The organism is Streptomyces sp. Ag109_O5-1 (assembly GCF_003814875.1).
Taxonomy (GTDB): Bacteria; Actinomycetota; Actinomycetes; order Streptomycetales; family Streptomycetaceae; genus Streptomyces; species Streptomyces sasae.
Map to the genome: position 1 here is coordinate 11009237 of NZ_RKQF01000001.1, position 113193 is coordinate 11122429.

107 protein-coding genes, 1 other RNA gene and 12 pseudogenes (2 of these 120 only partly in view) are annotated in these 113193 nt (G+C 69.3%); 79 read left to right on the plus strand and 41 right to left on the minus strand.

Annotated elements, in window-relative coordinates; all coding sequences use genetic code 11:
- Together EDD90_RS50095 and EDD90_RS50105 are read right to left on the minus strand one after the other, a co-directional pair.
- A protein-coding gene (locus EDD90_RS50095) for an aldo/keto reductase (RefSeq protein ID WP_123979815.1) crosses the window boundary here: on the minus strand, window positions 1–145 show its beginning. Its footprint begins 839 nt before the window's first position; 145 of the gene's 984 nt are visible here — the first part of the coding sequence; its start codon is at window positions 143–145; its stop codon lies off the left edge, out of view.
- Window positions 146–389: 244 nt separating this feature from the next.
- Window positions 390–1496, minus strand: a complete 1107-nt coding sequence (locus EDD90_RS50105; RefSeq protein ID WP_398928090.1) for a LacI family DNA-binding transcriptional regulator — start codon at window positions 1494–1496, stop codon at window positions 390–392.
- 257 nt (window positions 1497–1753) lie between these two features.
- Between EDD90_RS50105 and EDD90_RS50110 the strand changes: the two genes are divergently transcribed.
- On the plus strand, window positions 1754–2812 hold the full coding sequence (locus EDD90_RS50110) for a glycoside hydrolase family 5 protein (protein ID WP_123979819.1): 1059 nt from the start codon (window positions 1754–1756) through the stop codon (window positions 2810–2812).
- A gap of 126 nt (window positions 2813–2938) precedes the next feature.
- Here EDD90_RS50110 and EDD90_RS50115 read toward each other — a convergent pair whose 3' ends face one another.
- From EDD90_RS50115 to paaI, 3 genes are read right to left on the minus strand one after another with little or no spacing between them, the layout of a single operon-like run.
- Window positions 2939–3451 (minus strand): GNAT family N-acetyltransferase, encoded by a 513-nt coding sequence (locus EDD90_RS50115; protein ID WP_123979821.1) that lies wholly within the window; start codon window positions 3449–3451, stop codon window positions 2939–2941.
- Between the two features lie 58 nt (window positions 3452–3509).
- A complete protein-coding gene (paaK, locus tag EDD90_RS50120) occupies window positions 3510–4856 on the minus strand; it encodes a phenylacetate--CoA ligase PaaK (RefSeq protein WP_123979823.1) in 1347 nt (448 codons plus the stop codon).
- Window positions 4853–5284, minus strand: coding sequence for a hydroxyphenylacetyl-CoA thioesterase PaaI (gene paaI, locus EDD90_RS50125; RefSeq protein ID WP_123979825.1), 432 nt, complete (start codon window positions 5282–5284; stop codon window positions 4853–4855). Before paaI ends, paaK begins: the two co-directional genes overlap by 4 nt.
- 174 nt (window positions 5285–5458) lie before the next feature.
- Between paaI and EDD90_RS50130 the strand changes: the two genes are divergently transcribed.
- The 7 genes from EDD90_RS50130 to paaE all read left to right on the plus strand — a co-directional run bounded on the left by EDD90_RS50130 (window position 5459) and on the right by paaE (window position 11184).
- A complete protein-coding gene (locus EDD90_RS50130) occupies window positions 5459–6682 on the plus strand; it encodes a thiolase family protein (RefSeq protein WP_123979827.1) in 1224 nt (407 codons plus the stop codon).
- Window positions 6683–6870: 188 nt separating this feature from the next.
- Window positions 6871–7323 (plus strand): Lrp/AsnC family transcriptional regulator, encoded by a 453-nt coding sequence (locus EDD90_RS50135; protein ID WP_123979829.1) that lies wholly within the window; start codon window positions 6871–6873, stop codon window positions 7321–7323.
- A 135-nt stretch (window positions 7324–7458) separates the two neighbouring features.
- A complete protein-coding gene (paaA, locus tag EDD90_RS50140; RefSeq protein WP_123979831.1) occupies window positions 7459–8430 on the plus strand; it encodes a 1,2-phenylacetyl-CoA epoxidase subunit PaaA in 972 nt (323 codons plus the stop codon).
- Window positions 8427–8717 carry a 1,2-phenylacetyl-CoA epoxidase subunit PaaB gene (gene paaB / locus EDD90_RS50145; RefSeq protein ID WP_123979833.1) on the plus strand — a complete coding sequence of 97 codons (291 nt, stop codon included), beginning with the start codon at window positions 8427–8429 and terminating at the stop codon, window positions 8715–8717. Before paaA ends, paaB begins: the two co-directional genes overlap by 4 nt.
- 9 nt (window positions 8718–8726) lie before the next feature.
- Complete coding sequence (gene paaC, locus EDD90_RS50150) at window positions 8727–9557, plus strand: 1,2-phenylacetyl-CoA epoxidase subunit PaaC (RefSeq protein ID WP_123979835.1); 831 nt, start codon at window positions 8727–8729, stop codon at window positions 9555–9557.
- Complete coding sequence (paaD, locus tag EDD90_RS50155) at window positions 9551–10069, plus strand: 1,2-phenylacetyl-CoA epoxidase subunit PaaD (protein WP_123979837.1); 519 nt, start codon at window positions 9551–9553, stop codon at window positions 10067–10069. The genes paaC and paaD overlap by 7 nt, the downstream gene beginning before the upstream one ends.
- Window positions 10069–11184 (plus strand): 1,2-phenylacetyl-CoA epoxidase subunit PaaE, encoded by a 1116-nt coding sequence (paaE, locus tag EDD90_RS50160; RefSeq protein ID WP_123979839.1) that lies wholly within the window; start codon window positions 10069–10071, stop codon window positions 11182–11184. The genes paaD and paaE overlap by 1 nt, the downstream gene beginning before the upstream one ends.
- A 194-nt stretch (window positions 11185–11378) precedes the next feature.
- On the opposite strand, the pseudogene EDD90_RS50165 reads toward paaE, so the two are convergent.
- Window positions 11379–11570: pseudogene (locus tag EDD90_RS50165) on the minus strand (CocE/NonD family hydrolase C-terminal non-catalytic domain-containing protein); the annotation flags it as partial.
- On the opposite strand from EDD90_RS50165, the pseudogene EDD90_RS50170 reads away from it, so the two are divergent.
- Window positions 11564–12072: pseudogene (locus tag EDD90_RS50170) on the plus strand (TetR/AcrR family transcriptional regulator C-terminal domain-containing protein); the annotation flags it as partial. The pseudogenes EDD90_RS50165 and EDD90_RS50170 sit on opposite strands and share 7 nt — an antisense overlap.
- 152 nt (window positions 12073–12224) lie before the next feature.
- Here EDD90_RS50170 and EDD90_RS50175 read toward each other — a convergent pair.
- Complete coding sequence (locus EDD90_RS50175) at window positions 12225–13178, minus strand: LLM class flavin-dependent oxidoreductase (protein WP_123979841.1); 954 nt, start codon at window positions 13176–13178, stop codon at window positions 12225–12227.
- Window positions 13179–13264: 86 nt separating this feature from the next.
- Here EDD90_RS50175 and EDD90_RS50180 point away from each other — a divergent pair, with 86 nt between their 5' ends.
- Window positions 13265–14044: a helix-turn-helix domain-containing protein gene (locus tag EDD90_RS50180; RefSeq protein WP_123979843.1), complete on the plus strand. Its 780-nt coding sequence runs from the start codon at window positions 13265–13267 to the stop codon at window positions 14042–14044.
- On the opposite strand, the gene EDD90_RS50185 is transcribed toward EDD90_RS50180, so the two are convergent.
- Both EDD90_RS50185 and EDD90_RS50190 read right to left on the minus strand, forming a co-directional pair.
- A complete protein-coding gene (locus tag EDD90_RS50185) occupies window positions 14023–14445 on the minus strand; it encodes a hypothetical protein (RefSeq protein WP_123979845.1) in 423 nt (140 codons plus the stop codon). The two genes, EDD90_RS50180 and EDD90_RS50185, sit on opposite strands and share 22 nt — an antisense overlap.
- 101 nt (window positions 14446–14546) lie before the next feature.
- Window positions 14547–15362 carry an alpha/beta fold hydrolase gene (locus tag EDD90_RS50190; protein WP_398928802.1) on the minus strand — a complete coding sequence of 272 codons (816 nt, stop codon included), beginning with the start codon at window positions 15360–15362 and terminating at the stop codon, window positions 14547–14549.
- A 508-nt stretch (window positions 15363–15870) separates the two neighbouring features.
- Here EDD90_RS50190 and EDD90_RS50195 point away from each other — a divergent pair.
- Complete coding sequence (locus EDD90_RS50195; protein WP_123979847.1) at window positions 15871–16212, plus strand: hypothetical protein; 342 nt, start codon at window positions 15871–15873, stop codon at window positions 16210–16212.
- A gap of 71 nt (window positions 16213–16283) precedes the next feature.
- On the opposite strand, the gene EDD90_RS50200 is transcribed toward EDD90_RS50195, so the two are convergent.
- The gene (locus tag EDD90_RS50200; RefSeq protein WP_123979849.1) at window positions 16284–16673 is read right to left on the minus strand and encodes a VOC family protein; all 390 of its coding nucleotides are present in this window, start codon (window positions 16671–16673) and stop codon (window positions 16284–16286) included.
- A 247-nt stretch (window positions 16674–16920) separates the two neighbouring features.
- On the opposite strand from EDD90_RS50200, the gene EDD90_RS50205 reads away from it, so the two are divergent.
- Window positions 16921–17178: a WhiB family transcriptional regulator gene (locus tag EDD90_RS50205; protein WP_123979851.1), complete on the plus strand. Its 258-nt coding sequence runs from the start codon at window positions 16921–16923 to the stop codon at window positions 17176–17178.
- Window positions 17179–17224: 46 nt separating this feature from the next.
- Here the strand turns inward: EDD90_RS50205 and EDD90_RS50210 are convergent, their stop codons facing one another.
- Both EDD90_RS50210 and EDD90_RS50215 read right to left on the minus strand, forming a co-directional pair.
- Window positions 17225–17491 (minus strand): hypothetical protein, encoded by a 267-nt coding sequence (locus tag EDD90_RS50210; RefSeq protein ID WP_185149509.1) that lies wholly within the window; start codon window positions 17489–17491, stop codon window positions 17225–17227.
- On the minus strand, window positions 17469–18611 hold the full coding sequence (locus EDD90_RS50215) for an IS4 family transposase (protein ID WP_185149510.1): 1143 nt from the start codon (window positions 18609–18611) through the stop codon (window positions 17469–17471). The genes EDD90_RS50210 and EDD90_RS50215 overlap by 23 nt, the downstream gene beginning before the upstream one ends.
- Window positions 18612–18800: 189 nt before the next feature.
- On the opposite strand from EDD90_RS50215, the gene rnpB reads away from it, so the two are divergent.
- Window positions 18801–19252: RNase P RNA component class A (gene rnpB / locus EDD90_RS50220), an RNA gene on the plus strand.
- A gap of 585 nt (window positions 19253–19837) precedes the next feature.
- Window positions 19838–20892: pseudogene (locus EDD90_RS50225) on the plus strand (SpoIIE family protein phosphatase); the annotation flags it as partial.
- A 70-nt stretch (window positions 20893–20962) separates the two neighbouring features.
- Here EDD90_RS50225 and EDD90_RS50230 read toward each other — a convergent pair.
- Window positions 20963–22984 (minus strand): NADPH-dependent 2,4-dienoyl-CoA reductase, encoded by a 2022-nt coding sequence (locus EDD90_RS50230; RefSeq protein WP_123979857.1) that lies wholly within the window; start codon window positions 22982–22984, stop codon window positions 20963–20965.
- 253 nt (window positions 22985–23237) lie between these two features.
- Here EDD90_RS50230 and EDD90_RS50235 point away from each other — a divergent pair, with 253 nt between their 5' ends.
- The gene (locus EDD90_RS50235) at window positions 23238–25832 is read left to right on the plus strand and encodes an alpha/beta hydrolase fold domain-containing protein (RefSeq protein WP_123979859.1); all 2595 of its coding nucleotides are present in this window, start codon (window positions 23238–23240) and stop codon (window positions 25830–25832) included.
- A gap of 226 nt (window positions 25833–26058) precedes the next feature.
- The gene (locus EDD90_RS50240; RefSeq protein ID WP_123979861.1) at window positions 26059–26814 is read left to right on the plus strand and encodes an SDR family NAD(P)-dependent oxidoreductase; all 756 of its coding nucleotides are present in this window, start codon (window positions 26059–26061) and stop codon (window positions 26812–26814) included.
- A 438-nt stretch (window positions 26815–27252) separates the two neighbouring features.
- Here EDD90_RS50240 and EDD90_RS56530 read toward each other — a convergent pair whose 3' ends face one another.
- A complete protein-coding gene (locus EDD90_RS56530) occupies window positions 27253–27642 on the minus strand; it encodes a helix-turn-helix domain-containing protein (RefSeq protein WP_123979863.1) in 390 nt (129 codons plus the stop codon).
- Between the two features lie 54 nt (window positions 27643–27696).
- Here EDD90_RS56530 and EDD90_RS50250 point away from each other — a divergent pair, with 54 nt between their 5' ends.
- Complete coding sequence (locus tag EDD90_RS50250; RefSeq protein ID WP_123979865.1) at window positions 27697–30042, plus strand: LuxR C-terminal-related transcriptional regulator; 2346 nt, start codon at window positions 27697–27699, stop codon at window positions 30040–30042.
- A 92-nt stretch (window positions 30043–30134) separates the two neighbouring features.
- Here EDD90_RS50250 and EDD90_RS50255 read toward each other — a convergent pair whose 3' ends face one another.
- A complete protein-coding gene (locus EDD90_RS50255; protein ID WP_123979867.1) occupies window positions 30135–31628 on the minus strand; it encodes a long-chain fatty acid--CoA ligase in 1494 nt (497 codons plus the stop codon).
- Window positions 31629–31781: 153 nt separating this feature from the next.
- Between EDD90_RS50255 and EDD90_RS50260 the strand changes: the two genes are divergently transcribed.
- The 17 genes and pseudogenes from EDD90_RS50260 to EDD90_RS58075 all read left to right on the plus strand — a co-directional run bounded on the left by EDD90_RS50260 (window position 31782) and on the right by EDD90_RS58075 (window position 44874).
- On the plus strand, window positions 31782–32945 hold the full coding sequence (locus tag EDD90_RS50260) for a CdaR family transcriptional regulator (RefSeq protein WP_123979869.1): 1164 nt from the start codon (window positions 31782–31784) through the stop codon (window positions 32943–32945).
- A 49-nt stretch (window positions 32946–32994) separates the two neighbouring features.
- Window positions 32995–33900 carry a LysR family transcriptional regulator gene (locus EDD90_RS50265; RefSeq protein WP_123979871.1) on the plus strand — a complete coding sequence of 302 codons (906 nt, stop codon included), beginning with the start codon at window positions 32995–32997 and terminating at the stop codon, window positions 33898–33900.
- A gap of 162 nt (window positions 33901–34062) precedes the next feature.
- Window positions 34063–35220: an acyl-CoA dehydrogenase family protein gene (locus EDD90_RS50270; protein WP_123979873.1), complete on the plus strand. Its 1158-nt coding sequence runs from the start codon at window positions 34063–34065 to the stop codon at window positions 35218–35220.
- 213 nt (window positions 35221–35433) lie between these two features.
- Window positions 35434–35832, plus strand: a complete 399-nt coding sequence (locus EDD90_RS50275; RefSeq protein WP_123979875.1) for a hypothetical protein — start codon at window positions 35434–35436, stop codon at window positions 35830–35832.
- Window positions 35833–35883: 51 nt separating this feature from the next.
- Entirely contained in the window at window positions 35884–36900 is a 1017-nt protein-coding gene (locus EDD90_RS50280) for a phenol 2-monooxygenase (protein ID WP_123979877.1), read from the plus strand.
- Window positions 36897–37184, plus strand: a complete 288-nt coding sequence (locus EDD90_RS50285) for an MmoB/DmpM family protein (RefSeq protein ID WP_123979879.1) — start codon at window positions 36897–36899, stop codon at window positions 37182–37184. The genes EDD90_RS50280 and EDD90_RS50285 overlap by 4 nt, the downstream gene beginning before the upstream one ends.
- Before the next feature lies 1 nt (window position 37185).
- Window positions 37186–38730 carry a YHS domain-containing protein gene (locus EDD90_RS50290; RefSeq protein WP_123979881.1) on the plus strand — a complete coding sequence of 515 codons (1545 nt, stop codon included), beginning with the start codon at window positions 37186–37188 and terminating at the stop codon, window positions 38728–38730.
- A 1-nt stretch (window position 38731) separates the two neighbouring features.
- Entirely contained in the window at window positions 38732–39052 is a 321-nt protein-coding gene (locus EDD90_RS50295) for a phenol hydroxylase subunit P4 (RefSeq protein WP_123979883.1), read from the plus strand.
- Window positions 39053–39132: 80 nt separating this feature from the next.
- Window positions 39133–40185 carry an NADH:ubiquinone reductase (Na(+)-transporting) subunit F gene (locus tag EDD90_RS50300; RefSeq protein ID WP_123979885.1) on the plus strand — a complete coding sequence of 351 codons (1053 nt, stop codon included), beginning with the start codon at window positions 39133–39135 and terminating at the stop codon, window positions 40183–40185.
- A gap of 9 nt (window positions 40186–40194) precedes the next feature.
- On the plus strand, window positions 40195–41298 hold the full coding sequence (locus EDD90_RS50305) for a mandelate racemase/muconate lactonizing enzyme family protein (RefSeq protein WP_123979887.1): 1104 nt from the start codon (window positions 40195–40197) through the stop codon (window positions 41296–41298).
- A gap of 47 nt (window positions 41299–41345) precedes the next feature.
- A complete protein-coding gene (catA, locus tag EDD90_RS50310) occupies window positions 41346–42215 on the plus strand; it encodes a catechol 1,2-dioxygenase (protein WP_123979889.1) in 870 nt (289 codons plus the stop codon).
- Between the two features lie 18 nt (window positions 42216–42233).
- Window positions 42234–42530, plus strand: a complete 297-nt coding sequence (gene catC / locus EDD90_RS50315) for a muconolactone Delta-isomerase (RefSeq protein ID WP_123979891.1) — start codon at window positions 42234–42236, stop codon at window positions 42528–42530.
- Window positions 42530–42646, plus strand: a pseudogene (locus EDD90_RS50320) (CoA-transferase); the annotation flags it as partial. The gene catC and the pseudogene EDD90_RS50320, both read left to right, overlap by 1 nt.
- Window positions 42647–42687: 41 nt before the next feature.
- Window positions 42688–42909 (plus strand): annotated as a pseudogene (locus EDD90_RS58070) (3-oxoadipyl-CoA thiolase); the annotation flags it as partial.
- Window positions 42910–42929: 20 nt separating this feature from the next.
- Window positions 42930–43742: an alpha/beta fold hydrolase gene (locus EDD90_RS50325; RefSeq protein ID WP_260328584.1), complete on the plus strand. Its 813-nt coding sequence runs from the start codon at window positions 42930–42932 to the stop codon at window positions 43740–43742.
- 9 nt (window positions 43743–43751) lie between these two features.
- A complete protein-coding gene (locus EDD90_RS50330; RefSeq protein WP_123979895.1) occupies window positions 43752–44363 on the plus strand; it encodes a helix-turn-helix domain-containing protein in 612 nt (203 codons plus the stop codon).
- Window positions 44364–44742: 379 nt separating this feature from the next.
- Window positions 44743–44874: a hypothetical protein gene (locus EDD90_RS58075; RefSeq protein WP_260328585.1), complete on the plus strand. Its 132-nt coding sequence runs from the start codon at window positions 44743–44745 to the stop codon at window positions 44872–44874.
- Window positions 44875–45471: 597 nt separating this feature from the next.
- Here EDD90_RS58075 and EDD90_RS50340 read toward each other — a convergent pair.
- Complete coding sequence (locus EDD90_RS50340) at window positions 45472–46005, minus strand: TetR/AcrR family transcriptional regulator (protein WP_260328817.1); 534 nt, start codon at window positions 46003–46005, stop codon at window positions 45472–45474.
- A gap of 265 nt (window positions 46006–46270) precedes the next feature.
- Here EDD90_RS50340 and EDD90_RS50345 point away from each other — a divergent pair, with 265 nt between their 5' ends.
- Entirely contained in the window at window positions 46271–46891 is a 621-nt protein-coding gene (locus EDD90_RS50345) for a TetR/AcrR family transcriptional regulator (RefSeq protein ID WP_123979897.1), read from the plus strand.
- 291 nt (window positions 46892–47182) lie between these two features.
- Here the strand turns inward: EDD90_RS50345 and EDD90_RS59265 are convergent.
- A pseudogene (locus EDD90_RS59265) lies at window positions 47183–47665 on the minus strand (helix-turn-helix domain-containing protein).
- 49 nt (window positions 47666–47714) lie between these two features.
- On the opposite strand from EDD90_RS59265, the gene EDD90_RS50355 reads away from it, so the two are divergent.
- Entirely contained in the window at window positions 47715–47924 is a 210-nt protein-coding gene (locus tag EDD90_RS50355; RefSeq protein WP_260328586.1) for a hypothetical protein, read from the plus strand.
- Window positions 47925–48173: 249 nt separating this feature from the next.
- Here the strand turns inward: EDD90_RS50355 and EDD90_RS50360 are convergent, their stop codons facing one another.
- Window positions 48174–48995: an IclR family transcriptional regulator gene (locus tag EDD90_RS50360; RefSeq protein WP_260328587.1), complete on the minus strand. Its 822-nt coding sequence runs from the start codon at window positions 48993–48995 to the stop codon at window positions 48174–48176.
- A gap of 211 nt (window positions 48996–49206) precedes the next feature.
- On the opposite strand from EDD90_RS50360, the gene EDD90_RS50365 reads away from it, so the two are divergent.
- The 9 genes from EDD90_RS50365 to EDD90_RS50405 all read left to right on the plus strand — a co-directional run bounded on the left by EDD90_RS50365 (window position 49207) and on the right by EDD90_RS50405 (window position 57695).
- Window positions 49207–50235 (plus strand): 2-keto-4-pentenoate hydratase, encoded by a 1029-nt coding sequence (locus EDD90_RS50365; protein ID WP_123979900.1) that lies wholly within the window; start codon window positions 49207–49209, stop codon window positions 50233–50235.
- On the plus strand, window positions 50232–51605 hold the full coding sequence (locus EDD90_RS50370; RefSeq protein WP_260328588.1) for an aromatic ring-hydroxylating dioxygenase subunit alpha: 1374 nt from the start codon (window positions 50232–50234) through the stop codon (window positions 51603–51605). Before EDD90_RS50365 ends, EDD90_RS50370 begins: the two co-directional genes overlap by 4 nt.
- Window positions 51602–51949, plus strand: a complete 348-nt coding sequence (locus EDD90_RS50375; RefSeq protein ID WP_123979902.1) for a bifunctional 3-phenylpropionate/cinnamic acid dioxygenase ferredoxin subunit — start codon at window positions 51602–51604, stop codon at window positions 51947–51949. Before EDD90_RS50370 ends, EDD90_RS50375 begins: the two co-directional genes overlap by 4 nt.
- Window positions 51946–53166, plus strand: coding sequence for an NAD(P)/FAD-dependent oxidoreductase (locus tag EDD90_RS50380; RefSeq protein ID WP_123979904.1), 1221 nt, complete (start codon window positions 51946–51948; stop codon window positions 53164–53166). The genes EDD90_RS50375 and EDD90_RS50380 overlap by 4 nt, the downstream gene beginning before the upstream one ends.
- A gap of 95 nt (window positions 53167–53261) precedes the next feature.
- Window positions 53262–53825 carry a 3-phenylpropionate/cinnamic acid dioxygenase subunit beta gene (locus tag EDD90_RS50385; protein WP_123979906.1) on the plus strand — a complete coding sequence of 188 codons (564 nt, stop codon included), beginning with the start codon at window positions 53262–53264 and terminating at the stop codon, window positions 53823–53825.
- Between the two features lie 24 nt (window positions 53826–53849).
- Complete coding sequence (locus tag EDD90_RS50390; RefSeq protein ID WP_123979908.1) at window positions 53850–54716, plus strand: alpha/beta fold hydrolase; 867 nt, start codon at window positions 53850–53852, stop codon at window positions 54714–54716.
- 3 nt (window positions 54717–54719) lie between these two features.
- The gene (hcaB, locus tag EDD90_RS50395; RefSeq protein WP_123979910.1) at window positions 54720–55559 is read left to right on the plus strand and encodes a 3-(cis-5,6-dihydroxycyclohexa-1,3-dien-1-yl)propanoate dehydrogenase; all 840 of its coding nucleotides are present in this window, start codon (window positions 54720–54722) and stop codon (window positions 55557–55559) included.
- 50 nt (window positions 55560–55609) lie between these two features.
- Window positions 55610–57187 (plus strand): long-chain fatty acid--CoA ligase, encoded by a 1578-nt coding sequence (locus EDD90_RS50400; RefSeq protein ID WP_123979912.1) that lies wholly within the window; start codon window positions 55610–55612, stop codon window positions 57185–57187.
- Window positions 57188–57194: 7 nt separating this feature from the next.
- Complete coding sequence (locus EDD90_RS50405) at window positions 57195–57695, plus strand: GNAT family N-acetyltransferase (protein WP_123979914.1); 501 nt, start codon at window positions 57195–57197, stop codon at window positions 57693–57695.
- Between the two features lie 8 nt (window positions 57696–57703).
- Here EDD90_RS50405 and EDD90_RS50410 read toward each other — a convergent pair whose 3' ends face one another.
- The 5 genes and pseudogenes from EDD90_RS50410 to EDD90_RS50435 all read right to left on the minus strand — a co-directional run bounded on the left by EDD90_RS50410 (window position 57704) and on the right by EDD90_RS50435 (window position 64541).
- Entirely contained in the window at window positions 57704–60070 is a 2367-nt protein-coding gene (locus EDD90_RS50410) for a SpoIIE family protein phosphatase (RefSeq protein WP_123979916.1), read from the minus strand.
- Between the two features lie 180 nt (window positions 60071–60250).
- A pseudogene (locus EDD90_RS50420) lies at window positions 60251–60826 on the minus strand (cupin); the annotation flags it as partial.
- Window positions 60827–60937: 111 nt separating this feature from the next.
- Window positions 60938–61942 carry a cytochrome d ubiquinol oxidase subunit II gene (gene cydB, locus EDD90_RS50425; RefSeq protein WP_123979918.1) on the minus strand — a complete coding sequence of 335 codons (1005 nt, stop codon included), beginning with the start codon at window positions 61940–61942 and terminating at the stop codon, window positions 60938–60940.
- 13 nt (window positions 61943–61955) lie between these two features.
- A complete protein-coding gene (locus EDD90_RS50430) occupies window positions 61956–63530 on the minus strand; it encodes a cytochrome ubiquinol oxidase subunit I (RefSeq protein ID WP_123979920.1) in 1575 nt (524 codons plus the stop codon).
- 378 nt (window positions 63531–63908) lie between these two features.
- Entirely contained in the window at window positions 63909–64541 is a 633-nt protein-coding gene (locus EDD90_RS50435; protein WP_123979922.1) for a TetR-like C-terminal domain-containing protein, read from the minus strand.
- A gap of 149 nt (window positions 64542–64690) precedes the next feature.
- On the opposite strand from EDD90_RS50435, the gene EDD90_RS50440 reads away from it, so the two are divergent.
- Entirely contained in the window at window positions 64691–65296 is a 606-nt protein-coding gene (locus tag EDD90_RS50440; RefSeq protein ID WP_123979924.1) for a TetR/AcrR family transcriptional regulator, read from the plus strand.
- Window positions 65297–65536: 240 nt separating this feature from the next.
- On the opposite strand, the pseudogene EDD90_RS50445 reads toward EDD90_RS50440, so the two are convergent.
- A pseudogene (locus EDD90_RS50445) lies at window positions 65537–66503 on the minus strand (IS5 family transposase).
- A 119-nt stretch (window positions 66504–66622) separates the two neighbouring features.
- Here EDD90_RS50445 and EDD90_RS50450 point away from each other — a divergent pair.
- Entirely contained in the window at window positions 66623–66982 is a 360-nt protein-coding gene (locus EDD90_RS50450) for a hypothetical protein (protein ID WP_123979926.1), read from the plus strand.
- A 168-nt stretch (window positions 66983–67150) separates the two neighbouring features.
- Here EDD90_RS50450 and EDD90_RS50455 read toward each other — a convergent pair whose 3' ends face one another.
- The 6 genes from EDD90_RS50455 to EDD90_RS50475 all read right to left on the minus strand — a co-directional run bounded on the left by EDD90_RS50455 (window position 67151) and on the right by EDD90_RS50475 (window position 72508).
- Window positions 67151–67984, minus strand: coding sequence for an SDR family oxidoreductase (locus EDD90_RS50455; RefSeq protein WP_185149511.1), 834 nt, complete (start codon window positions 67982–67984; stop codon window positions 67151–67153).
- A complete protein-coding gene (locus EDD90_RS50460) occupies window positions 67971–69215 on the minus strand; it encodes an NAD(P)/FAD-dependent oxidoreductase (RefSeq protein WP_185149512.1) in 1245 nt (414 codons plus the stop codon). The genes EDD90_RS50455 and EDD90_RS50460 overlap by 14 nt, the downstream gene beginning before the upstream one ends.
- Window positions 69216–69238: 23 nt before the next feature.
- Window positions 69239–69457: a ferredoxin gene (locus EDD90_RS56070; RefSeq protein WP_185149513.1), complete on the minus strand. Its 219-nt coding sequence runs from the start codon at window positions 69455–69457 to the stop codon at window positions 69239–69241.
- On the minus strand, window positions 69454–69993 hold the full coding sequence (locus tag EDD90_RS50465; RefSeq protein WP_123979929.1) for an aromatic-ring-hydroxylating dioxygenase subunit beta: 540 nt from the start codon (window positions 69991–69993) through the stop codon (window positions 69454–69456). The genes EDD90_RS56070 and EDD90_RS50465 overlap by 4 nt, the downstream gene beginning before the upstream one ends.
- A complete protein-coding gene (locus EDD90_RS50470; protein ID WP_123979931.1) occupies window positions 69990–71372 on the minus strand; it encodes an aromatic ring-hydroxylating dioxygenase subunit alpha in 1383 nt (460 codons plus the stop codon). Before EDD90_RS50470 ends, EDD90_RS50465 begins: the two co-directional genes overlap by 4 nt.
- A gap of 179 nt (window positions 71373–71551) precedes the next feature.
- Complete coding sequence (locus EDD90_RS50475) at window positions 71552–72508, minus strand: LysR family transcriptional regulator (protein WP_185149514.1); 957 nt, start codon at window positions 72506–72508, stop codon at window positions 71552–71554.
- 208 nt (window positions 72509–72716) lie between these two features.
- Between EDD90_RS50475 and EDD90_RS50480 the strand changes: the two genes are divergently transcribed.
- From EDD90_RS50480 to EDD90_RS59270, 15 genes and pseudogenes are all read left to right on the plus strand, one after another.
- Window positions 72717–73649 (plus strand): VOC family protein, encoded by a 933-nt coding sequence (locus EDD90_RS50480; RefSeq protein WP_123979935.1) that lies wholly within the window; start codon window positions 72717–72719, stop codon window positions 73647–73649.
- Between the two features lie 31 nt (window positions 73650–73680).
- On the plus strand, window positions 73681–74655 hold the full coding sequence (locus EDD90_RS50485; protein ID WP_123979937.1) for an ornithine cyclodeaminase family protein: 975 nt from the start codon (window positions 73681–73683) through the stop codon (window positions 74653–74655).
- Between the two features lie 16 nt (window positions 74656–74671).
- The gene (locus EDD90_RS50490; protein ID WP_221305227.1) at window positions 74672–76150 is read left to right on the plus strand and encodes an NAD-dependent succinate-semialdehyde dehydrogenase; all 1479 of its coding nucleotides are present in this window, start codon (window positions 74672–74674) and stop codon (window positions 76148–76150) included.
- Window positions 76151–76257: 107 nt separating this feature from the next.
- Window positions 76258–77277: a dihydrodipicolinate synthase family protein gene (locus tag EDD90_RS50495; RefSeq protein WP_123979941.1), complete on the plus strand. Its 1020-nt coding sequence runs from the start codon at window positions 76258–76260 to the stop codon at window positions 77275–77277.
- A gap of 11 nt (window positions 77278–77288) precedes the next feature.
- Window positions 77289–77399 (plus strand): annotated as a pseudogene (locus EDD90_RS50500) (cyclase family protein); the annotation flags it as partial.
- Between the two features lie 47 nt (window positions 77400–77446).
- Entirely contained in the window at window positions 77447–78445 is a 999-nt protein-coding gene (locus EDD90_RS50505) for a fumarylacetoacetate hydrolase family protein (RefSeq protein ID WP_123979943.1), read from the plus strand.
- Window positions 78442–79413 carry a cyclase family protein gene (locus EDD90_RS50510; RefSeq protein WP_123979945.1) on the plus strand — a complete coding sequence of 324 codons (972 nt, stop codon included), beginning with the start codon at window positions 78442–78444 and terminating at the stop codon, window positions 79411–79413. Before EDD90_RS50505 ends, EDD90_RS50510 begins: the two co-directional genes overlap by 4 nt.
- A 97-nt stretch (window positions 79414–79510) precedes the next feature.
- Complete coding sequence (locus EDD90_RS50515) at window positions 79511–80569, plus strand: amidohydrolase family protein (RefSeq protein WP_123979947.1); 1059 nt, start codon at window positions 79511–79513, stop codon at window positions 80567–80569.
- Between the two features lie 25 nt (window positions 80570–80594).
- On the plus strand, window positions 80595–81533 hold the full coding sequence (locus EDD90_RS50520; RefSeq protein WP_123979949.1) for a VOC family protein: 939 nt from the start codon (window positions 80595–80597) through the stop codon (window positions 81531–81533).
- A 104-nt stretch (window positions 81534–81637) separates the two neighbouring features.
- Complete coding sequence (locus EDD90_RS50525; protein WP_123979951.1) at window positions 81638–82609, plus strand: fumarylacetoacetate hydrolase family protein; 972 nt, start codon at window positions 81638–81640, stop codon at window positions 82607–82609.
- The gene (locus EDD90_RS50530) at window positions 82606–83358 is read left to right on the plus strand and encodes an SDR family NAD(P)-dependent oxidoreductase (RefSeq protein ID WP_123979953.1); all 753 of its coding nucleotides are present in this window, start codon (window positions 82606–82608) and stop codon (window positions 83356–83358) included. Before EDD90_RS50525 ends, EDD90_RS50530 begins: the two co-directional genes overlap by 4 nt.
- Entirely contained in the window at window positions 83355–83711 is a 357-nt protein-coding gene (locus EDD90_RS58745; protein WP_123979955.1) for an SDR family oxidoreductase, read from the plus strand. The genes EDD90_RS50530 and EDD90_RS58745 overlap by 4 nt, the downstream gene beginning before the upstream one ends.
- Before the next feature lie 11 nt (window positions 83712–83722).
- On the plus strand, window positions 83723–84478 hold the full coding sequence (locus tag EDD90_RS50540; protein ID WP_053740097.1) for a CoA transferase subunit A: 756 nt from the start codon (window positions 83723–83725) through the stop codon (window positions 84476–84478).
- Entirely contained in the window at window positions 84475–85149 is a 675-nt protein-coding gene (locus EDD90_RS50545; RefSeq protein WP_123979957.1) for a CoA transferase subunit B, read from the plus strand. Before EDD90_RS50540 ends, EDD90_RS50545 begins: the two co-directional genes overlap by 4 nt.
- 237 nt (window positions 85150–85386) lie before the next feature.
- A pseudogene (locus EDD90_RS59270) lies at window positions 85387–85635 on the plus strand (transposase); the annotation flags it as partial.
- Window positions 85636–85956: 321 nt separating this feature from the next.
- Here the strand turns inward: EDD90_RS59270 and EDD90_RS58095 are convergent.
- On the minus strand, window positions 85957–86085 hold the full coding sequence (locus EDD90_RS58095) for a hypothetical protein (protein ID WP_260328589.1): 129 nt from the start codon (window positions 86083–86085) through the stop codon (window positions 85957–85959).
- A gap of 627 nt (window positions 86086–86712) precedes the next feature.
- On the opposite strand from EDD90_RS58095, the gene EDD90_RS50560 reads away from it, so the two are divergent.
- Complete coding sequence (locus EDD90_RS50560) at window positions 86713–87246, plus strand: hypothetical protein (RefSeq protein ID WP_260328590.1); 534 nt, start codon at window positions 86713–86715, stop codon at window positions 87244–87246.
- A gap of 214 nt (window positions 87247–87460) precedes the next feature.
- Here the strand turns inward: EDD90_RS50560 and EDD90_RS56075 are convergent, their stop codons facing one another.
- Window positions 87461–87898, minus strand: a complete 438-nt coding sequence (locus EDD90_RS56075) for an ester cyclase (protein WP_185149516.1) — start codon at window positions 87896–87898, stop codon at window positions 87461–87463.
- 178 nt (window positions 87899–88076) lie between these two features.
- On the opposite strand from EDD90_RS56075, the gene EDD90_RS58100 reads away from it, so the two are divergent.
- Both EDD90_RS58100 and EDD90_RS58105 read left to right on the plus strand, forming a co-directional pair.
- Window positions 88077–88361, plus strand: a complete 285-nt coding sequence (locus tag EDD90_RS58100; RefSeq protein WP_260328818.1) for a transposase — start codon at window positions 88077–88079, stop codon at window positions 88359–88361.
- Window positions 88285–88770: a transposase gene (locus tag EDD90_RS58105; RefSeq protein WP_260328591.1), complete on the plus strand. Its 486-nt coding sequence runs from the start codon at window positions 88285–88287 to the stop codon at window positions 88768–88770. The genes EDD90_RS58100 and EDD90_RS58105 overlap by 77 nt, the downstream gene beginning before the upstream one ends.
- Window positions 88771–88985: 215 nt before the next feature.
- Here EDD90_RS58105 and EDD90_RS50575 read toward each other — a convergent pair whose 3' ends face one another.
- Window positions 88986–89276, minus strand: a complete 291-nt coding sequence (locus tag EDD90_RS50575) for a DUF4193 domain-containing protein (protein WP_123979965.1) — start codon at window positions 89274–89276, stop codon at window positions 88986–88988.
- Window positions 89277–89345: 69 nt separating this feature from the next.
- Entirely contained in the window at window positions 89346–91433 is a 2088-nt protein-coding gene (locus EDD90_RS50580; protein ID WP_123979967.1) for an AAA family ATPase, read from the minus strand.
- Window positions 91434–91656: 223 nt separating this feature from the next.
- On the opposite strand from EDD90_RS50580, the pseudogene EDD90_RS50585 reads away from it, so the two are divergent.
- The 14 genes and pseudogenes from EDD90_RS50585 to EDD90_RS50650 form a co-directional block, all read left to right on the plus strand.
- Window positions 91657–92182: pseudogene (locus EDD90_RS50585) on the plus strand (transposase); the annotation flags it as partial.
- Between the two features lie 134 nt (window positions 92183–92316).
- Window positions 92317–93300, plus strand: coding sequence for a zinc-binding dehydrogenase (locus EDD90_RS50590; protein ID WP_123979969.1), 984 nt, complete (start codon window positions 92317–92319; stop codon window positions 93298–93300).
- 12 nt (window positions 93301–93312) lie between these two features.
- Window positions 93313–94251 (plus strand): 3-carboxyethylcatechol 2,3-dioxygenase, encoded by a 939-nt coding sequence (locus EDD90_RS50595; RefSeq protein WP_123979971.1) that lies wholly within the window; start codon window positions 93313–93315, stop codon window positions 94249–94251.
- 5 nt (window positions 94252–94256) lie between these two features.
- Entirely contained in the window at window positions 94257–95054 is a 798-nt protein-coding gene (locus tag EDD90_RS50600; RefSeq protein WP_123979973.1) for a 2-keto-4-pentenoate hydratase, read from the plus strand.
- Window positions 95051–96025, plus strand: a complete 975-nt coding sequence (locus EDD90_RS50605; protein WP_123979975.1) for an acetaldehyde dehydrogenase (acetylating) — start codon at window positions 95051–95053, stop codon at window positions 96023–96025. The genes EDD90_RS50600 and EDD90_RS50605 overlap by 4 nt, the downstream gene beginning before the upstream one ends.
- Window positions 96022–97050 (plus strand): 4-hydroxy-2-oxovalerate aldolase, encoded by a 1029-nt coding sequence (dmpG, locus tag EDD90_RS50610; RefSeq protein ID WP_123979977.1) that lies wholly within the window; start codon window positions 96022–96024, stop codon window positions 97048–97050. Before EDD90_RS50605 ends, dmpG begins: the two co-directional genes overlap by 4 nt.
- A 21-nt stretch (window positions 97051–97071) precedes the next feature.
- Window positions 97072–97986 carry an alpha/beta hydrolase gene (locus tag EDD90_RS50615; RefSeq protein WP_123979979.1) on the plus strand — a complete coding sequence of 305 codons (915 nt, stop codon included), beginning with the start codon at window positions 97072–97074 and terminating at the stop codon, window positions 97984–97986.
- Between the two features lie 243 nt (window positions 97987–98229).
- Window positions 98230–98595 (plus strand): hypothetical protein, encoded by a 366-nt coding sequence (locus tag EDD90_RS50620; RefSeq protein WP_123979981.1) that lies wholly within the window; start codon window positions 98230–98232, stop codon window positions 98593–98595.
- Entirely contained in the window at window positions 98592–98843 is a 252-nt protein-coding gene (locus EDD90_RS50625) for a hypothetical protein (protein WP_123979983.1), read from the plus strand. The genes EDD90_RS50620 and EDD90_RS50625 overlap by 4 nt, the downstream gene beginning before the upstream one ends.
- 115 nt (window positions 98844–98958) lie before the next feature.
- A complete protein-coding gene (locus tag EDD90_RS50630) occupies window positions 98959–99567 on the plus strand; it encodes a hypothetical protein (RefSeq protein ID WP_123979985.1) in 609 nt (202 codons plus the stop codon).
- A gap of 13 nt (window positions 99568–99580) precedes the next feature.
- Window positions 99581–100921: a Dyp-type peroxidase gene (locus EDD90_RS50635; protein ID WP_123979987.1), complete on the plus strand. Its 1341-nt coding sequence runs from the start codon at window positions 99581–99583 to the stop codon at window positions 100919–100921.
- A gap of 25 nt (window positions 100922–100946) precedes the next feature.
- Window positions 100947–102044 (plus strand): catalase family protein, encoded by a 1098-nt coding sequence (locus EDD90_RS50640; RefSeq protein WP_123979989.1) that lies wholly within the window; start codon window positions 100947–100949, stop codon window positions 102042–102044.
- A 102-nt stretch (window positions 102045–102146) separates the two neighbouring features.
- Complete coding sequence (locus EDD90_RS50645) at window positions 102147–102785, plus strand: TetR family transcriptional regulator (protein WP_123979991.1); 639 nt, start codon at window positions 102147–102149, stop codon at window positions 102783–102785.
- Between the two features lie 235 nt (window positions 102786–103020).
- On the plus strand, window positions 103021–105210 hold the full coding sequence (locus EDD90_RS50650) for a SpoIIE family protein phosphatase (protein ID WP_260328592.1): 2190 nt from the start codon (window positions 103021–103023) through the stop codon (window positions 105208–105210).
- Between the two features lie 326 nt (window positions 105211–105536).
- On the opposite strand, the gene EDD90_RS58110 is transcribed toward EDD90_RS50650, so the two are convergent.
- The 7 genes and pseudogenes from EDD90_RS58110 to EDD90_RS50680 form a co-directional block, all read right to left on the minus strand.
- Window positions 105537–105665, minus strand: coding sequence for a hypothetical protein (locus EDD90_RS58110; protein ID WP_260328593.1), 129 nt, complete (start codon window positions 105663–105665; stop codon window positions 105537–105539).
- A 97-nt stretch (window positions 105666–105762) separates the two neighbouring features.
- Window positions 105763–106809 carry a zinc-binding dehydrogenase gene (locus EDD90_RS50655; RefSeq protein WP_123979993.1) on the minus strand — a complete coding sequence of 349 codons (1047 nt, stop codon included), beginning with the start codon at window positions 106807–106809 and terminating at the stop codon, window positions 105763–105765.
- A gap of 35 nt (window positions 106810–106844) precedes the next feature.
- Window positions 106845–108176, minus strand: coding sequence for a hypothetical protein (locus EDD90_RS58115; protein ID WP_260328819.1), 1332 nt, complete (start codon window positions 108174–108176; stop codon window positions 106845–106847).
- A pseudogene (locus tag EDD90_RS58120) lies at window positions 108177–110171 on the minus strand (cytochrome P450); the annotation flags it as partial.
- Entirely contained in the window at window positions 110062–111111 is a 1050-nt protein-coding gene (locus EDD90_RS50665) for a lipopolysaccharide assembly protein LapB (RefSeq protein WP_123979995.1), read from the minus strand. The gene EDD90_RS50665 and the pseudogene EDD90_RS58120, both read right to left, overlap by 110 nt.
- Complete coding sequence (locus EDD90_RS50670) at window positions 111108–112274, minus strand: DUF4331 family protein (RefSeq protein ID WP_123979997.1); 1167 nt, start codon at window positions 112272–112274, stop codon at window positions 111108–111110. The genes EDD90_RS50665 and EDD90_RS50670 overlap by 4 nt, the downstream gene beginning before the upstream one ends.
- Window positions 112275–112473: 199 nt before the next feature.
- A protein-coding gene (locus EDD90_RS50680; protein WP_123979999.1) for an MFS transporter crosses the window boundary here: on the minus strand, window positions 112474–113193 show its end. The gene runs 894 nt beyond the window's last position; 720 of the gene's 1614 nt are visible here — the last part of the coding sequence; its start codon lies off the right edge, out of view; its stop codon occupies window positions 112474–112476.

The following is a 113193-nucleotide window of genomic DNA, read 5'->3' on the forward strand; positions in this document are numbered from 1 at the left end:
AGCGGATGCCCGAGGACCAGGCCGCGGTGAGCGTCGCCGCGGCGGTGTCGTCGTCGGCGGCCGCGAAGAGCCCCCCGAGCGGTCCGCCGCCGAAACCCAGTTCCGACACCTCGACCGTGCTCTGCCCGAGCCGCACCATCCTCATCCGGCAGGTCCTCCCCATCCGGCGACACCGTCCGGCTCACCAGTCTCCCCACGGAGCCACCCCGCTCCAACTGGTTTTCCACCGACGGAGCCCGCACGGCGGCGCACTCCTCGTCCGCCCCGACGGCCACATCGCCGCCCGCTGGGACGAGCCCCCGACCAACGGCTCGACCCTCCACCACGCCCTCACGGCCATCACCGCCGGCACACCACGCAGGGCTGACGGACGTCGGCACCGTGACGGGCTATCCGGGGCCCGGTGAGCCGAGCGGCGGTGCGGTGCTGTCCCTGATCACCAGACGGGTCGGGACGAGGTCGGTGCCGGGGCGGGAGTCGTCGCGGGTGCGGATCTGGCGGAGCACTCCCTGGACACAGCGCCGCCCCACCTCGGCGAAGTCCTGGTGGACGGTGGTGAGGGGCGGGATGAAGAAGGCGGCGTCGGGGGTGTCGTCGAAACCGACGACACTGACGTCCGCCGGAACGGCCAGGCCCCGTTCGTGGAAGGCGCGCAGCAGACCCAGGGCCATCTGGTCGTTGGCCGCGAACACGGCGGTGCAGTCGGGCTCCTCGGCGAGCGCGAGCCCGGCCGCGTAACCTGACTCGGCCGACCAGTCTCCCCGCAGCGGCGCCGGAACCGGCCGTCCCGCCTCCTCCAGCACGGCCCGCCAGGCCTGTGTGCGCCGCTGGCCCGCGTACGACGTCTCGGGACCGGTCACATGCCATACGGTCCGGTGCCCCAGATCCAGCAGATGCCGTACGGCCTTGCGCGCGCCGTCGGCCTGGTCGGTGTCGACCACGCTGTAGCGGTCCCCGGCGTCCGAGTCGACGACCACCACATGGACGCCGGGCGGCAGTTGCACCGTGCCCGTGTCGAGCAGATGGATCTCCATGATGACGATGACCGCGTCCACCGCAAGCTCGCCCATCCGCGTGAAGGCCCCCAGCACGTTGTCCTGGGTGGCCACGTCGATGGGGATGAGGGTGATCGCGTAGCCCTCTGCCGCCGCATGCGTGGCGATCGCCTCCACGGTACGGCTGTTGCCCGTGGAGGAGAGACTGAACAGGATCACGCCGATGGTGTTGAACCGGCCGTAACGCAGGGCGCGCGCGGCGCTGTTGGGCCGGTAGCCGAGCTCCCGCATCGCGGCGAGCACCTGCTCCCGGGTGGAACCGACCACCCCCGGGTGGCCGTTGGAGACCCGCGACACCGTCTGCGACGAGACCCCGGCGAGCTTGGCGACGTCGGCCATGGAGACCCGCTGCCTACGGCGCCCGCCGGGCACGCCGGACCCGCTCCGCCGCGCACTGCCCGCGGCCGGTGGAACCCACTGCTCCGGCTCGTTCAGGTCCATCGCCCCACCCCTCAAATCTCCTTCATGCACGGGAAGTCGGGACCGGAAACCTTGACGGCCGCAGGGGCGGATGCCACGATTCCGACGCTTTCGAGTTTACGTAAACATCGCCGTGTGACCAGCCCAGGCGGAGATCCCGCCGCTCCGGCGCACAGCAGATGTTCACGTAAACGCGCCGCGTCGATGTTTACGTAAACACGTGGTCCGGGGCCCATGGGCCCCTGCGTCGAGCCGCCGTCTCCTGAAAGGGCACGTTGATGCGCAAGACCCCCGCCAGAACCCGTGTCACCCCCCGTACCCGCGCCGCCCTCGCGGCGGTCGCGATCGCCGCGGTGGGTGCCACGACCCTCACCGGCAGCCCGGCCTCCGCGGCCGTACCGGGCCACGGCACCAGCCAGTTCAAGGGCGTCAACTGGGCCGACCCGCGCGACAACTACGCCGACGACCCCGTGGTCCTCTCCGGCCTGTCCCTCTCGGACACCTACGCCCAGACCTACGCCAAGGCGACCCGGGTGATCGCGGCGTTCCGCGCCAACCTCGGGGCCAACACCGTACGGCTGCCCATCAACCCGTACACGGTCAGCGGCTCGTACTGGAAGTCGTACCGCGGAGTCATCGACGCGGCCTCCGCCCAGGGCTTCAAGGTGATCGTCTCCTACTGGGAGGGCACCGGCGCCAACAAGGACGGTTTCATCGACGACGAGGCCACCTACTGGCCGATGTGGGACACCGTCGTGAAGGCCTACCGGCACGACCCGCACGTCTACTTCGAGCCGATGAACGAGCCGCACGGCTACACCGACGCCCAATGGGCCGACATCGCCGCCAAGTGGCTGGCGACCTACCCGTCCGTCCCGCACAACCGGGTCTTCGTCAGCGGCGCCGGCTACAACGACCACGTCACCAGCGTCTGCGCCGACCCGCGACTGAAGGGCACCTATCTCTCCCTCCACCACTACGGCTTCTGGAAGAGCTACGCGACCTACGACCAGTGGGTGTCCGACCTCAAGGAGCGCCTCGGTGACTGCGCGGGCCGCACCGTCGCCGACGAGTTCGGCGCCCCGATGACCACAGGCCTCGACTACAACAAGCCCGCTCCCGACGACAACTCCGTCAACTTCATCCAGGCCGACACGGATGTGTTCCGCAAGCTCGGCATGGGCTCGGTGTACTGGCCCGGTCTGCGCACCGACGACACGTACTCGATCCAGAAGCTGATCGGCGACCCGTCCCGCCCCTGGCTGGCCACGACCAACCAGTCCGGCGCCGACCGCCTCGCCTGGGCATGGGGCCGCGGCAGGCCGGTGAGCGGCTGACCGACTCCGGGAGGGCCGCGGCGCGCCACGGGCACCGCGGCCCGGCGGCACGTCTCACCGGCCCCGACGGGCCACCGGCGAGGCGCGATGTTCTCGGCGCTGCCCCTTGGCGCCGACCGTCCGGTGTCAGCCAGGCCGGTGGCCGGGCGCGGTGAACTCCTCCAGCCGGCGCAGATACGTCAGGCCGGGGAGGCCGGAGAGCGTTGTCTCGCCGGTGACGGTGAACCCGGTACGGGCCAGCACGGCCCGGGACGCCGCGTTGTCGACCCGGGCCGCGGCCCGCAGGGTGGTCAATCCGTAGCTGTTTGCGGCGAGTTCGAAAAGCTCTTGTACGGCCGAGGTGGCCAGCCCGCGCCCCGTGGCCCGCTCGGCGATCCGGTACCCCAGATCGGCGCCGCCGTCCGCCACGTCCATCAGGTTGATCCGTCCCAGCACCTCACCCGCCGCATCCACCAGTACATGGAAGTAGTAGATCCCGGCCTCCTGTTCGGCGAGCCGTTCCCGGAGCAGTTCGTCGAACCGGGCGAAGAACTCGTCGCCGCGGTCGGGGATCGATGCCGCGAAGTAGGCGCGGTTCTCCCGCTCGAAGGCGAGGAGCGCCGGGGCGTGGTCCGGACGGAGCAGCTGCAGCTCGGGCATGGGAAGGACAGTAGGCACCCCGCCCGTTCGCCCGCCACCGTATAAAGACTTGATCGTATTAGGACTCGCGCAGGTCCTTGACCCGGCGGAGTTTGCCGACCGAGCGCTCCAGGGTCTCCGGGTCGACGACGGCGACCTCCACGGTGACCCCGACGCCGTCCTTGATGCCCTGGGCGATGGTCCGCGTGGCGGCCTCGCGGTCGGCAGGGCCGGCGTCGGGCCGCGCCTCCACGCGGACGGTCATGTGATCCATCCGTGCGCGCCGGCTGATCTGGATCTGGAAGTGCGGGGCCACCCCCGGCGTCCGCAGCACGATCTCCTCGACCTGGCTGGGGAAGACATTGACCCCACGCAGGATGATCATGTCGTCGCAGCGGCCGGTGATCTTCTCGATGCGGCGGAGTCCGGGACGCGCGGTGCCGGGCAGCAGCCGTGTCAGATCCCGGGTGCGGTAGCGGATGACGGGCAGCGCTTCCTTCGTGAGCGAGGTGAGGACCAGCTCGCCGCTCTCGCCCTCGGCCAAAACCTCGTCGGTCAGCGGGTCCACGACCTCGGGGTAGAAGTGGTCCTCCCAGACGTGCAGCCCGTCCTTGGTCTCCACGCATTCCTGTGCGACACCGGGGCCGATGACCTCGGACAGCCCGTATATGTCGACCGCGTGGATGTCGAGGCGCTCCTCGATCTCGCGGCGCATCTCCTCCGTCCAGGGCTCCGCACCGAAGATGCCGACCTGGAGGGAGGTGGAGCGGGGATCGATGCCCTGACGCTCGAACTCGTCGAGGAGGGTCAGCATGTAGGACGGCGTGATCATGATGATCTCGGGCCGGAAGTCCTGGATGATCTGCACCTGGCGGGCGGTCATCCCGCCGGAGGCCGGGATCACGGTGCAGCCGGCGCGTTCGGCGCCGTAGTGGGCGCCCAGGCCGCCGGTGAACAGGCCGTAGCCGTAGGAGATGTGCACCTTGTGCCCCGGGCGGCCGCCGGCGGCCCGGATGGAGCGGGCGATCACGTCCGCCCACATGGACAGGTCGTTGTCGGTGTAGCCGACCACGGTGGGACGGCCGGTGGTGCCGCTGGAGGCGTGCACCCGCCGCACCTCGGACATCGGTACCGCGAACATGCCGAAGGGGTAGGTGTCCCGCAGATCCGCCTTGGTCGTGAACGGGAAACGGGAGAGGTCCGCGAGGGTGCGGCAGTCGTCGGGGCCCACGCCGGCCGCGTCGAACTTCTTGCGGTACAGCTCCACGTTGTCGTACGCGTGCCGCAGTGTCGTGCGCAGCCGGGTGAGCTGGAGCGCCCGGAGCTCCTCGCGGGACATCCGCTCGGCGTCGTCCAGGAGCGCCTCGGGCAGCGGCTCTCCCCGGCGGGTGCCCCTGGGCCCGGGCGGGATCACTTCGCTGCTCATTGCGGCTCGTCGTTCTGTGTGCGCAGAGTGCGACTGCGGCCGCGGAACTCCGCGATCACCTCGTCGCCGCGCACGACACTCACGTCGTAGACACCGCTGCGGCCGAACCGGACCCGCTCCCGCGCGGTGGCCACCAGCACATCGCCCTCGTAGGCGGGTGCGACGAAGTCGATGTCGGCGCCGGCGGCGACGGTCACAGGGCCGTGGCTGTTGCAGGCACTGGCGAACGCCGAGTCGGCGAGCAGGAACACGTAACCGCCGTGGGCGATCCGGTGCCCGTTGACCTGCGAGGCGGTCACGGTCATCCGCAGAACGGCGGTCCCCTCGCCGTGCTCCAGCAACTCGATGCCGAGCCCGCGGGAAGCCTCGTCCGCGGCGAACATCGTCTCGACGGGGCCCGGCCTCGTGTCAGGTGCCTGGGTCGTCATTTCCACCACCTTGTGAACCGACCGAACATTCGGTTAGCGTGCGGCGTGGTCAAGTAATCCAGCAAGGCCCCTGCATGTCAAGAGGTGGACGACGTGCCACAGCTGGGGCGGACCAGCCCGACTTCAGCGACTTCCACGGCACCCCGTCCGTCCCGAAGCCGAGGAGGCTGCCCGATGTCCGACGACGTCTACCTGATCGACGGGGCCCGCACCCCGCAGGGCCGCTACGGCGGAGCCCTGGCCGCCGTACGCCCCGACGACCTGGCGGCCCTCGTCGTCGGTGAGGCCGTCCGGCGGGCCGGCGTCCCCGGCGCAGCCGTGGACGAGGTCATCCTGGGAGCCGCCAACCAGGCGGGCGAGGACAACCGGGACGTGGCCCGCATGGCGGTGCTGCTCGCCGGGCTGCCGCACACCGTGCCCGGCTACACCGTCAACCGCCTCTGTGCCTCGGGCCTGACGGCGGTGGCCTCGGCAGCCCAGACGATCCGCGCCGGCGAGGCGGACCTCGTGGTCGCCGGGGGAGTGGAGTCCATGACCCGGGCGCCCTGGGTGATGGAGAAGCCCGGCACCCCGTGGGCCAAGCCCGGGCAGGTGCACGACACCGCCCTGGGCTGGCGGTTCACCAACCCGCGCTTCACCGCCGCCGACCGGGCCGTGCCCGGGGACGCCGGACCGGATACGGCGAAGACCACGCTGTCCATGGGTGAGACCGGCGAGGAGGTCGCGGCCCTGGACGGCATCACCCGCGCCGAGTCCGACGCCTTCGCCCTGCGCAGCCACCAGCGGGCCGTGGCCGCCCAGGAAGCGGGCCGCTTCGACCGCGAGATCGTGCCCGTCCCGGTACGCGACGGCCAGGTGACCCGGGACGAGGGCCCGCGCCCCGCCACCACCCTGGAGAAGCTCGGCTCCCTGCGCACCGTCTTCCGCGCGAACGGCATCGTAACCGCCGGTTCCTCCTCGCCGCTGTCCGACGGCGCGGCGGCCCTGGTGGTTGCCGGTGCCGAGGCGGTGGAGCGGTACGGCCTCACTCCCCGGGCCCGGATCGTCGCGTCGGCCTCCGCCGGTGTGCAGCCCAACCTCATGGGGCTGGGCCCGGTCCCCGCCACCGAGAAGGCCCTGGCCCGAGCCGGCTGGGGGACCGGCGACCTGGACGCCGTGGAACTCAACGAGGCGTTCGCCGCCCAGGCGCTGGCCGTCATCCGCCGCCTCAAGCTCGACGAGGAAAAGGTCAACGCCGACGGCGGCGCCATCGCCCTCGGGCATCCGCTCGGCTGCTCCGGCGCCCGCATCCTGCTCACGCTGCTCGGCCGCCTCGAACGCGAGAACGGCCGCCGTGGCCTGGCCACCCTCTGCGTGGGCGTGGGTCAGGGCGTCGCCCTGCTGGTGGAGCGGGTCTGACCGCTGCTGCTTGAACAGCGGGCCGACCGGGTCGTCAGCCCGCCAGGCGTTCCAGCAGCAGGAAGCCGATCGAGTTCATGAGGCCCCATCTCTCACCCGCACATCTGGGAGAAAGGCTAGGCAAGAAGTCCCCGAAGGTGTTCCCGGATTTACCCGAGAAGGTGATGTAGTGAGGAAGAATCTTCTCCATGGATGCCATGGACCGGAAGATTCTTGCCGAGCTGCAGCAGGACGGCCGTCTCACGATCACCGAACTGGCCGCGAGGGTGCAGCTGAGCGTCTCGCCCTGCCACCGTCGCCTGCGTGACCTCGAAGCCCAGGGCGCGATCCGCGGCTACCGCGCGGTGGTGGACCCGGGCGCACTGGGCCTGCACTTCGAGGCGCTCGTCTTCGCCACGCTGCGCTGGGAAGCACCCGACACCGTCACCGCCTTCGAGGAAGTGGTCAGCGCCATCCCCCACGTCCTCCAGGCCCAGCGCCTCTTCGGTGAGCCCGACTACCTGCTGCGCGTGGCCACCGCCGACCTCGCCGCCTTCCAGCAGCTCTACGACGAGCGGCTCGCACGCCTTCCCGGTGTCCAGCGTCTGACCTCCACCCTCGTCATGAAGCACGTCGTCGAAGACCGCCCCCTGCCCGGATGACCGCCCCGCCCGAGTGATCCACATGGTCACTTTCCGGCCCGGGATCCGGCCAATGACCGGGCCCCGCTCTTGCCAGACCGGGGAGGGGGGACCTTATGATGAACCGAACGAATGGTCGGTAGGGAGTTGGTGGAGATGACCGAAGCGGTCGGACGGGACACCGAGCCGGACCTGGAGTCCCACTTCGAGGCGACGATCGCGCGCGACCAGAGGATCGAGCCGCGTGACTGGATGCCGGAGGGCTACCGCAGGACGCTGATCCGGCAGGTCGCCCAGCACGCGCACTCGGAGATCATCGGCATGCAGCCGGAGGGCGAGTGGATCACCAAGGCGCCGTCGCTGCGCCGCAAGGCGATCCTGTTCGCCAAGGTCCAGGACGAGGCCGGCCACGGCCTGTACCTGTACTCGGCCGCCGAGACCCTGGGCGCCGACCGGGCGGACCTCACCCAGCGCCTCCTCGAAGGCCGCCAGAAGTACTCGTCGATCTTCAACTACCCGGCGCTGAGCTTCGCGGACGTCGGTGTCATCGGCTGGTTCGTCGACGGCGCGGCCATCTGCAACCAGGTACCCCTGTGCCGGAGCTCGTACGGGCCCTACGCCCGCGCGATGGTGCGGGTCTGCAAGGAGGAGTCCTTCCACCAGCGGCAGGCCTACGAACTGCTGATGACCATGATGCGCGGCACCGACGCCCAGCGGGAGATGGTGCAGGACGCGGTCGACCGCTGGTGGTGGCCCTCCCTGATGATGTTCGGCCCGCCCGACGACGACTCGCCCAACTCCGCGCAGTCGATGGCCTGGAAGATCAAGCGGCACAGCAACGACGAACTGCGCCGGCGCTTCGTCGACATGACCGTGCCCCAGGCCGCCAAGCTCGGTGTGACCCTGCCCGACCCCGAGCTGCGCTGGAACGAGGAGCGCGGCCACCACGACTTCGGCACCCCCGACTTCTCCGAACTCAAGGAAGTCATCAGCGGCAACGGCCCCTGCAACGCGCAGCGGATGGAACGCCGTCGGACCGCCCACGAGGAAGGCGCCTGGGTGCGTGCGGCCGCCGGCGCGCACGCCGCCAAGCAGGCCGCCCGAGCCCGCGAGGAGGCAGTGGCATGAGCGACCCGGAGAACTGGCCCCTGTACGAGGTGTTCATCCGCGGCAAGCGCGGCCTCAACCACGTCCACGTCGGCTCGCTGCACGCGGCGGACGACCAGATGGCCCTCACCCACGCCCGCGACCTCTACACCCGGCGCAACGAAGGCGTGAGCATCTGGGCCGTCCGCTCGGACCACATCGCCGCCACCACCCGGGACGAGAAGGACCCCTTCTTCGCCCCGAGCGCCGACAAGGTCTACCGGCACCCGACGTTCTACGACATCCCCGACGACGTCCCGCACATCTAGGAGCCGGTGATGAGCGACGACCACGTCTACCTGAGCCTCGCCGAGGGCCACGACGACAGCGACGCCCGCTGGGCGTTCGGCACCGGCTTCGAAGACCCCCTGCACGGCGTCGACACCGCCGTACCCGAGACCGTCGACGCCGCCCGACTGGCCGCCACCTGCCTCGCCCTCGGCGACGACGCCCTGGTCCTCGCCCAGCGGCTCGCCGAATGGGTCACCCGGGCCCCCGAACTGGAGGAGGAGATGGCGCTCGCCAACATCGGGCTCGACCTGCTCGGCCAGGCCCGCCTGCTCTACGCCCGCTGCGGCCAGACGGACGGCACCGGCCGCACCGAGGACGCCTACGCCTACTTCCGTGACACCGGCGACTTCCGCAACGTACGCCTCGCCGAACTCCCCAACGGCGACTTCGCCCACTCCGTGCTGCGGCTGCTGATGTTCGCGAGCTGGCGGCTCGCCCACTTCACCGAACTGGCCGGCACACCCGACCCGGTGCTCGCGGCCATCGCGGCCAAGGGCGTCAAGGAGCTCACGTACCACCGGCAGTACGCCGCCGAGTGGGTCGTACGCCTGGGCGACGGCACGGAAGAGTCCCATGCGCGCATGCTGACGGCCCTGGAATCGCAGGCCCCCTACTGGGAGGAACTGTTCGCCGCCGAGGACGTACGCGACGCGGTACTGGCCGATCTCCGGCAGGTCCTCGACGCGGCCGGACTTCCCGTGCCGGACCCCGCGCCCCTGCCCGGCAGCGGTCGCGACGGCGAGCACACCGAGCATCTCGCCCCGCTGCTGGCCGAGCTGCAGAGCGTGGCCCGCGCACATCCGGAGGCGACATGGTGACCACAGTCCTGTCCGACGTCCGGCGGGCCCGGCACCTCGCCGAACAGGTCCCGGACCCCGAACTCCCCATGCTCACCCTGGCCGACCTCGGGGTGCTGCGGGGTGTGACGATCACGGCCGACGGCACGGTGGTCGCCGACCTCACCCCCACCTATTCGGGATGCCCCGCCATGGCCGAGATGCGGGCCGGGGTCGCCGCGCGCCTGCGGGACGCCGGCTTCGACCGCGTCGAGATCCGCACGGTGCTGGTCCCGCCGTGGACGAGTGACTGGATCACCCCCGAAGGACGCCGCAAACTCGCCGAACACGGCATCGCCCCGCCCATGGCGGCGCCGCAGCGCCCCGCGGGTCCCGTCCCCCTGACCCTGTCGCCGACCCGGCGCACGGTCCCGTGCCCGCGCTGCCAATCGGTCGACACCGAGGAGACCTCCCGCTTCGCGGCCACCTCCTGCAAGGCACTGTGGCGGTGCCTCACCTGCCGTGAGCCGTTCGAGTACGTCAAGGAGATCTGATGGCAGAGCTGACGGCACCGACCGCCGGTGCCCTTGTGACGACAGCACGCCGGCGCCGCCCAGCCTTCCATCCCCTGCGTGTCGCCGCGGTCCAGCGCCTGTGCGAGGACGCCGTGGCGGTCACGTTCGACATCCCCGGCGCCCTCGCGGAGGAGTTCGCCTTCGGCCCCGGCCAGTCGCTCACCCTGCGCCGCGACATCGACGGGCGCGACGAACGGCGCTCCTACTCGATCTGCTCACCGGCCGGCGCACCGCCCCGCATCGGCGTCCGCGAGGTGCCCGGCGGGCTCTTCTCCTCCTGGCTGGTCCACGAGGTACGGCCGGGCGACACCCTCCAGGTGATGGCCCCCACCGGCGCCTTCACCCCCGACCTCACGGTGCCCGGCCACCACGTACTGATCGCGGCGGGCTCGGGCATCACCCCCATGATGTCCATCGCCGAGTCGGTCCTCGCGGCCGACGACCGCTCGAAGGTCACCCTGTTCTACGGCAACCGACGCACCGACACCGTGATGTTCGCCGACGAACTGGCCGACCTGAAGGACGAGTACCGCGCCCGCTTCCACCTCGCCCACGTCCTCTCGCGCGAACCCCGCGAAGCGGAACTCCTCTCCGGGCGGCTCGACGGCGAACGCCTCGGCGCGCTCATCGAGGGACTGATCGACGTGCCGTCCGCCGATCACTGGTGGCTGTGCGGCCCGCACGGCATGGTGCTCGACGCACAGCAGGTGCTCGCCGGTCTCGGGGTCCCCGCCCAGCGGGTCCACCAGGAACTCTTCTTCGCCGACGACGAGCCGATCGAACCCGTCCGCCACGAGGAGGCGGCGGCGACGGGACCGACCAGCGAGGTCACCGTCACCCTGGACGGCCGCTCCACCTCCGCGCGACTCCCTCGCGAAAGCACGATCCTGGACTCCGCCTCACACATCCGCCCGGACCTGCCCTTCGCGTGCAAGGGAGGGGTGTGCGGTACGTGCCGTGCGCGCATCACCGACGGCAAGGCGGACATGCGCCGCAACTACGCCCTGGAACCGGCCGAAGTGGACGCCGGTTACGTGCTGACCTGCCAGTCGTACCCGGTCTCCGAGACACTGACGGTCGACTACGACAGCTGACCGGCCGCCGCCCGGCATCGCCGGGCGGGGAACCAGGCATGGGGACCGGCCGTTCGGGTCTGGCTCGACAGCATCGCCACCGGATGGCCGCTGTGAAAGCCCGACTCGTTGACCTGGACGGCCAAGCGAGGCGTGGAGGAGTGAGCCGGGCCGAACTGCCCGGCTCGTCGACCGTTCCTCGCAGGACTGACGAATTACGCGAGCCCTGAGCTGCTGGGAAGTACCAACGCCGACTCCGTGTGGAGCGTGATGCGCACCGGTGTGAAGGTGGTGGCGTTCAGCGGCGACTCACCGGTGCCGGGGCTGCGGGCGTAGCGTGGGTGAGCGCCTCCGCTGATCTGCCAGCGTATGCGATGGCCGACGGGGAAGCGGTGGGCGCTACAGCTACGCCCCTGACAAGGAGACGCTGCTGGAACTGATGGTCGACCACGTCTGCGGCGAACTCACGGTCACGGACCCGCCCAGCGGCGACTGGCGTGCCGATCTGAAGACCGTGGCCCGACAGCAGCGCGCCCACATGCTGCGCCCCCATGGCTGCCCGCGGCCTTGTCCACCCGTCGCGTTCCGGGCCCCAACACGCTGGCCTTCCTGGAACACGTGCTCGCCGCCCTGCGGCCCACCGGGCTGGACGGCGCGGCGAAACTGGAGGTCTTCGCCCAGATCACCGCGTTCGTGGCCGGGCACGTCGCCCACGAGATCGCACAGGCCGCAGTCTCACGATCACCGGACCGGGCCGCAGCCGAGGGCCGCTACCTCGCCGCTGTCGCCGCCGACGGCTGCCACCCGGAACCCGCCGAAGCCCTTTCCGCCCCCGGACGTCCCCTCACTCCCGATGCCACCTTCACCCGGTTCCTCAACCGTCTGATCGACGGCCTTGATACCGACTGATGCCACGCAACTGTGAGTTGCGTCCCGCCCGCGGCACCTCCGGGGACCAGACCGTCGGCTTGCCCCTGGCCACGGCCGCTACGAGGGCTGCCCCCGGCGCCGTTTTCGGCGGCAGACCGGCTACCCACAGGCGGGTCAGAGCGCCCGGCTCCTTATGCGAGGGCAGCTGTGCGCACGGCGGGGATCAGATCCGCCGCACGTTCGAGCTGGTCGCGCTGGGAGTGCAGGTCCTGGGCGGCGAGGCGGAGGACGATGTGCCGGGCGCCGACGGCGACGTACCGTTCCAGACGCCCGACGACCTGATCGGCGGGGCCGGTGACGACGGCCTGGATCTGCTCCAGGTCCTGCAACGGCATGCCGTACGTGGCCCGAGCGTAGGCGTCCGTCGCCCGACGGCCCCGCTCGACGTCGTCGTCGATCCGAATCGAGACGAACAGCGCCGGGGTGATGTCCCCGGCCGGGCGCCCGGCGTCGGCCGCGGCCGCGCGGATGTCATGGAGTCCCGTGGCGTAGTCGGCTGGATCGGGAGGGTAGGGCAGCCAGCCGTCGTAGAGCCTTCCGGCGCGGGCCAGCGCCGACGGGGTCGCGCCACCGAGCCACACCGGCGGGCCGCCCGCGCGGGCCGGCGTGAGCGCGGGCGGGAGGTCGGCGAAGCGGAACAGCTCGCCCTGGAAGGAGCCGGCGCCGTCCCACAGGGCACGCCACAGTGCCACGGTTTCGTCGAGACGGGCGAAGCGTCCCGCCCACGGCAGTTCGGACAGGGCGTAGAGAGGCATGCCGAAGCGGCCCGGGAAACCGGCGCCGACCGTCACGGTGAGCCGGCCGCCGGACAACACGTCGATGGACGCGAGTGACTGCGCGGCCTGGACCGGCCGGCGCAGGGACGGCAGCAGGGCCGCCGTCCCCAGTGCCACGGTCCCGGTCGCCGGGGCGAGTGCCGCCAGCATCGTGAGCGCCTCGACGCGCGGGCTGAGCAGGGAGTCGTTGACGAAGAGCGAGGAGAAACCGAGGCGTTCGGCCGCGCGGCCGAACGCCACCAGTTCGCGGGGGTCGTCGGTCGGGCCCCATTGGGCCGTTCCGGTCGGGAGCAGTACACCGATGTCCATGCCGGTGATGTTCACGAACGGTGCGGCCGGCGACAATTCCCCGTGGGGAATGGCCCGTAGCCCTCCGCCGCCGTTACAACAGGTCAGTGGATTTCCCCCGCGCGCTTCGCGAACGCCGTGTCCGCCGCCGACTCAGCCAGCTCGACCTGGCGCTGCGCGCGGGCACCACCCAGCGCCACCTCAGCTTCATCGAGTCCGGCCGGTCCGTGCCCGGCCGGAACATGGTCGTGCGCCTGGCCGAGTCCTTGGAACTGCCGCTGCGGGAGCGCAACGAGCTGCTGCTCGCCGCAGGGTATGCCCCCGCCTATCCGGAGAGTTCGCTGGAGGGCCCAGAACTGGCGCCGGTCCGTAAGGCGATCGACCACATCCTGCGCGGGCATCTGCCCTATCCCGCGCTCGTCGTGGACCGGGGCGGCGACCTGATCGCCGCGAACCCGGCCTTTGATCTGATCGCCGAGGGGGCGGCCCCCGAACTGCTCGGCCCGGGCAGGAACGTCTACCGTCTCGCGCTGCACCCCGACGGTCTGGCGCCGCGCATCCGCAACCTCGCCGAATGGGCGCGCCACATCCTGGCCGGCCTCGGCCACCGGCCCGAGCTGCGATCCGAACTCACCTCGTATATCCCGGAGTTGGAGCCATCAGCCGGGGCGCTCGGATTCGCGGTACCCCTTCGGCTGCGCTCCTCGCGCGGCGACCTGAGCCTGATGACGACCGTGACGACCTTCGCCACCGCCGTCGACGTGACACTGGCCGAGCTGAAACTGGAGGCGTTCCTGCCGGCCGACCAGGCGACCGCCGAGGCGCTGTGGGCGGCGGCCGGGCCCGCGGCTCCCGTCGCCGGAGGTCAGGCTCCCGGGAACATGTAGTCGGTCCTGATCCGGCCGTCGTCGTCGAGTACGAGGATGTTCAGGCCCCCGCCCACGACGTCGCCGGTCTCGGCCGACACCGCCTCCCAGCCGAACTTCACCAGGCCGTGCAGCCGCACCGCGCCGGGGCGTGCCCGGAAGGCGAACCCCTGCGCCTCGACGAAGCGTTCGTGGCCTCGTGCAACCCGGTTCTCGATGGCGTCGTACCCCTGAGCCTCCAATGTCGAGTGGCCGAAGCCGAGTTCGGCGGCGACCTGCCTCATCTCCGCCGGTGGTTGGAGGACGTGGACGCCGTCCGTGGCCCACAACAGCTCGATGGCCGTTCGGCGTTCGGTGGCGTCCGGTGTCGTCCACTGGGCCATGTAGCGGTCGGCCAGCTGCTGTGCGTCGATCTCGATCACGCGAATCTCCTTGCAGGGCGGGGCGGTTCGGACCAGATCCTGCGGTGCCCGACCGCGACCGACAATTCCCGACGGGGAATCGGCAGAACGGCGTGCAGACGTCAGCGGCGAGACCGGCCGACCGCTGTGGTCAGGCGTCGTCGTCCCCCAACGCGTCGCGCAGTGCGGCGCGGGAGGCCACGCCCAGCTTGGGGAAGAGCTGGTGCAGGTGGGTGGAGGCGGTGCGCGGGGAGAGGAAGGCGTTCGCCGATCTGCTTGCTGGTGAGGCCCGCCGCCGCGAGCATGGCGATCTCGCGTTGCTGCGGGGCGAGCGACGCCAGCCCGGTGGCACCGGCGGGCCCGACGGACAACCCGGCGGCCCGCTTGATCAGGGCGGCCACCTCGTCCGGCCGGGACACGTACACGGCGTGGCTGCCGGGCACCTCGACGACCTGCGAGCCCGCCCGCTCGGACATCGCACGCTGCGCGGGCGGCGGGATCATACGGTCGTGGGTGGCGACGAGGTACCAGCTCGGCTTCACCCGCCAGGCCGGCTCCGCCACGGCGCCGATGGGCGCGTCGACACCCCACGGCACCTGCGAGTCGGCCATGAACTCCGCCAGTTCGACGGGAACGTCCGGCGAAGGAGTCCGCGAACTTCTCGCGGTCCAGGAACAGGAAACCGTCCTTGGGCGGCAGGATCGGCGGCACCGGAGCGCCGGGTCGGCGATGAGCGAGCTTACCGACTCGCCCTTGTCGGGCACGAACGCGGCGATGTAGACCAGCGCCGCGACCTTCGGGTGGTTGCCCGCCTCGGAGATCACGACACCGTCGTAGGAGTGCCCCACCAGGACGACCGGGCCGTCCAGGACGTCGATGGCCATCCGCGTCGCGGCGACGTCGCCCTCCAGCGACAGTGTCGGGTTCTGGACGACGATGACGTCGTACCCGTCCCGCTGGAGGGCGGCGTAGACCCCCTGTCAGCCGGATCCGTCCACAAGCCTCCGTGGACGAGAACGACGTTCCGCGATTCCGTACTCATGGCTTCTCCTTGGGTGTGCCCGACCGTCGCGGCCACGTGAAGAAAGCCAGGCAGGCGGCTGCCGCGACCGACTCCGTCAAGTGACGTAGATCGAAGAGACCTTGTCCCTCCTGCGCCCCTTCCGCGTCCGTCCCCCGTCCGTCCGGCATTCGGGTGACGCCTCCGTCACGAACGGTGATACGAGGTGACGGAGCCCTTGCGGCTTCCCGCGGAAGTTGCCACGCTGGTGGTTCGGACCGCTTGTTCCAGCTCTCCACGGCGTTCGCGAGATCGCCGGCCCCGACCAGTCCCGGCTCGATACGTTCGTGCGCGCTGCTCTCCTCCCCGGCGCTGAAGCGCGTGCACCGCGCTCACGTACCACAGCGACTGGCCGGACAGCCGCCGCCTCACCTGTGGAGCACACCATGGACACGAGCGAGGAGGCCGCCCGCGGCCTGACCGACATCCAGGACTTCCTGTACCAGCAGGCTCATCTGCGAGCGGCCCGTCGGCGCGTCGCGGACTTCACCGCACAGGAGCCCGGGCTGACCCGGGAACAGCGGACGGACATCGAGCGCTGGTATCTGGAGGAACAGACATACGTGGCCCGCATGGTCACCGACCACATCGCTGCCAGCATCAGCGAGGTGGAACAGCGCCATCGCGTCCGCTTCGGCCACTGGCTGCGCGGCACCCTGACCGCGATGATCCTCATCACCGCGGCCATGGCACTGTGCGTCACCGTGGTTCTGGTCGGCGCCTCCTAGGGTTCGGTGGCCCAAGCCCGATCCGGACAGCGGTGTCGGGGACGCGACGCTGGGTTCTGAGCGCTTGCTTCCTACGCGGCCCAGCCGCCGTACGGCACGGTGATGAGTTCCATGGCGTGGCCTGCCGGGTCCATGAAGTACACGCCGTGACCGCCGTCGTTGTGGTTGATCGTCCCGGGGTGTTTCCGCCTGGGGTCGGCGTAGTGCTCGATGCCGCGCTGCCTGATCTGCGCGTACGCCGCGTCGAACTCCTCCTCGGAGACCAGGAAGGCGTAGTGCTGTGGGGTGATCGTGTCCACCGGAACCGTGGCGAAGTCCAACGTGACGCCGTTGCTCAACCGGACAGCGATGAACGGGCCCCACTCGGAAGTGATCTCAAGGCCCAACAGGTCTGCGAAGAACTCCGCGGACTCCCGGTTGTCCCGGGCATGGACGATCGTGTGGTTCAGCTCGACTGACAAGGAATGCCTCCGAGGGCATCTCCCGACACCTCCATGCCTCACCCAGCCAGTGACCGGCACGCGATGTCGCCGTAGATCTTAGACGCCGTTGTCCACGTGGGCCAGACCGGCCGGATCAGCGGCGGCAACCGGTCGAACCGCAGAGCGCGGCTCCATGTCACAGATGTGCCTGCTGCCTCGTCTTCTGTGTACAGATGCCGGCGCGCGCCTGCGCACCGAACGACGAGCACCGGAGGTCTCCGTCGCCATGACCACCGCACGCGAAGATCCGGCCGCGTCCTGGCGTGAACACGCCGCCTGCCTACGCGAGGACCCTGATCTCTTCTTCCCCATCGGGAACGGCGGGCTGACGCGCCACCAGATCGACGAGGCCAAGGCCGTCTGCGGCGCGTGCCCCGTCGTCCGGCAGTGCCTCGCCTGGGCCGTGCGGACGGGACAGACGGAAGGGATCTGGGGCGGCACGACCGAGACCGAACGCCGTCTCGGTGCAGGCGCGATGATCTGACCTCCTGTCGGATGGTCATGTCCCTTGTAGTGCAACACCGTTGCGTTTAGCCACTGTTGGTGGCGTCAAGACCGCCTTCCTTGATCATCTCGAAGTGAAGGGCGTATGCCTGGGCTCTTCTGGGGTGCTTGCCGGTAGTGAACGTGTACTTGCTGTTGCGCTTGCGGACTCGGGCCTTCAGCCGCCAGCGTCGGCCCTTCGGCAGGAGGCCGGCCAGGGCGACACGACCGATCGCCCCGACGAGGCCCACCGGACCGGCCGGGACGATGCCGCCGGCGGCCACGATCTGGTCAGCGGCGGCGTTGAGCAGCACGATCAGGCTGACGCGCTCCGCCGACAGGCCCGGTTGGGCCGTAACCAGGTCGTCGGCGGTTCGCACCAGCGCCTGGTAGACCGTCAGCAGGGCATAGACCCTCCTGCTCGAGCCCGGGGACTGTCCGTGAGCGCAGCACCCGTCCGTCGAGGACGGTCGACTTCAACGAGAAATAGCAGGTCTCCGCCTGCCACCTGCGGTGATACAACGTGATCAGCTCGTGGGCGGGGTAGCTCTCGGAGTCCAGGAGGCTGGTCATCAGCCGCCACAGCTCGGTGCGGCGGGTGCCGTCGGCCAGCTCGATGGTCATCCAGGCTTCGATGATCCGTACCTCGAGCCGCCCGTAACCGCGCCCGGCCTGGTATCTCCCGGCGCAGACGGTGGTCAGGTAGGAGCCGTCCGGCAGCGGGTGGCGCACCGTCGGGCGCCGCTTGCGGGTCGAGCGCAGCAGGAAGGATGCGCCGGTGCCGGTCACTGCCTCCAGGAAGTCGTATGCGTCGTAGTAGGCGTCGGCCAGCAGCACCATTGAGGCGTCCAGATGGGACAGCAGGCGGCGCGCGTAGCCGAGTTCGTCGGTGGTGTCCGGGCCGAAGGCCGCGCCGAGCAGGGCGCGGGTGCCGCACTCGACCAGTGCCACCAGGCGCAGCAGGAGGTAGCCGAATTCGAGCACCTGACCACCGTGCTTGGGGAAGCGCCAGGTCACCGCCTCCTCGTCGGGGATGCTCAAAGTGGTGCCGTCCACCGTGACCGCCCGCAGACCGCGATAGAAGGAGCCGGACCGTGCCCGGGCGGCCACCGGACCCGCCAGGATCTCGAACAGGCGGCGCAGCGGAGCGCTGCCCGGTCGGCGCCGGGCTCGCGACAATGAGGAGGCGCACGGCCGCGCCACCGCGATCCCGTGCAGTCCCGCCCCGAGTTTGCTCCATACCGTCTGGTAGGACGAGCGCTCGAAGAAGGCGAGAGCGAGCACGAAGTACACCACCACCCGCGCAGGCAGCAACCGCACGCGCCGCTCACGCGAGCCTGTCTCCTCGAGGACGGCGTCAACCAGGTGCGGGTCGATGACCTGTGTCAACTCTCCCAGGTGGCCGGGAGCGTACACATCATGAGCTGACGCCACGGGTGGTGGGGTGGCAGAATGCCGCGGCAACGGGACCTCCGGTACGACGATCTCTGGGCTCGACACCACAGGGATCTACCAGGGGTCCCGTCCTCTCGTTCATGAACTTGACAAGACGCCGGACGGCATAACGCAACGGTGTTGCACCAAGCGGGACGCCATCTGTCGGAGTGGCAATGCGTCAGGACCGTCGGCATCAGGGCGGCCTCGGTTCCGGCGAAGCCGCCCACAGATGCCCACACTTGAAATCGAGAGAGCCCACAGAGGTGCCGCTGGGCAACCTTCCGAGGCCTGTCGCCTTCAACGATCATCCTTGGGTGGAGGGCGGCTTCGCGGTCTTCGGGTCTTGCCGGTCGAGCTGGCGTATGCGCAGGTCAGCGTGCTCGTCCACAAGGGTGAAACGGTGGTGTAAGAGACCACCAGTGCCCAGGGTGACTTGGCCAGCTAGGTAAACCCCACCTGGAGCAAGGTCAAGAGGGGCGCCGTGAAAAGCGCTCTGCGCGGACATTCGAGGGCTGCCCGCCCGAGTCCGCGGGTAGACCGCACGAGGCCGGCGGCAACGTCGGCCCTAGATGGATGGCCGTCTCCCCGGTTGCCGCGAGGCGACTGGGTGACAGAATCCGGCGTACAGCCTGACTCGTCTGCGGCTACCTGTGGCTTTGCCTCGGAAAGGGCCTCTGACCTGCGTCGGACGTCCTTTCCGATCTTTCGGGGGTTTGCCGCGTTAGGCGGCGGAAAGTCCCTCGGAAGTCCCTCGGGCAGCGGGTGTGCAGGTTTGACCTGATCCGGGGGTTTGCTCCGGCGTTGGGCTGATGCCCGCATAGATGAACGGCCACCGGCTGCGAGGCCAGGACCCGTATCGGCGGCAGCCTGGACATCGGCGGAACCGCGCAGGAACTCGCCGAGGTCGTCGTGCCCCGCTTCGCCGACTCCGTCAGCGTCAACCTGCTGGAGCCCGTCTTCCGGGGAGAGACGCCTCCTGTCCGCGTGGCGGTCATCCGGTGCTGCGCCGCGCGGGAGACCGAGGCCCAAACGATCGGTCTGCCCTGCCAGGCCTCGGTGACCGAGAGGCGCACATCGACCCCGGCGCACTGCCGGTTGCGGAGTGCCTCGCCGGCCGGACGGTGACGCGAGAGGAGAACGGGACATCCTTCATCGCTGTCCCGATCCGTACCCCGGACGCGGTCCTGGGCATCGCAGTGTCCGTCAGGAGCGAGAAGTCGCGCGAGCCGTTCGGGCCGGACGATGTCGCCGCCACCGAGGATCTCGTAGCTCGGCTCGCTGTGTGTCTCGACAACGCCCACCGGTTCACAAGGGAGCGCGGGATCGCACTGGCGCTTCAGCGGGCGATGTTGCCGCGGCGGCCCGCTCTTGCGGCCGTCGAGACGGTCAGCCGGTATCTGCCTGCTGGGAACGGGTCTCGGACCGGCGGGGCTGGTTCGACGTGATCCCCCTTCCCGGCGCGCGGGTCGGCCTCGTGATCGGTGATGTTGTGGGACACGGCATTGCCGCCTCGGTCACCATGGAGCGGCTGCGTACCGCGGTGCGCACGCTCGCCGACATCGATCTGTCGCCCGACGAACTCCTCACGCATCTTGATGACATCGTGACCCACACCGACGACCTGCCTACAGGGCCGCTGCTGGGACTCGGCAGCCTGCTCTTCGAGGCCGTGGACCTCGACATTCCCGACGGGAGCGTGCTGGCTCTGTTCACCGACGGTCTCGTCACATCCCGGGAATGCGACTTCGACGAAGACCTCTCCGACCTCCAACGGGCTCTGGCCCAGCCCGCCCGGTCACTGGACGCGCTGTGCGACAGCGTCCTGGCGTCCATGTGCACGCAGCCGCGCACCGACGACGTGGCCCTGCTGCTGGCCCGCACCAAGAGGCTCAGCGAGGATCAGGTGGCCGACTGGGCGGTGCCTCCTGATCCCGCAGCTGCGGTCACGATCCGCAGAGGAGTTGTGGACCGGCTGGCCGCGTTGCATCTGGAGGCCGCCGCCTTCGTCGCCGAACTCGCGGTCAGCGAGCTGGTGACCAACGCGATTCGCTATGGCGCGGAGCCGATCCGGCTCCAGCTGATCAGGGATCGGGGTCTGATCTGCGAGGTCTCCGACGGCAACAGCACCAGCCCTCACCTGCGCCGGGCCCGCACCTTCGACGAAGGCGGCCGTGGGCTCTTCATGGTCGCCCAGCTCACTCGCCGCTGGGGCACCCGCTACTCCATGACCGGCAGGACGAACTGGGCGGAACAGCAGCTTGACGAACTGATCCCATGACGCGGTCGTCGAGGTGCGAAGTCGCCGAAGGTACATCGCGGACCTGCCGGAGTGCCGAGAAGGCTTGGCGTCAGAGCGTCGCCCCCAGTTCCGTGCCCTGGCGGATCGCCCGCTTGGCGTCGAGTTCTGCGGCGAGGTCCGCGCCACCGATGAGGTGGGCCGACAGCCCGTCCTCGCGCAGTTCCTCGTAGAGGCTTCGGTTGGGTTCCTGGCCCGTGCACAGGACGACCGTGTCGACCGGGATCACTCGCTCCTCGCCGTCGACCGTGACGTGCAGACCCTCATCGTCGATGCGCCGGTACGTCACTCCCGCGACCATGGTGACCCCGCGGTGCTTCAGCTCGGCCCGGTGGATCCACCCCGTGGTCGCGCCCAGACCGGCGCCGACCTTGCTGGTCTTGCGCTGGAGGAGGTGAACGGTTCGTCGCGCCGTGGGCCGCTCAGGGCGCCCCAGTCCGCCACGCGTGCGGTAGTCGACGTCGACGCCCCAGCGCCGGAAGTAGACGTCAGGGCGGCGGCTGGCCTCGTCGCCCGGGTCGGTCAGGTAGAGCGCGGTGTCGAACCCGATACCGCCCGCCCCGAGGACCGCCACCCGCTCGCCCACCGGCACCTGGTCGCGCAGCACGTCCAGGTAGCTGACGACATTCGGGCGATCCCTGCCCGGGATGTCGGGAGTGCGGGGGGTGACGCCCGTCGCGACGACGACCTCGTCATAGGCGCCCTCTGCCAGCGCCTCAGCGGTGACCTTCGTGCCGAGGCGGACGTCCACGCCGTGCTCGTCGAGCTGGACGCGGAAGTAGCGCAGGGTCTCGTTGAACTCGTCCTTGCCCGGGACCTGCCGGGCGATGTTGAGCTGGCCGCCGATCTTGTCGTTGGCGTCGAACAACGTGACGTCGTGGCCGCGTTGGGCGGCCGTCACCGACACCGCCAGCCCGGCCGGACCTGCCCCCACCACGGCCAGGCGCTTGCGGCGGCGCGTCGGAGACAGCACCAGCTCCGTCTCATAGCCGGCCCGCGGGTTGACCAGACAAGAGATCGTCTTCTCGCTGAAGCCGTGGTCCAGGCACGCCTGGTTGCAGCCGATGCACGTGTTGATCGTGTCAGGGCGTCCGGCGCGTGACTTGGCGACGAAGTCCGGGTCGGCGAGGAACGGACGGGCCATCGAGACCATGTCCGCTCTGCCTTCCGCCAACAGTTCCTCCGCGACCTCTGGGGTGTTGATGCGGTTGCTGGTCACCAGGGGGACGGAAACGACTCCCTTCAGGCGCTGAGTGATCCATGAGAACGCGCCGCGCGGCACTGAGGTCGCGATGGTGGGGACGCGTGCCTCGTGCCAGCCGATCCCGGTGTTGATGATCGTGGCGCCGGCCGCCTCCACCGCCTTGGCGAGCGTGACCACCTCGTCCAGGGTGCTGCCGTCCGGGACGAGGTCGAGCATGGACAGGCGGTAGATGAGGATGAAGTCGGGGCCGACCCGTTCGCGCACGCGACGGACGATCTCCAGGGGGAACCGGACCCGGTTCTCGTAGGTGCCACCCCAACGGTCGGTGCGGTGGTTGGTGGCCGGGGCGATGAACTCGTTGATCAGGTAGCCCTCGGACCCCATGATTTCGACGCCGTCGTAGCCGGCTGTCCTGGCGAGCGCGGCCGCACGGACGAACGCCTCGATCGTCTCCTCGATCTCGTCATCGGTCAGCGCATGCGGCACGTATCTGCTGATCGGCGCCTGGAGTGCGCTGGGGGCGACCAGATCGGGGTGGTAGGCGTACCGGCCGGTGTGCAGGATCTGCATCGCGATCCGGCCCCCCTCGCGGTGCACCGCCTCGGTGACGAGCGCGTGCTGCTCGGCCTCAGCCTCGGTGGTGAGCTTGGCGCTTCTGGGGAAGGCTCGACCTCGGTCATCCGGGGCGATCCCGCCCGTGACGATGAGCCCGACGCCGCCGCGGGCCCGCTCGGCGTAGAAGGCGGCCATCCGCTCGAAGCCTCGCTCGGCCTCTTCCAGGCTCAGGTGCATCGAGCCCATCAGGACACGGTTCGGCAGGGTGGTGAACCCCAGATCGAGGGGGCTCAGCAGGTGAGGGTAGGGGGACATCGGCAGTGCTCCTGCTCCTGAGTCGTGCTGGGGCATGCAAGCAGTTTTATGACCCCGGAACGTTTATGCAATCAGTTGCAAAAGATCGCCGAAGTCTCGCGAAACAGGCTGTTCACCCCATTCACCAGCGGCTTCGCATCTGAACCGGGTCGCCGCAGCCGACCGTCCCGGCAGAAGACAGGTAGGGGATCAGGTATGCCATCAGGTATCCCTACCCGTAGCCCTCGCAACGTGCTGAACCCAGAGTCGGTACATGGACGAAACACATGTCGACGCAGTCATCGTGGGTGCCGGCTTCTCCGGCCTCTACGCCACCCACCGCCTCCGCAACCAGCAGGGCCTGTCGGTTCAGTCCTTCGAGGCGGCCTCGGGGCCGGGCGGCGTCTGGCACTGGAACCGGTACCCCGGCGCGCGTTGCGACTTCGAGAGCATCTTCTACTCCTTCTCCTTCGACGAGGACCTGCAGCGGGAGTGGCGCTGGAAAGAGCGGTACGCCGCGCAGCCGGAGATCCTGGCCTACCTGGAGCATGTGGCCGACCGGTTCGACCTGCGCCGCAGCTACCGGTTCAGCACGCGCGTCACGTCTGCGGTCTGGGACGACGCCGCTCAGCGCTGGGTTGTCGGCACGGACGACGGCGGCGTCACCATCGCGCGGTTCTTCATCAACGCGGCCGGCGCCTTCTCGGTGAACAAGCCGAACGACTTCCCGGGCCAGGAGACGTTCCGAGGCACAGTCGTCCACACCAGCCGGTGGCCGGCCGACGGCGTCGATCTGGCCGGCAAGCGTGTCGCCGTGATCGGCACCGGCTCGACCGGTATCCAGGTCATCCAGACGATCGCCCCGCAGGTCGCCGAACTGACCGTGTTCCAGCGGACCGCGAACTTCGCCTGTCCCCTCGGGAACCGTCCGCTCACCGACGAGGAGTTCGAGCAGACTGTCGCCGATTACCCGAGGCTGCGGGAGGAGTCGCGCAACAGCCTGGCCGGCGCCGCGTACCCGCGCGCCACGCGCTCCGCGATGGCGGACAGCCCCGAGGAACGCCGCAAGACGTACGACACGTACTACAACGGCGGCGGCTTCCGGATGCTCGCGTCCACCTACTTCGACCTGATCTTCAATCCGGCCGCCAACGAGACGGCGGCGGACTACATCCGGGACCGGATCCGGGAGCGGGTCAAGGACCCGAAGACCGCGGAACTGCTGACTCCGAAGGGGCACCCGTACGGCGCCAAGCGCGCCACGTTCGAGACGAAGTACTTCGAGACGTTCAACCTGCCGCACGTGCGTCTCGTCGACGCCAAGACGACCCCGATCGAGCGGATCACCGAGAAGGGCATCGCCACCACGGCCCAGGAATACGAGTTCGACGTGATCGTGCTCGCCACGGGCTTCGACGTGGGCGCGGGCGCCCTGATGCGGATGGGCGTGGTGGGCCGCGACGGCCGGAAACTGACCGACCACTGGGCCGACGGGCAGCGCGCGTACATCGGAATGGCCAACCACGGCTTCCCGAACCTGTTCCACGTCAACGGTCCGCAGAGCGCGGCGGCCCTCTTCAACAACCCGATCGCCATCGAGGACAGTGTCGACTTCATCGCCGACCTCATCGCCTATACGGACGCGCACGGTCACCGGACGGCCGAGGTGACGGCCGCGGCCGAGGACCGGTACAACGAGGTGGTCCTGGAGGTCGCCGAGGCGACCCTGTTCCCCAACGCGGTCACCTGGTACATGGGCGACAACATTCCGGGCAAGCCGCGGAGGCCGATCTCACTGTTCACCGGCGCGCCGATGTACCGCGCCATCTGCGCGGAGGTTCAGGCGACCGAGTACGCCGGTTTCTCGCTCGACGGGGACGCGCGAGACCTGCCGAACTCGATCAAGATCGACGGTGCGGCGGTCTTCCTCCTCGCCGGCCTGATGAACATGGGCGCCAAGCCGCTCGAGGAGTCCTCCCTGGAGGAGATCCGAGCAGGCATCGAGACCTTCAAGCACCTGCAGCTGCCGGTTCCCTCGGATGTCGGCATCACCGACACCCAGTACCCGACCGCCGGTGGTGAGCGGACGGTGCGCCTGTACCGGCCGCCGGTCGAGGGCCCGCTGCCCGTGGTCGTCTTCTTCCACGGCGGCGGCTGGGTCGCCGGCAGCCTGGACCTGTACGACGAGCCCTGCGCGTCCCTGGCCCGGCGCCTCGGCGCTCTGGTCGTGTCCCCGGACTACCGGCTCGCCCCCGAGCACCCGTTCCCGGCGGCGGTCGACGACACGATGGCGGCTCTGCGCTGGGCGGCGGAGAACATCGCCGGGTACGGCGGCGACCCGGAGCGGATCGCGGTGGGTGGCGAGAGCGCCGGTGCGAACCTCGCCGCGGTGGCCGCGATGCGCACCCGGGACGAGGGCGGACCGCGCCTTGCCGCCCAGGTCCTCGTCACTCCGCCGACCGATTTCACCGCCGACACCGAGTCCCGCAAGACCTTCGCGCGCGGCCCGATCATCTCCACCGAGCTGGGCGGGCGCATGGCGGCCTGGTATCTCGGCGACCCTGCCCACGTGACGTCGTCCTGGGCCGCCCCGGCACACGCGCCGGACCTGTCGAACCTGCCGCCCGCACTGGTGGTCACCATGGAGATCGATCCGCTGCGCGACGAGGGCGAGGACTACGCGCGAGCGCTGACGGAAGCCGGTGTGCCGACCGTCTGCAAGCGCCTCGACGGTCTGATCCACACCACGTTCGTGCTCTCCGGCTCGATCCCTCGCGCCGCCGAGATCCAGGACGCCATCAGCGACTTCCTCGCGCCGCTGCTGTCGGCCGAGGCCGGGAAGGCGAAGGCCGCGGCCACCCTCGGCTGAGCAGGCCCGGCGACTTTACGGCACACGAGCCGTGAGCGGACGGGTGCCGATTGCTTGCCCGGCGCCTGGCCGGGCCTGTGCCCCGCGGCATCGATGGCTTGATGCCCACGGGGCACCGCTTCTGACGCTCGCTCATCGCATGCCAGGGATACCCGCCACCGTCCGGCGCGCGATGGCGGGGCACCACAGCACGATCACCATTACGCAGACCGGAGAGGAAATCAGCATGACCGGAATTCTGGAGGGCAAGCGTGCGCTGCTGACCGGCGCGCACCGGGGCATCGGCCGGGCGGTCGCCGAAGCGTTCGTCGCCGCCGGCGCCCGCGTCGTGATCGCCGACATCGAGGGGGCCGACAAGGCAGCTCTGGAGATCGGCCACGACACCGTCGGCGTCACCTGCGACGTCCGCTCCGGCGACAGCGTGGCCGCGGCGGTCGCCGAGGCCATGCGTGCCCTAGGCGGACTCGACGTGCTGGTCAACAACGCCGGTGTCGAGTGCTTCGGTCTCCTCCACGAACTGACCGAGGACGAGTTCGATCGGATGTACTCGGTCAACCTGCGGGGTACCTGGCTGGTCTACAAGCACGCGGTTCCCGCGCTGACGGACGGCGGCGGCGCGATCGTCAACCTCGCCTCGCTGGCCGGCGTCGTCGGGTTCCCCCTGCTCGGCGCCTACGCGGCGGTCAAGGCCGGTGTCGTGCGCATGACCGAGGTGATGGCGCTTGAGCTGCGCGACCTTGGCGTGCGCGCCAACGCCATCTGTCCCGGGTTCATCGACACCCCCATGATCGAGCGCGCCTTCACAGAGTTCGAGGCCGCCACCGGAACGCCGCTGAAGGATCTGATCACCCTGGGGCAGGGACGGCTCGGCACACCCGGGGAAGTGGCTTCGCTGGCCACCTACCTGGCCTCGGAGGGCGCCTCGTTCGTCAACGGCACCGCCACCGTGATCGACGGGGGAATGAACGTGCGGCGACTGTGAGAGGGTGAATCTACCGATTTCTCCCTCTCTCGGATTATTCCAGGTGCCACTCGTACAGGCCGCTGGTCGGCGTGCGCGCCACGGTGGACTTCCCGAGGGCCAGAACAAGCGAGGCAGCGCGGCCCGCTCCCGGCGCTCGTGCCGGTCTGGGAGGACGAAGGCGGACTCGTCCTCCGCGTGCAACGGCCGGCCTCCGGGCCTTGGGCCCGACTGCCGCTCACCGCCGGCGCACCCACTCGGTGGGGCAATCGTGCTCACCGGCGGCGTCAGGCGCCGAGGCTCTTGGCGCCCTTGCGGGCGGCGACCGTCACCCATCGGACCGGGGCGGCCCACGTCCCTGGTGAACCCGACGTTTACGTCACAAGAGAGACGGCGGCACAAGCCCTGCCCGACCGGTCCAGCGCGCGGGCAGCCCCTGCGGCGACGCCGACGATCGCCTCACCGAGGTTGGTGGCGTAACCGGTTGCGGCGCACCTGGGCCAGCACCTGCTCGAAGTCCGCGGCGGTGCAGATGGTGGTGTCCGTGCGGGGCGGGAATCCGGCGGCCCTGCGGGCCGCTGCCAGGGCAGGGTCGAAGGCCGCGATCGCTTTGCCGGCGCTGGAGCAGCGCGTGGGCCGGCGCGGCTTCGCCTGGCGGATGGCCGGCTTCTCTTCCGCGAGGCCGCGGCTGCGCAGCATGGTCAGCAGCCGGTGCGCCGTGCTCTTGGCCACTCCGAGCCGGCGGGCGACGTCGGCCCGCCGACTCTCGGGTTGAGGCCGGGGACTGGACAGGTGTCGCGGGTGGATGCTGCGAGCAGGCTTTTGCTTGCTGGGGCTGGTCGCGAGAATTGATCAGACCCGCGAGGGTGTGGTGTTCGGGTTGGACTCGCCTAGGATCTCTGCATGACTAGCGCCCAGGCCTCTCAACGAGGAGGGAACCGGGTCGGTCCGTCTCTGAGTCGCTTGATCGCGCGAAGGAGCGATCTCGACGTCGCACAGCGGACACTGTCGGAATCCAGGCTGCTGACCTTCGTCGGGGCAGGCGGTGTGGGTAAGACGCGACTGGCCCTGGAATTGGCCTATCGAGCTCGCAACGGCTTCCCCGACGGCGCGTGGCTGGTCCGACTGGCCGATCTGAGCATCGGTGCAGGGGGCGCGGAGGTGGAGTCCGCGGTGGTCAGCGCCTTGGACATCAATGATCAGTCCGCCACGCAGCCCCGTGAGAAGCTGCTGTCCTTCTTGAGCAACCGCAAACTGCTGCTGGTTATGGATAACTGCGAGCACGTGCTGGATTCCGTGCGGGCGGCGGTGCCAGTCATGCTGCGCGAGGCTCCGCAGCTGCGCGTGGTGGCCACGAGCCGGGAACCCCTCGGTGTCCAGGGGGAGGTGCTGCGGCCGGTGCTGCCTCTGAGCGTGCCCGAACCGGCCACCCCGGCTGCGCAGCTGATCGCGGACGGGTCGGTGAGCCTGCTGGTGGAGCGGGCGCGTGCCGTCGATCCCGAGTTCGATGTCACCGAGGACAACGCTGAGGCCGTGGTCGAGCTGTGCCGACTGCTGGAGGGCATACCGCTGGCTATCGAGCTGGCAGCAGCGAAGATGCGAGCGCTGACCGTCGAGCAGGTGGTGGAACGGTTCGGCCGACGACTGGCGTCGTTGACCGCGCCGGATGCCGAGTCCCGATCGCGGCACGGATCACTGCGGGCGATGGTGGATTGGAGCTACCAGCTTTGCCCGCGGACCGCGCAGATCCTCTGGCGCCGTTTGTCGGTGTTTCCCGCAACCTTCGATCTTGAGCTCGCTGAAGAGGTCTGTGCTTTTGGCGAACTGCACCCCGACGACGTCGTCGATTCCATCGAGCGTCTGGTCGGGCAGTCGATTCTGCTGGCAGAGCGCGACGTCGGCACCATGCGGTACCGCATGCTCGCTCCCGTCCGTGAGATCGCGGCCGAAAACGCCGAACAGGCCGGCGAAGCGGACGAGTTGCGGCGCAGACATCGCGACGTGATGCTGCGCCGGGCCCAGTGGGTCCTCGACCAGTGGTGCGGTCCCCAGCAGGAGGCCCTGCTGGAGCGGATGCGCCTGGAGCACGCGGACCATGTCGCAGCGGTGCAGTGGAGCCTCTCCACTCCGGGGGAGGAACGAGCCGCTCTGCGCCTGATGGCACGGCTGCGCTACCACTGGCTGTCCGGAGGATTCCTCGCCGACGGCCGGACGCGCATGGAGGCGGCGCTCGCTGCGGTCACCGCGCCGTCGCCGGAGCGGGCCGAGGGCGTGTGGGTGATGATCTGGATCGCGTTGATCCAGGGGGACCACCACAGTGCCGCACGGTGGCTCAGCACACTTGCGGACCTCGCCGAGGAACTGGACGACCCCGGCGTGAAGCTGCGTGTCACCCACTGGGGAGCGCTGTGGGCGCTCTTCACCGGAGACGCAGAGACCGCGGTGCAGGGCTTGCGAACCGCTGTCGACGGACACCGCGACCGCGGTGATCGTGAGTTGGAACTCGCCGCTCGCTATATGCTCGCCACCGCGCTCGCCTGCGCCGGCCGGGCAGCCGAGGCTGTGGAGATCAGCCGCAGCACGGTGGCGTTGTGCGAGAGGTACCGAGACAGGTCCGGCCGCGCCTTCTCCCTCTGGGCTGCGGGCCTGGCCGAGTGGACGTTGGGCCACCTGGAGGAGGCGGAGCGATCGGCCCGTGCGGCACTGCGGGTTCAACTCCCGTCCGAAGGGATCGGCGTCGCTCTGTGCACCGACCTGCTGGCCTGGGTGGCCTACGACCGTGGTGAGGTGGACCGCGCGGCCGCACTGTGCGAGGCGGCACGGCGAGTGTGGCGTTCCCTCGGCACGTCGATCGCCGCATTCGGGCCGCAGGTGTCGGAGTTCGCGGAACGCCACTGCGCCCACCGGCCCGATCTGCCGGGTTCCGGGGGTGGCGAGCTCTCCGTTCCTCTGTGGCGCCTGCGGGACGTGATCGATCTGGCCCTGGGGGCCGAGGGGAGTACGGCCGTGGCCCGGCGCGCCGATGCCACCGAGCCGCTCACCAAGCGGGAGCTGGAGGTCGCCGCCCTGATCGAATCCGGATTGTCCAACCGGGAGATCGCCCATCGGCTGGTGATCGCGAAGCGCACCGCCGACGGTCACGTCGAGCGGATCCTCGCCAAGCTCGGGTTCACCTCGCGGGCCCAGATCGCCGCGTGGATGGCCCGGCGACGCGCTCAGTTCGCCGGGCGTACGGGCGGGATCGGATAGCGCCGACCGCACCCGGCTCCGACCGCTGTCGCCCGTCAGACGTAAGGGCCTCTGAGCTGCTACAGCTGCTCAGAGGCCCTCATCCCGTGTCTTCAGACGCTGGATGCGGTGATCTCCCGCTTGAGGATCTTGCCGGTAGGCCCGGTCGGCAGGGAGTCGGTCAGCCACACGCGGCGCGGGTACTTGTACGCCGCCACCCGCTCCTTGACGAACTTCTGCAGTTCCTCCGGCGTGGCCTGCGCACCGGGGCGCAGGACGACCGCGGCGGCCACCTCCTCCCCGAGCTTGTCGTCCGGCACGCCCACGACGGCGGCCAGGGCGACGGCGGGGTGCTCGTGCAGGACCTCTTCGATCTCGCGCGGATAGACGTTGTAGCCGCCCCGGATGATCAGGTCCTTCTTGCGGTCGACGATGTACAGGTCACCGTCCTTGTCCCGCCGGGCCATGTCACCGGTGCGGAACCAGCCGTCGGAGATGGCCGCTGCGGTCTCCTCGGGACGGTTCCAGTAGCCCTTCATCACGTTCGGGCCGCGCACGACCAGCTCGCCCACCTGGCCAGTGGCCACTTCCTGTCCGTCGGCGTCCAGCAGCCGTACCTCGACGTCGCGGACGGGCGTCCCCACCGAACCGGGCTTGCGCAGGCGGTCGGGGCGGCAGAAGGAGACGGCGGGGCTCGTCTCGGACAGGCCGTAGGCCTCCAACACCGTGCAGCCGAAGTGGCGCTCGAAGCCGTGCAGGATCTCCACCGGCAGCGCGGCCCCGCCCGAGATGCAGGTACGCAGGGCGGACACATCAACGTTCGCGGCAGCCGGATGCTGCAGCAGCGCCGCGTACATGGTGGGGACGCCCTCGAACACGGTGGCGCCCTCGCGAGCGAGAATGTCGAGCACAGTCTCCGCGTCGAACCGGGGGACGATCACGAGCAGAGCGCCACTCTTCACCGCGGCGTTGAGGGTGGCGGTCTGGCCGAAGATGTGGAAGAGCGGCAGGCAGCCCACCACCACGTCGTCCGAGACCATCCTGGCCAGGTCGGTGACGATGATCTCGGTGTTGTGGCGCAGGTTCGCATGGGTCAGCGAGGCGCCCTTGGGGCGGCCGGTGGTGCCGGAGGTGTAGAGCAGGACCGCGATGTCGTCCCCGTCGACCGTGGCGACCTGCGGATCGGGCTCGTGCCGCCCGAGACGCTCGGCGAAGTCGGCGGGCTCGACGACCAGGTGCCGCACGCCGGCGGCGGCAGCGCCCTTGTCGCCCTCACCAGGCGCCTCGTGCCACTCGAAGAGCAGCACGGCACCGCAGTCGCCCAGGTGGTAGGCGACCTCCCGCTCCTTGAGCAGCGGGTTCAGCGGCAGGACTATGCCGCCGGCGCGCAGGATGCCGTAGTAGAGGATGACGAACTCGGGTGAGCTGGGCAGCATCAGGGCCACCCGGTCGCCGGGCCGGACCCCCTCGGCACGCAGCAGTGCGGCGGCTCGGGCGCTCGCCTCGTCCAGCTCCGCGTAGCTGATGGTCGCCGCTCCCAGCCGCAGCGCGGGGCGCTCCGGCTGTCGGGCGGCGGTCGCCACCAGGAACTCCGCGAGATTGGGCATGCCTGTCTCCTCTTGCGACTACGTGCATCGCACGTCCCAGCGATGCTTGGCGGCATGCTGCCGCCCGTAATGAGGAGCGTCTATGGCGGCACATACAGCATCGCCGTGGACTACTTGTTCCCAGGAACAAGGACACCACCCTAAGCTGCGGAGATGGACCTCTCCGGTGTCGCTTCGGTGCTGCAGGAGCGCCTTCACGAAATCAGTGAGGCGTTGGCGGTACGCATTCGTGCCGAGGTTGATTCCTACGCCGATGATTCGGTTGTTCCCAGGGAATCGCTGCGGCTTTCCGTGGAGCGCAATGCCCGGGTCGTGCTGGCGTATTTCGCCGAGGGCAGCGAGCCCGACTCCCGCCCGGCGCGCGAGACCGGGCGGATCCGCGCCGAGCAGGGCGTCCCGCTGGTGGACGCCCTGCACGCCTACCGGATCGCGTTCGACTCGCTCTGGGCGCACATCCTCGACGAGGCCCGGCGCCACCCCGAAGTGGCTGAGGCCCAGCTCGCAGCCGGATCCTCGGAGATCTGGATGCTCTTCGGCCGGTACGCGGAGGTGCTTGCCACCGCATACCGGGAGACCTCCACCGAGTTGAGCCGGCAGCGCGAGGCGAGACGTTCAGCACTGGTCGAGGCCCTGTGCAGGGGCGACATCACGGACCGTACCGGTCTCGATGACGCGGCGCGCCATCTCGGGCTGCCCAAGGACGGACCGTATGCGGTGGTGGTGGCCGCGGCCCTCGGGGGAGAGGAACCGTTGCCCGGGATCGAGGCGGCGTTGCGAGAGGCTCACGTGCCCTCGGCCTGGAGACTGCTGCTGGACCAGCAGATTGGTGTGCTGTCCCTCGCCGCGCCGGACGCCGAGACGCTGAGCCTCCGGACCCTGCGGCGGCGCCGCGCCCGGATGGGGATCAGCCCGCTGTTCGACTCCCTCGCCGACATCCCTCAGGCACTGCGCTTCGCACGGCTGGCCCTCGCCGGGCTGGCCGGGGAGTCGGCGGGCGTGGCCCGCTTCGACGACCATCCGCTGGCCATGGTCGTCGCGGCAGCGCCCGAGGAGGCGACACGCCTGGTGCACGTCATCCTGAAACCCGTGCTCGTCCTGCCCCCGCAGGACCGGACGCGCCTCCTGGAGACTCTCCGCCACTGGTTCGCCGCAGGTGGCCGGGCACAGGACACCGCCGAGCGGATGTTCCTGCATCCGAACACGGTCCGTTACCGGTTGCGCCGGATCGAGGAACTGACCGGTCGCTCCCTGTCCGACCCCCGCACCCTGGCCGATCTCGGGGCGGCGCTGGAGGCCCTGCGCGTCCTTCCTCACTGATCAGGCGGTACGGGCCGGGAGCCGCGACCGGCCACCTTATGCTCCCCGCATGGAGCTACGGCACATCCGCTACTTCGTCGCCGTCGCCGAGGAGTGCCACTTCGGGCGCGCCGCGGAACGTCTGCACATCGCCCAGCCTCCGCTGTCGCAGCAGATCAAACAGCTGGAGACGGAACTCGGCGTACAACTGCTGATCCGGTCGACCCGCCGGGTCGAACTCACACCCGCCGGTGCCCGGTTCCTGGAGCGGGCGCGCGGCATCCTCGCCGCGGTGGACGCCACCGCGGACGAGGCAGGGCTCGTCGCCTCCGGCCTGGTCGGCAAAGTCGCCATCGGTTTCACCGGTTCGGCGACGTACGAGCTGCTGCCGACGGTGGCCCGCGCGCTGCGCGAGGAGTTCCCGGGGATCGAGCTGGAGCTCAAGGGGGAGATGCTGACACCACGCCAGGTGGAAGCGCTGCACGACCGGTCCCTGGACATCGCCTTCCTGCGCCCCCCGGTACGCGACCCCGAGCTGAACGTCCTGGTGTTCCGTCGGGAACCGCTCATCGCCGTGCTGCCGGAGGGGCACGAACTCGCCGGCCGGAAGAGCGTGCCGCTGGCCGAGCTGCAGACCGAACCGTTCATCTGTTACCCCTCCCAGCATCGATCGGTGGTGTACGACGCCGTCTTCGATGCCTGCCAGCGAGCGGGCTTCCATCCTTCGGCGGTGCAGGAGGTGGCCGAGACCTCGACTCTCGTTGCCTTTGTCGCCGGCGGGCTCGGCGTCGCGCTCGTGCCCGCCTCCGTGCGGCACCTGCACATCACGGGGGCCACATACCGGCCCCTGTCGGGCACGACCGAGGAGGTCGAGCTGGCCGTCGCGACCCGAGCGGGTGAGGACTCCGCACTGCTCGCCCGGGTGATGCCCCGCCTGCGGTGGCTGCTGGGCGGCGGCCGACCTGCCGCCCGCTGACGGCTCGGACCTGCTCTGACGTGTCGTGGGTCTCTGTACTGCCACGACGGCCGATGGGTAATCTCGCAAAAGCAAGCGCTTAGTCAGATGCTTGGTCCCCTCTGTGTGCTCGCCGGTCCGCTGGTCTCCGCTGGTCGCGAGCCTTGACGAAGGAGCATGTCCGTGCGCCGTACGGTATTCAACGAAGATCACGAGGCGTTCCGGGAGACCCTCCGCGCCTTCATCGAGGCCGAGGTCGTTCCGGTCCACGACGAATGGCTCGCCGCCGGCCAGGCGCCGCGCGAGTTCTACTACAAGCTCGCTGAGCTGGGCCTGTTCGGGATCACCGTGCCGGAGGAGTACGGCGGCGCGGGCGTGGACACCCACAAGTTCGAGGCCATCCAGTACGAGGAGACGGCCCGCGCCGGTGTCTCCTTCGGCGGGTCCGGCGTCCACGTCAACCTCTGCCTGCCGTACATCAAGATGCTCGCCACCGACGAGCAGAAGAAGCGCTACCTGCCCAAGTTCGTCTCCGGTGAGGAGATGTGGGCCATCGCGATGACCGAGCCGGGCACCGGCTCCGACCTGGCCGGCATGAAGACCACCGCCAAGCTGAGCGAGGACGGCACGCACTACGTCCTCAACGGCGCCAAGACCTTCATCACCGGCGGTGTGCACGCCGACCGCGTCATCGTCTGCGCCCGCACCGCCGCCCCGACGGCCGAGGACCGCCGCCACGGCATCTCCCTCCTCGTGGTGGACACCAAGTCCGAGGGCTACTCGGTCGGCCGCAAGCTCGACAAGCTCGGTATGAAGACCTCCGACACCGCCGAGCTGGCCTTCGTCGACGTCAAGGTGCCCGTCGAGAACCTCCTCGGTGAGGAGAACAAGGGCTTCTACTACCTCGGCCACAACCTCGCCTCCGAGCGCTGGGGCATCGCCTACGGCGCGTACGCGCAGGCCAAGGCCGCCATCCGGTTCACCCAGCAGTACGTGCAGGATCGGGTCGTCTTCGGCAAGCCGGTCGCCACGTTCCAGAACACCAAGTTCGAGCTGGCCGCCTGCAAGGCCGAGGTGGACGCGGCCGAGGCCGTGATCGACCGCGCCACGGAGGCCCTCGACGCCGGTGAGCTGACCCCGGCCGAGGCCGCCAGCACAAAGCTCTTCTGCACCGAGGTCGCCCACTGCGTGATCGACCGCTGCCTCCAGCTGCACGGCGGCTACGGCTACATGAACGAGTACCCGATCGCCCGCCTGTACGCCGACAACCGCGTCAACCGGATCGTCGGTGGCACCAGCGAGATCATGAAGACGATCATCGCCAAGGACATGGGTCTGTAGGCATCAGGCACTCCCGTCCCTGCTCGATCGGCTCGACGTCGGGTAGATCGAGCAGGACGTCTTCTGAACATGACGCCCCCGATATCAATCCATTAGTGACCGATATTTCACACGTCATTGCGGCGCTGTAACACTCAGAGCAACCGCAGGCCGCGGCAGTGGCGCACCGCCCGAGCGGCCCCGCGGACGTCGGCTCGGACCAAGGAGCGCCCGATGACGCCGTTCATGATTTCCGTGATGTCCCTGCTCGACGGGGCGCCGCCGCCCGTGCCGGAGACCGAGCCGAGCCAGGCCGGCCCGGTGGCGGTCCTCACCGACACGCAGGTCGTCGTCCGGTCCCTCGCAGAGCAGTTGATCTGCGAGGCGAACACGGTCCTCCGGGACCACGGCACCGCCTTCACCCTGGTGGACGCGACCGGCCCCGGAAGCCTGTCATTCACCATCGGCTGCGGCGAAGCCGAAGCCCGGGTGGAGACCGCCGTGTCCGGCCGTACCGCCGTCGCCCGGCTCACCGCCCCCAGTCTCCCGGACGACGTACCGCGCCGGCTCACCAGCGAGGACGAGCTTCAGGCACTCCTGCTCGGCCTGATCGCCGCCTCCGTACGCCGCTGAAACAGCGCGGCAACCGTCCCTGATGCCGATGAAGCCCGTCAGGAGAAGCTCGTGCAATACGAACTGCGCTACCGGGTCCTCGAACCGAGGCGCCAGACCTACCAGAACGTGATCGACCGCCTCGGCGACCAGCCGGCGAGCCGCTATCTCGAAGCGACACTCGACGTCGAGCCGACGGAGAACTTCCACTACCGGCCCACCTGGGCGCAGGACCGAGAGCTGTACGACGAGCGGTTCTCCGCCCTGCGGCTGACGGATCCGTACAGCTACACCGATCCGCGCCAGTACTACTACACGCCGTACGTGACTCAACGGGCCGCGCTGCACGACGAGTTCGGCAAGACGCTGGGCTACCTGGAGGCGCGCGACCTGCTCGCGAAGCTGCCCGAGGCGTGGCACACAGTGCTGACCTCGGTGGTCGTCCCGCTCAGGCACTACGAATCCGGGGCCCAGCTGGTGAGCGTCTCCGGCGCCCGCTTCGCCTACGGCACCTCCCTGGAGCAGTGCTGCACCTTCGCCGCGTTCGACCGGATCGGCAACGCGCAGATGCTCTCCCGGGCCGGGATCGCCGCCGGCGGCGGCACCGCCGAGGCGCTCAAGGAGGCCAAGCGGCAATGGCTTGACGGCGAGCACCTCCAGCCACTGCGCCGCCTGACCGAGGAGATCATGGTCGTCGAGGACTGGGCGGAGGGCCTGCTGGCCGTCGACCTCGTCGACTCACTCGTCTACCCGCTGCTGTACCAGCACCTCGACGAGACCGCGCTGCTCGGCGGGGCCGGCGCGTACAGCCTGGTCGCACAGCACCTGGCCACGTGGTACGCCGACCAGCGAAAGTGGCTGGACGCGCTGCTCACCTGCTGGGCGAGCGACCCGGAACGCGGCGAGGACAACCGCACCGCCCTGACCCGGATCGCCGCCACATGGGCCGACCGGGCACGCGACGCGGTCGCGTCCCTCACCGAGGCGATCGACCAGGCACTCCCGCAGGCGGCGAGCACCACTGTGCTCGGCGACCTCGCCGACGCCCACGCCACCGCATGGACCAAGATCACTGGAGGCGCCGCATGAGCACCGGAACACTGCGCCAGGTCGCCATCGACCTCCAGGAGTCCGAGGAGAACCGGGCCCTGATCGAGGCGATCAAGGACGACAACCCAGAACTGACCCTCCGTCACCTTCCTGGCCTGGTCAAGGTGCAGGCCGCGGGCCGGATCGTCATCAACCGCGAAAGCGTCGAGAACCGCCTTGGGCGGGAGTGGGAGACCGGCGAGTTCCAACTGGCCATCGTCTCCTACACCGGCAACTTCTCCGAGTGGGACGACGACCGGATCATTGTGAGTTGGGAGCACTGACATGAGCGTGCCCACGAAGAAAGCCGCCTCGAAGCCGGCCCGCAAGCTGCCGCTCAAGGAGCGCTACGCGCTGCTCACCCGCGACCTGGACTGGGAGCCGGGATACGTCGACCGTGAGCAACTCTTTCCGCACACCCGCTACGAGGGCATCAAGATCCACGACTGGGACGGCTGGCAGGACCCCTTCCGGCTGACCGTGGACGCCTACTACAAGTACCAGGTCGAGAAGGACAAGCGGCTGTACGCCGTGCTGGACGGCTTCGCCCAGAGCCAGGGTCACCTGTCGCTGTCGGACGCCAGCTACCTGAACGCCATCAAGCTGTTCATCCAGGGCGTCACGCCCCTGGAGTACGCGGCACACCGGCACTTCGCCTACCTGGCCCGCCATCTGGAGGGCCCGGCCCCCCGGTTCGCGGCGCTGTGCCAGAGCGTGGACGAACTGCGTCATTGCCAGACGCAGATCCACACCATCAGCAACTACAACAAGTACTACGGCGGCTTCCACAGCTGGTCGAAGATGCACGACCGGGTCTGGTACCTGTCGGTGCCCAAGTCCCTCTTCGACGACGCGATGACCGCCGGGCCGTTCGAGTTCCTCATCTCCATCTCGTTCAGCTTCGAGTACCTGCTGACCAACCTGCTGTTCGTGCCGTTCATGAGCGGCGCCAGCTTCAACGGCGACATGCCCACCATGTCGTTCGGCTTCTCCGCCCAGTCCGACGAGAGCCGGCACATGACCCTGGGCCTGGAGGCCATCAAGTTCCTGCTGGAGCAGGACGAGGGCAACGTGCCGATCATCCAGGACTGGATCGACAAATGGTTCTGGCGGGCGTACCGGATGTCCGCGCTGGTCGCGGGGATGATGGACTACATGCTGCCCAAGCCAGTGATGAGCTGGCGTGAGGCATTCGAGTTGTACTTCGAGGAGCAGATGCTCGGCGGGCTCTTCCCCGACCTCGAGTACTACGGCATCCAGCCGCCCCGGCACGTGAACGACGCGATCGCCGAGAAGGACCACCTCTCGCACCAGGTCTACAAGATCCTGCACAACTTCTCGTTCGCCGCCGCCTTCACCACCAAGACGCCCGACGAGGCCCACATGGCGTGGCTGGCGGAGCAGTACCCGGACTCCTTCGACCAGGTCTACCGGCCGGTCTGGGAGAAGCACCGGAAGATCGAGGCCGACGGCGGCCGGGTGTTCTTCCAAGGACTGCCGCAGCTGTGCCAGGTCTGCCAAGTTCCGATGGCCTTCACCGAGCCCGGAAATTCGGCCCAGATCTCCTTCCGGCGCAGCACCTTCCGCGACGAGACCTTCCACACCTGCAGCGACGGCTGTCAGTGGATCTTCGAACGGGAGCCTGAGAAGTACGTCCAGGCCTGGCTCCCCGTCCACCAGATCTACCGGGGCAACTGTGGCGGCCCCACCGTGCCCGATGTGCTCGCCTGGTACGGCATCCAGGAGGGCGACAACGGCGAGTACACCGGCTCGCCCGACCAGCTCGCCTGGGCCGCGTGGCACAGCGACGGCGACGACAAGGCGGTGTGAGATGACGGTCAAGGCGCTCTACGACTACGAGTTCCCGTCGGCCGACCGCGCCGAGGTGTTCGGCGACGACCAGCTGGTCTACGTGCACTGGCGGGGCAACCCGCTGTTCTGCTCGGCCGCCTGCTTCCGGGTGCCGAAGAACATGCCGTTCGCGGAGTTCGTCACCTCGATGCTGCACGGCTGGGCCGCGTCCGACCCCGACTTCGACCCGGCATCGGTCACCGACTGGCGGCTGTTCGACGAACAGCTCTCCGGTGGACAGGACAAGTCGCTGGCCGACCTCGGCATCGGACACAAGGCTCTGCTCAGCTTCGCGGCCTGAGCGGCCACCGCAATCCACCCGCGGGTGCGGGCGCTGCCCGAGAAGCCCCGCACCCGCGGGTCCGGCAAGGGAGAACCGCAGTGACCACTCACACCGTCCGCATCGAGCCGCTCGGCGCGGAGATCGAGTGCCGCGAGGACCAGACGGTGCTGGACGCCGCTCTGCGTGAGGGCATCTGGCTGCCGCACGCGTGCACCCACGGCACCTGCGGCACCTGCAAGGCACAGATCCTCGAGGGCGACGCCGACCTCGGTGACGCCTCCCCGTACGCGCTGCTGGAGAGCGAGCGGGAGGAGGGCTGCGCACTGCTGTGCGTGGCCTGCCCCCGAAGCGACCTCGTCATCGAGGGCGAGGTCGACGTCGAGGACGGCGTGGACATCCACCCGGTGCGGGACCGGGCGGGCCAGGTGGCCGTCGTTGAGGACATCGCCCCGGACGTCCGGCGGGTCGTCATCACGCTGGACGAGCCGCTGGCGTTCAACCCGGGACAGTACGTCCTGCTGGACGTGCCCGGCGGCGAGCAGCGGCCGTACTCCATCGCCAGCAGCCCCGCCGACGGCGGCCGTATCGAACTGCACATCAAGCGTTCCGAGGGCGGGGTGTGTACCGACGGCTGGATCTTCCAGACTCTGAGTGCGGGGGAGCGGGTCACACTCTCCGGTCCGTACGGCCAGTGCTCCTTCCGGCCGCTGCGCGATGAACCCGTTCTGCTGCTGGCCGGTGGCACCGGTCTCGCTCCGATGGTGTCGATGCTCCGGCACCTGCTCGAGACCGGCACCGAGCGCGAGGTCGTGCTCTACCACGGCGTCGCCACCCAGGAAGACCTCTACGACGCGGAGTGGTTCGAGACGCTTCAAGCGGAGCACGACTGGTTCACCTACCGCCCCGCCCTCTCCCGCGACAGCTGGCAGGGCCGCAGCGGGCGAGTCCCCGCCTTGCTGGCCGAGGACTATCCCCGCGCCTCCGGCCACGTGGCCTACGTCTGCGGCAGCCCCGCCATGGTCGCCGACACGATGAAGGCCCTGATGAAAGCGCGCCTCTTCCCACGTGACATCTATCGGGAGGACTTCTTCGACGCAGCCGACCGCGCTGCCGGCACTCACGTCGTGCGCAGTCCGCTCATCCGCCGATAAGGACCAGACGTGAAGATCACCAGGATCGAGACGATCCCGTTCGCCATCCCCTACCGCAAGGCGCTGCGCTTCGCGAGCGGAGAGGTGGGCACGGCCGAGCACGTACTCGTCCGCGTCCACACCGAGGACGGGATCACCGGCACGGCGGAGGCGCCACCCCGCCCCTTCACCTACGGCGAGACCCAGGCGTCGATCATCGCCGTCATCGACACCGTCTTCGCTCCGCAAATCCTGGGCGAGTCCGCGCTGCGCCGCGAGGCGATCTGGACCCGGCTGGCCAGGACGGTCGGCAACCCCACCGCCAAGGCCGCCCTCGACATGGCCCTGTGGGACGTCATATGCCAGTCGCTGGGCGTGTCGGTGACCGAGCTCCTCGGCGGGTTCACCGACCGGATGCGGGTCGCCCACATGGTCGGCTTCGCCCCGGCGGCCGAGATGGTGGCCGAGGCCGAGAAACTGCGCGCCGAGTACGGCATCACCGCCTTCAAGGTGAAGGTCGGGCGCCGCCCCTACCGGGACGACGTCGAGGCCACCCGCGCCCTGCGGGAAGCCCTCGGCGAGGACGTGGAGCTCTACATCGACGGCAACCGGGGCTGGACCGCGGCCGAATCGGCACGCGCCCTGCGCGAGCTGGAGGACGTGGGCCTCACCTTCGCCGAAGAGCTGTGCCCGGCCGACGACGTCCTCGCCCGGCGCTGGCTCGCCGAGCACAGCAGCATCCCGCTCTACGCCGACGAGAGCGCCACCCGGCCCGCCGAGGTCACCCGCGAACTCCTCGCCGGAGCGGCGCACGGGGTGAGCGTGAAGACGGCACGCACGGGCTTCACCCAGTCCCAGCGCATCGTCCACCAGTGCGAGGGCCTGGGGGTCGACGTGGTGATGGGCAACCAGATCGACGGCCAGATCGGCTCCCTGTGCAGCGCCGCGTTCGGAGCCGCCTACCAGACCACCGCGCGGCGCCCCGCGGAACTGTCCAACTTCCTGGACATGACCGACGACCTGCTCGCCGAGCCGCTGCGGATCGAGAACGGCACGGTCCGCGTACGCCCGGCCGCCGGCCTCGGCATCGAGATCGACGACAACAAGCTGAAGCACTACCGCCAGGACATGTGAACCGCCCATACATCTGACTCGACCACCAGCTCGAAGGAGAGCCGGACATGACTGATGTCACCACACAGCAGAGCACGGAACAGAAGGCCACCGCCGCTGCCTCCGGAGCCTCGGCGACCGAGCGTTTCCAGGCCAAAGAGCGCAGCGAGGCCGCCAGCAGCAAGGAGCGGGTCAGCACGCTCGCCTCGGAGGTCCTAGCCGCGGTGCACGACGTGATCCGCCGTCACAAGGTCACCTACGCCGAGTACGACGCCCTCAAGGCCTGGCTGATCCAGGTCGGCCTCGACGGCGAGTGGCCGCTCTTCCTCGACGTGTGGGTGGAGCACGTGGTCGAGGAGGTCAACAACGAGGCCCGCCCCGGCAGCAAGGGCACCATCGAAGGGCCGTACTACGTGCCGGGCGCCCCGGCCCTGTCCGCGGACGTCACCCTGCCCATGCGTGAGGGCGAGAGCGGTACCCCCCTCGTCTTCCAGGGCCAGGTGCGCAGCGCCGACGGCACCCCGCTGCCCGGCGCCCTGGTCGACATCTGGCAGGCCGACGCCGACGGCCTGTACGCGCAGTTCGCGCCGGGCCTACCGGAATGGAACCTGCGCGGACGGGTCACCGCCGACGAGAAGGGCTCCTTCCGTATCCGCACCGTCGAGCCGGCCCCGTACCAGATCCCGACGGACGGCTCCTGCGGCAAGCTGATCGCCGCTGCCGGGTGGCACGCGTGGCGCCCCGCCCACCTCCACCTGAAGGTCAGCGCCCCCGACCACCAGACGCTCACCACCCAGCTGTACTTCCGCGGCGGCGAGCACGTCACCGATGACATCGCCTCCGCCGTCAAGCCCGAGCTGGTCCTTGACCCCGGCCCGGCGGCGGACGGCAATGGGCACGAGGTCCACTACGACCTCGAGCTCGCGCCGGAACAGTGAAGGACCGGAGGAAACGCGATGCTGTTCGCGGTGCGCATGAGCGTGGATATTCCGCGGGACCTCGACCCCGAGGTACGCGCGGACCTGGTGGCCCGGGAGAAGGCCTACTGCCAGGAACTGCAGAAGACCGGTGAGTGGCTGCACATCTGGCGGTGCGTCGGCCAGTACGCCAACATCAGCGTCTTCGACGTCGCCGACAACGAGGCGCTGCACCGGATCCTGTGGAACCTGCCGCTCTTCCCCTACATGAACGTCGAGGTCATCCCTCTGGCCCAGCACCCGTCCGACCTCGCGGCCGGCGAGCAAGTGGCCTGATGGACAAGACGGTGGCCACCGCCCACGAGGCGGTGGCCGACATACCGGAGGGTGCCTCGCCGGCGGTGGGTGGGTTCGGGCTCAGCGGTGTGCCGAACGTGCTCATCCAGGCGTTGTAAGGAGTTCGCCCGCCAGTACCTGGCCGGGGAGCTGGAGCGCCGCCCAGGTCCTCGGCTGCCTCGCCGAATGGCCCGAGTTCGACCCGGCGGTCCTCAACCCGCAGGGCGGTGCCATCGCCCTCGGCCACCCCCTCGGCGCCTCTGGCGCCCGCCTCGCCGGCACCGTCGCCCACCAGCTCGCCCGCCGGGGCAGTGGCACCGGCATCGCAACCCTCTGCATCGGCGTAGGCCAGGGCCTCGCCCTCCTCCTCGAACGCTGAGAACCTCCACAGGAGCCGCAGTGAAACGCCGCCCTCTGCTGCATCACCGGGTGCTCGGTCCCATCGACGCGCCGCTGCTCGTCCTGGGACCCTCGCTCGGCACGTCGACGACCGTATGGGACCCCCATGTGGCGGTGCTTGCCGAGAGCCACCGCGTGCTGTGCTACGACCTTCCAGGGCACGGCGGCTCGCCGAGCGATCTCGTCCGGGATCACAAGCCCGGCCGTACGACAGTCGGCGACCTTGCCCACATGGTCCTGGACCTCGTCGCCCACCACGGCCGGGACCGGTTCCACTACGCCGGCATCTCGCTCGGCGGTGGTGTGGGGGTGCACCTCGCGCTGCATCAGCGGGACCACATCGCCTCGCTGGCGCTGGTCTGTTCCTCGGCGTACTTCGGCCCGCCGCAGTTCTGGCAGGAGCGCGCCGCTCTCGTACGACGCGAGGGAACCGGCGCCCTGCTCGAGGCCATGCCCGGCCGCTGGTTCGCCGATCCCGGCACAGCCGCGACCTCCCTCGGGAAGACCTTCCTGCAGGACCTCGCTACCGCCGACCCGATCGGCTACGCCGCCTGCTGCGACGCCCTTGCCGCCTACGACGTTCGGCGCGACCTGAGAAGGATCACCGCCCCCACGCTCGTGCTCGGTGGCTCCCAGGACACCGCCACACCCCTGCCACATGCCAGAGAACTCGCCGAGGGGATTTCCGGGGCGAAGTTGGTGACTCTGGATACGGGTCATCTCGCCGTGGAAGAGCCACAGGCCGTCGGGGCGGCGTTGCTGGCCCATCTCCGAATGGCGGGCGGCGCGGAGGACGCCGACCGGAACTCGTAGAGTGGCTGTGTGTCACAAGGAAACAGCGTTGTCGCGCGCAATGTGCGCCTTCTCAGGGAGCAGCGCGGCCTCTCCCTGGCCGAGCTGGCCCGCCGGGCGGGGCTGGCCAAGCAGACACTGTCGAATCTGGAGCAGGGCACGGGCAACCCCACGGTCGACACCCTGTTCTCCATCGCCACGGCCCTCGGCGTGCCGGTGACCCGGCTGGTCGCCGAGCGGGAACAGGTCATCACCGTGCAGCGGGGCGACGAGGTTGTCTGGGAGCAGCACGGAAGGTACGAGTCACGGTCGCTCGACCACATCTACGGCTCAGGTGTCATCGAGAACTACGTGGTGCGCATCGGCCGGCACAGCGACGGTGCGGACATGCCGTCCGAACCGCACCCGGTGGGCACGCTGGAGCACCTCTACGTCATCAGCGGCAAGGTACGCGTGGGGCCTGTCGACAGCCCGCTGGAGCTCGACGAGGGGGATTTCGCGCGCTATCCGGGCGACCGGCCCCACGTGTACGAGTCCCTGGCGGACGAGAGCCTGGTGCACATCGTGGTGAGCGTGCCGCGCGTCCAGCCTGGCACCGGCGGTACGAACCTGGCGCGGACCCACGGGAACGAAAGACGCTGAGCTTCGCCGCCCCTGGTGTGCCGCATCTCGGCACAACCGATTGGCCCACCCCCGGGACAGGGCGGAATCTGGCGTTGGCCGCTCGTCAGGGCGGTCCGGGGCCGCCAGGCGTGAGTGTCCGGGCATAAACCGTGGTGCTCTTGCGCGCACGCCTGGCCGGCCACCGTTCTCCGCGTCCAGACCAGGGGTGGGCATGTCGGAGACCGGGATCCATCCACAAACGGGTGGGGCCGGACAAACGTACCGCCGCTGCGCGGCACCCTGGTCACGCTCGGCGAGCGCCAACTCTCGCTGTACACCACCGGAAGCATCGAGTTCTACCGCACCTATCCCGGCATGTACATCCCGAGGCCCATCGGCATCAGGCCGTCTGACCAAGATGAACTGGAACCAGACCCGCCTGGACGGACGCCTCCCCGTCACCCTGCGCACAGCCAACCAGGTCAAATCCGTTCTGCGCTTCTGCCCTGCTGACCAGGCCGTCGCCACCCGATACGCCCACTACATGTAACGGAACGGCATCGGGGCGAAGAGGTCTCGGCTGAGTGTCGAGGGCGCCCTGCCTGTCGGTGGGGGACGATCCGATGTTGGCGGCGCGGCGCCAAGCCTGAGGAGCAAAAACACCTACTGATCGGGCGGGCGCGCGCCCATGCGAGCCGGGCAGTGACGATGTCGCGATCCAGGCGACCCGCCGCCTGGCACAACGCCACGGTGAGGGAGATCGCGAGTCACCAGGCCGATGCTCTGCAGTGGCTTCTCGTGGCGGTTCGTCGTGACGGCGCCGGTGACCGGCGACTCGACCACGTCGCAGCGACTCGGACTTCGCCGAACTCCAGCTCAATGATATGGCCCGTGCTCATGGACAGACGTTAGAGCAGATTGCTGTCGCACTCGGCATGCCTGACCGCCGACAGGCTCAGACTCGCTTCAGTCGACTGTGCCGGCGGTGTCCCGAATACGAACCGGTATCGGCCGCATCGCGATAGTGCATTACGGCGACGACGGCCAGAAGCGCCAACCGCACGAGAGTGGCGCACGTCAGGTGGGGCGAGAAGGGCGCTGTGGCACCGCACGACGCTTGTTGTGCCGTACGCCGTTGTGCGGCGGTTCAGGCGCCGAGGGCGGGGAGGACAACGGCGTCGATGTAATGGCTCACGAAGGCTCGGTCGGCCGACTTATCCTCGATCAACTGACGGGCGATCAGGGCACCGAGCAGCATGTGCGGCACGTAGGTCAGGGTCGGCGAGGCCGCGCTGATCTCACCCCGCTCGACCGCCCGGACGAGCACCTTGTCGAGTCCCGTCAGCTCCGGGTGAACGAGCAGGTCACGCAGCGCCTGGAACAGATCGGGATGGGTGTGCACGGCCTGGACGAGGCCCCGCATGAGCGAGGCGTTCTTCAGCATCTGCCGGTCGTCCAGTTGCGCCACCATCGCCCGGAAGTCACCCCGCAGGGATCCGGTGTCGACACCGGCAAGGGTGGCGGGCTTTTGATGGCGTAGCGCCATAGCGATCAGCTCCGGCTTGCCCGTCCACTGGCGGTAAAGGGTGGCCTTGCTGCACTGGGCCCGGGCGGCCACGGCGTCCATGGTCAAAGCCTCGTAACCGGATTCCCGCAGCACATCGAGCACGGCCTCGTACATCTCTGCCTCGCGCTCGGGCGTTATCCGGCTACGCGGCCTCGCGCGGTCCGGCCGCGCCGACGCCGCTGACGTCTTGCGCTCGGCCTCCGTCAACATCATCGACTCCCTCGAACGGAACCGTTCCGTGCGAAGAAAATCTATCCCGAGGAAGTATGAATACGAAACCGTTTCGGTAGTGAAAAGGGACACGGGCGAAGTCCGGCACTGACGATCGATCTGGGCCACCTGAGAAACTGGACCGCGAGCAGACCTGGAAGGGACATGCATGGCAAGCACGTCACCGGCCGCGGCGAAGCCCGGACGGCCCCGCGACCCGGGCGCGGATGAGCGCATACTCCAGGCGGTCGTGGACGAACTCGCCGAGGTCGGCATCGCCGGCTTCCGTATCAACTCCGTCGCCGCGCGTGCCAAGGTCGCCAAACGAACCCTCTACTCGCGCTGGCCCGAGCGCGACGATCTGATCCTGGCCGGCCTGGCCACCTTGTCCGTGCGGCTCGACCCGCCGTGCACGGGCAGCCTCGAAGAGGACATACGGCTTCTCTACGACGCCATGGCCGAGCATCTCGACAGCCCCCGCTGGCTGATCGGAGCTCGCTGCAGCTTCGAATTCCCCGACCACCCCGAGCTCTACGCGACGTTCCAGCGCGACTGCATCGACCAGCCGCTGGCCGTCATCGAGGACGTCCTCCGCGACGCCCAGGTGCGCGGCGAACTCCGCAGCGACATCGACAGCTCCGTGGCCGCGGAGACCTTCGCGACGTCGATCGGCGGGTTCAGCACGCACATCGCCCGCCTCCGCGGCATGAACACGCACGCAGTCCGTGACCGGTTCCTCGACCTGTTCCTTCATGGGCTGCGCGCAGTCGGAGACGCGGGATCAGGCTGACCGCTCCCCTCCGCGGGATGAGTGCCTGATCGCCCTTGGGCGTCGTGCTCCGTGCGTGAGTTCGACCTATGGGTCGTAGCCGTCCCGCACGCGCTCCCAGCCCTGACGGGCCGTTACCGGCGACGGGGCGGGGCAGGTCGTCGGGATGTGCCCGCCCTGGCAGCGGTGGTCATAAAACTGCCGTAGCTGCAGGTAGTCGCCGCTGGGGCGGCACGGGTCGGCGGAGTGGCCCGCCTCCGCGGGCGAGTGCACCCCTCGCCGGCCGTCATCCCCGCGCAGGCCAGCAAAGGCTCACACAGCTACCGGCTGGTCGTCCTCCCGCGGCACCAGCCCAAGGTCCGCATCCCGCGCGGACTCCACCTCATGCCGCAACAAGCGGAACCACATGAAGGCCACAAAGCCAGCAAAGACAAACCATTCCCCGGCCTAGCCAAGGTTCTGGAACGACTTCAGATCCAACCCGGAATGCCGCGTCGCACTCACCGACACGGCCTTCATCCCCTCGGCCAGCCCGTCCAGCCGCTGGGTGAGGAAGCGCCGCCGCCACTTGCGGACGGTGTCCGCGGTCACCCGCAACTCTCGGGCGACCGCGACGATCGGCGGCACCTCCGGCCCCGCACAGGCCAACACGATCCGCGCCCGCAGAGCCAGGGCCTGGGCCGATGTCGCCCGACGCGTCCACCGCTCCAACTCCGCCCGCTCCTCAGCAGACAGCAGCAACGGCTCCAGCTTCGGGCCCCGACAAGGAACTGACGCACGAGCGGCAGAAGTCACACAGCTACTAACGATCAACTACTGGCGCAGGACACTAGAGCACCTGTATGTGATCAGCGGCCGTGTCCGCGTGGGCCCCGCCGGGGAGCCGGTGGAGCTGTCGGCCGGGGACTTCGTGCGCTATCCCGGCGACCGTCCGCACGTCTACGAGTCGCTGGACGGCGAGAGCCTGGTGCACATCGTGGTGAGCGTGCCTCGCGTGCAGCCGGGCACTGGCGGTGTCAGCGTGGCGCGGACGCACGGCGGCGTCCGGCACTGATCCGGATGTGCTGTGCCGTCTTTCGGCACGTGTTCTCGCCGCGGCAGGCGCCGACCCGGAATGCTGGCGTCAGCCGCCGGTGGACGTCGGGGGCGACATCACCGCTGAACCACTCCTGGCAAGGACAGCGGTGAATCTGGTCGGGATCAGGTCACTCCGCTGGGCCCGGCCCGTCCGTGAGGCGACCTCGGTGCCGCACACACCGGGGTCGCCGTCCAGGTAAGTGGCCTGTTGGCTCTCGTGCGAGGGTCAAGCCGCAGACAGATTGTCGAACCTCGAGGGGGCCGCCTGCCGGCTTGCTGTGGCCGCGTTGACCGCGCGTGCCGCTTCGTAGGCCACGCGTCGCAGAGCCGGCGCGAACCGGGCGGGCTCGAAGCGGCGGTCGGCGCTCGCGACGGAGAAGGCGGCCACGGGTCGCCCGGCCGAGCCCATGATCGGTACGGCGACGCAGGTGAGGCCGGGAACAGCTTCCTGGCGGTCGTAGGCGACGCCGTCCCGGCGGATGCGGCGCAGCTCGGACCGGAAACGGTCGGGATCGGTGCAGGTGTACTCAGTGCGTGCCGCGAGTCCGTCGGCGATCGCGGCCTCGATGGCGTCGTGGTCGAAGGCGAGGAGGGCCTTGCCGACGCCGGTGCAGTAGGCGGGCAGGCGGGCGCCGATCCGGGAGGGGGAGCGGGTCGCTCGGTGGCCCTGGATCTTGTTGACGTACACGATGTCGGTGTCGTGCAGTACGGCCAGGTGCACGGTCTCGTGGGTCGTCTCGTACAGGTCCGCCAGATGCGGCATCAGGCATTCCTGCAGGAGCGGGGGATTGGGGCCGTAGACCCGTACGCCGATGTCGAAGAGCTGGGATCCCAGCCGGTAGTTGCTGCCGACACGTTCCACGAGGTCGTTGCGGTGGAGGATGCCCAGAAGTCGGAAGGTGGTCGACTTGGTCAGCCGTGTCCGCCGGGCCAGCTCGCTCACGCCGATTTCCCCGTCCAGTTCGGCGAGGGACTTCAGGAGGAAGAGCGCCTTGTCGACCGCGGTCTGCTGGTCGGGCTCGCCGGTCGCCGTGGCTGAGGGCTGCACGGAAGGCAAGGAGGGGAGTGGCATGGCGGGCTCCGATGGGGATCCAGGGTGGCCATTAAAATGGACGCGCGTCCAGCTTAATCGATCGTTTCGTCGTTGTAAAACGCCGGGGACCCCGCTTGCCTCTGTGTGACGGATCCGGTCGTCACCCCGTGCCGTATCCCGGCACGGTGGCTGGGCACGGCGGCCGGGAGCAGCGTCTGCTGTGGCCATGCAGCGACACGCCACAGTGGCCACGACCGCCGTCCTCGCCGCCCCGGCTTCCCCCGACGCACAGCTCGTCGAGGAGCCGGCGGCGTTGCTGCGGCGTGCCGAGGCCTGGGGGCACCTCCCGGCCGAAGGCTGGTGGAGGATTCCCGTCGCACCACTCACCGAGGAGTACGAGGACCTGGACCTGGCCGGCGCCTACGCCGTCCAGGAGGCCGACGTACGGATCCGTCTCGCGGCGGGTGAGCACCTCGTCGGACGCAAGGTGGGCCTCACGTCCTTGCCGATGCGCGAGCAACTCGGCCTGCCCGAAGCGAGCTTCGGGACCCTGTTCCAGTCGATGGTGATCCCGGACGGCGGCACCATCGACACGCGGGAGCTCATCGCCCCGCGAGCCGAGGCAGAGGTCGGTCTGGTCCTCGGCCGGCGGCTGTCCGGACCCCGCGTGACGGACGCGGAGGTCCGGGCAGCCGTCTCCCAGGTGGCGCCGACCATGGAGATCATCGACAGCCGCATCGCCGACCGGCGCGTCTCCCAGGCCGACACCGTCGCCGACAACGCCTCCTCGGCGCGCGTCGCCGTCGGCCGTCCCGTCGACGCCACGGACGACCTGCTCACGGGACTCCGGGACGAGTGCGTCGGGCCGTCCGCCGACGGGGAGCGCGTCGCGTTTGGCCTGGGGGCCGAAGTCCTCGGCGATCCGCTTCGGGCCGTGGCCTGGCCGGCCCGGACGCTCCACGCGCACGGCAGCGCTCTCCACCCGGGCGAGCTGCTGCTTCACCGGGTCTGTGCACGCCGGCGTCCCACTGACACCGGGCTCTCGGCTCGCCGTGCGGTCCGGCACCGGCCGCCTGCCCGGACTGACCCTCACCGTCCGATGAACGACCAGCAAGGAAGCGGGGGAGCCGCCATGCCACCGCGTGAACCGAAGCGCTCCGACTCTTCGGGTGTGCACATGAACGCACGTCGAACCACCAGCCCACGAGGGCGGCGCAGCGCGCGCCCGATCCGGCCCGAGGAGGCCCAGCGATGACAACCACGCCCGCCCGGCTGGGGGCACTTCCCGCCCGAAGGGTGGGGGAGGACCGCCTGGCTCGCGTACCCGAGCCGGCCGTCGACGTCAGCCCTTACTTCGACCTCGACCGCGGTCTGGTCGACCGCACGATCTTCAGCGACCAGGCCGTCTACCGGCAGGAGCTGCGCCGCGTTTTCGCGCCCAGCTGGCTGTTCCTCGCGCACGAGAGCCAGTTCACGAAGCCCGGTGACTTCTTCACCAGCTACATGGGCGAGGACCCGGTCATCGTCACCATGGGCAAGGACCGGAAACTGCGTGCCTTCCTCAACGCCTGCCGCCACCGCGGCATGCGGGTGTGCCGCGCCGACGCGGGGGCGACGAAGGCGTTCACGTGCAGCTACCACGGCTGGTCCTACGACACCTCCGGGAAGCTGATCAACGTCCCCAACGGAGGGGACTACCCCGCCCACTTCGAGCAGGACCAGTGGGGACTGATCGAGGTCGCGCAACTCGACACGTACAAGGGACTCGTCTTCGCGACCTGGAACCCCGAGGCCCCGCCCCTGGTGGACGCGCTCGGCGGACTGGCCTGGTACCTGGACGCGATGCTCGACCACGACCCGGAGGGCACCGAGGCCGTCGGCGGGGTGCACAAGTGGGTGCTGGAGGGCAACTGGAAGCTCGCCGCCGAGCAGTTCGCCTCCGACTGGTACCACGTCAACATCTCGCACGCCTCCGCGCTGATGGTCATGTCGCCCACCGGCAAGGGCCCCAAGACGGAGATCGTGCAGACGCCGGGCCGGCAGTACACCGACTCGCTGGGGCACGGGCACGGCTTTCCGACCCACCCCAAGAGCCGTTTCGACGACCGTGTCGTACACGAGTGGACCGACTACGAGGCGCTGCGCGAACGGCTCGGTGACGCCCGGGTCGAGGGGCCGATGACCACCGGGCACGGCACCGTCTTCCCGAACTTCTCCTACCTGCCCGTCAACGGCTCCATCCGCGTGTGGCACCCCAAGGGCCCGGACAAGATGGAGGTCTGGGCCTGGACCATCGTCGACAAGTCGATGCCGGACGAGGTCAAGGACGCCCAACGCATCTACAACCTGCGCACGTTCGGGCCGAGCGGCATCTTCGAGCAGGACGACGGCGAGAACTGGAGCGAGGTGCAGGCCACCGCGCACGGCTTCGTGGCCGGCTCCATGACGCTCAACTACCAGATGGGACTGGGGCTTCAGTCCGAGGACGGCGTCCACCCCGGCACCACCGGCCGCCTCTACAGCGACGGCGCCGCCCGCGGCTTCTACACCCGCTGGCGCGACCTGATGAACACGCCCGCCTGGCACGAGAAGAACACCGAGAAGAACCCCGAGGACACCCCATGAGCACCACCGGCACCGGCATCCGGGTCGCCGCCGTCGGCGACATCGAGGAGGGCGAGGCGCTGAAGGTGCCCGCCGAGACCACCGGCCACACCGACGCCATCGCCGTCTTCCACGAGGCCGGCGCCTACTACGCCCTCGACGACACCTGCACCCACGGCCAGGCATCGCTCGCCGACGGCTGGATCGAGAACGGCGAGGTCGAGTGCCCGCTGCACAGCGCCCGCTTCTGCCTCAAGTCCGGCGAACCGCAGTGCATGCCCGCCACCCTCGCCCAGCGCACCCACCGGGTCGAGGTGCGCGAGGGTGAGGTCTGGCTGCACCCCGGCGAGGAGGCCGACGCATGAGCGGGCCACGGCGCATCGCCGTCGTCGGCGCGGGCCTGGCCGCCGTCTCGACCTGCGACGCGCTGCGCGCCCAGGGCTACGACGGCGAGCTCGTGCTGTACTCCGCCGAGCGCGGGCTGCCCTACGACCGCCCGCCACTCAGCAAGGACGTCCTGCTCGGCAAGTCCCGCCGCGAGAACATCCTGCTGCGGCCCGAGCAGTGGTACGACGAGCAGGGCATCGAACTCCGCGACGGCGCCCCGGTCCGGGCGATCCGCCCGCACGAGGGCGGACTGGAGCTGGCCGACGGCGAGCTTGCCGCAGCCGACCGGATCGTACTGGCCACCGGCGGCACCGCGCGCCCCCTGCCGGTGCCGGGCGGCGACGACCCGGCCGTACACCTGCTGCGCACCTGGGAGGACGCCGAACGGCTGCGGGAGCGCCTGCTGCCCGGCGCCCGGGTGGCGGTGATCGGTGCCGGGCTGATCGGCGCGGAGACCGCGGCCGTCGCCCACGCCCTGGGCTGCCGCGTCACCCTCATCGACCCGCTACCGGTGCCACTGACCGCAGCGGTCGGGGACGACATCGCGAACGCACTGCATCGGAGGCACTCCGCCGAAGGCATCGGCGTCCTGACCGCCGGCGTCGAATGCATCGAGCGCCGTCCAGGCAACCTTGGAGTCCTGCTGCATCTCACCGGCTACGGGGCACCCGTGCTCGCCGACACCGTGGTGGTCGGCATCGGCATGCGTCCGGCCACGGAACTGGCCGAGGCCGCGGGGCTGCACGTCGACAACGGTGTGGTCGTCCACCCGGGTCAGCGCACCTCCCACCCCAATGTCCTCGCCGTCGGCGACGTCGCCCGCCCCGAAGGGCACAAGGTCCGTCATGAGCACTGGGAGGCCGCCCAGCGCGACGGCGAGGCCGCCGCCCACGGCATCCTCGGCCGCCCCCTGCCGTCCTTCGGCGCTTCCTGGTTCTGGTCCGACCGGCACGGCTCCCGGCTGGAGGCGGTCGGCACCATGGCAGACGCCGAGCGCACCGTGCTGCGCGGGGCTCCGGGCGACGGCGCCTTCACCGTCTTCGGGCTGCTGGGCGACCGGCTGGTGGCCGCGGCCGCCATCGACCGACCACGCGACATCAAGGCCGCCCGGCGGATCGCCGATCGCGGTGTCGCTGTCGACGCGGCCGCCCTGTCCGACGAGAGTGCGGATCTGCGCACGCTGCTGAAGCGCTGAACCGCCACGTGCCGCCTTGTGGCACACGCGCTCCCCGAACCGCCCCCTCCGCGCTGGAATGGCACCACCCGGCGCGGCCCGCAGGAGGACCCCCGATGAGCATCCACCCCCCGGACACCCCCCGGACGACCGCACCCGCCGTCGACGAGGACATGCGGCTCCACTTCGAGGTACAGCGCTTGTACGCCCTCGAGGCACAGCTGCTCGACCAGCACCGCTACGCCGACTGGCTGGAGCTGTTCACCGACGACCTGCACTACTGGGCGCCGGTACGCACCAACCGCCTGCGGCGCCAGCAGGCCCTGGCCGACGGCTCGCCCGGCGAGGTCGCCATCTTCGACGAGACCAAGGCCAGCCTGGCCTGGCGCATCCGCCGGTTCGACTCGGGCATGGCCTGGGCCGAGGACCCGCCGTCGCGGACCCGGCATCTGATCACCAACATCCTGGTCTGGCCGGCCGGCGAGCCCGGCGAGTACGTCGCCGAGTCGTCATTCCTCTGCTACCGCAACCGCCTGGAACGTGAGGTCGACCTCTACGCCGGCGGCCGCACCGACCAGCTGCGCCGCGACCCGGACGACGGACGGCTGCTGATCGCGCGCCGCACCATCCTGCTCGACCAGAACGTCCTGCTCGCCAAGAACATCAGCACCTTCCTGTAAGCCCTTGTGAACCGGAGCCCGCTCGTGACCACTGAACAGACCACAGAGGTGAAGCTCGTCGAGCACACCGTGCAGACCACGCTCGGCACCGTCGCGGTCAGCGAGGCGGGCGAGGGCCCGGTGCTGGTGATGCTGCACGGCGGCGGCCCCGGCGCGAGCGCGGTGGCCAACTACCGCCAGAACCTCCCCGCGCTCACCGAGCACTTCCGCGTGATCCTGCCCGACCAGCCCGGCTTCGGCGGCAGTTACCGCCCCACCGAAGCCGACCTCGACGCCCGCAGCATCACCGAGATCACCGTCGACGCCCTGCTGCAGACTCTGGACGCCCTCGGCATCGACCGCTTCCACCTGCTCGGCAACAGCCTCGGTGGGGCCGCCGCCATCGCCACCGCACTCGAAGTCCCAGGCCGGGTCGAGAAGTTGGTTCTGATGGCGCCGGGAGGAGGCTGGCTGCCCTTCGGACCGACCCCGACCGATGGCCAGAAGGCCATGTTCCGCTACTACAACGGCGAGGGCCCCACCCTGAAGAAGATGCGGGACTTCATCGGCGTGATGACCGCCGAGCCCAAGCGCTGGGCCGACACCGCGCAGGCCCGCTACGAGGCGTCCCTCGACGAGTCCCACATCGCCTTCTACCACGCCTACAACGCCGCTTTCGCCAAGCGGCACGGCATGGACCCGCTGTGGCAGCGCGTTCACAAGATCAAGGCGCCCACCCTCCTGCTGTGGGGCCGCGACGACCGCACCATCACCCTCGACGGCGCCCAACTCATGCTCAAGCAGATCCGCGACGTCCAGCTGCACGTCTTCGGCGGCTGCGGCCACTGGGTCCAGCTGGAGCGGCAGGCCGAGTTCGAGCGCCTGGTCACCGACTTCCTCGGGGAGCACTGAATCATGGGATGGCTGGAGGGCGAGGTCGCCCTGATCACCGGCGGGGGCTCCGGCATCGGTCGCGCCGTCGCCCTGCGCTACCTCGCCGAAGGCGCGAGCGTCGCCGTCCTCGGCCGTGGGGCCGAGCAGTTGGAGGAGGTCGTCGCCGCGGCGGGCGACCGCTCCGACCGGGTGCTGCCCCTCACCGGCGACGTACGCTCCCCGGACGATCTGCACCGGGCGGTGGACGCGACCGTCGAGAGGTTCGGCAAGCTGGACATCCTCGTCCCCAACGCCGGGATCTGGGACTACCACCGCAGCGTCACCAAGCTCGACGGCAAGGAGCTGTCCGAGGCGTTCGACGAGGTCTTCGGCATCAACGTCAAGGGCTACGTCCTCGCCGTCGAGGCGGCCTGGCGGGAACTCGTCGCCACGCGCGGCAGCATCGTGATGACGCTGTCCAACGCCTCCTTCCACACCGACGGTGGCGGTCCCCTGTACACCGCCAGCAAGCACGCCTGCCTCGGCCTGCTCCGGCAGTTCGCCTACGAGCTGGCGCCGCGGGTCCGCGTCAACGGCGTCGCCGTCGGCGGGATGCGCACCAAGCTGCGCGGCCCGCAGAGCCTGGGCCTTCAGGACCGCACGCTCGAAGCCTCCTTCGCCAAGAACGAGGCGTCCGGACAGGCACAGCAACCGCTCATCCCGCTGTACGACTCCAGCGTCGAGCCGGAGGACTTCACCGGCCCGTACGTCCTGCTCGCCTCCCGCGCCAACAGCGGCACCGTCACCGGCGCCGTGATCCCCGCCGACGGCGGCATCGCCGTCCGCGGATTCCGTTCCCCGGCCGGTGGCGCCGGCCTCTGAACCGTCTCCCCTTCTCACTTCCGCACGACAGCCATCGAAGGAGCCGCCGCATGGCCGCCGTCGACATCAGCCCCGCCGCGGCACTGCACCGCAGAGCCCAGTACCCCACCGCCTGCGCACTCGTCTACGAGGGCCACGAGATCTCTGCCGCCCAACTCAGCCGCAGGACGGCCGAGTTGGCCGCCGGGCTGGCCGTACGTGGACTGCGGCGCGGCGACCGGGTCGCCTACCTCGGCCTCAACAGCGTGACCTTCTTCGAGACGCTGCTGGCCGCGGCCCACCTCGGGGCGGTCTTCGTGCCGGTCAACTTCCGGCTCGCGGCCGAGGAGGTGCGCCACATCCTCAGCGACAGCGGTGCGCACACCCTGGTCGTCGAGGAAGGCCATCGCGCACTCGTCGAGTCGGTGATGAGCGACATACCCGCCCGCATCCACGTGCTGGTCGACACGGATCCGCGGTGCCCCGCGGCGACGGCACCCGCCGCCGTCTGGACACCGCTCTCGGAGCTGCTCGGAGCCGACCGACGTGGCACGGAGCCGGTGGCGCTGTACGACGACGACCTGGCGGTGCTCATGTACACGTCCGGCACGACCGGCCGACCCAAGGGAGTCATGCTCACCCACGGCAACCTCTGGTGGAACGCGGTCAACGTCGAAAGTGTCGTGGACACCCGCCCGGACGACGTGAACCTCGCCGTCGCCCCGCTCTTCCACATCGGCGGCCTCAACGCCCTCACCCTGCGCACCCTCGTGCGCGGCGGCACCGTCGTCGTGCGCCGCGGCTTCGACCCCGTCCAGTGCCTGGAGGACCTCGCCCAGCACCGCGTGACGACCCTGTTCGCGGTCCCCGCGATGTACAGCGCCCTGAACCGCGCGCCCGGCTTCGCCGCGGCCGACCTCTCCGCCCTGCGATCCGCGATCGTCGCGGGCGCCCCCGTCCCGCCCCAGCTGATCAAGAGCTACGAAGAACGCGGCATCCTGCTCCAGCAGGCGTGGGGGCTGACGGAGACCGCGCCCTTCGCCTGCTACCTCCCGGCCGGGCTCACGGCGGAGAAGGCCGGATCGACCGGCGTACCCATGCCGTACACGGAGGTCCGCATCGTCGACCCGGTCACCGGGGCGGGCGTGCGGGACGCGGACACGCGCGGGGAGATCTGCGTGCGCGGCCCGAACGTCACGCCCGGCTACTGGAACAACCCCGAGGCCACCCGTGCCGCCTTCGACGACGCGGGCTGGTTCCACAGCGGCGACATCGCGCATCGGGACAAGGACGGCTTCTACTACATCGTCGACCGCCTCAAGGACATGATCATCAGCGGCGGGGAGAACGTGTACCCGGCCGAGGTCGAGCACGTTCTCGCCGCGTACCCGGGTGTCCTGGAGGCGGCCGTCATCGGCGTCCCGCATCCGAAGTGGGGCGAGACCGTGCTCGCCGTGCTGACCTGCGAGCCCGGGACCACGCCCACACTGGAGGAGGTGCGCGCCTTCACCGGCGGGCACCTGGCCCGCTACAAGCTGCCCACCGAGGTGCTGATCGCCGAACAGCTGCCCCGCAACGGCAGCGGCAAGCTGGTCAAGTCCCAACTGCGGAGCTGGGTCGAGACCCAGCGGCCCGCCGAGACACTGTGAGCCGGCCATGAGCATACACACCGCCGTCGTACCGGCACCGCCCGAACCCGTCCTGGGTACCGACTGGACGCTGCGCCCGCTCGACGAGCCCGCCACGGTGACCCCGCAGACGGCGCGCACGTACGCCGTCACCGAGGCCCAGGGCGGTCCGACGCTGCTCCTGCGCGTCCACCGCGTCGCGCACCACCCGCTGCACAGCTGCTATCCGTACGGCACCCACGACCTTGCCCTGGGCCTGGTCCTCCCCGACCACGGGCCGTCCGGCCCAGCGCTTGCCGCGAAACTGCTGTGCGCCCTCGTCCCCGCACTCTTCCTCGCCGACCCCCGCTGCCGCCGCATCGTCGCCGCACCGAACGAGAGCGACACCGTCACCCAGTCCGCCCTTGAGGCGGGCGGACTCCTCCGGGTCACCGAGGCCGACCTGCCCGACGCCAGCGTGGTCCTGTTCGCCGCCGAACCCCCGGACCTCGCCGACATGTCCACCGCCCTCGACGACATGCCCCACTGACCACCGCCTCATCGCGTGGAGAGGTGGAGAGGAGCAAGCTCGGCCCAGATGGTCTTGCCGGTGCGGGTGTAGCGCGTACCCCATCTTCGGGTGAGCTCGGCGACCATGAACAGGCCGCGGCCGCCCTCGTCGAACACCCGGGCGCGGCGGAGGTGCGGACTGGTGCTGCTGCCGTCGGAGACTTCGCAGATCAGTGCCTCGTCCTTGATCAGCCTGAGGCGGATCGGGCCGCTGGCGTACCGGATGGCGTTCGTCACCAGCTCGCTGATGACCAGTTCCGTGACGAACGCGGTTTCCTCCAGGCCCCATGCGACCAGCCGGGCGCAGGCGCGGCGGCGGGTCTCGGCGACGACCGCGGGGTCGACGGGAACGTCCCAGGAGGCGACGCGGTCCTCGCCGAAGAGACGGGTGCGGACCAGGAGCAGGGCGATGTCGTCGGTGCGCGCTTCGGGGCTCAGGGTGCCCAGGACGGTGTCGCACAGCGTCGCAAGTGAGGACGCGGGCCGGGCCAGAGTGTGGCGCAGGGCGTCGAGTCCCTCGTCGAGGTCGCGATCGCCGGCCGAGAGGAGGCCGTCGGTGAACAGGGCGAGCAGACTTCCTTCGGGCACGGTGACCTCGGCCGCCTCGAAGGGCAGGCTGCCCAGCCCCAGAGGCGGGCCGGCGGGCAGGTCGATGACCGTGCTGGTGCCGTCGGGGTGTACCAGGATCGGCGGGGGATGGCCGGCCCGGGCAAGGGAGCAGATGCCGGAGAGGGGGTCGTAGACCGCGTACAGGCAACCGGCTCCGATGGCGCCGGGGATCTCACCGGTGGCGACGGTGTCGTCCTCGGTGTGGGTGACGATGTCGTCGAGGTGGGTGAGGAGCTCATCGGGCGGGAGGTCGATGTCGGCGAGGGTGCGCACCGCCGTACGCAGGCGGCCCATGGTGGCTGAGGCGTTGATGCCGTGGCCGACGACATCGCCGACGACCAGGCCGACGCGGGCGCCGGGCAGCGGGATCACGTCGTACCAGTCACCGCCCGCCTGCGTGCCGCCGCCCGCAGGGAGATAACGGGAAGCCGTCTCCACGGCAGGATGCGTGGTCGGGCCGTGCGGCAGCAGGGTGCGTTGCAGCGCCAGCGAGATGCCGCGTTCGCGGGTGAACCGGCGGGCGTTGTCCAGGCAGACCGCGGCCCGCGCGACTAGGTCCTCGGTGACGGCAAGATCGTCGGGGCCGAACGGCTCGCGAGATGAGCATCTGATGAACAAGACTGCTCCGAGGATGGTGCCCCGGGCGCGGATGGGTACGGCGATCAGCGAACGCAATCCGCATGCGCGGGCCTGCGCCGCCTGGACAGGGTCGTCGGCGAACCAGCGGACGACCTGGGAGTCGTCGACGTGGTGCCGTGCCGCCCGGCCGCTGGCCAGACACCGGGCGATCGGCGAAGAAGCAACATGGTTACTGATCTCGTCCGTGACCGGATGCTCGCCGGACGTCGCGGACGCCACCCGGTATGCCGCCCGGCGCAGCGGGACGGGACCGGACAGGACAGGTGCGGGCACATCGCCCTGGAAGACGGGGTCGAGCAGGTCCACGCTGACGAGGTCGGCGAAGCGGGGCACGGCGACCTCGGTGAGCTCGCGTGCGGTGCCCACCACGTCCAGGCTGGTGCCGATGCGGGTGCGGGCCTCACTCACGAGGGCCAGCCGCTCCCGGGACTCGTACTGCTGGGAGTAGTCGTACGCCGACAGACCCGCCCCCTGCACCTGGCCGGCTTCGTCCGTGAGCGGGAAGATGTCGATAGCCCAGGCGTGCGCCCTCGGCTCCCTCGGAAGCCTCACGAAGGGCTCGGCGAATTCGGGCTTCCCGGTCTGAAGAACCCGGCGGACCCGTTGCTCGACTTCCTCGTATACGGGGCCCTGCAGGATCTCGGTGATGAACCGGCCGCGGAAGTCGTGCTCGGAGAGGCCCGCCGCCTGCTGTATCACCTCGTTGCCGAACAGTATGCGTCCCTCGCGGTCATAGATCGAAAGGGCGAGGGGCTGCTTCCCGAACATCCATCGCATGAGTGAGCACTCGTCCGGGGAGTCCGTCCTGGGTACGACAATCACCAGGCACCCGCTCGGCCGCTTGTCGGACGGCAGCGGATAGAGGCGCACCTGAGCATCCGACAGCCTGCCGTCCCGGTGCCTCAGCACTGCCCAGTCAGCGGTGAACAGATTGGCCAGAGGCTTGCCGATGACGTCCTCGGGGGCATAGCCCCACAGCGTCTGGGCGCCGCTGCTCCAATGGGTCACCCGGCCGTCCGGGTCCGTGACCGCGATGGCCGCAGCCGTGCCGAGGAAGACCCCTGTCGACGCCGGAGGGAGTCGGCCGGGCGGCTCGTCGGACGTCATTGTCGTGCCCTAAGTGTCGCCTAAGTTGCCTTGTTGCCGGACGTGCTGACCATGTTCACGATCCCCCTGAGGGTGGCAGGTTTCAAGCCGAGCGGCCACGCGGCAGTCCGAGATCGACGAGCGAGTCGTCCTCGACCCGGACGGCGGCGGTGCGGCCGTCGAGACGGATGGTTGCGAGCTTCACGCGTGACTCTCCTCGGTGTGGGCGCGGAACAGGTTGAGCTTGGAGAGGATCGGAGCATCGCTGAACTGGAACAGGTCCAGCGCTCCGGAGTCGGAGTCCGAGGGCGACGCCTGTGACCGGATCGACAGCCGTGTCCATGACGGGACGACGAAGAGGTCGCCACGGGTGACGGACCAGGAGAAGTCGCCCACGGTCACCTCTCCCGAGCCTTCGAAGACCTGGTACACGGACGACCCCGTTTCCAGGCGCGGGGTGGTCTCCGCGCCGGTGCGGATGCGGTGGAACTGGGCGCGGATGGTCGGCAAGACGTCCCTGCCGTCGCTGGGAATGGTGTAGCGCACCAGCGCGTGGCCGGGGTCGACGGTGCCGGGGTGGCCGGCGTGCTCCAGCTCCAGCTGGTCGGAGAGGGTGGCGTCGGTGTCCGCCCCGCGATAGGCCGGCCGCGGAGTGCCCTGCCTGCGGCCGAGCTGGGAGACCGGCACCAGCCCCGGATGTCCCCACAGCCGCTCGGAGCGCGACCGGTCCGGCGCCGTGTGCTCCTCCTCGGACAGCTTCTCCCGGCCGAAGTCGAAGACAGCTGGTGAGCCAGTTCGGCCAACTCGGTCACCAGGGGGCTCTATAGCCAGTCAAGACGGCCTGACCTGCGGCAACGGACTATGCGTGCGGCATTCTCGGATGTGGGCTCAGTGGGCGTCGGCGGGAATGTGTTGGGGACCGATCCGCTTGCGGAACACCCAGTAGGTCCACCCCTGATAGAGCAGCACCAGCGGCATCATGATGACCGCGACCCACGTCATCACCTTCAGTGTGTACGGACCCGAGGCCGAGTTGTCGATCGTCAGGTTCCACGCGTCGTTGAGCGAGGAGGGCATGAGGTCCGGCGCCAGGGCCAGGAAGATCGCCGCCACCACGGACGCGATGGCGACCCCGGTGAAGCTGAACGCCCACCCTTCCCGCGCCTTGGCGTTCATCGCGAGCGTGCCAAGAAGCCCGACGACTGCCACGGCAAGGGCCATCGCGGTCCACGCCGTCCCGCGCTCCGCCTGGATCCAGATCAGCAGCGCGCCCCCCAGAAGCAGAGCGACCACGGTGGCTTTGGTGGCAAACGTACGGGCCCGTACCCGGATGTCACCCACCGTCTTCAGCGCGGTGAACACCGCTCCGTGCACGGTGCACAGCGCGACGAAGGCGAGACCACCGAGCAACGCAGGCCAGTTCAGCAGGTCAGCGAACGAACCGGCGAAATCCTGCTGGGAGTTGATCGGCACGCCCCGCACCATGTTGGCGAACATCATTCCCCACAGGAACGGCAGCAGCAGCGAGCTGGCGAACAGCACCAGCTCCCAGTTGCGCTGCCAGCTCTCTTCCGGCCGCTTGTGCCGGTATTCGAAGGCCAACACCCGCACGATCAGCAGCAGCAGAGCGAGGACCAGCAACAGGTAGAAACTGCTGAAGAACGTCGCGTACCAGACCGGGAACGCGGCGAACATTGCGCCGGCCGCGGTGATCAGCCAGACCTCGTTGCCGTCCCACACCGGTCCGATGATGTTGATCAGTACGCGGCGCTCAGTCCGGTCGCGCGCGAGCAACCTGGTCAGGATGCCGACCCCGAAGTCGAACCCTTCCAGGAAGAAGTAGCCGGTCCACAGGACGGCGATCAGAAGGAACCAGAAGTCGTTGAGGCCCATGGCGCATCTCCTCTCAGTACGCGAAGTTCAAGGGCTTGTCGGAGTCGTCGTGGGAGTCGTCGTCGGCGTCGTCTCCCCAAGGCCCGCGCAGCGTCGGATCCTTGGCAGGCGGCTGCTCGTCCGTGTCGGGGCCCTTGACGGCGTACCTCTTCATCAGCCGTACGTTGATCCAGAACAGCACGGCGTACAGCAGGGTCAGGGCCCCGAGCGAGATCGCCATCTCGGTCTGGCTGACACCGGGGGAGACCGAGTCTTCGGTCTTGAACAGACCGTAGGCAGCCCAGGGCTGACGGCCCATCTCAGTGAAGACCCAGCCGATGGAGTTGGCGACGAAGGGGAAGATCAGCGACGCCATGCCGAAGCGCCAGCCCCACTGCGTGATGGTCGGCCCCAACTCTCTCTTGTTGGTGAGCATCAGCTTGGGCACGTCGTCCTCGGCGGCCTGATGCTCCGGCAGCAGCCACTTCTTCTTCCGTGTCAGCCAGAATCCGGCACCCGCGGCGACGGCCGCGCTGAGCCCGATGCCGATCATCAGGCGGAAGCCCCAATAGGTGATGAAGAGGTTGGGGACGTAGTCCTCGGGGGCACCACCGTACTTCTCGGCCTCGGCCGTGGCGGTCTCGTTGATGCCGGGGACACAGCTGCTGAAGTTGCGGTCGGACAGGAAGGACAGCAGACCGGGAAGTTCTATCTCGACGGAGTTGTGGCCCTTGGTCACATCGCCGACCGAGAAGATCGAGAACGGGGCCGGACATTGGGTCTCCCACAGCGCCTCGGCCGCGGCCATCTTCATCGGCTGCTGCTTGAACATCACCTTGGCCAGGGAGTCGCCGGACAGGGCGACCAGCACGCCCGCGATCATGGTGACGACAAGGCCGAGCCGCAGCGAGGTGCGCAGGGTGACCGTCTTCTTATGATCGACGTCCTCCCCTGCGGCCTTCTTCTTCTTGATCTTCCGGAGGTGGTAGCTGGCGATGCCGATCATGAAGGCGCCGCCGGTCAGGAAGGCGGAGGAGAGGGTGTGCGCGAACTGGAACACCGCCGTGTCCTGGAAGAGGACCTGCCAGATGCTGTTGAGGTGGGCCACCCCCGTGGTCTTGTCGATGTGGTAGCCGACGGGGTGCTGCATCCAGGAGTTGGCCGCGAGGATGAAGTACGCGGACAGGATCGTGCCGGTGGACACCAGCCAGATGCAGGCCAGGTGGATCTTCTTGGGCAGCTTGTCCCAGCCGAAGATCCACAGGCCGATGAAGGTGGACTCGAAGAAGAAGGCGATCAGCGACTCCATCGCGAGCGGAGCGCCGAAGACGTCGCCGACGAACTTTGAGTAGTCCGACCAGTTCATGCCGAACTGGAACTCCTGCACGATGCCCGTGGCGACACCGATCGCGATATTGATCAGGAAGAGCTTCCCCCAGAACTTCGTGGCATGGAAGTACTTTTCTTTACCCGTGCGCACCCAGGCGGTCTCCAGGCCGGCGGTGAGGGCGGCCAGAGATATCGTCAAAGGGACGAAAAGATAGTGGTAGACGGTCGTGATACCGAACTGCCATCGCGCCAAGGTCTCCGGCGCCAAAGCCAGATCCACTGCATCTTCTCCTTATATTGCCGTAGTCGCAGCAGAGGATTGCTCCGTTGATCCCACCGATTTCAGGAGGAACCATCACACCTTGTGAACGCGATCACATTCACAAGGTGTGATGTCGTACCGGCTGTTTGGGATCGGGGAGGGGGCCCAACTTCCGAGGAGCCACAGGAGGACCTCGGAGGCGCTTGCACCGAGTCCGTCGCAGAGTCGAAGCGGACCTGCCCGGTCGACGGGCAAGTCCGAGGCCCTCGGTGGACGGAGCAGGGCTCCTCACGGAACGCCTCCCCAGCTCGACCTGATCGAGGAGTGGCGTGACACGTCCGGCGCGTGGCTGTCGGTGTGGGGTGTCAAGTTCGGCCTCCGCGGCGGTCCGGAGGCTCATTCGCGAGGGTCGTGGGCGCGCAGCCCGTGCAGGAACATGTCGAGGAACTGCGTGCGGACACCGTACGCACTGACCCCGCGGAGCCGGGCAATGTGCGAGCTGTACCCCGCGATGGAACCGGTGAAGGTCTCGGCGGCCACGGAACGGTCGATGCCGGCGCGCAGTTCACCGCGGAGTTGTGCGTCCCGCAGGACGTCCTCGACGACGGCGAGGGGCTTGTCGATGCAGTCGCGCTGGAATCTCGCGTACAGCTCGGGATGGTCGGGCAGCTCGAAGGAACAGCGGGCGGCGATGAGCCAGCGTGGGCTGTCGAGGGCGTCGGCGATGTCGTCGTAGAGAGCGTTGAGGTCGCCGACGAGACTGCCGGTGCGGGGCGGGACGAGGTCGAGGGCGAGGGTGTTGAGCCCCGCGATGATGAGCTCGTCCCGCTCGGTCCAGCGGCTGTAAAGGGTGCGCTTGGCGACCTTGGCGCGGGCGGCGACGTTGTTGATCCGGAAGCCAGCGACACCATGGTCGGAGAGTTCGTCGACGACGGCGCGGAGGATGCGGTCGTCGGCGGTGGTGTCGCGGGGGCGGCCCGGTTTGGCGGGGCCGGGTTCGGCCGGGACCGGCGACGCGATGGCTGCCATGACTGGCTCTCCCCTCATCCCCGAGACGGCCCACGACTCAGGACCCATGTCCTATTGTGCGACCGAAACGGTTTCGTATTCACCGTAGCCTAGGTTACCGTATGCGCGTGCGAAACCGTTTCGCTCGAAGCTCGAACGAGGTGCCGCGGATGACAGCGAGGGACCAGGCCACCACGCCACGCACGCGCCGCAGCCGCATCACCCCGGAACGCGAGGAGGAGCTCTTCGCCACCGTCCTCGACCTCCTCCGCGAGGTCGGCTACGAGGCCCTGACCATGGACGGGGTGGCGACCCGCACCCGCTGCAGCAAGGCCACGCTCTATCGCCAATGGTCGGGCAAGCCGGAACTGGTCGCCGAGGCACTGCGCCGGACCAAGGGCAAAGTCGTCGGCGACATCAACACGGGTTCCCTCCGAGGCGACCTGCGCGCGGTGATCGAACAGCTCGACGACGAGCAACTCCACAGAGAAGCCGCCCTGGTCCGCGGCCTGATCCACGCCGTCCACGCCCACCCCGACCTCTTGCGGGCCCTGCAGAACCTGATCGTCGACCCCGACCCCGCCGGCCTCGCGGCGATCCTCCGACGAGCGGTGGCTCGGGGTGAGGTACGAGCGGACTGCCCGGCACTGCAGTACGTGCCTTACGTATTGATCGGTGCCTTGGTGGCCCGGCCACTGGTGGCCAACCGGCCACCGGACCGGACGTTCCTGCTCCACTATCTGGACTCGGTGGTCATGCCGTCCCTGACCACCTGACCCTGAGGGGTAAGCAGCAACCTGATACAGCACATCCGCGATCAAGCAGCGGCCGATCCGGACGGCGGGCCATCGTTTCTGAGCAGATCCGCGACTCGGTAAGCCGTCCTGTCGCGTCGGTCGGAAGGAATCGGTTGGCTCTGCCGCTCCACGTGACGACGAGCTCGTCGCGGGCGCGAGTGGCAGTCACGAACACGAGGGAAGGGGCCTTTGTGCTCTTCCTGCTTGTACCGGTCGGGATTAGTCATCCCGTGCTGCTCGATGGGCGAGGTAGCTCCCGGGCGTCTTGTCGTATCGAGTCGCGATTCCCCGCCATGCCTTCAACTTGTTGATGAGCCGCTCAACGGTGTTCCGCTCCTTGTAAAGATCGCCGTCGTGAGATGTGGGACGGCCGCCCCGGCGGCCTTTCTTCTTCCGGTTGGCGGCCTGGTCCTTCTTCTCCGGGATGACTGCCTTGATGTTGCGTTTCCGCAGGTAAGAGCGGTTAGCGCGGGACGAGTAGGCTTTGTCCGCGGCGACAGCGTCGGGCCGGGTTCGAGGCCGGCCCACAGGCAGACGGACCCGTATCTTCTGCAGCACGGGGACGAACTGCGGGTGTCGGCGGCCTGTCCTGCGGTCAGTACGAGTGACAGTGGACGGCACTTGCGGTCAGCGGCGAGATGAATCTTGCTCGTCAGTCCACCACGGGATCTGCCGAGCAGGGCCTGGTTCAAGCGGAGCTTGCGTCGTCGCCGGATACGCCGTCGCTCTTCCTGCTCGGGGTCGTCCCTGCCGTCCTGTCCGTTCTGTTCTGGCGGGCCGCCCCTTTTTGCCGGGCCTGTTCCTCCTCGGCGGCGGCTTCCTCAAGGGCCTCCATGACGTCCTTGCCGATGTGCATCCCGGCCGCGTCGTGGTGAGGGCGGGCAGTGGTGGAGTCCACGCTGACCAGGGATAAGTCCGTCTGTCCCCGGCGAGCAGCCTCGGCGATCACGCCTTTCAGAAGAGCGGAGAAGACCCCGGCGTCCCGCCAGACGCGAAAGCGTCCGTAGACCGTCGGCCACGGTCCGAACTCGGCAGGCATCTCGCGCCACTGGGCGCTGGACCGAAACCGCCAGATCACCCCCTCGAACTGCTCCCGCAGCCGCTCGGGGTACGGACCGTACTCGCCTATCGGCAGGTACGGCTCAATGAACTCCCACTGCTCGTCGGTGAGTCGCCTACGTGTCACACCCAGCGTCCTACCAAGTCCCACCCGTGCACGGCACCAGAACCCGAGAATGATCACGACCTCACACAGGCCCAGATCAAACACCCTCTGAGAACGTCCTGAGCGGCTTCACCTCCTGGATGGGCACCTACGGCGACAGCATCTACGGCACCAGCGGCAGCCCGTTCGCCTCGAGCCGTCCTGGGGCAAGGGCACCAAGAAGGGCGGCAGCTGTTCGCCACGTCTTCACCTGGCCGATCGACGGCGTTCTGCGGATCCCGGAGGTCTACAACACCATCAGCGGCATCTACCTGCTCAACGCCCCCTCGACCTGTCAGCGGCATGACAGCCGTCCTGCCCGAGGGCGTGTACCGGCTGTGTCCGCCAACGGCGACAAAGCACTGGAGCACGGCAACGTCACCACCGAGGGCAGCGCGGTGATCCAGTCCACATCCAACAGCGGCACTCCGCAGCAGTGGGCCATGACCGGTATCGGCTGACCGCCGGTCACCTTCCGTCTGCCCAACCGCCAGTCGTGCATGTGGGGTTCGGGACAGGCTAGCCAAGCGGCAACAGCACACGTCAACAGTTGTACGGTTGACGCACCTCCAGGAGGAAGACGGCATGCGCGCCTCTGCGACCCGGTGTGGTGCGCAGAGGCGCGGCACTCAGGCCGACGGGTAGCTGCTGATGCGCTGGCCCAGGCTCATGAGGGCCCGGTTCAGGGTGCCCGAGTCGGCGATCACGGTCTGGCCTGTCATCACCTTGTTGTGCCGGGATGCGAGGAGTGCGTAGAAGGGCCCGTACTCCTCCGGGGTGGGCAGGTGCTGAAGGGGCGTACCCCATTCGAACTCCGCGCGGAAGGCGTCCGCAGGAATGTCCGACTGCTTGGACTCGTGCAGGTCGAGAGCGCCGGGCCCGCGGAGCTGACTGCCCGCGATGCCCGTAGGGGCGACGGCGTTGACCCGTACCCGCGGGGCGAACTCGAACGACAGCTGGTTCACCAGGCTGCGCACCGCCCCCTTGCTGGCCGTGTAGGCCGCACCGCCGCCGTCGGCCGCGAACGCCGCCTGGGACGCGGTGAGCACGATCGCGCCTTCCTCGGCCTGCAGCAGGTCGTGCATGATCCGCGCGGTCAGCGCGTAGCCCTTGACGTTGATCGAGAAGACCTCGTCGAACAGAGCGTCGACGCGCTCGACGGGAATGTCGGCCAGCCGGATGTTCCCGTCGAAGATGCCCTGCGCGCCGATGAGGGAGGTGAGCCGGCCGTAGCGGTCCTCGATCTGGGACCGGCAGGCACGAAGATCGTCGATGTTGCGTACGTCGCCGTGCATGACGAGGACGTCATCGCCGAACTCGTTCTTCAGCCCGAGCACCTTGGCCTCGTCGTACTCGAGGATCGCGAGCTGCGCGCCCTCTTCGAGGCAGTGGCGGGCAACGCCGAGACCGAGGCCGGAGCCGCCGCCGGTGATGAGTACGACGTGGTCGTCAAGCAGCTTCATGGGGGGTGCATTCCTTTCGGTTGACGCACGACACGGTGGTGTCGAGCGCGGGAGTGTTCGTGCGGGCGAGAGCGAGTGCCTCGTCCCAGGTGCCGCCGCGTGCGAGCAGCTTGCGGTAGTCGCGCAGCGAGCGGACACGCCCGCAGGCGAACGCGGCGTGGAACTCGCCGGCGTGCCCGAACAGGACGAGAAACTCGCCCGCGTCGAGGGAACCCTCGACGACGAGGCTGCGGTCGCCCGCACGGCGGCGGCCGTAGCACTGGAACCGCATGCCGTACTGGTCGGTCCAGAAGTACGGCACTCCCTGGTAGGGCGTGGTCTCGCCGCGGGCGATGTTCAAGCCGATGTGCCGGCCCTGCTCGACCGCATGGGTCCAGTGCTCCACGCGTACGCGCTGTCCCAGCAGCGGGTGGTGGAACGCGGCCACGTCACCGGCAGCCCACACGTCGGGTACGTTGGTCCGGCCGGCGGCGTCGGTGACGATCCCGCCGGTCACCTCGATCCCGGAGCCCGCCAGCCAGTCGACGGCGGGTTCGGCGCCGATACCCGTCAGCACGAACGGGGTCCGGTGCACACTTCCGTCCGTGAGCCGGACCTCGTACGCCCCTGGTTGTCCCGTGACCGACGCCATCGCGACGGCACTACGGAAGCGGACCCCGCGTGCGGTGTGCAGGTCGCGGAGATGGGTGGCCAGCTCGGTCCCCAGTACGGGCTCCAGCGGCAGCGGGAGCGCGTCGAGGACCGTGACCGCCACGCCCCGCGCGACGAGAGCGGCCGCGACCTCCAGTCCGATGAAGCCGGAGCCGATCAGGGTCATCTCGCCGTATCGCGCCGCGGCCTCGCGCAGCACCCGCAGGTCCTCGGGGGTGCGCAGGGCCGGCAGTACCTCACCCCCGAGGCTCCTCAGCTCGCGGGGGCGGCTGCCGCAGGCGATGACCACAGCGTCCCAGGGAAGCGCCTCGCCGTACGTGGTCACCACATAGCGGCGGTCGACGTCGAGCCCCGCCGCGGCGTGCCCGAGGCGCAGGTCGAGGCGGTTCGCCTCGATGCGTTCGGGAGAGCGGAGTTCGAGGAGTCGCGGGTCCTCCTCGGCGACAAGCAGGGCCTTCGACAGCGTGGGCCGGTCGTACGGCTGGTGCAGCTCGGCGCCGAGGACGGTGATGGAGCCGGTGAATCCGGCCTCCCGGAGACCGTCGGCGGCGCCGAGGCCGGCGGCGGAGGCTCCCACCACGACGACTCGCTCAAAGCCGCCGGTCACGGCTTGCGGCCCGAGTCGAGCGCAATGGCCTGTGCGGGGCAGGCGCGGGCGGCCTCTTCGAGGTCCTCCCGCTCGTCGGCGTCGACGGCGTCGCGCAGGAGAACAGCCGTCGGGCTGCCCGGCGGGGTGTCGAAGACGTCGGGCATGACGCTGACACAGATGCCGTAGGACTTGCAGCGGGTGCCGTCGAGAGAGACGGAGAGGTTGTCGCTCACAGGAAGACTCCAAGGTTCGGAGTGGCCAGCGCCGTTTCGGTCAGCACGATTTCGCGGGACAGCAGGCGTGGGCCCGACGGTGTGAGGCGGAGCTGGTCGTAGCGCCTGCACGGGATGAGATCGAAGTGCGGGTCGATGCCGCGCTGGCGGTAGACCAGCAGGGCGCTCGACACCTTGATGACGTCGGGGCGGTCGATCTCCTCGACCTCGACGCTGCCCACGATGCGCAAGGTGCGGGACGGAGGTATTTCCGAGTACGCGTGGTCGGTGTTGAGCCGGTCCAGGCGCGTGCGTACGTGGGCCTTGGTGTCCCGGACCCGGAAGGCGTTGCGGTCGATCTCCTGGGAACGCGGTTCCGCTGCCTGTCGGATCGGCACGGTGTAGAGAAGTTCGTCGTCCAGGAGTCCGTACCACTCCTCCTCGCGGCCCTCGTCGAGCAGCCGGGCCTCCAGCGCCAAGAACTGGGTGGCCAACGCCTGAAGTTCGGGGTTGGCGCTCACGGGCGGGACGATGCGGGGGGTCTCGGTCGTGGTCATGCTGACTCAGCTCCCTCGGTGCCGGCGCCGGTGTTCCCGCGCATCACGTTCAGCCAGTGGCGGTAGAAGTGGAGCTGCGCGTGCTCGCCGTAGCCGGTGTTGCGCTTGCGGCCCGGGCCGGTCCACGAGGGGTCGTGCGACTGGTCGACCTGACTGTTGTTGCCCTGCTGGAGGTGGAACTCCATGCCGGCCTTGCGCATCCACGGACTGCGGGCGGCGCGCGGTGCGCCTTCCCAGGCGACGGTGTCGTCCTGCTCGAAGATGCCTGCCGAGCCGAAGGTGAACTGGCCGTTGACGTAGGAGTCGCGGGCCTCGTCCTCCGACATGAAGTCCCAGACGAACTGCCAGTTCCACAGTTCGATCTCGCCGGGGCCGATCGGCTGCCACTGCCGGAAGCTGGTGATCACCGACATAGGACCGCCCGGCACAGACGGGGTGTTCAGCCGGATGAAGCTGAGGTTCGGGAAGATCGTTCCGACCGACGGCGGCTCGTGGTTGACCACGTGGAGCTGTGCCTCGTCCAGACCCGACAGGTCGAAGTGCTGGGTGATTTCCGGCGCGTAGCCCCAGAGCACGTAGCCGGGATGGATTGCCTTGGTCCAGGCGTGGCCGGCGAAGGCGTGGCCGTTCTCGAATTCGTAGATGCGCGCGATCTCGCACGTCGCCTGCATTCCCTGGGCGACCGCGACCTCTTCAACGCTCCAGTGCAGCGTGTCGACGTGGTAACCGTCGCCGGCGAAGTTCTCGGCGGCCGTCTTCCAGTCGGCGCGCAGCCGGTAGCGTTCCGGAGGCCCGGCGACCCGCATGCCACCGGGTGCCAGCCCGACGATCAGGTCGAGCATCCACCCTGCCCCGCCCAGGTACTCGTCCAGCGACGGTCCGTCCGGGTCCAGCGAGGCGAAGACGAAGCCCTGCCGGGTGGCCACCCGGGGCGCGCGTATCAGGCCCCACGCCTTGGGGTCGAGACGCTCGCCGTAGGCGTCGTGCATGTGCGGGGTGCCGACCAGGTCGCCGTTGTTGCTGTAGGTCCACCCGTGGTAAGGACACTTGAAGAACCGGGAGTTGCCGGCATCGGTCTGGCAGACCTGAGTGCCCCGGTGACGGCAGTAGTTCGACAGCACGTTGATGCCGCCCTTGCCGTCGCGCGTGACGATCACCGGATCGAGGCCGATTCTGCGCTGCACGAAGTCACCCGGCTTCGGGATCTCACTTTCGTGCGCCACGAACACCCAGCACTTGGTGAATATCTGCTCGATCTCGGCGCGGAACACCGCCTCGTCGTTGAAGATTTCCACTGGGACGAGATCGTTCTTCAGCGAGGCCTCGACGCGGTCCAGGATTGCAGCGGCATCAGCCGTTTCTGGAGAGATGGCAGTCATGGGGCTCCCTTGCCTCAGTCGTGCTCGGCAGGGACGATCAGCGGATTTCCGTGGCCCTGCCTGCGGCTCGAGACGTCAGGTTAGGACTGTCATCACATGGCGAAAAGCAATTCCTGTCGATGCGTCGGCATTGATCCAATCGATGGAACGCGGGCAGGTCCCTCCTGACCGGTCCTGTCTCAGCCGGTCGCCGGGGTGGACGGTGCGTCCTGGACGTAGGCATCTGCGAAATGGTGCATGCGCTGCCGCAGCCAGGCGTGGCCCGGATCGTCGTCCATGCGTTTCGTCCAGACCATCATTTCGGTGGCCCACGGCAGCTCCATGGGAGGTTCGAGCAGCCGCAGGCCTGTCGCCGGGGCGATGCGGCGCCCGAACGTTCTGGGGACCAAGGTGATGAGCCGGGTACCGCGAATCAGGAACGGGGCGATTTCAAAACTCGTGGTGACCTCGACGCGGCGCGGGATACCGAGCAGGTCGAGTTGCAGTTCGGCCAGGGCGGGTCGCCGGTCGGGGCTGATCGCGAGGTACGGCAGCTCGCTGAACTCCTCGACCGAGATGCTCTCGCCCACATCGGGGTGCTCCTGGTCGACCGCCAGCATGTAGCGGTCGGTGTACGCGGCCTCACAGCACAGGTCCAGTCCGCTGGGCACCATCTCGCGCGGAACGATGACGAGGTCGATCTGGTCGCGGGCCAGCTGTTCCGCGTACTCCTCCGCGAAGGGCTGGATGCGCAGTCGCACGTTCGGAGCCTCGGTCGGCAGCTGCGCCAACAGCGGATGCAGTACGGCGACGGCCGAGTAGCTGGTCGCCATCACCGAGTACGTCCTGTGGTCGGTCGCGGGATCGAAGCTGTCGCGCTGTGACAGCAGCGACTTGATGTCGGTCAGCGTCTTCTGCACCGGCTGCACCAGCGACTCGGCAACCGGTGTGGCGACCATGGTCCGCCCCTGCCTGACGAGGATCGGGTCGTTCAGGAGCTTGCGGAGCCGAGCCAGCGTGGAACTCATGGCCGACTGTCCGACGGACAGACGCGCCGCGGCCGCGGTCACGCTCCGTTCCGCCATCAGGGCGTCGAAGGCGACGAGCAGGTTCAGATCCACCCGGTTGAGATCCAGGGGCGCATTGGTGGTGGGCATCGACCGGAAATCCCGTCTGTGCTGAAGGCATGCCGAAAGAAGTCGGCTGCCGCGGCTCGACGGTCGACTCCGACCACGGATTGATGTCATCAATCCGAACGCATCACTATCGATTGTTTGTATCGAGGAGTGCGTCTGTCTAGCGTCTTGCAGCGGGAAAAGCGACGCGAACGTCCTGTTCAGCGTCACTGGAGAGCAGGAGTCGACGATGACCGCGGCCTTCCGTCCGATCACCCATCTCAGACATGTGGGTATCGGTGTGCCCGACTACGGCAAGGCTCTGGAGTTCTACAAGAACATCTGGGGACTGCAGCCGGTGGCCGACGACAGCGGTGTGACCTTCTTCGCCACTCCCGCGGACCCGGAGCAGTACGTCCTTCGCGTCCGGCAGGACCAGGACAAGCGACTGGACCTCATCGCCTTCGGCGTGAACTCTCCCGAAGAAGTCGACGAGCTGGCCCGGCGGCTGGCGGCCGGCGGGATCACTCTCGACCGGGAGCCCGGCAAGCTGGACACCCCGGGCGGCGGCTACGGCGTCCGGTTCTTCGACCCCGACGGCCGACTCGTCGAGGTGTCCGCCGGGGTCGCGCAGAAGCGCTTCCGGGAGCTCGAGGAACGCGAATCCGTCCCCAAGAAGCTCAGCCACGTGGTGATCAACTCCACCGATGTGGCCGCGACCAAGGCGTTCTACGAGACGTACCTCGGCTTCCGCCTCTCGGACTGGCTCGGCGACATGATGTGCTTCATGCGCAGCGGGACCCAGCATCACATCCTCGCCATCTCGCGAGCACCGAGCGTCTCGCTGAATCACATTTCCTTCGAGATGCGCGGCATCGACGAGTACATGCGCGGGACCGGGCGTCTGATGCGCGCCGGGCACCGCCCGCTGTGGGGGCCAGGCCGGCACGGCCCGGGAGACAACACCTTCACCTACTTCCTCGACCCGAACGAGAACGTCGTCGAGTACACGACGGAGCTGGAGACGATCGAGGACGAGGAGGCGTGGGAGCCCCGCGTCTTCGACAGCACCTCTCCTCAGTCGCAGGACCAGTGGGGGACCGGTGGGTCGATGACCGAGACCATGCTGCCGGTGCTGCTCAAGCAGACGGACGGCGGTCTGTGGACCCCCTCTCCGATCTGATCCCTCCCCCTCCTACGCAAAGGCCACTGAAGTGACTCTTTTCCTTGATGACGCAGCGGTACGGGCGGCCTTCGACTGGGAGCTGGCAACCTCGGCGGTGCGCGAGGCATACGCGACGAGCGTGGACGCAGCACGCTATCCGGCCCGCGGCATGGCCCGCGGAGACCACGGCTGGCTGCGTAGCCTCACCGGCGTACCGGCCGGCCGCGAACTGATGGGAGCGAAGATCATCGCGGCCGCGATGCCGACGCGCCGCGCCTCCTACCTCATCCCCCTGTTCGACCAGCGGACGGCCGAGCTGGTGGCCCTGCTCGACGGCCACTCCATCACCGGTTACCGGACGGCGGCCACCTCGGCCGTCGCGGCAGACCTGCTGTCGCCGCCCGGCGCCCTGACCGTCGCCGTGATCGGCTCCGGTTTCGAAGCGCAGAACCATGTGCGCGCCCTCGCCGTCGTACGAGACCTCAAGGCCGTACGGGTGTACAGCCCACGACCGGAGAGCCGAGCCCGATTCGTCGCCGAACTGTCCGACCTGCCGATCACGCAGGCGGCCAGCGCCGAGGAGGCCCTCGCAGGCGCCACGCTGGTCGTCTGTGCCGCCCGGTCCCGCGACGAGACCCCCACCCTGCTCGGCAAGTGGCTCCGACCGGGCATGACCGTGGTGTCCATCGGATCCACCCTGCCCGAGCAGCGTGAGGTGGACCCGGAGGTCATTGCCCGTGCCGACGTGATCGTGGCGGACATGGTCGAGGAGGTGCTCGACGACACCGGGGACCTGATCGCCGCGCGAGCCGCCGGTCTCGACGTGGCGGGCAAGATCTGCTCGCTGGCCGACCTCGTCGGCGAGCGCGTCCCCGGGCGCACCCACGTCGACCAGATCGCGCTGTACAAGTCGGTCGGCTCAGCGGCCCAGGACCTGGCGGTCGCCGGCATGTGCGCGCGCAACGCCGAGCGGCTGGGACTCGGAACCCGGATGCCGGCCACCATTCATCCCGTGCAGAAGTGAGAGAGCCGCCATGACCATGGAGACGACCGTTCCACTCGGTCTGTCCGACCCCACGCTGCTGCGCACGGCCGCTTACGTTGAGGGCAAGTGGCTGGAGGCCGGCGACGGCGGTCGGCTCACCGTCCGCAACCCGTCGACCGGTGACCTCATTGCGGAGCTTCCGGCACTCGGCAGAGCGCAGACCGCCGAGGCCGTCGACGCCGCTCATCGTGCTCTGCCCGAGTGGCGGGCGCGGTCGGGCAAACAGCGCGCACAGGTGCTGCGGCGCTGGTTCGACCTCGTCACCGAGCACACGGAGGACCTGGCCCGGCTGATCGTCCTGGAGGAGGGCAAGCCACTCGCTGAGGCCCGTGGGGAAGTCGCTTATGCCGCCTCCTTCATCGAGTGGTTCGCCGAGGAGGCCAAACGGATCCGCGGCGACGTGTTCGCGGCGCCGGAGGCATCGCGCAGGGTGCTGGTGCTCAAGGAGCCGGTCGGGGTGTGCGTGGCCATCACCCCGTGGAACTTCCCCGCCGCGATGATCACCCGTAAGGCCGCTCCGGCACTGGCCGCGGGCTGCACGATGGTCGTCAAGCCTGCCGAGCAGACCCCCTTGACGGCACTGGCCCTCGTCGAGCTCGCCGAGCGGGCCGGTGTACCGGCCGGGGTCCTCAACGTGGTGATCGGCGACCCGCGTGAGATCGGGCCCGAGCTGACCGGCAATCCGCTGGTCCGCAAGGTCAGCTTCACCGGGTCCACCGAGGTCGGCAGGCTGCTCCTGGCCCAGTCCGCCCAGACGGTGAAGAAGACCTCGATGGAACTGGGCGGCAATGCGCCGGTGCTCGTCTTCGACGACGCCGACGTCGAGACCGCCGTCGCCGGTGTCGTCGCCACCAAGTACCGCAACACCGGCCAGGCCTGCATCAGCGCCAACCGCGTCTACGTGCAGACGGGAGTCTACGACCGGTTCGCAGAGGCGTTGACCCGCAGGGTCGAGGACCTTGTCGTCGGAGACGGCTTCGACGACGGCGTGCAGCAGGGACCGCTCATCGACGACGCAGCGGTGGCGAAGGTCGAGGAACATCTCGCCGACGCCACGAACCGGGGTGCCAGGATCCTGTGCGGCGGTTCGCGGCACCGGCGTGGAGGGCTCTTCTTCCAGCCCACCGTGCTGGGGGACGTGGCCCCGGGCATGCTCGTCACCCGCGAGGAGACCTTCGGCCCGCTCACCCCGCTCATCCGCTTCACCGACGAGGCCGAGGCCGTCCGCATGGCCAACGACACCGACTACGGTCTGGCCGCCTACCTCTTCACCCGCGACGCCGAGCGGACCTGGCGCGTCTCGGCCGCCCTGGAAGCGGGGATGGTGGGCATCAACACCGGCCTGATCTCCAACGAGGTCGCCCCCTTCGGCGGTGTCAAGCAGTCGGGGCTGGGGCGGGAGGGCTCCGTCTACGGCATCGACGAGTACCTGGAGATGAAGTACCTGGCCTGGGAAGGCGCCGGCGCGCCCTGAGCCGACTGCCGCGCCGGACACCGCAGCACGAACGAGCGCGCCGAGACCAACCCGCCAGGCGTTGAGTCAGCACCCCCATCACCCACGCACCGAGGCAAAGGACGACCATGCCCGCATACACCCGCACCGAGGCCCGGGACTGGGCCCGCGAAAAGCTCGTCGGAGCCGTCAACTGCACGATTCCGTCGTTCACCGCCGACCTTCGCGGCATCAACGAGCAGGGCATCAGGCACGACGTCAGGCTTGCCCAGCAGCACGGATTCCTCGGTACCCTCGGCGTCTCCGAGGTCAGCATCACCCTGCCCGAGTACCTCGACTTCCTGCGTATCGTCCGTGATGAGGCGGGCGACGACTTCGTCGTGGTCCACCACGGCAGTTGGAGCACCCTGGAGCAGAACATCGAGGCGGTGCGCGGCGCCGAAGAGGCCGGTGCCGACCTGGTGCTCGTGTCCTACCCGCCGAACTTCTACCCGGAGTCGGAACAGGAGATCTACGACTACACCAAGGCCCTCTGCGACGCCACGAACCTCGCGGTCATCCTGTTCCCGATGTTCCTGTGGGGGTTCAGTCCCCGGGTGCACCCCTCGGACATCCCGACGCGGCTCATCCGCCGCCTCATCGACGACTGCCCCAACATCGCGGTCATCAAGGCCGAGGGCGGCTTCCCCAGTATTCAGGGCGCCATCGAGTGCCACCGGCTCTTCGGCGACGAGGTCGTCATCTCGGTGCCCATCGAGAGCGATCTCATCCCGCTGGCACAGGTCATGCCGATCCAGCTGTCCGCCACGAGCGACCACGAATACTACGGGCCCATGATCCCGCGCGTCATGGAGCTGCTGCGCGAGGGCAAGTACGACGACGCCACTGACATCTACTGGCAGCTGCATCCGGCCCGCAAGATCAAGGGCGGCCTTGCTCAGGTGCTGAACGGCGGTGCCTTCATCAACCGGCAGGCATGGAAGTTCCAGGGGTGGCTGCAGGGCTACAACGGCGGACCGCTGCGCCAGCCCACCCAGCGCATCCACGACGCCCAGATGCACGCCCTGCGCAAGGGACTCCTCGACGCCGGCCTCGAACCCAGCATGGATCCGTTCCGTGAGTTCTTCATCGGAAGGAACCCGGCGTGACCCCGGACGAACTGGACCGTGCCGACCCCGCCGGCTCGATTGCCGATGCCGCCAAGCGCTTCTCCAACTGGGGGCGTTGGGGACAGGACGACGTCCTGGGCACCCTCAACTTCCTCGACGAGGGCGTTGCGGGCCACATCGGTCGCAACGCAATCTGGAGGACATTCCCGTGAAACCCGCAGCAGCTTCCGCGTCCTTCTCCGGACCCTTCGCCCTTGGCGTTCTCTCCGTCTCTGACCAGGCGCCTTTCCCCGGTCTCGTGATCCCCGGGGGGCGCGTGCTGGATCTTCGTACGGCCCTCGGAGAGCCCACCCTGACGACCCGGGCGATCTTCGACCGCTGGGACGAGATGCTCCCTCGCCTGCAGGAGCTCGCGGCCGACGAGACGGCCGGCTGGCGGCCGTTGGTGCACCTGCAGGTGCACGCGCCGGTCGAGCCCCGCCAGGTCTTCCAGTCCGGCGCCAACTACCGGCAGCACGTGATCGACCTGGAGGTCGCCCACCGCTCCGCCGCCGATCCCCGCACCGTGGAGGAGGCGCGCGCGGAGGTCGCCGCGGTCATGGACCGGCGGGCGGCCGAGGACCTGCCGTACGTGTTCATCGGCCTGCCGAGCGCGATCACCGGCCCCTTCGACGACATCGAACTCCCGGACTGGGCCGAACAGCCCGACTGGGAGCTGGAGTTGGCGGCAGTCATCGCCAAGCCCGCCTACCGGGTGCCGGTCGAGGAGGCCCTGGAGTACGTGGCCGGCTACGCCATCGCCAACGACCTCACCGACCGCGCCACCGTCTTCCGCCGGGACATGAAGGCCATCGGCACCGACTGGCTGCGCTCCAAGAACGCCCCCGGTTTCACCCCGCTGGGCCCGTGGATCGTGCCCGCCGAGTCGATCGCCGACCCGGGCGACCTGCGGGTCACACTGAAGCTCAACGGAGAGACCATGCAGGACGAGTCCACCAAGGACATGCTCTTCGGCATCGCACGGCTGGTGTCCTACATCTCCCGGACCTCCCGGCTGCTGCCCGGCGACCTGGTGCTGACCGGCAGCCCGGCCGGCAACGGCATGCACTGGGGACGGCTGCTGCGCGACGGCGACGTCATGGAGGGCTCCATCACGGGTCTGGGTGCGCAGCGCACCCGCTGCGTCGCCGACAGGACCGCGTCGTGACGGCCCCGCTCGACCCCACGGACACCGAGGGCGCGATCAACGAGGCCGCCAAGCGGTATTCCAACTGGGGGCGCTGGGGCGAGGACGACGTGCTCGGCACGCTGAACTTCCTCGACGAGGCCAAGCGCCGCGAGGGTGCGGCACTGGTCCGCCGGGGCGTGAGTTTCTCGTTGTCGCAGCGGTTCGACATGGACGGCCCGCAGAAGGGCTGGCGGCGCCGCACCAACCCCGTCCACACCATGCTGGCCACGGGCACGGACGCGGCCCTCGGCAACCAGGGCATGCCGCACGGCTTCGGCGGCTCCGACGACGTGATCGCGATGCCGCTGCAGTGCTCCACCCAGTGGGACGGTCTCGGGCACATCTTCGACCACGGCAAGGCCTGGAACGGTCGGGCGGCGGAGAAGGTCGTCACCTCCGAGGGCGATCTGGTCACCGGCATCGAGCACATGGCCCCGTACGTCGCTGGGCGCGGCGTCCTCCTCGATGTCGGCCGGGTGATCGGCGGTGAACGCGGAGAGCTGCCGGACGGTTTCGCGATCACCGAGGAACACCTGACCGCGACGGCCGAGGCGCACGGCGTGGCCGTCGGCCGCGGGGACATCGTCGTCGTCCGGACCGGGCAGCTGGCGCGCACCCGCCGCGAGGGCTGGGGCGACTATGCGGGCGGCGACTCTCCCGGCCTGTCCTTCACCACCGCCGGCTGGCTGCACACGAGCGAGATCGCCGCCATCGCCACCGACACCTGGGGCTTCGAGGTACGGCCGAACGAGTTCGACAGCGCCTTCCAGCCGCTGCACCAGGTCGTCATCCCCCACATGGGCCTGCTGATCGGCGAGATGTGGGACCCCGACGCCCTCGCGGACGACTGCGCCTCCGACGGCGTGTACGAGTTCTGGCTCACCGCCGCGCCCCTGCCCATCACCGGAGCCGTCGGCTCCCCCGTCAACCCGGTCGCCGTCAAGTGACCTGCCCGACAAAGGAGTTGGCGATGGAAGGCAAGAGAGCACTGGGTGACGTGCCCGGGCTGCTGGACGCCACCATGCCGGTGCTCAAGGAGCTGCCGTGACGGCCCACCAGCCCCCGGCCACCGCCGGGGGCCGCCCTTCGTCGAGCACGGACGCGCGCACTTCCCCGACGGTCGACGTCCACGCGCACCTCCTGATCCCCGAGGTCGAGGCTCTGGTGGCCGACCTGCCGGGCCTGGTACAGGCCAAGGCCCTCGACGCCCGCCGCAACGGGCCCGCGGCCCTGGCCGTCAACGGCCCCATGGTCGCCGAGCGCATCCCGAGGCTGACGGACGTCGCCGTACGACTGGCCGCGATGGACGCGCAGGGTGTGGACGTCCAGCTGGTCAGCCCGTCGCCCTCGCACTTCCACTACTGGGCGGACGAGGAGACGGCGGAGAAGGTGTACCGCCTGGCCAACGAGGCGACGGCCGCCCACTGCGCCCAGGCGCCCGGCCGGCTGCGCGGTCTGGGCCTCGTCCCCCTCCAGCACCCGGAATCGGCGGTGCGCGCGCTCGAACTCGCCGTGAGTATGGGCCTGTTGGGTGTCGAAATCTCCTCGCACGCGCCCGGCCGGGAGCTGTCGGACCCCGCCTACGAACCCTTCTGGACCCGGGCCGAGGAGACAGGCGCGATCCTCTTCCTGCACCCCTTCGGCTGCACGCTCGACGAACGCCTCGACCAGTGGTACCTGTCCAACACCGTCGGCCAGCCCACCGAGAACGCCGTCGCGCTCTCGCACGTGATCTTCTCCGGGGTACTGGACCGGCACCCGGAGCTGAAGGTCATCGCCGCGCACGGGGGCGGCTATCTGCCCACCCACATCGGCCGCTCCGACCACGCCTGGTCGGCCCGCTCCGACGCGGGCGCGGGCTGCGCCCACCTGCCCAGCAGCTACCTCAAGCGCCTGTACTTCGACTCGCTGGTCCACGACCCGCAGGTACTGCGGGCACTCATCGGCGCGGCCGGCGCTGACCGGGTGCTGCTCGGCTCCGACTTCCCCTTCGACATGGGCACCGAGGACCCCGTCGGCGCACTGCGCGCCGCACGCCTGCCCGACGACGACTTCCACGCCGTGCGCGGCGGCAACGCGACAACGCTGCTGCGCCTCACCTGACCCCCGCACAGGAGGAAAACCCATCATGAGCGCCCGCCTGCTCACCCATCTGCGGCACGTCGACCTCGCCGTGCCCGACTACGACAAGCAACTCGACTTCTACGCCGGCGTCTGGGGCCTGACCAAGGTCGAGGAGGACTCCGGGATCTCCTTTCTCGCCGCCGAAGGCAGCCCCGAACAGTACGTGGTGCGGCTGCGCAAGGCCGAGGAGAAGCGCCTCGACCTCGTCTCGTACGGCGCCGCGAGCGCGGCGGACGTGGACACCCTCGCCGAGCAACTCCTCGCCGGAGGAGTGCAGTTGATCCCCCAGCCGGGCAAGGTCGACACCCCCGGAGGCGGGTACGGCTTCCGCTTCTTCGACGTCGACGGACGCACCATCGAGGTCTCCGCGGACGTCAACGTCCGGCAGCACCGCAAGATCGAGGAGAAGGAGTCGATCCCGGTCAAGCTGTCGCACGTCGTCCTCAACTCACCGGATCTGAACCGCACTCGGGAGTGGTACGAGCGTCACCTCGGATTCCGGCTCTCCGACACGCTGATGCATCCGAAGATGGGCGAGGCGATGCACTTCATGCGCATCAGCAACCAGCACCACTCCATGGCCATCGCCCAAGGGCCGCACACCGCCCTGCACCACGTCTCCTTCGAGATGCGCGGCATCGACGAGTACATGCGCGGCACCGGCCGCGTGCTCCGCGCCGGCTTCACGAAGCTCTGGGGTCCCGGCCGGCACACGGCGGGCGACAACACCTTCACCTACTTCCTCGACCCGCACGGGAACACCGTCGAATACACGACGGAACTGGAGCTGCTGGACGAGGACACCTGGCACCCCCACGTCTATGACTTCTCCCAGCCCGGGGTCGCCGACCAGTGGGGCACGGCAAACCCGATGAACGAGCTGGTCGCCAAGGAGTCGTTCAACGACGTCGACCGCGGCTGCTTCGTCGCTCCGCCGGTCTGACGCCTCGAACCCCGGGGACGCGGTGGCCCTGTCACCGCCCTGACGCCCTTGCCGCGTCCCTGCTTCCCACCGCTGTCGAAGACCGCCAGAGCCTGGAGCCGTGCATGCGTTTCGCCACCTATGAACACCGACAGCAGCGCAGGGTCGCCGTCGTGGAGGAGGACGGCACCCTCCACCCGGTTCCCGGGGCGCGCGCGCTCACGGAGCTGATCAGCCGCAGCGACGGACTCGACGCACTCCTGCGCGCCGGCACCGCCACGCTCGACGTCCCGCCGGGCCCTCACGTGTCCGAGGTCCGGCTGCTGCCACCGCTTCAGCCGCCCACCGTAAGGGACTTCGTCACCTTCGAGGAACACGTCGAAGGGGTAGCGCGGACCATGGACGGCGTCGGCGGGGTGCCCGAAGCCTGGTACGACGCCCCGACGTTCTACTTCACCAACCCGTACGCCGTCATCGGCGCCCACGACGACGTCCCGGTGCCGCCGGGCAGCGAGGTCCTCGACTTCGAGCTGGAGGTCGCCGCCGTCATCGGCCGGGAGGGGCAGGACCTGACGCCGCAGCAGGCACGGGACCACATCATCGGCTACTCGGTCTTCAACGACTGGTCGGCCCGCGACCTGCAGTCCCGCGAGATGCAGGTCCGCCTCGGCCCCTGCAAGGGCAAGGACACGGCCACCACCCTCGGCCCGTACCTGGTCACCGCCGACGAACTGGAGCCGTACCGCGACACGGACGGCTTTCTGCGCCTGGCGCTGACCGCCTCCGTGAACGGCGAGGTCGTCGGCAAGGACCTGCTGTCCAACATGAGCTGGACCTTCGAGGAGATGGTCGCCTACGCATCCCGCGGCACCGTCGTCCGACCCGGCGACGTGCTCGGCTCGGGCACCTGCGGAAACGGCGGCTGCCTCGCCGAGCTGTGGGGTGTCCAGGGCGAGCAGTCCCCGCCCCCGCTGAAGCCGGGCGACACCGTCACGCTCACGGTGGAGGGCATCGGCACCGTCTCCAACACCGTGGTAGCGGGCAGAGATCCGCAGCTCCTGCCGACCGCCCGCCGCCGCACCCGAGAACGGCCGTGAACGACCTGCACCCCAAGAGACTCCTCGGCAAGGTCGTCGTCGTCACCGGCGCCGCGCGCGGCCAGGGCGCCGCCGAGGCCGAGGCCCTGACCCGCGAAGGCGCCCGTGTCATCGCCACCGACGTGACTGAGGCCCCCGGCTGCCGCCGCCTCGACGTCACCGACGAGAAGCACTGGGCGGAGCTGGCCGCGGAACTGAGGGAGTCGTATGGCCGGGTGCACGGTCTGGTCAACAACGCGGGCATCACCTGGCGCGCCCGCCTCGACGAAGTGACCCCCGACGACTTCGCCCGCGACCACGCCGTCAACGTCACCGGCCCGCTCCTTGCCATCCAGCACCTCGCCCCGCTGATGCCGCCCGGCTCGTCCATCGTCAACGTCGGCTCCACCGCCGCGCTCACCGGCCACTACCCGGTCGCCTACACCACAAGCAAATGGGCCCTGCGCGGCCTGTCGAAGACCGCCGCCACCGAGCTCGGCCCGCGCGGCATCCGCGTCAACACGATCCACCCCGGCTTCATCGAAACCGAGATGACCGCCTCCGCCGCGCCCGCCTTCCGCGAGGCGAACATCCGCGAGACCCCGCTCGGCCGCACCGGCACAGTGGACGAGGTCGCCCAGCTCGTGGTCTTCCTGTTGTCCGACGAGTCCTCCTTCATCACCGGCGCCGAGATCCCGGTCGACGGCGGACTCACCGCGCACGGCGGTGTGAAGTCCATCGCCGGAGCGTTGCGCCCGGAGGCGTCATGAGACGTCTCGAAGGCAAGGTGGCCCTGATCCCGGGCACCGCCCGTGGCCAGGGCCGGGCGGCGGCCTTGCGCTTCGCGGCCGAGGGCGCGAACGTCCCCGACGGAGATCTGCTGCACGAGGAGGCGCTGGAGACCCAGCGGCTCGTGGGGGACGCGGGCGGCACGGCCCTGACTCCCTGCTCTCCACCGATCACCCCCATGCACACCATCGCCCGCCACATCCCCCTCGGCCGCGTCGGCCTCTCCGACGAGGTCGTGGGCTCCGCCGTCTTCCTCGCCTCCGACGAGGCCTTGTACATCACCGGCACCAACCTCGTCGTCGACGGCGGCTGGTCATCCGTACTCCCCGGTTGAAAGGTCGATCAGTGAACAAGGTCAGCGCGAACGCCGCCGAGGCGGTCGCCGACATTCCCGACGGCGCTTCACTGGCCGTCGGCGGCTTCGGCCTCAGCGGCATCCCCGAAGTGGTGATCCGGGCCCTGCACGAACAGGGCGCCACCGGCCTGCAGGTCGTGTCGAACAACTGCGGCGTGGACGGCCGCGGGCTGGGCGTGCTGCTCGCCGCCGGCCGGATCGCCCGCGTGACGGGCAGTTACGTGGGCGAGAACAAGGAGTTCGCCCGCCAGTACCTGTCGGGCGAGCTGGAGGTGGAGCTGGTGCCGCAGGGCACACTGGCCGAACGGCTGCGCGCCGGCGGCGCGGGCATCCCCGCGTTCTACACCCCGGCCGGTGTGGGCACCCAGGTCGCGCACGGCGGTCTGCCGTGGAGGTACGCGGCGGACGGCTCGGTCGCCGTGGCCTCCCCGCCCAAGGAGACCCGCGACTTCCACGGCCGACCGCACATCCTGGAGCACGCCATCACCACCGACTTCGCCCTCGTCCGGGCGTGGCGGGGGGACCGGCACGGCAACCTCGTCTTCCGCCGAGCCGCGGCCAACTTCAACCCGCTCGCGGCGATGGCTGGCCGGATCACGATCGCCGAGGTCGAGGAGCTCGTGGAACCGGGAGAGCTGAGCCCCGACGCCGTCCACCTCCCCGGCGTCTTCGTCCAGCGGATCGTGGAGCTCACCCCCGCTCAGGCCGCCGACAAGCAGATCGAGAAGAGGACGGTACGAGCATGAGCCCGACGACGGACACACCCCGCGGCTGGACCCGCGACCAGATGGCCGTCCGCGCCGCCGCCGAACTCACCGACGGCTCCTACGTCAACCTCGGCATCGGCCTGCCCACCCTCATCCCCGGCCACCTCCCGCCCGGCGTGCAGGTGGTGCTGCACTCCGAGAACGGCATACTGGGCACCGGCCGCTATCCGACCCCGGACGAGGTCGACCCGGATCTCATCAACGCGGGCAAGGAGACGGTCACCGTCCTGCCCGGGGCCTCCTTCTTCGACTCGGCCATGTCCTTCGGCATGATCCGCGGCGGTCACATCGACACCGCGGTGCTGGGGGCCATGCAGGTGTCGGAACGCGGTGACCTGGCCAACTGGATGATCCCCGGAAAGATGGTCAAGGGCATGGGCGGGGCGATGGACCTGGTCCACGGCGCCCGCAGGGTCATCGTCCTGATGGAGCACACCGCCAAGGACGGCAGCCCGAAGATCCTCACCGAGTGCACCCTGCCGCTCACCGGCCAACGGTGCGTCCACCGCGTCATCACCGACCTCGGCGTCCTCGACGTCACACCCGACGGCCTCGCCGTCGTCGAGACCGCACCCGGCATCACCCTCGACGAGATCACCGCGAAGACGGCCGCGCCCCTGCGGACCGACTCCGTCACCGCTGCCTGCTGAACGTGCCCCTCGACAGCGGGTCGTTCCCGCGATCTCGTGAGCTGCCGAACGGGGTCGGGCGCAGAGAACGTGCACCGCGTGCGGTCGGGACAGGACCGGCAGACTGCCTCGGCGAGCCGGGCCTACAGGCAGGTCGCTGGCTCGGATCTGACGGACGCGGAGTGGCAGGTCGTCCGGCCGTTGCTACCGGTTTCGGCATGGTTGCAGGGGCGGGGCGGCTGACCAGAAAGCTATTGCCACCGTGTGATGTTGGATGCGATGTGCTACGTGGTCGACAACGGCGTCAAGTGGGCCAGTCTGCCTGCGGGCTTCCCGCCGTACCGGCGAGTGCACGCCTTCACCCGACGCTGGCAGGCGACCGGTCTGCTCGGCGAGTTCCATGACCGGCTGCGTGAGGGAGAAGGAAGGCCGCGCTGTGAACCCGCTGGCCGCGATCATGGACTCGCAGTCCGTGCGGGGTCCTGGCCGTCGCGGCGACCGCGGTGACTGTCCAGGACCACGATGCCGCTGTCGAACTGGTCGAGGAACTGCACGCGGGGTACTCCTCGATCCGCCTGATGTGGGCGGACGGCGGCGGGACGGCTGGTCGACTGGGTGGCCGAGAACCTCCATCTCATTCTGGAGATCGTCCAACGCACCGCCCATGCTCATGAGCGGCCGCCTCGTCGGCCGACATTCGGCAGGGTTCAGCCGCTCTGCGTCAGCGCGGTGAACACTCCCGGCCGCACCTGCCGGATCCAACCCAGCGCCGCCAGCCGTTTCGCCTTCGACCGCACCCTTCGACCTTCGCCGGCACCACCTGCAGCCTCAGCACCGCAGCCAGCTGCTGACAGCCAATACCTTCCGCCCGACGTCCGACTCCAGCAGTTCCGCATTGCGCTGGTAGTCCACGGCCAGCACGGACGCCGGCATGCCCTCGGTCCGGTGCGGCACCATCGATCCCGCAACCGCCCCTTCAGCGAAGACTCCGACGCTGCGGCCGGCGCCACGGTCAACACGTCCGACACCGTGACCCGGGCATAAGCTCACGTTCCACCTCATCGACCGCGGCCCGCAACCGTGTGTCGACCGGTCGTGGAGGGCGTCCATCCGCTGGAGGACATCGGCCGGCTCCACGAGCTGGCGGCCACCGCAGCCCCGGACCGAGGGGGCTTTCGCCGGCGGTCCGGGATGCGGGCATTTACGAGACGCTGAGTTCCTGACCTGATCGGGTGCTCGCGCCACACCTGTTGCGCACGGTAGCGTCTTTCGCACTGCTGCTGAGTTGCACCGATCCTCATCGCCGGAGACGGAAAACCGACGAGTTAGTACTCCAACCGTTAGATCGTGATCTTGCTGGTCGGGGTTGGTGCGGAGATGGCTGCGGCCACCGTTGATCATCGTGAGTTGTGACCGCTTGCGCTGGTCAGACTGGCGACGCCGACACCAAGCCCGCGCCCGAGCCTGCCACTACGAACGGCAAGCCAACTGTCCAGCCATAGAGGTTCGCGTCCCCTGACCGGTGGCGATATCGAGATGTCGCGAGGTCGGTGCCTGTGTGCAAACTTCCTCACCGTGGAAATCATGACAGGCGAGCTGCGGCGCCTTCGATCTGGACCTGGGGCTGAGGATGACGACGAGCCCCGGCCGTTTCTCGTGCGCCTCCGGTTCACTGCCGAGGACCCAGCCCAGGTCATCGACAACGCGCGTGCGGTACTGGCATGTGTGGTCGCCCAGATGGGTGACTGGCCGACAGATGAGCTTTGGCCGCAACTGTTGCCGACCTGGTTCATCCAGCGGTGCGCGCCCGAGACCCCGGAACCGGAGCATGGCGAGCCCTTCGACGTCGAGGCGTGGCTGCGTCAATGGCGGGCGATGACGCCAGAGGAGAGAGCGGCCGTCGATCAGGGGCCGTGGACGCTCTCGGGATGGCTGTACTACTTCGACCCGACCGAGGAAGGAATGGGAGACGATCGCAGCTGGTGGTGGTGGCACGCAGGAACCGACGAGTCGGGCGGCTGGGTGCAGGTGGCCACCACTGGCTGGCCCTTCGGAAGCGGTTCACTGTCCTGGCTGATTGAGGCCAGTGGGGGCGCGGATCTCGTCTACGGGCCGTGAGCAGCGACTCGCCGTGATCGCGAACTACGGCTGGAGTACTACGGCCAACCTGATTCGCCGTCAACCCGCGCCACCGCCGAATCTAGCGAACTACCGGTAGCCTGCGCCGCGTCGAGCAGTGCGAGTCGCGCTCGCTCAGGGGCGCCGCGGCGTAGCCGAATGCCGCGCCGTGCTTCGTGCCGCCGAACACCCGCCGTTGCACCGAGGCGGTCGCTTACACCTCCGACTGCTGCGCAGCGATCCCCAACTGGTGCATCATGCTGAAGCCGCCCAGGACCTCGCACACCGTCGAAATGCTCGCAATGGACGCACCGGAGAATCGAATACGGTCGACGGTACAAGCCGTGAAGTGCCTGCCGGTCGGCGAAACCCCGGCGAACTCACCCCGCCAGGTTCCTGACGAACGCAGGAAGCACACTACCTCGTCCTCGCGGCTGATCTGGTCGGTAACGGAGAATGTGAGATCAGGGAAGGCGGTGCAGAACCCTTGCAACATCGAAATGATCTTGTCGCGCCCCTGGATCGGGCTTTCATGCTCAAAGAAAATATCCGGGGCGAATATGTTCGTCAGTGTTTCGAAATCCCGCCGATTGAATGCGGCAAAGTATTCCTTTGCGACGTCCGCCTTCGCGACTGCATCCACTGAAGTCACAAGCTTCTCCTCACGATTGCTGTGACGACGCCGCACGCGGCGCCGTTGCTCGCGGTTGACAGTGAGCGTAGGAGCGCTCGGGCGCAGCGGGAAATGGTTCGTGTCAATAGGCTCGCATTGATTTCGTCGATGAGATCTGAACGCAGCCACCTGGAACGCCGACGACGTCCGCGACGACCTGCAGGCCTTCGTCGCCGACAGGCTCGGCGAGGCCGACGGGGTCCTCATCCTCGACGACACCGGCTTCATCAAGAAGGGCACCACCTCCGCAGGCGTACAGCGTCAGTACTCCGGCACCGCCGGCCGCACCGAAATCCCCCAGTGGGAGTACCCCCAGTCAGATCGGCGTCTTCGCCGCCTACGCCACCACCCACGGACGCGCCCTGGTGGACCGGGAGTTGTATCTGCCCAAGTCCTGGACGGACGACCGCGAACGCTGCCGCGCCGCCAAGATTCCCGATGAGAGGGGCTTCGCCACCAAACCAGAGCTGGCCAGGGCCATCGTGCTGCGCGCACGCGCCTCCCCGCTGCCGAACGCCTGGGTGACCGCAGATGCCGCCTACGGCCAGGAGTGGCGCTTTCGCCGGATGCTGGAAGAAGCCGCAGTCGGCTACGTGCTCGCCGTCCCGAAGTCCCAGCCGGTACCGTGCTACGGCCGGATCGACCATCTTTTCCGTCAGGCGCCGGATGAGGCATGGGAGCAACGTTCGTGCGGCGACGGCGCCAAGGGCCCGCGCGTCTATGACTGGGCGGCCGTCCAGCTCCCGGTGATCGAGGACTTCGACGGTGAGCGGCCCACCCATCACCGCTGGGCGCTGGCCCGGCGCAGTCTCAGCAGGCCAGATGGCGAACCGCTGCTGCTGGAGTATTAGCCGAATCCTGAAGGTCTCACACCGGGAACTGGTGGCAACTTGCACTCGACCACGCGCGGTCTGACGTGGGTCCGCGTGCTAGGTGAAGGACACGTGGACCAAGCGGCAGCGCCGGTTCTGTGTCGCAGACTTCAGAAGATCCAATACCGGTCCGACCCCATCGACAGCTACCTCGCCGCGACTGAGCTCCCGAGGACGACATCACGCGCGCACGGTCAGACGTCGCAGTCGCGGCAGACGGGAGGGCCGCTGCTCGCATCGGCCAGTTGGCTGCGGTGGCGCACGAGGAAGCAGACCGTACAGACGAATTCGTTGTCCAGCTGCGGAAGCACCTGGATTGTCAGCTCCTCGCCCGAAAGATCGGCACCGGGCAGTTCGAGGCCCTCGGCGGCCTCGGACTCGTCCATGTCGATGGCAAGAACGGATTTGCTGGTGCTCCGGGTGTTGAGTTCCTCAAGGTTGTCGATGATGCCGTCGTTGCGTGGGGTGTCGAAGTCCTTCGCCATCTTGCCTTCTCTGTCGTGGCGTTTGCCGTGCTCGCGTATGTCTGAGCGGTGGGAAGCGGACGGAGTGTGTCAGGCGGGCTGGACGGTGATCGTGCAGAGCCGCTTGGTCGCCCGGGTCAGGGCTACGTACAGGTCCCTCTCCCCGCCGGGGCGCGCCGTGGTGATCTCTTCGGGGCTGATGACGACGACTCCGTCGAACTCCAGCCCGCGTGCTTCGGATGCTGGAACGATGCGTGCGTGCTGTGCGATGTCAGAGGCTGTCAGGTCGCCCACCCTCGCCTCTGCGCAAATGACCCCGAGGAGCTCGCCCGGGTACGCGGAGCTCTGGGTGCGAAGTTCCTGGACGACGGTGGCGACCAGCTTCTCAACAGGTGTGGTCACGGTGCGGGGAGTCTCGCCAGTGCGCAGTGACCGTGTCGGCTCCTGATCCGGAGCGATCCGGGCGAGCAGGTCTCGGGTACTCGCGAGAATCTCCTGCGTGGTGCGGTAACTGATCGTCAGACTGTGCAGCTGGAACCGCGGGCCGACATGCGGACTCAACGCCTCCTTCCAGTCATGCGCCGTCGTGACCGGGCCCGCCTGGGCGAAGTCGCCCACCAGCGTCATGGCTTTTGCCGGGCAGCGGCGGACGATCATCCGCCACTGCATGGCGGTCAATTCCTGAGCCTCGTCGACGACAACGTGCCCGTACACGCGCTCCGGCGGGCCGTCGACCAAGCTAGCCGCCTCGTCCAGCAGCGCTATATCGGCTTCGGTCCACGGCGCGTCCGGGGCACGCAGCAGACGCGACCGCTCGTCCGGTGTCAGCCGGGGAAGGTACTCGGCGAGAGTGTCGAGGTCTGTCAGGAGAGCCCGCACGAGGCCACCGGGTGTCAAGTGCGGCCACAGTGCTTCCACGGCCTGGTCGATGTGGGGGTCGTCGAGGAGGTCGGCCCGGACGGCGTCCGCGTCGAAAAGGGCGGCCGATCCCGAGGCGGCTGCATCGTGTGGGCTGGGGTGGCGCAGGTCCGCCGCCGTGAATCGGTCGAGGTTCCGGCCCGTCAGCTGGGCCACCTCGTTGTCGATCTGCTCCAAGAGGTCACCCGTATTGCGTTCCAGCGTCTCGGTGAGGGCGTCGACCAGAAGCTCCTTGAACACCTGGCGCGCTGGATTGTGTCCCAGCCCGGTCGCCACGGCGGCGTCGCGTGCGGTTCGGACTGTGGCTTCCGTAAGGTGAACCACGTCCTGCCCGACCCGCAAGGTGAGGTCGCCGTGCGTACTTTGACTGGTGCGCAGCAGGTCGGCAAGTGCGTCAGCGAGAGCGGAACTGCCCTTGAGGCGCGCGGTGTCGAACGACTCCACCGCGGTGGGGACCACTCCGGCCAGTTCCTGGCATGTCGCCAGCACGACGTCGTTCTCGCCGAGCGAGGGCAGGACCCGGGAGATGTAGTCGAGGAACCGCGCGTTGGGCCCGACCACCAGGACGCCTTCCTTCGCGGCGCGCGGGAACGCGTACAGGACATACGCCGCCCGGTGCAGCGCGACCACCGTCTTGCCCGTCCCGGGCCCGCCCTGCACTACCGTCACGCCGCGGTGCGCGGAGCGGACGATCTTGTCCTGCTCGGTCTGCAACGTTGCGACGGCCGCGTGCATTCGGCCCGTACGCCGTGCCGAAAGGGCCTCGGTCAACGGGCCGTCGCCCACGACGTCCTCGGTGGTCGGGGCGGAGCCGTCCAGCATCTCGTCGCTCACCGAGACCACCGCGCGCCCGTCCAGGCGCAGGTGCCGGCGTCGCCGCAGGTTCATCGGGTGAACCGGCGTGGCCTCATAGAAGGGCCGCGCCGCGTTCGCACGCCAGTCGACGAGCAGGGGCAGGTCGTCGTCCTCTGTCTGCAGGCCGATCCGGCCTATCTGCAGTGTGGTGCCGTCCGCCCAGTCGATGCGGCCGAAGGCCAGTCCGTTTTCGGCCCCTTCGAGCCGTCCGATCTCCTGTGTCAGGCGGTCGGCGGTGATCCCGCGCTCGTATGTCTCGCTCGCACTCTCGGCCGGCGTCCTGAGTACTTCCGCCAGGCGTGTCCGTGCCTCGGAGATCCGCTCTGTGAGCAGCTCGTACAGCGTGGAAACTCGTTCCTGTTCCCACTCGACCTGACGCGCAGCGGAGTCGTTGGATAGCGACAACGGAGAGCTCCTCTCGATTCGGGTGCCCACTATCGACGAGAGCTCAGGGAAAGTAAATTTTGACTTCTTCGAGAAATTAGTCACCGTCGCCAGAGGTAATGCTGAGCCGATTTGGTATCCGTCTCAGTGCTCACGCGTACGTGATTTTGTCAAGAGTGATTATGTCTGCATCGCACCTTTATTTAGACCGTGTTCTACGTGGTGAGGCGTCGTTGTTCCGGGCATGGGGCGGGGTACGCGGAGTTGGATTGTTCCGGACGGGCTGTGGGAGATCGCGAAGCCGCTGATCCCGTCGTGGAAAGTGAGGCCGCAGGGCGCCGGAACGCAGGACACGCCTGATGAGACGCTGTTCGCGGCCGTCATCTACGTCCTGGTCAGCGGCTGCGCCTGGCGCCAGTTGCCGCCCTGTTTCGGCATATCGACATCGACGGCTCACCGCCACTTCCTGTTCTGGTCGCGGGCCGGTGTCTGGGGCCGCCTCCACGAGGCCGCGCTGCACCGGTTCGATGACGCCGGCCTCATCGATGTCACCCGCGTCGTCCTCGACACCGCCTACATGAGGGCCAAAAGGGGGCGAACACACAGGTCCGAGCCCAGTGGACCGCGGCAAGCCGGGTTCCGAGATGCACGTCCTGTCGGACGCGAAGGGACTGCCCCTCCTCGTCGGCGTCTCGGCCAAGCGATCTTTTCCCGCGCATCCCAATGAGTGGCCGAGTCGTCGTGGGATGCCGAGCGGCCACGCCGCGCGCTGGTCGGCGTGCCAGGCGCCCGAGGGGAGTGCAGGGGGCCGGGCACGGGCCGCCGTCCGGCAGGAGCCCGGACGTGTGCTGCACCGTGGCACACGGGCTAGGTCCTGCCTCCGGGTGCGGGTGAACGTGGCTGCGTGCTTGCAGCAACCGCCATCTCCCAGAGCGCCGCCGACCCGCTGTCCGGGCTGGTGCTGCGCGACGTACCGGTACCTCACCCGAAGCCCGGCTGGTCCCGGGTAAGGGTCGTGGCCTCTTCCCTGAACATGCACGACCTGTGGACGCTGCGTGGCGTGGGCCATCCCCCGGAGCGCCTTCCCATCGTGCTCGGCTGCGACGCGGCCGGATACGACGAGGACGGCAACGAGGTCATCGTGCATCCGGTGATCGGAGACCCGGACGCGGGCCGGGGCGACGAGACGCTCGACCCCAACCGTGCGCTGCTGTCCGAACAGCACGACGGGGCCTTCGCCGAGTACCTGACCGTTCCCACCCGCAACCTGGTGCCGAAGCCCGCGTGGCTGTCCTTCGACGAGGCGGCCTGCCTGCCGGTCGCCTGGGGCACCGCCTACCGCATGCTCTTCACCCAGGCCCGGATCACCGCCGGCGACCGGGTGCTCGTACAGGGCGCGGGCGGCGGGGTCGCCTCCGCCGCCATCCGGCTCGCGGTGGCCGCCGGGGCCGTCGTCTACGCCACCAGCCGCAGCGAGGCCAAGCGTGCCGAGGCCCTCACCTGGGGGGTGCGCGCCGCGCTGGCCCCCGGTGCACGGCTGCCCGAGCGGGCGGACGTCGTGATCGAGACGGTCGGCGAGGCGACCTGGTCCCATTCGCTGAAGTCGCTGCGGCGCGGCGGCACGGTCGTGATCGCGGGAGCGACGAGCGGCGCCAACCCGCCCGCAGACCTGGCCCGCATCTTCTACCTCCAGGGACGTGTCCTCGGCTCCACCGGCTGCACCCGGGGCGAGCTCGTCGCGCTGCTCCGGCTGATGGAGGCCACCGGAGTCCGCCCCGTGATCGACCGCACCCTGCCCCTCACGGACATCCACAAGGGCTTCCAGCTCATGATCGACGGCGGTCTGACCGGGAAGCTCGTCATCCACCCGTCGGCCCCCCAGAGTTAAGGACCCTCTCCCATGACCGCAGCTGTCGTCGGGCTCTCGCACTCGCCCCTGATCGGCAGGAACGACCCCGAGCCCGAGGTTCTGGCCCGCGTCGACGAGGCCGTCGAGAGCGCCAGGGCCTTCGTCCGCCGCTTCGACCCGGAGCTCGTCGTCCTCTACGCGCCCGACCACTACAACGGCTTCTTCTACAAGGAGATGCCCCCGTTCTGCCTCGCCACCGAGGCCCACGCGGTGGGCGACTTCGGTTCCCAGGGCGGGCCGCTGTCGGTCGACACCGACGCCGCCAAGACGCTGGCCAAGGGGGTGCTCGACCGCGGCATCGATCTCACCGTCTCGGCCCGGATGACCGTGGACCACGGCTTCGCGCAGCCCCTGGAGGTGCTCTTCGGCGGTATCGACCGCGTGCCGGTGGTGCCCGTCTTCGTCAACGGCGTGGCGACCCCGCTCGGCCCGGTCAGCCGTATCCGCGCACTCGGCACCGCGGTCGGTCAGGCCGCGGCCGACCTGGACAAGCGGGTGCTGTTCGTCGCCTCCGGCGGTCTGTCCCACGACCCGCCGGTGCCGGTGCTCGAGGGCGCACCGCCCCGGGTCGCCGACGCGCTCATCGAGGGAAACCCGCCCACCCCTCAGCAGCGTGCGAAGGGCGAGGAGCGGGTCGTCCAGGCCGGCCGCGACTACGCCGCCGGGTCGACGAAGATGATCCCGATCAACCCCGCCTGGGACAACCTCCTCCTCGACCATCTGGAGCGCGGCGACCTCGCGGAGTTCGACTCCTGGACCGTCGATGACATGGCCGCACAGGGCGGCGGCTCCGCCCACGAGGTCCGCACCTGGATCGCGGCGTACGCCTCCCTCGCGGCCACCGGCAAGTACGAGATGACGTCTCGCTTCTACGAGGCCATCCCCGCCTGGATCGCCGGATTCGCTGTGACCACGGCGGAAGGGCGGTGACCGGCATGGCAGTCACACCCGTCGAGCTGGCGGCCGCCCGGCTCGCCGCCGCCTTCGCCGAGGGACGGCCCGTGGCCCCGGTACGCGATCTGCTCGGTACCCAGGACGTCGACGCCGCGTACGCCGTACAGCAGGCACTCACCCGCAGCAGAGTGGACAGCGGTGCGGTCGTCGTCGGCCGCAAGATCGGCCTGACCTCCCCGGCCGTCCAGCGCCAACTCGGCGTCGACCAGCCTGACTTCGGGGTGCTCTTCGCCGACATGGACGTCTCATCCGACGCCGAGGTCCCCTCCGGCAGGCTGCTGCAGCCCAAGGCCGAGGCGGAGATCGCCTTCGTCCTCAAGGAGGACCTGGCCGACGGCGACCTGGACCCGGCGCAGGTGCACGCTGCGGTCGACTACGCCGTGGCCGCGCTGGAGATCGTCGACAGCCGTATCGCCGACTGGGACATCTCCCTCACCGACACGGTCGCCGACAACGCCTCCAGCGGACTGTTCGTGCTGGCGGAACGCCGCCTCACGCTGGACGAGTTCGAGCCCCGCGCGACCGTGATGCGGCTGTACGCCGACGACGTCCTCGTCTCCGAGGGCAACGGCGCCGCCTGCCTCGGCGACCCCCTGAACGCGCTGGCCTGGCTCGCCCGGACGGCCCGTGACCTGGGTGACCCGTTGCGGGCCGGACAGGTCGTCCTCTCCGGCGCGCTGGGCCCGATGGTCCCGGCCCCGCCCGGCACCCGGATCCGCGCCGAGATCAGCTCGCTCGGCGAGGTCACCGCCGCATTCTCCGAGAAGAGGGACGCATGACTTCCCCCAAGACGTCAAAGACCAAGGTCGCCATCATCGGGTCGGGCAACATCGGCACCGACCTGATGATCAAGATCCTCCGCCTGTCGGACACCCTCGAAGTGGCCGCCATGGTGGGCATCGACCCGGAGTCCGACGGCCTCGCCCGCGCCGCCCGACTGAAGGTCCCGACGACCCACGAGGGCGTCGAGGGCCTGATCGCAATGCCGCACTTCGACGACATCGAGATCGTCTTCGACGCGACCTCGGCCAAGGCCCACCTGGCCAACGCGCACAGGCTCGCGCCGTACGGCAAGAAGCTCATCGACCTCACGCCTGCCGCCATCGGCCCGTTCGTCGTCCCGCCGGTCAACCTGGAGCAGCAGCTGGACGCGGGCGCCGACAACCTCAACATGGTCACCTGCGGTGGCCAGGCCACCATCCCCATGGTCGCGGCCGTGTCCGCCGTGACGCCGGTCCATTACGCCGAGATCGTGGCCTCCATCGCCTCGAAGTCGGCGGGTCCCGGCACCCGGGCCAACATCGACGAGTTCACCGAGACCACCTCGCACGCCATCGAGAACGTCGGCGGCGCGGCCCGCGGCAAGGCGATCATCGTCCTCAACCCTGCCGAACCCCCGCTGATCATGCGAGACACCGTCTTCTGCCTCATCGGGGACGCGGACCACGACGCCATCCGGGCCTCAGTCAAGGACATGGCGGCGCGGGTCGCGCAGTACGTGCCGGGCTACCGCCTCAAGCAGGAGGTGCAGTTCACCCCGATCGTGGAAGGCGAGCCCGTGCACACCCTGCTCCCCGAGGGCGCGGGCCCGGTGACCACCCGTGTCTCGGTGTTCCTCGAAGTCGAGGGCGCCGCCCACTACCTGCCCGCCTACGCCGGAAACCTCGACATCATGACCTCGGCCGCCCTGCGCACCGCCGAGTCGATCGCCCGGCACAGCACCACCGTCACCGCGGAGGCCAGCCGATGACTCACCAGCTCTACATCCAGGACGTGACCCTGCGGGACGGCATGCACGCCATCCGGCACCGCATCGATCCTGCCGACGTGGCCCGCATCGCGGCCGCCCTCGACGCGGCCGGCGTCGACGCCATCGAGGTCGCCCACGGCGACGGCTTGGCAGGCGGCTCCCTGAACTACGGCCCGGGCAGCCACACCGACTGGGAGTGGATCGAGGCCGCGGCGGACGCGATCGACAACGCCGTCCTCACCACGCTCCTTCTCCCCGGCATCGGCACCATCGCCGAACTGGAGCGCGCCCACGCCCTCGGTGTCCGTTCGGTGCGGATCGCCACGCACTGCACCGAGGCCGACATCTCGGCCCAGCACATCGCCAAGGCGCGCGAGCTGGGCATGGACGTCTCGGGCTTCCTGATGATGAGCCACATGGCCGAGGCGCCCCAACTCGCCGCGCAGGCAAGGCTGATGGAGTCCTACGGCGCCCAGTGCGTCTACGTCACCGACTCCGGCGGCCGCCTCACCCTGGACGGCGTACGCGAACGGGTCCGCGCCTACCGCGACGTACTCGACGAGAGCACTCAGATCGGCATCCACGCGCACGAGAACCTCTCCCTGTCGGTCGCCAACAGTGTCGTCGCCGTCGAGGAGGGCGTCACCCGCGTCGACGCCTCCTTGGCCGGACAAGGAGCGGGTGCCGGAAACTGCCCGATCGAGGCGTTCATCGCCGTGGCGAACATCCAGGGCTGGAAGCACGGCTGCGACCTGTTCGCCCTCCAGGACGCTGCCGACGACCTGGTCCGCCCTCTGCGCGACCGCCCCGTACAGGTCGACCGCGAGACGCTCACCCTCGGCTACGGCGGCGTCTACTCCTCCTTCCTGCGCCACGCGGAGATCGCCGCCGAGCGCTACGGCGTCGACGCCCGCACCCTTCTGCTGGAAGTCGGCCGGCGCGGCCTGGTGGGAGGCCAGGAGGACATGATCGTGGACATCGCACTCGACTTGATGTCCAACCGGGCTACCGGGCCCGTGAACTGACACACAGTAAGGAGGAAGCCCATGGGTGAACGTCTGCCCATACGGATCCCGATCGGCGGAGACGAACTGGACGCCTGGTGGTACGCCCCCGAAGGCGTCGACGGACCCGCCCCCTGCGTCGTCCTGGCGCACGGTTTCGGCGGCATCAAGGAGATGCGGCTCGCAGCCTACGCCGAGCGGTTCGCCGCCGAGGGGCTCGGCGCCCTGGTCTTCGACTACCGGTCCTTCGGCGAGTCCAGCGGGCGTCCGCGCAACCTGCTCGAGATCAAGCGGCTGGTCGCCGACTATCACGCCGCCGTCTCCGCGGCGAGGTCCCGTCCTGAGGTCGACTCCAGGCGTGTCGCTGTGTGGGGCAGCTCCATGTCCGGCGGCACCGTGGTGCTGGTCGCCGCGGAGGACCCGAGCATCGCCGCAGTGGTGTCGCAGGCGCCCCTCGCCGACGGCCGGGCCGCGCTGGTGCACATGGTGAAGAGGTCGGCGACCCATGTGCTGGGCCTGGGCGTGGCGGGCGTCCGGGACGCCCTCGGGGCTCGCCTCGGCCGTGAGCCGTACACCGTGAAGGCCGTGGGCCGCCGCGGTGAGCAGGGCGCCGTGCTGGCCACTGCGGACGCCTACGAGGGAATGCTGCGCCTCCTTCCGGCGGACGTGCCCTACGACAACGAGGTCAGCGCGCGCGTGATCCTGTCGCTGCCCTTCTTCCGCGCCGTCGTGGCCGCCCCCCGGCTCACCTGCCCCCTGCTGGTCCAGGTGATGGACCACGACGACCTCACGCCGCCGGGCCCCGCTGCCGCTCTCGCGGCCGCGGCTCCGCACGGCAAGCTGCTCGCCTACCCCGGCGGCCATTGGGACCCCTACGTCGGGGAGGGCTTCGACCAGCTGGTTCCCGACCAGATCGCCTTCCTCAAGCGGACTCTCGGGGCTCCAGCCGTTCGGTGACGGTGCGGCGCACCCTCACCGGCGCGTCGGCGGGGACCGCTCCCTCGCCGGCGCCGGTGTCGTACGCACTCGGTGCGATCTGCCTGATCAAGTCGCCCTCGCGTCAGCACCGCGCACTGTCGGGACTGCCGCAGCGGCTGGCCACACTGGCTGATCCGCGGCACCGGCGCGGGAAGCGTCACCCGTTCGTGAGCGTGCTGCTGATCGCGTGCTCGGCCGTACTGGTCGGGCCCCTCGTTCGCCGTGATCGGCCAGTGGGCCAAGAACGCTCCGCAGGAGGCTCTCGCCCGGCTCGGTGCCCGCACCACCAGCGTGTTCGCCGTCCGCGTTGCGCCGAGCCCGGCGACCGTCCGCCGGATCATCAACACCACCTGTCCCGGCGGCCTGGCCGACCTGCTCGGCGCCGACCCGGCCGGGTCCGACACCCCGGCCGTGGACGGCAAGAGCACCCGCGGCTCGTGCAGCGGCGACAGCCCGGCCGCACATCTGCCGGCCGCTGTGACCTGTGCCATGACGGCCGTCACCCAGCTGCGAGTGCCGGACAAGACCAACGAAATCACCTGCTTCGCGGCCCCGTTAGAGCCCTACAACCTGACCGGCGTGAGGTGACCGCCGACGCCCTGCACACCCAGCGCGCACACGCCCACTTCCTCGTCGAGCAGAAGGACGCGCACTATGCCTTCCCCGTCAAGAAGAACCAGCCGATCCCTTATGCGCAGCTCAAGACACTGCCCTGGGACAAGGCGACGGCGAAGTTCTACGACCGGTCCCACGGCAACGGGCGGTTGGAGACCCGCGTCATGCGACTGCTTGCGAGTAGTGCATTGACAAGCCGAGACAGCAAACTGATGATGTAATCAGTCATGCGGAGATAGTCAGAAAGTGGGTCTCGTCCCGCTTGCCCGCCACTCCGTGGTGGCCTATTTATGGCGATACATGAAGTATTACCGCCCACGCCCAAGGAGAGGCGCCATGAGCGAGACTGACCTGCACGCCAAGTTCCAGCAGTTCCCCGATGCGGTCCGCGAGAAGGTCGAGACCGCCCTGTTGGACGCGAAGATCGCTCTCAAGGTCAAGGCCGCCGAGATCCTCGTCGACAAGGCGGAGATGACCGAACACGCGGTCACCACCGCCGGCCGGATCGGCGCCAAGAGCGGTGAGGTGTCCGAGCTGACGACGATCCTGCCGCTGAAGCCGAACGGCGCGGCGCACCTGCGGAAGTTCTTCCGGCTGATCGGGGGGAACCTGGCGGGCGCCGGTCAGGTCGGCACCCTGCACAACATGCGGTTCGTGTTCCTCGAGAACGACACGAAGCTGCTGTTCGCGACCGCCTTCGACGGCGAGTGGGACCCCTACATCGACGACTTCGCCACCAAGATCCCCGAGATGATGGACTACCTCTTCAGCAACGTCGAGGGCTGGCCCGGCATCACCTCGCCGGACGTGAAGGACTTCATCGTCAAGTACCAGATCCCGGCGGAGGCGTGGTTCGTCGCCCACCCGGGCCTCACCGTCGCGGAGGGCCACCGGCTCAAGCGGCAGGAGGCCGCCGTGCAGCGGTTCCTGTCGGACCTGAACTGAAGGCAGGCACACCATGCCTTCCCCACTGTTCGGGCGGCTGCGCCGCCAGCCCACCCTGGACCTCGACGACATCCAGGCGACCCTGCTGCGGGCCCGGCCCGAGCCCTACTTCGGCACCCACGCGATCCTGGAGATCACCGAACCGGCCGCGGGCAGGGAACTGCTGCGCCGACTGGCGCCGCGGGTGACCTCGGCGGCGCGCTGGGACGAACCGCAGCCGTCCTGGCTGGCCCTCGCCCTCAGCTACCAGGGTCTGGTCGCACTGGGGCTGCCGGAGACCTCACTGGCCTCCTTCCCGGCCAACTTCCGCGCCGGGATGGCGGCCCGCGCCGAGCGGCTGCGGGACACCGGCGTGAACGCGCCGGACCGCTGGGAGTTCCCCTTCGGCACCCCGCGCGTGCATGTCGCCGTCACGGTGTTCGCCGCGAGCGAGGACGACTGGCGGGCCGAAGTCGCCGCCTACGAAAAGGAACTGGGCGAGGTCCCTGGCGTACGGCTGCTGTCGCACCAGGACTTCGCGGCCGACGGGTTCAACGTCTTCGGCTACCGGGACGGTTTCAGCCAGCCGGTGGTCGAGGGCAGTGGCGCCGAACCCCTGCCCGGCGACGGACGGCCCATCAAGGCCGGTGAGTTCGTCCTCGGCTACCCGAGCGAGACCGGTGTGCCGCTGCCCGTACCGGCTCCGGACGTCCTGGGCCGCAACGGCACGTACGTCGTCTTCCGCAAGTACCACTCCCACGTCGCCGCCTTCAACAAGTGGCTGCACGACAACGCCGCCACCGAGGCCGAACGCGAGCTGTTGGCAGCCAAGTTGGTCGGCCGCTGGCGCAGCGGTGCACCTCTCGCCCTGACCCCGGAACGCGACACCCCCGCCATCGGCGAGGACCCGAACCGGATCAACGACTTCGACTACTCCGCCGACCCGCGCGGACTGCGCACCCCGCTCGGCTCCCACATCCGCCGGATGAACCCGCGTGACACCAAGCTGACGGTCCTCACCGACGTCAACATCCGCCGCATCATCCGGCGCGGCACCTCCTACGGCACTCCCCTGCCCCCCGACCGCCTCAAGGACGACGGCCGGCCGCGCGGCCTGGACTTCATCGCCCTCGGCGCCCGCGCCATCGACAACGTCGAGTTCCTGCAGAGCGAGTGGGTCGGTTCCGGCAACTTCATGGGCCTGGGCAAGGAGAAGGACCCGATGATCTCGCTCCAGGACAAGGGCGCCTACTTCACCGTGCCCGGGACCCCGCCGCGCCGGGTGCAGAACATCCAGTCCTTCAACACCCTGCTCGGCGGCGAGTACTTCTTCATGCCGAGTCTGTCCGCCATCCGCTGGCTCGGCAGCATCTGACTCCCACCCCTTGCGCGAGGCCGCCATGACCACACCCCGCTCGTACGTCCGCTACAGCCCCGACCTCGAACAGCCCTTCCCCGACGAGGAGGAACTGGTCCGTCAGGTCGTCGCGGCCATGGGCAAGGCCAACCAGCAGGTCGCCGACAAACACCGTCACGGCCTGCGCGACGCCCACGCGAAGAGCCACGGCGTCCTCGCCGGTGAGCTGCGCATCCAGTCCGGCCTCCCGGCGCACCTCGCCCAGGGCCTCTTCGCCGCACCGGCCACGTACCCGGTGATCGTCCGCTTCTCCTCCGCCCCCGGCGACCTGCGCTCCGACCAGGTGCCCGTCCAGCGCGGCCTCGCGATGAAGGTGATCGGCGCCCCCGGGTCCCGTGCCCTCGACGACGGCTTCACCACCCAGGACTTCCTCCTCGTCAACCACTCCACCCTGCCCTTCGGCAACATCGCCGAGTACGCCAAACTCCAGGGCATCCTGGAGAAACAGCCCGGCCAGAGCGACCAGCAGCTCCAGCTCACCGGCGCGGCCGCCCGAGTGGCCGCCAAGGCCCTCACGCGCGTCGGACGTCCGCTGCCGCCCGCCGTCGAGACCCTGGCCGCCGCCAACGACCACATCCTCGGCGAGACCTTTCATTCCATGGCCGCGCTGCGCTACGGCGACCACGTGGCGAAGATGTCCGCCGCGCCCCGCTCGGCGAACGTCAGGGCCCTCACCGGCAGCCACGTCGACAAGACGGCGGGCGAGTCGGCTCTGCGCGACCTCGTCGTCGACTTCTTCGCGGACAACAGCGCCGAGTACGACATCCGCGCCCAGCTGTGCACGGACATCGACCGGATGCCGGTGGAGGACGCCTCGGTCCTGTGGCCCGAGGAACTGTCACCGCACCAGACCGTGGCCGTGCTGCATCTGCCCGCCCAGGACGCCTACAGCGACGCCCGCCGCCGCTACGCCGACGACGTCCTTTCCTTCAGCCCCTGGCACGCCCTGGAGGCCCACCGCCCGCTGGGCTCGATCATGCGCTCCCGCCGCGCCGCGTACCCCGCGTCCAGTGACTTCCGGCACCGCTTCAACGGCATCGAGCCGCAGGAGCCGTCCGACATCAAGGAGCTGCCCGCCTGACCAGGTCCCGACCGACCCCGGATGCGGCCGCGGGTCGGTCGGGACTCGCGTGCCAGAATGGAGAAGTCCCTTCTCCGCGCTGTCTTCTTCGAGGTTCCTTTCGTGTCCCAGCCCGTCGGCCGTGTGCCCCAGCGACGCAACGCGCGGTCCAACCGGGCCCGCATCCTGGCCACCGCCCGCCAGGAGCTCGGGCGGAATCCCGACATCACCCTGGAGGAACTCGCCCGCGCCGCCGGTGTCGTACGGCGCACGCTGTTCGGGCACTTCCCCGGCCGGGCGGCGCTTCTGGATGCACTGGCCGAGGAGGCCGCCGAGGCGCTCCAGGCCGCCGTCGCGGTCGGCGCGGAGGCGACGGAACCGGCGGACCGGGCGCTCGCTCACTTCACGTTGGCGCTCTGGCCCGTGGGAGATCGCTACCGGATGCTCCTGGCGCTGGCCCGACGGGACCTCGGCATGGACCGTGTCGCCGGGATCCTGGAGCCCGCCCGGGTCAGGGTCACGGCCATCCTGGAGCAGGGACAGCAGGACGGGATCTTCCACTCCCAGCTGCAGGCCCCGGTGCTGAGCGCCGGTCTTGAGGCGATGACGGTCGCCCTGCTGGAAGAGGTCAACACCGGGGTGCTGGAGGACGACGGCACCCGGGTGGCCGTCACCACGCTCATCGCGGCAGGCGTTCCGGAGAAGCGGGCGCAGATCGTCGTCGACGAGGTGGCCGCCGCACAGGATGTCCCTGCTTGCTGAGCCGCGACACGCACCCGAGAGTCCGGGCTGTTGGCCTGGCCGGCCGCCAGGCGGGTGGGTGACACGCGCACGGTGAGCATCCGTCCATCAGGTGCGCCTGGAGCTGGCATCCCGGTGTCCCTGGAGGTTCGCCGGCCCATGGTGTGAGAGCGCCACAGCCTCTCGGCAGTGCGGCACTCGTCGCCCCCTGACACTCGGCTCTGCGTCCAGGTGCCTCTCGCCGTACATTGCTCATGTGGGGATCGACGTCGACATCTTCCTGCGTGATCTTGCCCGAGGGCTCAGGCCCCGCTCGGACGAGCTGACGGACGCCGTGCTTCGGGAGATATCGCACGACGTTCCCTGGGTGTGGGAGCACGAGGACACCGCCGTCGTGGCGTCGGCAGCCGTCTCCCAGCATGTCACCGCCGCGCTGGACATCAACGAGTACAGCCTCGACGCGGCCTCGCTAGCGGTCCCGCCCGCCGATATCGAGGCCGCTCGCGTGCTCGCGCGGCACGGAGTGCCGCTCAACGATTTCCTGCGCGCGTTCAGGCTGGGCCATGCGAGCCTCCACCGCATCGTCTGCGAGGAGGTCTCCCGGCTGGCCGCGGACGATGGCCTGGCCGGCGAAGCGGTGATCACTTTGAACGCACAGAGTTTCACGTACATGGACCGCGTCGCGGAAGAGGCCGTGGTGGCGCACCAGGAGCAGCGCGACCGCTGGCTGCAGCGTCGGCTGGTGGTGGTCAACGAGGCGAGCCGACGGGTCGGGGCCACACTCGACATCACCCGAACCGCGCAGGAACTGGCGGATGTGGGCACCGAATACCTCGCCGACCTGGTCACCGTCGACCTGCTCGACGCCCTGCTCCCGGGCAGGGCCCCACGACCGGCCACCGGCCGGCTGGTGCTGCGCCGGATCGCCCAGCGGTCCGCCCTGGACGACTGCCCGGACTCCGCGTTCCCGTTGGGGCAGGCCCACACCTTCCCCGAGGGGTCGGAGCCCGGCCGCGTGCTGGCCACCGGGCAGCCCATCCGGTACGGCATCACCGCCGCACAGGTCCCGCAGTGGATGGCACAGTCCGCGGTCCAACGGGAGGCCCTGCGTGCCTTCGGCGTCCATTCGATGCTGCTGGTGCCGCTGTGGGCTCACGGTGGGCCACTGGGCCTGGTGCAGTTCTTCCGGCACCGCACCACCGCCGCCTTCGACGAGGAGGAACTGCTCCTGGCCCAGGAGATCGCCTCGCGAGCCGCGATCCACCTCGACAACGCCAAGCGCTACACCCGCGAGCGTGACACCGCCCTCACCCTCCAGCGCAGTCTGCTGCCGGAGCCGGTGGCGGAACAGTGCGCGGTCGGGACGGCCTCCCGTTACCTGCCCGCCGAGTCCGGCGTGGGAGGCGACTGGTACGACGTGATCCCGCTCTCCGGAGCCCGTGTCGCACTCGTCGTCGGCGACGTGGTCGGCCGGGGCCTGCACGCCTGCGCCACCATGGGCCGGCTACGGACGGCCGTGCGCACCCTCGCGGACATCGATCTCATGCCCGATGAACTGCTGACCCATCTGGACGACGTGGTGATCCGGCTCCAGCGCGAGGAGACGCGGGGTTCGGACGAGATGAGCGCCACCTGCCTGTACGCGGTCTATGACCCGGTCTCCCGCCTGTGCTCAGTGGCCAGCGCCGGGCACCCGTTGCCGGCCCTGGTCTCTCCCGCGACGGTCGGCACCGGTGCGGCCGCACGTGAAGTCGTCTTCCCGGAGCTGCCGATCGGCCCGCCTCTGGGGCTGGGCGGGCTACCTTTCGAGACGGCCCAGTTCGAAGTGACGGAAGGCAGTCTGCTGGTCCTGTACACGGACGGCCTCATCGAAAGCCTCATCCGTGACGTGGACGCCGGGCTGGCGCTGCTGGCGGACGTCCTCGCCCGGGCGCCGGCCTCGTTGGAGGAGACCTGCGACGCGCTGCTGTCCGCGCTGCTCCCCACCAGCCCGGCCGACGACGTCGCCCTCCTGGTGGCCCGCACCCGGACGCTGGATGCCGGCCACGTCGCCACGTGGGATCTGCCCTCCGATCCGGCGGTGGTGGCCACCGCCCGTGAGCGTGCGTCGGACTCGTTGGCCGCATGGGGCCTGGAGGAGCTGGACTTCGCCACAAAGCTCATGGTCAGCGAACTGGTCACGAACGCGATCCGTTATGGAAAGGATCCGGTTCAGCTGCGGATGATCTACCAGTCGACACTGATGTGCGAAGTCGCCGACGGGAGCAGCACGGCCCCGCATCTGCGCCGGGCCCGTGTCTACGACGAGGGCGGCCGCGGTCTGCTGCTGGTCGCTCAGCTGGCCGAACGCTGGGGCACGCGGCATGGCCGCGAAGGCAAGGTCATCTGGGCCGAGCAGGCCCTGCCCGCCGCTGCGAGAGGGGGTGTCGCCCATGCACCGCAGTGAGTCCGCGAGGCTCTCACCGAGGAAGCCCGCGAATCCCCGCCGGGCGCCGTAGGGGACCGCCACAGGACACGTGGAGGCGCCCAGGGCTGCTGGAAGCGTTCCGAGACGACCGGAACACGGGTCGAGTCGGCGGGTCCATTACGGGAAGCCGATGGTGAAGCATCGGCTGATCTTGGTGTTCTCAGAGTCGCTCAATGAGGGGATCGCCGTGCTCAGTATGGAAGGCGGCCGCAAGGCAGAGCAGCCACGGGCAGAACGTCTCGCCTGCGCCGGAGCCGAAACCGCTCGCGGCCAGTGATCATCAGCAGCGGACCGCCGCCCGAGTATCAGCGGAAGGAGAAGTGCTCGGCGTGCATGCGCTCCCGGGCCTGGCTGTGGAGGTCACGGCTGAGTTCTTCAACTATGGCGGCGGGGCCGCACAGGAAGACGTGCAGGTAGCGTATGCCTCGGGTCATAGCGTGTAGTTCCAGTCGCCGTGCCACCCCTGGCGGTGCAGGGGCACGGCAGCCTTCTGCCGGTCGCCGATCTGGACTCCGGCCTTGGAGGCAGTGCTCAGGGGGCCAGGATGAGGCGGATCGGATCCCCGATCTTGTGTGTCAGCCGGTGGACAGCCTTGTCGGCCTCGGCCAGCGGGATGTGATCGGTGATGGAGGGCGCCAGGTCCAGTCGGCCGCTGGAGGTTAGCCGAATCAACTGGTAGACGTGATCGAACGACGAGCCGTAATGGCCCAACACCCGCTTGTTGAGGGCATTGAAGGTGAGCCGCTCAGAGAGCGTCAGCGGTGCGGTCGTGATGCCCACCAGAACAAGGGAACCATGATCACCGAGCATGGGTGACGCCTGTTCCCGAACGGCGGGCACACCGGCGAAGTCGAACGCGTAGTCGAGGCCGCGGCCTCCGGTTGCACGCAGCATCGCCGCCGCGAAGTCCTCGTCGGCGGAGTCGAGCGCGAGGTCGGCGCCGAAGGCGAGGGCACGCTCACGGGCGCTGGGCGGCGGGTCCACGGCGATGATCGGGGAGGCACCCATCATCCGCGCGAGCCGTACCGCGTGCGCGCCGACCCCGCCCACGCCCCAGATGCCGACTGCCTGCGCGGGCCGTACCGACACAGTGTCCGTCAGCGCGGCATACGAGGTGGAGACCGCGTCGGGGATGATCGCCGCCTGGTCGAAGGGCAGGTCGTCCGGGATGGGCACGACGGTGTCCTCGCGTGCGATCGTGTACTGCGCCCAGCCTCCGTCGTAGTCCACCCCACGACCGCGGAACTGGCTGCATGTTCCTCGCCGACCGCAGCCCTCACACATGCCACACGGTTGTCCAGCTTGGAGGGCGACACGGGTACCGACGGCCAGGTTCCGGGTGAGGCCGGGGCCGAGAGTGTGGATGACCCCGGCGTTCTCGTGGCCGAGGGTGAGCACGTCAGTGCCCTCGTGCAGTGGGGCGATGCTCCCGTCGATCAGGTGCAGGTCGGACAGGCACACGCCCGCCGCTTTCACCTCGACGAGCACCTCACCCGGGCCGGGCTCGGGGATCGGGATCTCTTCCAGGGAGAACTTCTTCGTCTTCAGGTTGAGCCGTCCGGCCAGCATGGTGTCCATCGGTGTCTGCCTTCTTGGTAGATGCGTCTGCGAACTCAGGCAAAAACGTCCTGCTGGTAGCGGCCCGCCGCTTCCAGCCCGGCAAGCCACGCACGGGAGGTGTCGGCGTCGCTGCCGGTGCGCTCCTGGTGGATCGCGACGAGCGCGTCCCGTACGGCCGGCGCCATGAAGCGGCCATCACCGCATACGTAGAGGTAGGCGCCGTTCTCCACGGACTCCCACACGGTGTCGGCCGCGAGGGCCAAGGCGTCCTGGACGTAGCGGGCCGGATGGTCGGGAACCGCCGAGAAGGCGGTGTGGATCCGGGCGACACCGGCCTTCGCCCAGGTCTCCCACTCCTCCCGGTAGAACCAGTCGTGCTCGGGATGCCGGCATCCGACGAACACCTGGGACAGGCCGATCGCCGTTCCGGCCGCGTGCTGCCAGGCACGTTCCTCCAGGAAGCCGCGCAAGGGCGCGATGCCCGTGCCGGGTCCGATGAGAATGAGCGGTACGGCCGGGTCGGCCGGCAGCGCGAAGGGCGGCGACGGGGCGCGGACGTAGCCGTACACGACATCCCCGGGCTGCAACCGCCCGAGGTACTGGGAGCACAGACCCCGGTATTCGCCCTCGCCCTCGCCCGCGAGGGCGGGCCCTTCAACCATTCCTACGGTGAGGCGCACGTGGTGCGGTTCGGCGAGGCAGGACGAGGAGATGGAGTAGAAGCGGGGCCGGATGGGGCCGACCATCTCCAGGAAGACGGCGGGCGGGAGTTCGACCGCGGGACAGCGTTCCAGCAGAGTCAGCACGGAGACGCGCTTTGCGAGGATTCCCTCGGCGTACTTCTCCTCCGCCTGCTCCAGCTGCTGCCGGGTGGTGGGGCAGCGGGTGTGCTCGGCCAGCGTTCGCAGGTGGTCGCGGGCGGCCACTTCCTGGAGCTCCAGGAAGTCGGTGAACAGCAGCTCCGCCGTGATCGGGACATCGACGGGCAGGTGCGTCCGGCCGGTGGAACTGATCCGGAGGACCTGGTCGTGGGCCAGGCTCAGCCTGGTCAGGGCGCGGGTGACCAGTTCCGGAGCGTTCTTCGCGAAGACCGCGAGGTGGTTCCCGGTGCCGTAGCCGACCCCGGCAGGCAGCTCCAGAGTGATGGACTTCGCCGGGGCGCGGGGCGCGGTGAGGTCGAAGTCCCACAAGCCGGTGGGGTCTTTGACGAGGTCCTCAGTGGCCACCACGGTCAGCGGGTGGGCCTGGCTGGAGACGATCGAAGGACGGATGTCGGCCTCGGTGAGGAGGTCGACCTCGAAGCCCGGTGCGCTCTCGTCGGTGGTGTCGGCGGCGTACTCCTCGGCCAGGGCCGCCCACAGGGTGTCGGTCCAGGCCCGCGCCATGCCGTCGAAGTCCCCCGAGGCGTCGGCCTCACCACGGGCGACCAGGGAGGTGGCCCCGGCCGCAAGCAACGCGGCTTCGGCCCGCCGCGGGAACACCTGGTAGGTGTCCCACTGGGTGTTGCCGGTTCCGAGAACGGCCAGTCGTACGCCGGACAGCGCGCCCTCGGGCAGCCCCTGAGCGAGGACGTCGTCGAACTTCTGGGCGTTGTCGGGGGCTTTGCCGTTGTAGCTGGCGGTGACAACGATCAGCGCGCCCTCCGTGGGCAGGTGGCCGGCGAGGTCGTCGAGGGTGCTGAGGGACGTCGCGAAGCCGGCCCGACCGGCCCGGTCGGCGATGGTGCGGGCCAGGTCCTCGGAGCTGCCGAGGCTGGAGCCGTAGGCGACGGCCAGGTTCACACCCACGGTGTGCAGGGCCTCGGCCTCCGGCTCGGGCTGCGGCGACTGCACCGCGGCCGGACGCCGGTTGCGGGGCTGCCGGGTCTGCAGCCGCAGCGTGAAGCCGGACGGCTTGTACGTGAGCGCCTCCTCGACATGCAGCCGGTAGTCGCTCGGGGCGGAGACAGCGAACCGTCGCCGGACGAGCGCGAGGGCGAGCCGGGCCTCGGTCAGCGCGAACTGCCGCCCGATGCAGGCACGTTCACCTGTGCCGAAGGGGCGGTAGGCGTACGGGTGGTGCTGGGCCTTGTTCTCGGGCAGCCACCGGTCGATGTCGAACTCGTACGGTCGCTCCCATGCTTTGGGGTGGGTGTGGAGGAGAGGGAAGAGCAGACTGACCTTCTGGCCCCTGCGCACCGGGTGGCCGCCTAGCTCGGTGTCCTCCAGCGGTGCCTTGCTGATGGCCGGGACGGGAGCCCACAGCCGGAGCGTCTCACTGAGGATGCGCGGGATCACGTCCAACCGCATGACGGTCTCGTAGTCGGGAGGGCCGTCTTCCGGCAGTAGCTGGTCGACCTCGTCGTACGCCTGGGCCAGGACGTAAGGGTTGCGCATCAGCAGCTACAGGGCGAAGGACAGCAGGCCGCTGGTGGCCTCATGGCCGGCGATGAGGAACGTCAAGGTCTGATCGCGCACGTTCGCGTCGTCGAGCCGCCGCCCGGTGACCGGGTCCGTCGCCTCCATCATGAGGCCGAGGAGGTCGTCCCGGCCGGTCTCGCCCGAGCGGCGGCGCTGCTCGATCACCCGGTCGACCAGCTGCCGCATCTGGCGGATGCTCTGCTGGTACGTCCGATCCTCCACGAGTCGCAGCCGGGTGACCAGCGGCATGTGACGGGTGCGGTTCATCACCTCTGTCAGGGCGCGCAACATCGCCTGGAGAAAGGGGTCCAGCTCCTCGCTGCGGAACGAGTCGAACCGGTGCCCGAACCCGCACAGTCCAATGGTGTCCAGAGTCAACCGGGTCATGTCGTCGGACACGTTGACGGGACGCGCCCCGGCCGCCTCCCATGTGCGCACCAACTCCTGGGCGACGTCGAGCATCTGTGGGAAGTACGCCTTCATGGACCGCTGGCTGAAGGCAGGGGTCAGGATGCGGTGCGCCTGACCCCAGACCTCCTCGTCGTCCCGGGCCGTGAAGAGCCCTGATCCGACGAAGTCCCGCAGGTGGGACAGCGGTGGCGCGATCACCTTCCCGAAACGGGCTTCGTCGCACACCTCGGCCGCGAGGTCCGGGTCGGCGACGAAGACCTGCTCAAGACCCCCGATCTCCATGGAGAGGACGCCCTCCGGGTAGTGGCGGCCCACTTCGGTGATGTACTGGATCGGACGGTCCGGCGGGATCTGTGGGGTGTTGCCCACGAGAGGGATGCCGCGTGGTGCCGGGATCGCGGGGGTGCCGTTCATCGGTGACTCCTGCGGACGGCGGTGCCGTCGCGGTTCAGGGCGTGTCCTACGCCGACTGGTTGCTTGCCGCCCGGGCACGCTGGACCAAAGCGTACGAGCGGGTCGTCTGGCGCATGACGAGGGTCTGCAGGGCGAGTTGCAGCCCCCGGTCGACATCGGCTCCCACCTGGAGCCAGAAGTCGCAGGCATGGTCGGAGTAGGCCTCCGGGTGGCGCAGCACCAACTGGTCGTAGCGTTCCGCCGCCCGGTCCCGCCACGGCTGAGCCTCCTGGTAACGGCCGGCGGCGCGCAGGGCGAGTGCCAGGTGGGAGGCGTACTCGGGGTCGTCACTCGTCTCCGCCAGGGGACGCAGGCGGTCGGCGGCTGCATCGGCGTCTCCGCACAGGAGTTCCACCTCGGCGAGGTGACCGATGGCAGGGGCGTAACCGGGCACTCGGCGTCGGGCGGCGTCGAACGCTTCGCGGGCCGCGGGCAGTTCCCCATCGCGCAACCACATCACCCCGCGCCGGAAGTCCAGTTGGGCGAGAGGGAAAGGCGAGACACCCCGGTAGGCGTTCCGGGCCTCCTGGAAGACGTGCACCGCCTCCGCGATGTTGCCGCTTTCCGCATGGAGGACGGCGAGGGCGCTCAGCATGGCGAAGTCCGACCGGCGCGGGGCTGCCTCCCTCAGCAGAAGGTGAGCCTCGCCGTAGCAGCCGACCGCCTGCATGATCGCCGCTCGTTCCGCGGCCAGGTCGTCCGGTCGCGCGCCTGCTCGGTCCGCAGCGTCGAGGTCGGACATGGCCTCTGCGAATCGGTGCAGGGTCGCCCGGGCCCGGGCCCGGGCCGACAGCGCGGTGGAGCTGTCGGGCGCGTTCTCCACCAACCGGTCGGCGAGTTGCGCGGCCTGCTCGTAGTCGGCGACGCGCCCCAGGAAGTGTCCGCGCAGAGTGAGGAGATCCACGAGCACGGACTGCTGCGCGACGGCGAAGTGGGCGGCGGGACCCGTCAGCCGTGCTTGGACCGCCAACCCGTCGATCTGCGCGGAGAGGTTGGTCAGGGCCAGCGTGCCGTCCGTGGTACGCGGCTTGTGTCGGTCCGTGGTGGTCCCGGTCATGCCGCTGCCTCCTCGGGAGGCGCCATGAGGGCGGCGAACACGGTCATCAGGTCCGGAGGGGTCGGGTTGGGGGACACGAGATAGGGGAATTCGTGCGTCGCCGGCTGGGTCGCCTGATCGACGCCGTCGCTGATGCGGTTTCCGTCGACTCCGTTCACCAGGAGCGTGAAGAGGGTGTCCACGATGTCGTCGTTGGGCGCGCGGCCACCGCAGGTGGTGTGCTCACGTCCGGCGAGCAGGGCGGTCTCGATCTCGAAGCAGCCGTTCTCGGAGAACGGCTTGGAGACGTCCACGACGAGGAAGTCCGCCAGGAGCAGGTCGGTCAGCGGGTGCGCGCCTTGTTCGTCCAGAGGCCAAACGGTCTCGCCGGCGAGGCGGTCGAAGTAGGCCAGGTTGGCGTTGAACCGGGCCCGGTAGGCGCCCTCGTAGTCCTGCCGGACGGCGAAGGCGTCCTCCTCGTTGTAGAGGTCGCGGATCTCCAGGTCGCTGTTGACGGGGTCGAACTTCTTGCTCGCCAGGATGACGTTCTTGATCTCCGGTCGGCCCATGCGCTCCAGCCGGGTCGGCCGCCCGCCCGAGATGACGGTCTCGCCGACGACACCGAACAGAGGACCACTGTCCGATCCGAAGACTGCCTCGGGGTCGACCTCGACGACGATGCTCAGGACGTTCATGCCTTCGAGGATGTTGGTCGCGCCCTCGGGCCGGAAGGCCAACTTCTCGGTGGCATCGGATGCGAGGACACCCTTGAGATTGATGAAGAACGGGTCGAGCCGCGGCCCGGCGAAGATGCGCACCCCGGCCGTCTCGGTGGGCTTCTCGTCGCCGACCTGGAAGAGGATCTGCTCACCGCTGGGCAGGGTGCACGTGCCGTTCTGCACCGGATGCTCGCTGCCCGGGGCCTCGCCGGGGGCGGCGAAGGTGAAGTCGAGGCTGTACTCGGCCTCACCGACGGTGAAGGCCCGGTCGGCCGGTGTGACCGGGCGCGCCCGGAACCGGTAGGCCAGCGCGTCGGAGAACAGCGCCGTCGGTGCGGCGGCCGGGAACACGTCGAGCACCAGGACCAGGCGGCCGGGGCGGTCCGGGCTGGGGAAGGCGTAGACGTCCGCGACGTCGGACGCGGGGTCGAAAAGGATGCGCGGTCCGGAGAAGTGATCAGCCATGGTCGGCTCCTTGACAGTCAGGTGCGGGGAAGTCAGGTGTCCAGGTCGGCGAGCCAGCGCAGGGCGCTCAGACTCGGCAGGAAGCAGTACTCGCCGCCTCGGTTGACGACGAACGCCGGCAGCCCCTGGAAGCGGCGGCGGATCGGTTTGTTGGGGTGGAGGAGGCCGGAATCGGGTTTTGGCCTCCGGTGTACGGGGCTCAGGCGCCCACGGTCTCGGTCTGCTCCTCGGTCGTCTGCTCCGCTTCTTCCGCGCTGTGCTTGGCGGTGTGCTTGCGGCCGGGCAGGACGGCGATGACGATCAGGGTCCCGGCGGCCATGATGATGCCGCCGATGAGGCTGGTGTGGGCGATGGCGTGGGCGAAGGACTCGTGCACCGCTCCCAGCAGGGTCTGGGCCTGCTCGGCGCCGCCCTGGGGGTTCTTGGCCACCTGCTCGGCGACCGCGATGCCGCCGCCGACGGAGTCCTTGGCGGTGTCCATGGCCTCGGCCGGGAGGTGGCCGCCGACCATGTCGGTGAGCTTGTTCTTGTAGGACGTGGCCAGCAGCGAGCCGAGGATGGCGATGCCCAGGGCGCAGCCGAGTTCCAGGGCGGTGTCGTTGGCGCCGCCGGCGACGCCCAGCTCCGACTCGGGGAAGGAGCCCATGATGGTGTCGGTGGCGGGGGACAGGCTCAGGCCGATGGCGAAGCCGAGCAGCAGCAGGGGCGTGAGGAAGTCGGTGTAGGTCGAGCCCGTCTCGATCCGGGTGAGCAGGAAGACGCCCGCGGTGCCGATGACCATGCCGGTTCCGACCACGATCTTCACGCCCAGCTTCGGGGCGAGCTTGCCGGTAACCGCGGCGCCGACGAAGACCGCACCGGCCAGTGGCAGCAGGCGGATGCCGGTCTCCAGGGCGTCGTAGCCGAGGACGAACTGCAG

Coding starts and splice junctions, on each gene's coding strand:
- EDD90_RS50450 (WP_123979926.1), top strand. CDS start 66,623: ATGGGCACCTACGGCGACAGCATCTACGGCACCAGCGGCAGCCCGTTC.
- EDD90_RS50240 (WP_123979861.1), top strand. CDS start 26,059: ATGACCGGAATTCTGGAGGGCAAGCGTGCGCTGCTGACCGGCGCGCAC.
- EDD90_RS50370 (WP_260328588.1), top strand. CDS start 50,232: ATGACAACCACGCCCGCCCGGCTGGGGGCACTTCCCGCCCGAAGGGTG.
- EDD90_RS50195 (WP_123979847.1), top strand. CDS start 15,871: ATGGACACGAGCGAGGAGGCCGCCCGCGGCCTGACCGACATCCAGGAC.
- cydB (WP_123979918.1), bottom strand. CDS start 61,942: ATGGGCCTCAACGACTTCTGGTTCCTTCTGATCGCCGTCCTGTGGACC.
- EDD90_RS50670 (WP_123979997.1), bottom strand. CDS start 112,274: ATGGCTGATCACTTCTCCGGACCGCGCATCCTTTTCGACCCCGCGTCC.
- catC (WP_123979891.1), top strand. CDS start 42,234: ATGCTGTTCGCGGTGCGCATGAGCGTGGATATTCCGCGGGACCTCGAC.
- hcaB (WP_123979910.1), top strand. CDS start 54,720: ATGGGATGGCTGGAGGGCGAGGTCGCCCTGATCACCGGCGGGGGCTCC.
- EDD90_RS50435 (WP_123979922.1), bottom strand. CDS start 64,541: ATGGCAGCCATCGCGTCGCCGGTCCCGGCCGAACCCGGCCCCGCCAAA.
- EDD90_RS50475 (WP_185149514.1), bottom strand. CDS start 72,508: ATGCCCACCACCAATGCGCCCCTGGATCTCAACCGGGTGGATCTGAAC.
- EDD90_RS58745 (WP_123979955.1), top strand. CDS start 83,355: ATGAGACGTCTCGAAGGCAAGGTGGCCCTGATCCCGGGCACCGCCCGT.
- EDD90_RS50615 (WP_123979979.1), top strand. CDS start 97,072: ATGGGTGAACGTCTGCCCATACGGATCCCGATCGGCGGAGACGAACTG.
- paaD (WP_123979837.1), top strand. CDS start 9,551: ATGGTGACCACAGTCCTGTCCGACGTCCGGCGGGCCCGGCACCTCGCC.
- EDD90_RS50405 (WP_123979914.1), top strand. CDS start 57,195: ATGAGCATACACACCGCCGTCGTACCGGCACCGCCCGAACCCGTCCTG.
- dmpG (WP_123979977.1), top strand. CDS start 96,022: ATGACTCACCAGCTCTACATCCAGGACGTGACCCTGCGGGACGGCATG.
- EDD90_RS50490 (WP_221305227.1), top strand. CDS start 74,672: ATGGAGACGACCGTTCCACTCGGTCTGTCCGACCCCACGCTGCTGCGC.
- EDD90_RS50525 (WP_123979951.1), top strand. CDS start 81,638: ATGCGTTTCGCCACCTATGAACACCGACAGCAGCGCAGGGTCGCCGTC.
- EDD90_RS50605 (WP_123979975.1), top strand. CDS start 95,051: ATGACTTCCCCCAAGACGTCAAAGACCAAGGTCGCCATCATCGGGTCG.
- EDD90_RS50630 (WP_123979985.1), top strand. CDS start 98,959: ATGAGCGAGACTGACCTGCACGCCAAGTTCCAGCAGTTCCCCGATGCG.
- EDD90_RS50115 (WP_123979821.1), bottom strand. CDS start 3,451: ATGCCCGAGCTGCAGCTGCTCCGTCCGGACCACGCCCCGGCGCTCCTC.
- EDD90_RS50665 (WP_123979995.1), bottom strand. CDS start 111,111: ATGACCGGGACCACCACGGACCGACACAAGCCGCGTACCACGGACGGC.
- EDD90_RS50560 (WP_260328590.1), top strand. CDS start 86,713: ATGACAGGCGAGCTGCGGCGCCTTCGATCTGGACCTGGGGCTGAGGAT.
- EDD90_RS50470 (WP_123979931.1), bottom strand. CDS start 71,372: ATGACTGCCATCTCTCCAGAAACGGCTGATGCCGCTGCAATCCTGGAC.
- EDD90_RS50260 (WP_123979869.1), top strand. CDS start 31,782: ATGGACCTCTCCGGTGTCGCTTCGGTGCTGCAGGAGCGCCTTCACGAA.
- EDD90_RS50275 (WP_123979875.1), top strand. CDS start 35,434: ATGACGCCGTTCATGATTTCCGTGATGTCCCTGCTCGACGGGGCGCCG.
- EDD90_RS50135 (WP_123979829.1), top strand. CDS start 6,871: ATGGATGCCATGGACCGGAAGATTCTTGCCGAGCTGCAGCAGGACGGC.
- EDD90_RS50495 (WP_123979941.1), top strand. CDS start 76,258: ATGCCCGCATACACCCGCACCGAGGCCCGGGACTGGGCCCGCGAAAAG.
- EDD90_RS50440 (WP_123979924.1), top strand. CDS start 64,691: ATGACAGCGAGGGACCAGGCCACCACGCCACGCACGCGCCGCAGCCGC.
- EDD90_RS50595 (WP_123979971.1), top strand. CDS start 93,313: ATGACCGCAGCTGTCGTCGGGCTCTCGCACTCGCCCCTGATCGGCAGG.
- EDD90_RS50400 (WP_123979912.1), top strand. CDS start 55,610: ATGGCCGCCGTCGACATCAGCCCCGCCGCGGCACTGCACCGCAGAGCC.
- EDD90_RS50175 (WP_123979841.1), bottom strand. CDS start 13,178: ATGGACATCGGTGTACTGCTCCCGACCGGAACGGCCCAATGGGGCCCG.
- EDD90_RS50255 (WP_123979867.1), bottom strand. CDS start 31,628: ATGCCCAATCTCGCGGAGTTCCTGGTGGCGACCGCCGCCCGACAGCCG.
- EDD90_RS50655 (WP_123979993.1), bottom strand. CDS start 106,809: ATGGACACCATGCTGGCCGGACGGCTCAACCTGAAGACGAAGAAGTTC.
- paaI (WP_123979825.1), bottom strand. CDS start 5,284: ATGACGACCCAGGCACCTGACACGAGGCCGGGCCCCGTCGAGACGATG.
- paaC (WP_123979835.1), top strand. CDS start 8,727: ATGAGCGACGACCACGTCTACCTGAGCCTCGCCGAGGGCCACGACGAC.
- EDD90_RS50380 (WP_123979904.1), top strand. CDS start 51,946: ATGAGCGGGCCACGGCGCATCGCCGTCGTCGGCGCGGGCCTGGCCGCC.
- EDD90_RS50250 (WP_123979865.1), top strand. CDS start 27,697: ATGACTAGCGCCCAGGCCTCTCAACGAGGAGGGAACCGGGTCGGTCCG.
- EDD90_RS58110 (WP_260328593.1), bottom strand. CDS start 105,665: ATGACCCGAGGCATACGCTACCTGCACGTCTTCCTGTGCGGCCCCGCC.
- EDD90_RS50640 (WP_123979989.1), top strand. CDS start 100,947: ATGACCACACCCCGCTCGTACGTCCGCTACAGCCCCGACCTCGAACAG.
- EDD90_RS50285 (WP_123979879.1), top strand. CDS start 36,897: ATGAGCACCGGAACACTGCGCCAGGTCGCCATCGACCTCCAGGAGTCC.
- EDD90_RS50205 (WP_123979851.1), top strand. CDS start 16,921: ATGACCACCGCACGCGAAGATCCGGCCGCGTCCTGGCGTGAACACGCC.
- paaK (WP_123979823.1), bottom strand. CDS start 4,856: ATGAGCAGCGAAGTGATCCCGCCCGGGCCCAGGGGCACCCGCCGGGGA.
- EDD90_RS50520 (WP_123979949.1), top strand. CDS start 80,595: ATGAGCGCCCGCCTGCTCACCCATCTGCGGCACGTCGACCTCGCCGTG.
- EDD90_RS50465 (WP_123979929.1), bottom strand. CDS start 69,993: ATGACCACGACCGAGACCCCCCGCATCGTCCCGCCCGTGAGCGCCAAC.
- EDD90_RS50480 (WP_123979935.1), top strand. CDS start 72,717: ATGACCGCGGCCTTCCGTCCGATCACCCATCTCAGACATGTGGGTATC.
- EDD90_RS50290 (WP_123979881.1), top strand. CDS start 37,186: ATGAGCGTGCCCACGAAGAAAGCCGCCTCGAAGCCGGCCCGCAAGCTG.
- EDD90_RS50340 (WP_260328817.1), bottom strand. CDS start 46,005: ATGTACGAGGCCGTGCTCGATGTGCTGCGGGAATCCGGTTACGAGGCT.
- EDD90_RS50365 (WP_123979900.1), top strand. CDS start 49,207: ATGCAGCGACACGCCACAGTGGCCACGACCGCCGTCCTCGCCGCCCCG.
- paaA (WP_123979831.1), top strand. CDS start 7,459: ATGACCGAAGCGGTCGGACGGGACACCGAGCCGGACCTGGAGTCCCAC.
- EDD90_RS50230 (WP_123979857.1), bottom strand. CDS start 22,984: ATGTCCCCCTACCCTCACCTGCTGAGCCCCCTCGATCTGGGGTTCACC.
- EDD90_RS58095 (WP_260328589.1), bottom strand. CDS start 86,085: ATGGTGCCGCACCGGACCGAGGGCATGCCGGCGTCCGTGCTGGCCGTG.
- EDD90_RS50265 (WP_123979871.1), top strand. CDS start 32,995: ATGGAGCTACGGCACATCCGCTACTTCGTCGCCGTCGCCGAGGAGTGC.
- EDD90_RS50385 (WP_123979906.1), top strand. CDS start 53,262: ATGAGCATCCACCCCCCGGACACCCCCCGGACGACCGCACCCGCCGTC.
- EDD90_RS50345 (WP_123979897.1), top strand. CDS start 46,271: ATGGCAAGCACGTCACCGGCCGCGGCGAAGCCCGGACGGCCCCGCGAC.
- EDD90_RS58075 (WP_260328585.1), top strand. CDS start 44,743: ATGAACTGGAACCAGACCCGCCTGGACGGACGCCTCCCCGTCACCCTG.
- EDD90_RS50455 (WP_185149511.1), bottom strand. CDS start 67,984: ATGAAGCTGCTTGACGACCACGTCGTACTCATCACCGGCGGCGGCTCC.
- EDD90_RS50575 (WP_123979965.1), bottom strand. CDS start 89,276: ATGGCGAAGGACTTCGACACCCCACGCAACGACGGCATCATCGACAAC.
- EDD90_RS50130 (WP_123979827.1), top strand. CDS start 5,459: ATGTCCGACGACGTCTACCTGATCGACGGGGCCCGCACCCCGCAGGGC.
- EDD90_RS50295 (WP_123979883.1), top strand. CDS start 38,732: ATGACGGTCAAGGCGCTCTACGACTACGAGTTCCCGTCGGCCGACCGC.
- paaE (WP_123979839.1), top strand. CDS start 10,069: ATGGCAGAGCTGACGGCACCGACCGCCGGTGCCCTTGTGACGACAGCA.
- EDD90_RS50410 (WP_123979916.1), bottom strand. CDS start 60,070: ATGACGTCCGACGAGCCGCCCGGCCGACTCCCTCCGGCGTCGACAGGG.
- paaB (WP_123979833.1), top strand. CDS start 8,427: ATGAGCGACCCGGAGAACTGGCCCCTGTACGAGGTGTTCATCCGCGGC.
- EDD90_RS50375 (WP_123979902.1), top strand. CDS start 51,602: ATGAGCACCACCGGCACCGGCATCCGGGTCGCCGCCGTCGGCGACATC.
- EDD90_RS50545 (WP_123979957.1), top strand. CDS start 84,475: ATGAGCCCGACGACGGACACACCCCGCGGCTGGACCCGCGACCAGATG.
- EDD90_RS50235 (WP_123979859.1), top strand. CDS start 23,238: ATGGACGAAACACATGTCGACGCAGTCATCGTGGGTGCCGGCTTCTCC.
- catA (WP_123979889.1), top strand. CDS start 41,346: ATGACTGATGTCACCACACAGCAGAGCACGGAACAGAAGGCCACCGCC.
- EDD90_RS50600 (WP_123979973.1), top strand. CDS start 94,257: ATGGCAGTCACACCCGTCGAGCTGGCGGCCGCCCGGCTCGCCGCCGCC.
- EDD90_RS50105 (WP_398928090.1), bottom strand. CDS start 1,496: ATGGACCTGAACGAGCCGGAGCAGTGGGTTCCACCGGCCGCGGGCAGT.
- EDD90_RS50110 (WP_123979819.1), top strand. CDS start 1,754: ATGCGCAAGACCCCCGCCAGAACCCGTGTCACCCCCCGTACCCGCGCC.
- EDD90_RS58115 (WP_260328819.1), bottom strand. CDS start 108,176: ATGGCGCGGGCCTGGACCGACACCCTGTGGGCGGCCCTGGCCGAGGAG.
- EDD90_RS50635 (WP_123979987.1), top strand. CDS start 99,581: ATGCCTTCCCCACTGTTCGGGCGGCTGCGCCGCCAGCCCACCCTGGAC.